At 52.5% G+C, this 115,343-nt stretch carries 107 protein-coding genes, 1 pseudogene and 1 other annotated feature; of the genes and pseudogenes, 39 read left to right on the top strand and 69 right to left on the bottom strand.

Annotation, left to right across the window (positions count from 1 at the left end):
• Positions 1-766: 766 nt before the first annotated feature.
• Entirely contained in the window at positions 767-4,480 is a 3,714-nt protein-coding gene (locus tag AL479_RS09380) for a S6 family peptidase (protein WP_061077954.1), read from the bottom strand.
• A 476-nt stretch (positions 4,481-4,956) separates the two neighbouring features.
• Here AL479_RS09380 and AL479_RS09375 point away from each other — a divergent pair, with 476 nt between their 5' ends.
• The 6 genes from AL479_RS09375 (at position 4,957) to AL479_RS09350 (ending at position 10,696) form a co-directional block, all read left to right on the top strand.
• Positions 4,957-5,490 carry a fimbrial protein gene (locus AL479_RS09375; protein ID WP_061075879.1) on the top strand — a complete coding sequence of 178 codons (534 nt, stop codon included), beginning with the start codon at positions 4,957-4,959 and terminating at the stop codon, positions 5,488-5,490.
• Positions 5,491-5,557: 67 nt separating this feature from the next.
• Entirely contained in the window at positions 5,558-7,915 is a 2,358-nt protein-coding gene (gene pefC, locus AL479_RS09370; protein ID WP_061075878.1) for a PefC/AfrB family outer membrane usher protein, read from the top strand.
• Positions 7,908-8,609 (top strand): fimbrial chaperone, encoded by a 702-nt coding sequence (locus AL479_RS09365; RefSeq protein WP_061075877.1) that lies wholly within the window; start codon positions 7,908-7,910, stop codon positions 8,607-8,609. The genes pefC and AL479_RS09365 overlap by 8 nt, the downstream gene beginning before the upstream one ends.
• A gap of 19 nt (positions 8,610-8,628) precedes the next feature.
• Positions 8,629-9,651 carry a hypothetical protein gene (locus tag AL479_RS09360; protein ID WP_061075876.1) on the top strand — a complete coding sequence of 341 codons (1,023 nt, stop codon included), beginning with the start codon at positions 8,629-8,631 and terminating at the stop codon, positions 9,649-9,651.
• Between the two features lie 12 nt (positions 9,652-9,663).
• The gene (locus AL479_RS09355; RefSeq protein ID WP_061075875.1) at positions 9,664-10,185 is read left to right on the top strand and encodes a fimbrial protein; all 522 of its coding nucleotides are present in this window, start codon (positions 9,664-9,666) and stop codon (positions 10,183-10,185) included.
• The gene (locus tag AL479_RS09350) at positions 10,178-10,696 is read left to right on the top strand and encodes a fimbrial protein (protein ID WP_061075874.1); all 519 of its coding nucleotides are present in this window, start codon (positions 10,178-10,180) and stop codon (positions 10,694-10,696) included. Before AL479_RS09355 ends, AL479_RS09350 begins: the two co-directional genes overlap by 8 nt.
• 47 nt (positions 10,697-10,743) lie before the next feature.
• Here AL479_RS09350 and AL479_RS09345 read toward each other — a convergent pair whose 3' ends face one another.
• Entirely contained in the window at positions 10,744-11,259 is a 516-nt protein-coding gene (locus tag AL479_RS09345) for an anti-virulence regulator CigR family protein (RefSeq protein WP_061075873.1), read from the bottom strand.
• A gap of 192 nt (positions 11,260-11,451) precedes the next feature.
• Between AL479_RS09345 and AL479_RS09340 the strand changes: the two genes are divergently transcribed.
• A complete protein-coding gene (locus AL479_RS09340) occupies positions 11,452-12,354 on the top strand; it encodes a carboxylate/amino acid/amine transporter (RefSeq protein ID WP_061075872.1) in 903 nt (300 codons plus the stop codon).
• A gap of 42 nt (positions 12,355-12,396) precedes the next feature.
• Here the strand turns inward: AL479_RS09340 and AL479_RS09335 are convergent, their stop codons facing one another.
• The 15 genes from AL479_RS09335 to AL479_RS09260 form a co-directional block, all read right to left on the bottom strand.
• The gene (locus AL479_RS09335; protein ID WP_146109668.1) at positions 12,397-13,077 is read right to left on the bottom strand and encodes a hypothetical protein; all 681 of its coding nucleotides are present in this window, start codon (positions 13,075-13,077) and stop codon (positions 12,397-12,399) included.
• A complete protein-coding gene (locus AL479_RS09330; RefSeq protein WP_061075870.1) occupies positions 13,049-13,780 on the bottom strand; it encodes a molecular chaperone in 732 nt (243 codons plus the stop codon). The genes AL479_RS09335 and AL479_RS09330 overlap by 29 nt, the downstream gene beginning before the upstream one ends.
• 10 nt (positions 13,781-13,790) lie before the next feature.
• Positions 13,791-14,876, bottom strand: a complete 1,086-nt coding sequence (locus tag AL479_RS09325) for a fimbrial protein (RefSeq protein WP_061075869.1) — start codon at positions 14,874-14,876, stop codon at positions 13,791-13,793.
• Positions 14,873-17,434, bottom strand: a complete 2,562-nt coding sequence (locus AL479_RS09320) for a fimbria/pilus outer membrane usher protein (protein ID WP_061075868.1) — start codon at positions 17,432-17,434, stop codon at positions 14,873-14,875. The genes AL479_RS09325 and AL479_RS09320 overlap by 4 nt, the downstream gene beginning before the upstream one ends.
• Positions 17,406-18,152: a molecular chaperone gene (locus AL479_RS09315; protein ID WP_061075867.1), complete on the bottom strand. Its 747-nt coding sequence runs from the start codon at positions 18,150-18,152 to the stop codon at positions 17,406-17,408. The genes AL479_RS09320 and AL479_RS09315 overlap by 29 nt, the downstream gene beginning before the upstream one ends.
• Positions 18,153-18,204: 52 nt before the next feature.
• Positions 18,205-18,762, bottom strand: coding sequence for a fimbrial protein (locus tag AL479_RS09310; protein ID WP_061075866.1), 558 nt, complete (start codon positions 18,760-18,762; stop codon positions 18,205-18,207).
• Between the two features lie 896 nt (positions 18,763-19,658).
• Positions 19,659-20,477 (bottom strand): lipoprotein NlpA, encoded by an 819-nt coding sequence (gene nlpA, locus AL479_RS09305; protein ID WP_061077953.1) that lies wholly within the window; start codon positions 20,475-20,477, stop codon positions 19,659-19,661.
• A 167-nt stretch (positions 20,478-20,644) separates the two neighbouring features.
• Positions 20,645-21,388, bottom strand: coding sequence for a 2-dehydro-3-deoxy-phosphogluconate aldolase (gene dagF / locus AL479_RS09300; RefSeq protein WP_105291740.1), 744 nt, complete (start codon positions 21,386-21,388; stop codon positions 20,645-20,647).
• Entirely contained in the window at positions 21,375-22,484 is a 1,110-nt protein-coding gene (gene dgaE / locus AL479_RS09295; RefSeq protein ID WP_061075865.1) for a D-glucosaminate-6-phosphate ammonia lyase, read from the bottom strand. The genes dagF and dgaE overlap by 14 nt, the downstream gene beginning before the upstream one ends.
• A gap of 3 nt (positions 22,485-22,487) precedes the next feature.
• Positions 22,488-23,348, bottom strand: a complete 861-nt coding sequence (locus AL479_RS09290; RefSeq protein ID WP_192575252.1) for a PTS system mannose/fructose/sorbose family transporter subunit IID — start codon at positions 23,346-23,348, stop codon at positions 22,488-22,490.
• A complete protein-coding gene (locus AL479_RS09285; protein WP_042323417.1) occupies positions 23,345-24,094 on the bottom strand; it encodes a PTS mannose/fructose/sorbose/N-acetylgalactosamine transporter subunit IIC in 750 nt (249 codons plus the stop codon). The genes AL479_RS09290 and AL479_RS09285 overlap by 4 nt, the downstream gene beginning before the upstream one ends.
• 23 nt (positions 24,095-24,117) lie before the next feature.
• The gene (locus tag AL479_RS09280; protein WP_061075863.1) at positions 24,118-24,603 is read right to left on the bottom strand and encodes a PTS system mannose/fructose/N-acetylgalactosamine-transporter subunit IIB; all 486 of its coding nucleotides are present in this window, start codon (positions 24,601-24,603) and stop codon (positions 24,118-24,120) included.
• Between the two features lie 11 nt (positions 24,604-24,614).
• Positions 24,615-25,040, bottom strand: a complete 426-nt coding sequence (locus AL479_RS09275; protein WP_061075862.1) for a PTS sugar transporter subunit IIA — start codon at positions 25,038-25,040, stop codon at positions 24,615-24,617.
• Positions 25,041-25,252: 212 nt separating this feature from the next.
• Complete coding sequence (gene dagR, locus AL479_RS09265; RefSeq protein WP_061075861.1) at positions 25,253-28,051, bottom strand: transcriptional regulator DagR; 2,799 nt, start codon at positions 28,049-28,051, stop codon at positions 25,253-25,255.
• A gap of 103 nt (positions 28,052-28,154) precedes the next feature.
• Complete coding sequence (locus AL479_RS09260; protein WP_061075860.1) at positions 28,155-28,571, bottom strand: GNAT family N-acetyltransferase; 417 nt, start codon at positions 28,569-28,571, stop codon at positions 28,155-28,157.
• 129 nt (positions 28,572-28,700) lie between these two features.
• On the opposite strand from AL479_RS09260, the gene AL479_RS09255 reads away from it, so the two are divergent.
• On the top strand, positions 28,701-28,994 hold the full coding sequence (locus AL479_RS09255; protein ID WP_061075859.1) for a YicS family protein: 294 nt from the start codon (positions 28,701-28,703) through the stop codon (positions 28,992-28,994).
• 33 nt (positions 28,995-29,027) lie between these two features.
• On the opposite strand, the gene AL479_RS09250 is transcribed toward AL479_RS09255, so the two are convergent.
• Positions 29,028-29,984 carry a LacI family DNA-binding transcriptional regulator gene (locus tag AL479_RS09250; RefSeq protein ID WP_042998691.1) on the bottom strand — a complete coding sequence of 319 codons (957 nt, stop codon included), beginning with the start codon at positions 29,982-29,984 and terminating at the stop codon, positions 29,028-29,030.
• Positions 29,985-30,276: 292 nt separating this feature from the next.
• On the opposite strand from AL479_RS09250, the gene AL479_RS09245 reads away from it, so the two are divergent.
• The 5 genes from AL479_RS09245 (at position 30,277) to AL479_RS09225 (ending at position 35,360) form a co-directional block, all read left to right on the top strand.
• Positions 30,277-30,591: a PTS sugar transporter subunit IIB gene (locus tag AL479_RS09245; RefSeq protein WP_042323435.1), complete on the top strand. Its 315-nt coding sequence runs from the start codon at positions 30,277-30,279 to the stop codon at positions 30,589-30,591.
• Between the two features lie 12 nt (positions 30,592-30,603).
• Positions 30,604-31,935: a PTS sugar transporter subunit IIC gene (locus tag AL479_RS09240; RefSeq protein WP_061075858.1), complete on the top strand. Its 1,332-nt coding sequence runs from the start codon at positions 30,604-30,606 to the stop codon at positions 31,933-31,935.
• 20 nt (positions 31,936-31,955) lie between these two features.
• Positions 31,956-33,338, top strand: a complete 1,383-nt coding sequence (locus tag AL479_RS09235) for a glycoside hydrolase family 1 protein (RefSeq protein WP_061075857.1) — start codon at positions 31,956-31,958, stop codon at positions 33,336-33,338.
• Between the two features lie 12 nt (positions 33,339-33,350).
• Positions 33,351-33,653, top strand: coding sequence for a PTS lactose/cellobiose transporter subunit IIA (locus AL479_RS09230; protein WP_008786514.1), 303 nt, complete (start codon positions 33,351-33,353; stop codon positions 33,651-33,653).
• A gap of 327 nt (positions 33,654-33,980) precedes the next feature.
• On the top strand, positions 33,981-35,360 hold the full coding sequence (locus AL479_RS09225; protein ID WP_061075856.1) for a carbohydrate porin: 1,380 nt from the start codon (positions 33,981-33,983) through the stop codon (positions 35,358-35,360).
• Between the two features lie 111 nt (positions 35,361-35,471).
• Here AL479_RS09225 and nepI read toward each other — a convergent pair whose 3' ends face one another.
• The 3 genes from nepI to AL479_RS09210 form a co-directional block, all read right to left on the bottom strand.
• On the bottom strand, positions 35,472-36,665 hold the full coding sequence (nepI, locus tag AL479_RS09220; RefSeq protein ID WP_061075855.1) for a purine ribonucleoside efflux pump NepI: 1,194 nt from the start codon (positions 36,663-36,665) through the stop codon (positions 35,472-35,474).
• 149 nt (positions 36,666-36,814) lie between these two features.
• Positions 36,815-37,267, bottom strand: a complete 453-nt coding sequence (locus tag AL479_RS09215; RefSeq protein ID WP_061075854.1) for a DUF1198 domain-containing protein — start codon at positions 37,265-37,267, stop codon at positions 36,815-36,817.
• A gap of 52 nt (positions 37,268-37,319) precedes the next feature.
• Positions 37,320-38,654, bottom strand: a complete 1,335-nt coding sequence (locus tag AL479_RS09210; protein WP_042998697.1) for an NCS2 family permease — start codon at positions 38,652-38,654, stop codon at positions 37,320-37,322.
• Positions 38,655-38,829: 175 nt separating this feature from the next.
• Between AL479_RS09210 and adeD the strand changes: the two genes are divergently transcribed.
• Positions 38,830-40,596, top strand: coding sequence for an adenine deaminase (gene adeD / locus AL479_RS09205; RefSeq protein ID WP_061075853.1), 1,767 nt, complete (start codon positions 38,830-38,832; stop codon positions 40,594-40,596).
• Positions 40,597-40,673: 77 nt separating this feature from the next.
• Here the strand turns inward: adeD and uhpT are convergent, their stop codons facing one another.
• From uhpT to uhpA, 4 genes are all read right to left on the bottom strand, one after another.
• Positions 40,674-42,065, bottom strand: a complete 1,392-nt coding sequence (gene uhpT, locus AL479_RS09200; RefSeq protein ID WP_061075852.1) for a hexose-6-phosphate:phosphate antiporter — start codon at positions 42,063-42,065, stop codon at positions 40,674-40,676.
• Positions 42,066-42,207: 142 nt separating this feature from the next.
• Entirely contained in the window at positions 42,208-43,536 is a 1,329-nt protein-coding gene (locus AL479_RS09195; protein WP_061075851.1) for an MFS transporter, read from the bottom strand.
• 9 nt (positions 43,537-43,545) lie between these two features.
• Positions 43,546-45,048 (bottom strand): signal transduction histidine-protein kinase/phosphatase UhpB, encoded by a 1,503-nt coding sequence (gene uhpB / locus AL479_RS09190; protein ID WP_061075850.1) that lies wholly within the window; start codon positions 45,046-45,048, stop codon positions 43,546-43,548.
• Positions 45,048-45,638, bottom strand: a complete 591-nt coding sequence (uhpA, locus tag AL479_RS09185) for a transcriptional regulator UhpA (protein WP_042323463.1) — start codon at positions 45,636-45,638, stop codon at positions 45,048-45,050. Before uhpA ends, uhpB begins: the two co-directional genes overlap by 1 nt.
• A gap of 29 nt (positions 45,639-45,667) precedes the next feature.
• Here uhpA and AL479_RS24205 point away from each other — a divergent pair.
• Positions 45,668-45,757: pseudogene (locus AL479_RS24205) on the top strand (hypothetical protein); the annotation flags it as partial.
• Between the two features lie 35 nt (positions 45,758-45,792).
• Here AL479_RS24205 and AL479_RS09180 read toward each other — a convergent pair.
• The 3 genes from AL479_RS09180 to rbsK are packed head-to-tail and all read right to left on the bottom strand — an operon-like array spanning position 45,793 to position 49,079.
• The gene (locus tag AL479_RS09180) at positions 45,793-46,806 is read right to left on the bottom strand and encodes an aldose 1-epimerase family protein (protein WP_061075849.1); all 1,014 of its coding nucleotides are present in this window, start codon (positions 46,804-46,806) and stop codon (positions 45,793-45,795) included.
• Positions 46,807-46,817: 11 nt separating this feature from the next.
• Complete coding sequence (fucP, locus tag AL479_RS09175) at positions 46,818-48,131, bottom strand: L-fucose:H+ symporter permease (RefSeq protein WP_061075848.1); 1,314 nt, start codon at positions 48,129-48,131, stop codon at positions 46,818-46,820.
• Positions 48,132-48,158: 27 nt separating this feature from the next.
• On the bottom strand, positions 48,159-49,079 hold the full coding sequence (rbsK, locus tag AL479_RS09170) for a ribokinase (protein ID WP_061075847.1): 921 nt from the start codon (positions 49,077-49,079) through the stop codon (positions 48,159-48,161).
• Between the two features lie 326 nt (positions 49,080-49,405).
• On the opposite strand from rbsK, the gene AL479_RS09165 reads away from it, so the two are divergent.
• Entirely contained in the window at positions 49,406-50,191 is a 786-nt protein-coding gene (locus AL479_RS09165) for a DeoR family transcriptional regulator (RefSeq protein ID WP_061075846.1), read from the top strand.
• A gap of 1 nt (position 50,192) precedes the next feature.
• On the opposite strand, the gene ilvN is transcribed toward AL479_RS09165, so the two are convergent.
• The 3 genes from ilvN to ivbL all read right to left on the bottom strand — a co-directional run bounded on the left by ilvN (position 50,193) and on the right by ivbL (position 52,387).
• A complete protein-coding gene (gene ilvN / locus AL479_RS09160; RefSeq protein WP_042998709.1) occupies positions 50,193-50,483 on the bottom strand; it encodes an acetolactate synthase small subunit in 291 nt (96 codons plus the stop codon).
• A 3-nt stretch (positions 50,484-50,486) separates the two neighbouring features.
• The gene (gene ilvB, locus AL479_RS09155; RefSeq protein ID WP_061075845.1) at positions 50,487-52,181 is read right to left on the bottom strand and encodes an acetolactate synthase large subunit; all 1,695 of its coding nucleotides are present in this window, start codon (positions 52,179-52,181) and stop codon (positions 50,487-50,489) included.
• A gap of 107 nt (positions 52,182-52,288) precedes the next feature.
• Entirely contained in the window at positions 52,289-52,387 is a 99-nt protein-coding gene (gene ivbL, locus AL479_RS09150; protein ID WP_061075844.1) for an ilvB operon leader peptide IvbL, read from the bottom strand.
• Positions 52,388-52,911: 524 nt separating this feature from the next.
• On the opposite strand from ivbL, the gene tisB reads away from it, so the two are divergent.
• The 3 genes from tisB (at position 52,912) to emrD (ending at position 55,315) form a co-directional block, all read left to right on the top strand.
• Positions 52,912-53,001 carry a type I toxin-antitoxin system toxin TisB gene (gene tisB, locus AL479_RS09140; RefSeq protein ID WP_042323479.1) on the top strand — a complete coding sequence of 30 codons (90 nt, stop codon included), beginning with the start codon at positions 52,912-52,914 and terminating at the stop codon, positions 52,999-53,001.
• Between the two features lie 116 nt (positions 53,002-53,117).
• Positions 53,118-53,951 carry a DMT family transporter gene (locus AL479_RS09135; protein ID WP_061075843.1) on the top strand — a complete coding sequence of 278 codons (834 nt, stop codon included), beginning with the start codon at positions 53,118-53,120 and terminating at the stop codon, positions 53,949-53,951.
• A gap of 179 nt (positions 53,952-54,130) precedes the next feature.
• A complete protein-coding gene (gene emrD, locus AL479_RS09130; RefSeq protein WP_061075842.1) occupies positions 54,131-55,315 on the top strand; it encodes a multidrug efflux MFS transporter EmrD in 1,185 nt (394 codons plus the stop codon).
• On the opposite strand, the gene AL479_RS09125 is transcribed toward emrD, so the two are convergent.
• Together AL479_RS09125 and dsdC are read right to left on the bottom strand one after the other, a co-directional pair.
• The gene (locus AL479_RS09125) at positions 55,242-56,291 is read right to left on the bottom strand and encodes a cellulase family glycosylhydrolase (protein WP_061075841.1); all 1,050 of its coding nucleotides are present in this window, start codon (positions 56,289-56,291) and stop codon (positions 55,242-55,244) included. The genes emrD and AL479_RS09125 overlap by 74 nt on opposite strands.
• A 56-nt stretch (positions 56,292-56,347) precedes the next feature.
• On the bottom strand, positions 56,348-57,304 hold the full coding sequence (dsdC, locus tag AL479_RS09120; protein ID WP_061075840.1) for a DNA-binding transcriptional regulator DsdC: 957 nt from the start codon (positions 57,302-57,304) through the stop codon (positions 56,348-56,350).
• Positions 57,305-57,534: 230 nt separating this feature from the next.
• On the opposite strand from dsdC, the gene dsdX reads away from it, so the two are divergent.
• Positions 57,535-58,872 carry a D-serine transporter DsdX gene (dsdX, locus tag AL479_RS09115; protein ID WP_061075839.1) on the top strand — a complete coding sequence of 446 codons (1,338 nt, stop codon included), beginning with the start codon at positions 57,535-57,537 and terminating at the stop codon, positions 58,870-58,872.
• Between the two features lie 17 nt (positions 58,873-58,889).
• Positions 58,890-60,212, top strand: a complete 1,323-nt coding sequence (gene dsdA, locus AL479_RS09110; RefSeq protein ID WP_061075838.1) for a D-serine ammonia-lyase — start codon at positions 58,890-58,892, stop codon at positions 60,210-60,212.
• Here dsdA and AL479_RS09105 read toward each other — a convergent pair.
• The 5 genes from AL479_RS09105 to AL479_RS09085 all read right to left on the bottom strand — a co-directional run bounded on the left by AL479_RS09105 (position 60,209) and on the right by AL479_RS09085 (position 65,398).
• Positions 60,209-61,330 (bottom strand): anaerobic sulfatase maturase, encoded by a 1,122-nt coding sequence (locus AL479_RS09105; RefSeq protein ID WP_192575251.1) that lies wholly within the window; start codon positions 61,328-61,330, stop codon positions 60,209-60,211. The two genes, dsdA and AL479_RS09105, sit on opposite strands and share 4 nt — an antisense overlap.
• On the bottom strand, positions 61,327-61,689 hold the full coding sequence (locus AL479_RS09100) for a DUF202 domain-containing protein (protein WP_061075836.1): 363 nt from the start codon (positions 61,687-61,689) through the stop codon (positions 61,327-61,329). Before AL479_RS09100 ends, AL479_RS09105 begins: the two co-directional genes overlap by 4 nt.
• Complete coding sequence (locus AL479_RS09095) at positions 61,679-62,026, bottom strand: YidH family protein (protein WP_042998720.1); 348 nt, start codon at positions 62,024-62,026, stop codon at positions 61,679-61,681. Before AL479_RS09095 ends, AL479_RS09100 begins: the two co-directional genes overlap by 11 nt.
• Before the next feature lie 166 nt (positions 62,027-62,192).
• Positions 62,193-63,686 carry a sulfatase-like hydrolase/transferase gene (locus tag AL479_RS09090; RefSeq protein WP_061075835.1) on the bottom strand — a complete coding sequence of 498 codons (1,494 nt, stop codon included), beginning with the start codon at positions 63,684-63,686 and terminating at the stop codon, positions 62,193-62,195.
• Positions 63,683-65,398, bottom strand: coding sequence for a solute:sodium symporter family transporter (locus AL479_RS09085; RefSeq protein ID WP_061075834.1), 1,716 nt, complete (start codon positions 65,396-65,398; stop codon positions 63,683-63,685). The genes AL479_RS09090 and AL479_RS09085 overlap by 4 nt, the downstream gene beginning before the upstream one ends.
• Before the next feature lie 167 nt (positions 65,399-65,565).
• Here AL479_RS09085 and AL479_RS09080 point away from each other — a divergent pair, with 167 nt between their 5' ends.
• The gene (locus AL479_RS09080; RefSeq protein ID WP_061075833.1) at positions 65,566-66,429 is read left to right on the top strand and encodes an AraC family transcriptional regulator; all 864 of its coding nucleotides are present in this window, start codon (positions 65,566-65,568) and stop codon (positions 66,427-66,429) included.
• 39 nt (positions 66,430-66,468) lie between these two features.
• Here the strand turns inward: AL479_RS09080 and AL479_RS09075 are convergent, their stop codons facing one another.
• The 3 genes from AL479_RS09075 to ibpA form a co-directional block, all read right to left on the bottom strand.
• Positions 66,469-68,130, bottom strand: coding sequence for a putative transporter (locus AL479_RS09075; RefSeq protein ID WP_102603091.1), 1,662 nt, complete (start codon positions 68,128-68,130; stop codon positions 66,469-66,471).
• A gap of 263 nt (positions 68,131-68,393) precedes the next feature.
• Positions 68,394-68,822, bottom strand: a complete 429-nt coding sequence (gene ibpB, locus AL479_RS09070) for a small heat shock chaperone IbpB (protein ID WP_061075832.1) — start codon at positions 68,820-68,822, stop codon at positions 68,394-68,396.
• 148 nt (positions 68,823-68,970) lie between these two features.
• Positions 68,971-69,384 (bottom strand): small heat shock chaperone IbpA, encoded by a 414-nt coding sequence (gene ibpA / locus AL479_RS09065; protein WP_042998723.1) that lies wholly within the window; start codon positions 69,382-69,384, stop codon positions 68,971-68,973.
• Positions 69,378-69,452, bottom strand: a sequence feature (ROSE (Repression Of Heat Shock gene Expression) occurs in the 5'-region of heat shock genes and acts as an RNA thermometer to modulate expression.). It overlaps the preceding gene by 7 nt.
• 243 nt (positions 69,453-69,695) lie before the next feature.
• Here ibpA and AL479_RS09060 point away from each other — a divergent pair.
• Entirely contained in the window at positions 69,696-70,028 is a 333-nt protein-coding gene (locus AL479_RS09060; RefSeq protein WP_061075831.1) for a YceK/YidQ family lipoprotein, read from the top strand.
• Here AL479_RS09060 and AL479_RS09055 read toward each other — a convergent pair whose 3' ends face one another.
• Positions 70,029-71,255: a DUF3748 domain-containing protein gene (locus tag AL479_RS09055; protein WP_061075830.1), complete on the bottom strand. Its 1,227-nt coding sequence runs from the start codon at positions 71,253-71,255 to the stop codon at positions 70,029-70,031. It lies immediately after the preceding gene.
• Positions 71,256-71,355: 100 nt separating this feature from the next.
• On the opposite strand from AL479_RS09055, the gene cbrA reads away from it, so the two are divergent.
• The gene (cbrA, locus tag AL479_RS09050) at positions 71,356-72,462 is read left to right on the top strand and encodes a colicin M resistance lipid reductase CbrA (protein ID WP_061077952.1); all 1,107 of its coding nucleotides are present in this window, start codon (positions 71,356-71,358) and stop codon (positions 72,460-72,462) included.
• Here the strand turns inward: cbrA and AL479_RS09045 are convergent.
• The 10 genes from AL479_RS09045 to dnaA form a co-directional block, all read right to left on the bottom strand.
• Positions 72,459-73,796, bottom strand: coding sequence for an MFS transporter (locus AL479_RS09045; RefSeq protein WP_061075829.1), 1,338 nt, complete (start codon positions 73,794-73,796; stop codon positions 72,459-72,461). The two genes, cbrA and AL479_RS09045, sit on opposite strands and share 4 nt — an antisense overlap.
• Positions 73,797-73,976: 180 nt before the next feature.
• Positions 73,977-75,125: a galactonate dehydratase gene (gene dgoD, locus AL479_RS09040; RefSeq protein ID WP_042998727.1), complete on the bottom strand. Its 1,149-nt coding sequence runs from the start codon at positions 75,123-75,125 to the stop codon at positions 73,977-73,979.
• Positions 75,122-75,739 (bottom strand): 2-dehydro-3-deoxy-6-phosphogalactonate aldolase, encoded by a 618-nt coding sequence (locus tag AL479_RS09035; RefSeq protein ID WP_061075828.1) that lies wholly within the window; start codon positions 75,737-75,739, stop codon positions 75,122-75,124. Before AL479_RS09035 ends, dgoD begins: the two co-directional genes overlap by 4 nt.
• Positions 75,723-76,601 (bottom strand): 2-dehydro-3-deoxygalactonokinase, encoded by an 879-nt coding sequence (locus tag AL479_RS09030; RefSeq protein ID WP_061075827.1) that lies wholly within the window; start codon positions 76,599-76,601, stop codon positions 75,723-75,725. Before AL479_RS09030 ends, AL479_RS09035 begins: the two co-directional genes overlap by 17 nt.
• Positions 76,598-77,287: a D-galactonate utilization transcriptional regulator DgoR gene (gene dgoR / locus AL479_RS09025; RefSeq protein ID WP_042323516.1), complete on the bottom strand. Its 690-nt coding sequence runs from the start codon at positions 77,285-77,287 to the stop codon at positions 76,598-76,600. Before dgoR ends, AL479_RS09030 begins: the two co-directional genes overlap by 4 nt.
• 247 nt (positions 77,288-77,534) lie before the next feature.
• Positions 77,535-78,347 (bottom strand): sugar-phosphatase, encoded by an 813-nt coding sequence (gene yidA / locus AL479_RS09020; protein ID WP_061075826.1) that lies wholly within the window; start codon positions 78,345-78,347, stop codon positions 77,535-77,537.
• A gap of 214 nt (positions 78,348-78,561) precedes the next feature.
• The gene (gene gyrB / locus AL479_RS09015) at positions 78,562-80,976 is read right to left on the bottom strand and encodes a DNA topoisomerase (ATP-hydrolyzing) subunit B (RefSeq protein ID WP_061075825.1); all 2,415 of its coding nucleotides are present in this window, start codon (positions 80,974-80,976) and stop codon (positions 78,562-78,564) included.
• 28 nt (positions 80,977-81,004) lie between these two features.
• Positions 81,005-82,078, bottom strand: a complete 1,074-nt coding sequence (gene recF, locus AL479_RS09010) for a DNA replication/repair protein RecF (protein WP_061075824.1) — start codon at positions 82,076-82,078, stop codon at positions 81,005-81,007.
• A gap of 148 nt (positions 82,079-82,226) precedes the next feature.
• Positions 82,227-83,327 carry a DNA polymerase III subunit beta gene (gene dnaN / locus AL479_RS09005; protein ID WP_042998734.1) on the bottom strand — a complete coding sequence of 367 codons (1,101 nt, stop codon included), beginning with the start codon at positions 83,325-83,327 and terminating at the stop codon, positions 82,227-82,229.
• Positions 83,328-83,331: 4 nt separating this feature from the next.
• The gene (dnaA, locus tag AL479_RS09000) at positions 83,332-84,741 is read right to left on the bottom strand and encodes a chromosomal replication initiator protein DnaA (protein ID WP_061075823.1); all 1,410 of its coding nucleotides are present in this window, start codon (positions 84,739-84,741) and stop codon (positions 83,332-83,334) included.
• Between the two features lie 297 nt (positions 84,742-85,038).
• Here dnaA and AL479_RS24200 point away from each other — a divergent pair, with 297 nt between their 5' ends.
• From AL479_RS24200 to yieF, 14 genes are all read left to right on the top strand, one after another.
• On the top strand, positions 85,039-85,119 hold the full coding sequence (locus tag AL479_RS24200; protein ID WP_419762346.1) for a hypothetical protein: 81 nt from the start codon (positions 85,039-85,041) through the stop codon (positions 85,117-85,119).
• A 228-nt stretch (positions 85,120-85,347) separates the two neighbouring features.
• Entirely contained in the window at positions 85,348-85,488 is a 141-nt protein-coding gene (rpmH, locus tag AL479_RS08995; RefSeq protein ID WP_000831330.1) for a 50S ribosomal protein L34, read from the top strand.
• Positions 85,489-85,504: 16 nt separating this feature from the next.
• Complete coding sequence (gene rnpA / locus AL479_RS08990) at positions 85,505-85,864, top strand: ribonuclease P protein component (protein ID WP_042287256.1); 360 nt, start codon at positions 85,505-85,507, stop codon at positions 85,862-85,864.
• Entirely contained in the window at positions 85,828-86,085 is a 258-nt protein-coding gene (gene yidD / locus AL479_RS08985) for a membrane protein insertion efficiency factor YidD (protein ID WP_001307474.1), read from the top strand. Before rnpA ends, yidD begins: the two co-directional genes overlap by 37 nt.
• Before the next feature lie 2 nt (positions 86,086-86,087).
• A complete protein-coding gene (gene yidC / locus AL479_RS08980) occupies positions 86,088-87,734 on the top strand; it encodes a membrane protein insertase YidC (protein WP_061075822.1) in 1,647 nt (548 codons plus the stop codon).
• 193 nt (positions 87,735-87,927) lie between these two features.
• On the top strand, positions 87,928-89,292 hold the full coding sequence (gene mnmE / locus AL479_RS08975) for a tRNA uridine-5-carboxymethylaminomethyl(34) synthesis GTPase MnmE (RefSeq protein ID WP_042998736.1): 1,365 nt from the start codon (positions 87,928-87,930) through the stop codon (positions 89,290-89,292).
• A 67-nt stretch (positions 89,293-89,359) separates the two neighbouring features.
• The gene (locus AL479_RS08970; protein WP_105291739.1) at positions 89,360-90,289 is read left to right on the top strand and encodes a PEP phosphonomutase; all 930 of its coding nucleotides are present in this window, start codon (positions 89,360-89,362) and stop codon (positions 90,287-90,289) included.
• Between the two features lie 124 nt (positions 90,290-90,413).
• Positions 90,414-90,515: a tryptophanase leader peptide gene (tnaC, locus tag AL479_RS24195; RefSeq protein WP_071887608.1), complete on the top strand. Its 102-nt coding sequence runs from the start codon at positions 90,414-90,416 to the stop codon at positions 90,513-90,515.
• Between the two features lie 243 nt (positions 90,516-90,758).
• Positions 90,759-92,174 (top strand): tryptophanase, encoded by a 1,416-nt coding sequence (tnaA, locus tag AL479_RS08960; RefSeq protein WP_061075821.1) that lies wholly within the window; start codon positions 90,759-90,761, stop codon positions 92,172-92,174.
• 111 nt (positions 92,175-92,285) lie between these two features.
• Positions 92,286-93,536 (top strand): low affinity tryptophan permease TnaB, encoded by a 1,251-nt coding sequence (gene tnaB / locus AL479_RS08955; RefSeq protein WP_061075820.1) that lies wholly within the window; start codon positions 92,286-92,288, stop codon positions 93,534-93,536.
• Between the two features lie 138 nt (positions 93,537-93,674).
• On the top strand, positions 93,675-94,829 hold the full coding sequence (locus tag AL479_RS08950) for an MFS transporter (protein WP_061075819.1): 1,155 nt from the start codon (positions 93,675-93,677) through the stop codon (positions 94,827-94,829).
• The gene (gene yidZ, locus AL479_RS08945; RefSeq protein ID WP_061075818.1) at positions 94,822-95,781 is read left to right on the top strand and encodes an HTH-type transcriptional regulator YidZ; all 960 of its coding nucleotides are present in this window, start codon (positions 94,822-94,824) and stop codon (positions 95,779-95,781) included. The genes AL479_RS08950 and yidZ overlap by 8 nt, the downstream gene beginning before the upstream one ends.
• Before the next feature lie 146 nt (positions 95,782-95,927).
• Positions 95,928-96,677 carry a 4'-phosphopantetheinyl transferase family protein gene (locus tag AL479_RS08940; RefSeq protein ID WP_061075817.1) on the top strand — a complete coding sequence of 250 codons (750 nt, stop codon included), beginning with the start codon at positions 95,928-95,930 and terminating at the stop codon, positions 96,675-96,677.
• A 10-nt stretch (positions 96,678-96,687) separates the two neighbouring features.
• Positions 96,688-97,254 carry a class I chromate reductase YieF gene (gene yieF / locus AL479_RS08935; RefSeq protein ID WP_061075816.1) on the top strand — a complete coding sequence of 189 codons (567 nt, stop codon included), beginning with the start codon at positions 96,688-96,690 and terminating at the stop codon, positions 97,252-97,254.
• 60 nt (positions 97,255-97,314) lie between these two features.
• On the opposite strand, the gene adeP is transcribed toward yieF, so the two are convergent.
• Positions 97,315-98,652 carry an adenine permease AdeP gene (gene adeP, locus AL479_RS08930; RefSeq protein WP_061075815.1) on the bottom strand — a complete coding sequence of 446 codons (1,338 nt, stop codon included), beginning with the start codon at positions 98,650-98,652 and terminating at the stop codon, positions 97,315-97,317.
• Between the two features lie 166 nt (positions 98,653-98,818).
• Here adeP and yieH point away from each other — a divergent pair, with 166 nt between their 5' ends.
• Entirely contained in the window at positions 98,819-99,484 is a 666-nt protein-coding gene (gene yieH / locus AL479_RS08925) for a 6-phosphogluconate phosphatase (protein ID WP_042998745.1), read from the top strand.
• 84 nt (positions 99,485-99,568) lie between these two features.
• On the opposite strand, the gene phoU is transcribed toward yieH, so the two are convergent.
• The 16 genes from phoU to atpI all read right to left on the bottom strand — a co-directional run bounded on the left by phoU (position 99,569) and on the right by atpI (position 115,262).
• Complete coding sequence (gene phoU, locus AL479_RS08920; RefSeq protein ID WP_042998746.1) at positions 99,569-100,294, bottom strand: phosphate signaling complex protein PhoU; 726 nt, start codon at positions 100,292-100,294, stop codon at positions 99,569-99,571.
• A gap of 24 nt (positions 100,295-100,318) precedes the next feature.
• On the bottom strand, positions 100,319-101,092 hold the full coding sequence (gene pstB, locus AL479_RS08915; RefSeq protein ID WP_042998747.1) for a phosphate ABC transporter ATP-binding protein PstB: 774 nt from the start codon (positions 101,090-101,092) through the stop codon (positions 100,319-100,321).
• A gap of 133 nt (positions 101,093-101,225) precedes the next feature.
• A complete protein-coding gene (gene pstA, locus AL479_RS08910; RefSeq protein ID WP_061075814.1) occupies positions 101,226-102,116 on the bottom strand; it encodes a phosphate ABC transporter permease PstA in 891 nt (296 codons plus the stop codon).
• Positions 102,116-103,075: a phosphate ABC transporter permease PstC gene (pstC, locus tag AL479_RS08905; protein ID WP_061075813.1), complete on the bottom strand. Its 960-nt coding sequence runs from the start codon at positions 103,073-103,075 to the stop codon at positions 102,116-102,118. The genes pstA and pstC overlap by 1 nt, the downstream gene beginning before the upstream one ends.
• Before the next feature lie 192 nt (positions 103,076-103,267).
• A complete protein-coding gene (gene pstS / locus AL479_RS08895) occupies positions 103,268-104,308 on the bottom strand; it encodes a phosphate ABC transporter substrate-binding protein PstS (protein ID WP_046492450.1) in 1,041 nt (346 codons plus the stop codon).
• Between the two features lie 318 nt (positions 104,309-104,626).
• A complete protein-coding gene (gene glmS, locus AL479_RS08890; RefSeq protein WP_044256178.1) occupies positions 104,627-106,456 on the bottom strand; it encodes a glutamine--fructose-6-phosphate transaminase (isomerizing) in 1,830 nt (609 codons plus the stop codon).
• Between the two features lie 237 nt (positions 106,457-106,693).
• Positions 106,694-108,064, bottom strand: coding sequence for a bifunctional UDP-N-acetylglucosamine diphosphorylase/glucosamine-1-phosphate N-acetyltransferase GlmU (gene glmU / locus AL479_RS08885; protein WP_105291738.1), 1,371 nt, complete (start codon positions 108,062-108,064; stop codon positions 106,694-106,696).
• A gap of 312 nt (positions 108,065-108,376) precedes the next feature.
• On the bottom strand, positions 108,377-108,796 hold the full coding sequence (locus AL479_RS08880; protein WP_003023809.1) for a F0F1 ATP synthase subunit epsilon: 420 nt from the start codon (positions 108,794-108,796) through the stop codon (positions 108,377-108,379).
• Positions 108,797-108,816: 20 nt separating this feature from the next.
• Complete coding sequence (gene atpD, locus AL479_RS08875; protein ID WP_003023806.1) at positions 108,817-110,199, bottom strand: F0F1 ATP synthase subunit beta; 1,383 nt, start codon at positions 110,197-110,199, stop codon at positions 108,817-108,819.
• Between the two features lie 26 nt (positions 110,200-110,225).
• A complete protein-coding gene (atpG, locus tag AL479_RS08870; protein ID WP_005121458.1) occupies positions 110,226-111,089 on the bottom strand; it encodes a F0F1 ATP synthase subunit gamma in 864 nt (287 codons plus the stop codon).
• A gap of 50 nt (positions 111,090-111,139) precedes the next feature.
• Positions 111,140-112,681 (bottom strand): F0F1 ATP synthase subunit alpha, encoded by a 1,542-nt coding sequence (atpA, locus tag AL479_RS08865; protein WP_061075812.1) that lies wholly within the window; start codon positions 112,679-112,681, stop codon positions 111,140-111,142.
• Between the two features lie 12 nt (positions 112,682-112,693).
• Positions 112,694-113,227 (bottom strand): F0F1 ATP synthase subunit delta, encoded by a 534-nt coding sequence (atpH, locus tag AL479_RS08860; protein ID WP_042998754.1) that lies wholly within the window; start codon positions 113,225-113,227, stop codon positions 112,694-112,696.
• A gap of 14 nt (positions 113,228-113,241) precedes the next feature.
• Entirely contained in the window at positions 113,242-113,712 is a 471-nt protein-coding gene (atpF, locus tag AL479_RS08855; protein WP_003827022.1) for a F0F1 ATP synthase subunit B, read from the bottom strand.
• A gap of 59 nt (positions 113,713-113,771) precedes the next feature.
• Positions 113,772-114,011, bottom strand: a complete 240-nt coding sequence (gene atpE / locus AL479_RS08850) for a F0F1 ATP synthase subunit C (RefSeq protein WP_000429386.1) — start codon at positions 114,009-114,011, stop codon at positions 113,772-113,774.
• A 46-nt stretch (positions 114,012-114,057) separates the two neighbouring features.
• The gene (gene atpB, locus AL479_RS08845) at positions 114,058-114,873 is read right to left on the bottom strand and encodes a F0F1 ATP synthase subunit A (protein ID WP_061075811.1); all 816 of its coding nucleotides are present in this window, start codon (positions 114,871-114,873) and stop codon (positions 114,058-114,060) included.
• Positions 114,874-114,881: 8 nt separating this feature from the next.
• Positions 114,882-115,262, bottom strand: coding sequence for a F0F1 ATP synthase subunit I (gene atpI, locus AL479_RS08840; protein WP_042323565.1), 381 nt, complete (start codon positions 115,260-115,262; stop codon positions 114,882-114,884).
• Between the last annotated feature and the right edge of the window lie 81 nt (positions 115,263-115,343).

Here is a 115,343-nt window from a genome sequence, read left to right as displayed (position 1 = left end):
GATATAGTTAGCAATTTAAATATTTTCAATGAGAAATCATGCGAAGAAACAGCAATCAGATATTTGACACCAGAAAAAAATCATTAAGTAAGAGCGGAAGCTTTCTGGTAGATTCCGCACCAAGTTTAATTTTTATCTCGCGTATTCTATAATAAATAGCATTCTCTTTTAGCTGTGTTAGCGTCGCGATCTCCCTGACTCTCTTCCTCTTAAAAAAATATAAATAGACAATTTTTCGTTCATCCTCCGTAAAGTCGTTGAACACTGAAACAGGCGAGGGTTTGCAACTCGTCAAGACTCGCAGTTTCTTATGTCGGTACGAAAGCTGATGAAGGGAAAGACACGTCACCGGGAATTTTTCCATAAGAAAGCAGTAAGCGAAGTAATCATCCCTGTCGCAAACCAGATACACTTTATTATATTCATTAAGCATATCATGATCAGAATCAACCTCTCTGTACTCATAACATTTAATATCTGGGTTATCATCAGAGAGCAGTGTCAAGCCATAATTAAAATAGGCGTTTTTACTTGCCAACAAAAAAGCAACGGACATAAGAACTCTTAGCTATCGAATGTATTAGATACCTTAACTAAAAGTGACTATAAAGTATGAAAAGAACAAAAACCACCCTAAAAAATAGCGCAATACGATAAAATTCTACACAACCAACCATTTTGCAAATAGATTTAATTCTCACTTGCAATTAATTGATAAAAAAGCCTGAACTATTCGCTCAGGCTTTTCCTTACTCATAATAAAAACTCAGAACATATAACGGATATTGGCGTTAATTGCTTTATCAATATCGTAATGTCCGAAGGCCGAACGCTCTATATTAAGACTAATCCTGGTGTTTTCTTTGATTCTGGCATTAACACCTAAACTGAAGTTAACCCGGCTATCTTTACCATTCTTAATACGAGTTTCCCCGGCAAAATCACGGACGACCGTCTCCTCAGGATTAAACAGGTCATACTGATAATGAACGCCCGCCAGCGTCGTCAGCTCCCAGTCTTTACCCCTGAACGTTTTTCCGGACTCCACCCCCGTACGACCTATCAACGGATTATCCTGCTTACGCTGCATACGGATGTCTGAGCCTGCCGACTGCCAGTCAAACCGGCTTCCTGACACCGAGCCATAAACCAGTTCCGTCTGCGGCTGGACAAAGGTTTCGCCGGGTAACGAGACGCGCCAGCCGGTTTCTGCACCCAGATACCAGGAGTGCGAGCGGTAATCCTGCTCCGGCATTCCGGTTTCACTTACCGAATAGTGGTTGTCGTGACGAACATATTTACCGATGGCATCCACATACAGCCCGGAGTCAAACATCGCAGAAGCATAAAGACCGATACCGGTTGACTTCGTCTGACCGGCCCAGCCATCGCCATGGCTGTTACTGTGAGTGAACGTTGCCGTCACACCGGTAAACAGGTCGCCGCCATCAAACGCGTGTTTTCTGTCGGCCCCGGTCTGCAGGTGAGTCCAGCTGTTGGAATAACCCGCATCTGCGGAACCCGTACCGCTGAAGACTCGCGCCCACGCCCCGGTTTCACCGTGAGTGTTGCGCAGGTCGCCCATGCGGTAGTTCAGGTTGTTCATCTCCGTCAGGAAGTTTTTATATCCCGTATTCATAACGGATTTGCTGGCCTGCAGCGCCGCGTTGTCCTGCTGGATATCAAATCCTTCCAGCCGCCATTGTTTACTGTTCCCGCTCTCCACGATGTCCAGCTGCGGCGTGAAGGTATGAACACCTGCGCGCTGTGTCACCGGCTTCATCGTGAACACCCCGGCAGACGTCGCTTTCGGCGCCGTCACTAACGCGACGGGTGACGCACCCTGGCTCACTGAAGCCACAGACGGAACAACAACCAGCGTATTGTTTTTACCGGACAGCGACTGCTTAACCGTTACCGTATCTGCCGTTTTACCGTCAGTGTTCATGATGAACTGGCTGTTGCTGGCCGTCAGGGTGTCCACCGTCAGAGAACCCGGCGCGCCGGCATTGCCAAAGCGCACCTCTGAACCCTGCAGGTCGAGGGATTTCACCACGGACTGCCCGTCCGCCTGCCAGAGGGTATTCGTCATCGTCACATCAGCCAGTGGCGCGCTCAGGTTGCCACCATAAACTGTGAACAGATCCTTACTGGTGTCCTCTGCTGTACCAAAATTCAGGCTGGCCACATCATCCGCCTGAATAGTGCCTGTCATCACGCTACCCGCGCCGACATTCAGCACGGTGCCCTGTCCGTCAAGATGCCAGCGCTCAGCCGAGTACTCGCCGGATAACAGTGAAAGCGTTGATCCCGCACCGGCAGTCACTTCACTGTCAGAGACCAGACCGGAGGTGGCCGTCAGCTTCGCGCCATCGGCCAGCGACAGCGGTGAGCGACTGAAACGGCTGTACTGGCTGAGAACGGCATCGCTGGACGCCACGGTCACTGCACTGTCTGCGCTGTCAATCCCGCCGGTAAAGTGTTCATTAATGTTAAGGGTGGAGCCGTTATTCAGCTGTACACGTCCGGTGAAACGGCTCTGATCGGCGTCGTTTGTCGCTTTGGACTGCCCGAGTGACGGCGTGGTTTTCACACCGTTCCCGTCATTGAGATCGATATAGAGGTCTTCACTGCCCAGCGTTACGGTGGAATGGTCGGCATTAATATCTGTATTAAGGCTGGCATTCCTCGCCAGACTGAAGTCAGCGTTGTACAGATCAAGCTGCTTCAGGCTGAACTGGCGGGTCTCCCAGTCACTCTGGGTAAAGGAAACCGGTTGGGTGAGAACAGAGTTGTCGCCCAGCGCTTTCAGCTTATCCGCTACGCCCTGACTGCTGACGGCATGGATAACCGGATGCCCCTGGACAAACAGACGGCCATTTTGCTGGGTGAAGCTCCCCTGCGTGTTCATCCCGCCATCCATGACAAAGTCATTCTGCGTTGCGGGCGTAACGGTATTTTTGACATCAACATTGCCGGTGAAGTGGCCATGCCAGATGTTGGCAACCGCCGTTGTGGCATCTGCTTTGTTGAAATCCAGATTGACGGTGGCATGCTTCCCGTTGTTGGTCAGGATCGCCCCGTCGTCCGCGCCGTTAAGCTGATGGAAGGTGAGGCTGTTACCGTTGATATCGAGCTTACCGCCGCGATAGCCCCATTTGATATTGTCGGGATTAACCTGTTTGTCATCGCTTAACACAACGGTTGGGCGACCACTCACAATACTGACATTATTAAAGGCCTGAACGTTGCCGTCGCTGTCCGGCCGTTGCGCCAGAACCACCGTCCCTTCGCCAACATTCAGCCCACCGGGGTTGATACCCGTGCCGTTCACTTTCAGTGTCCCGGTACCGAGCTTGTGCAGGTTATCCCCCTGAACACCGTTCACCTGCCAGTCGACAGTATGATCGCCGTTAACAATGATCCCGCCACCTTTCCAGGTCTGAGAATCCAGGGGCTTAATAATGTAATCATCATCAAAGGTCAGCGTCCCCGCCCCCTGGTGAACGCTATTTTCTAACACCACAGAGCCGCCGCCCTGGAAGGTGAGATCTTTACCGCTGTTCAATGAAGCAGGCCAGGTTGCCCCCTGATTACCATGCATTGACCATGAGGCCGCTCCCTGGGTTAATGTGCCAACGCCGGTTTTGTCATCATAAGTCCAGTGGATATCGCCTTCATTGTGTTGCGTATTGACCGGGGCATCAGCGTTCAGCTTCATGGTTTTAACCACATCACCGACAGGGATTATCGTATACCAGTTCCTGCGCCCTTTAACTTGGGCCCAGGAATGTAGTACAGCTGCAACGACCCATTTATTTTTCTCAGTATCCCAGGCAAAAAGCGGAGAACCACTGTCCCCTGGAGCACCATAAGAAGAGAGGGGAGAATCATCTATATCCGTGACGAAACTCCAGTCCGATATAACGGGAGGATTAACAATTCCTCCCGTTTTATAAACATACCCACCAGCAATATGCACTGGATTGCCAGTGATATCTCTGACATATTGCGTTCCCGTACCGACCCGATAGAAAACGGGAAACCGCTCTTTATTCTGATATGTACCTTTTGCAATCCCCGCACTGGTCATGTCAAGAGGCACAACCTCTGTCACAATTTTGTTCAGTCGAGGCCGATGGAAATCCCGCCAGTGGTTATTTCTTTCTACCAAGGTATAGCTGGTGTCGTCACTGTAACCAAACTTCACCTGTTTATAACCCACGTTGTGTTTCACGCTGACGATATATTGTGGTGCAACTAACGTTCCAATACCATTTGTGTCAGTTGGACTGAAATCTATCATGGGTGCTTTATTTAGCGTGGTTACGATAGATCCATTTTTATCATATAGCGGAATGTTTTCTGCACCTGGCTTAAACAGGCCTTTGTTCTCAGCAAAATCGCGATATGTCTGGTAAGGAATACTGTGTACGCTAACTGAAGCCTCTGATGATAGAGGATATACTAATCCTGTCATGCTGATAAGCAAGGCATTCAGGGATGTTCGTACTATTTGACACTTCCTTATCCTCCTTATCCCTCTACTGACTTCTGAAACGACAACAGCTTCGCCCTTTCTGTTTTTTTTATTGCATATACTTTATTCACTTTATTCCCCGGCAACTATCAGATTAAATGACTAAAAATCAATAAAAACCAGAATCAGTCAATAAAATAATGGGTCTTTTTTATTCTTATATCCTGAAAGAGTATTATGATAAACATACTGCCACCTTTACTCTATTTTATTCCCCTTACAGAAAATAAAAAAATTAGTTACGAAAATTGAAACTATATAACCAACGAAATGACAAATAAAAAAAGCCGATAAGAAAGTAATGATCAGCGCTTTAGGATTTGCCAGAAATTTTTGATGGCAATATATTCTGTCTCGCTCATTAAGATTGTTATGAGCTGACTTAAGAATTAAGCCTATTAGTAATGGAGCATAAAATGAAAAAGCTGATTTTAGGTTCGGCAATTGTGGCAGTTCTGGGTGTAGCGTCTAGTGCTATGGCTGCACCAAACACCGGTACTGTAAACTTTACGGGGAGTGTTTCGACCGCAACTTGTGATCTTTCTTTGAAAGATAGCGCTGGTGGGGATATTTCAAATGTAAATTTAGGTGTTCTTCCAAGCACCTCAACGGCAAATGGTACCACTGTTCAATTTAAATTAGTACCTCAAGACCCCGGTTGCCTTGCTAAAGCTTCTGCTAATGTAACCTGGACAGCCTCAACACTGGGTACGGCAGGTATTGGTAACACTACTACCGGGGGTACTAATGCTTATCTGTTAATTGCCGCTACTAATGCTACCCAAAAAGGCTCTAGTGCAATTATTAAACAAGGACAAACCTCTTTTGATTATAACATGCAGGGAGGTATTAAATCCTTTGACTATAACGCAGCACTTGCAAAACCGGCTGCTGCTTTGACTGCTGGCCTATTCAATGCTTCTGCAAGCTATGTTGTAACCTATAAATAATCATCGTGAGTTCAAAAGGGAGTATTTACTCCCTTATTAATATGATATCCGTCGGCAAGGAAAGGAAATGAAAATTAAAGTATTATGTATCGCTATCATTTTTCATTTATGGTCGAATGAAATTCTTGCCGACGATTTTAATTACAGTTTTATCCGTGGTGGCAGCAAAGAGGTACCTGAAGTACTAAAGAATACCGGACAAAACATCCCGGGAAACTATGTTGTCGATCTACTTTTTAACGGTTCTAAAACAGCGACCTCTGTAGAATTAGTAATCAGCAATGATGATGCTGAGCATATTTGTCTTTCTGATAAATGGTTACAGGGAAAAGGCATTTTTATTAATAAAGAATTCTATAAACAGTATCTTAATCCGGCACGCAACTGCTATCTTCTTGATAAAGAGAAGAACAGTCGGGTTAAATTTGATCCTTCCCTGCAGGAGTTGTCAATCGAGATGCCTCAGGCTGGCTTTATCGATAATAAAAAAGAAGGCGGTGCCTGGGATTATGGCAGTGCCGGTTTCAAACTCGCCTATGATGTCAATACATCAAAATCAAGTGACCAGGACCGGACAACATACGGCAATATCGAAGGTCAGATCAATATAGGCGAATGGGTTCTGCTTGGGAGAGGATACGCGTATCAGGGAGAAAAATTCCAGAGCAATAACCTGCTGTTAACGCATGCGATAAAATCGATAAAATCAGATATCCTGATTGGTAAAACCCAGTCTTATAATACCCTGAACGATGGTTTTACCTTTTATGGCGCACAGTTAAAATCCAATCAGGATATGTATCCCTGGGACTCTCAGTCTTATGCACCGGTAATTAATGGTATTGCCAGAACACATGCCCGTGTCACTGTCGAACAAGGCGGATACACATTAAAATCGTTCGTGGTCCCGCCGGGTCCTTTTGTGATTAACGATCTGACCGGCGTGTATTCGGGTGACATTATTTTAAAAATTTATGAAGAGGATGGTTCGGTAAAAGAACAGCGATTCCCGGTCGCTGTGCTGCCCAATTTATTAAAACCTGGAAATTACAATTACAATATTGCGGTAGGTAGCAAAGTTGACCAATACAGTGACAAGCGTGATGATGACAGTTTATTCGCGCAGATGACCTATGATTATGGTTTTGAGCCCTTTACGCTTAATACCTCTGCGCTGGTAGATAAAAACTATAACAACGTTGGTTTGGGTCTTATCCGTTCTTTCGGCTGGTTTGGTGCCGTGGCAATGAGTGGCAACCTGTCGCAGGCAAAATACCATAATGGCAAAACGATGAACGGCTTTAGCGCATCGGTGAAATATGCCCGCGCCTTAGGGGAAAACGCGAATTTACAGTTAATTGGCTATCGCTTTAACTCAGAAAATTACATTGATTACGCGGATTTCAACTATCGCTATTACAATCTGCTAAACAACAGACCCAAACAGCGATATGAATCGATAATCACGTATCAACTCCCGGAAATGAATGTGTTCTTCAACATGTCAGCCTGGAAGGAAGATTACTGGGACAGTTCCAGTGAGGTAGGTGCAAACGTAAATCTCAGCAAGAGTTTTAATAATATATCAGTCTCCCTGAATGCAGGCTATTCCCGGTTGCAGGGGATGGAAAACGATTATAACGCCGGGGTATCCCTTAGCGTACCCTTCAGCGTGTTTGATAAAGCGCAATATAGTTACTCTGGCATAAATTATGATCGTCGTAACGGCACGAATTACAATACCGGTGTTTCCGGAAGTATTAATTCTCGCTTGAGCTATAACGCCTCCATCAGCCAGTCGCGGAACACAACAGGAAGCGCAATTTCCGCTTCTTATCTGTTTGATGGGGTACAAACGTCGGCTAGCTATTCGCAAATGGGGAGCACGTCAAGTTCATCCTTCCACATTGGGGGAAGTATCATTGGCGTCCCAGATGCAGGTGTTATTTTTACGCCTGTGAAAAACGATGAAATTGCGGTTGTCCAAATGGAAGATGTTCCAGGCGTCAGATTTAATGGATCGATGCCTGGTGACAAAAAAGGCCGTGCCGTCATACCGTTAACGGCTTATAACAATAATACCATTACGGTCAACGCGGATAACCTGCCGCATAACGTTGAATTAACAGAAAACGCAATTAATGTGACACCGACAGAAAATGCAATTGTCTATAAAAAAGTGAAATACAGAAAAATTAACACGTATATCGTTAAAGTGATCGGCAATAATGACTTTGTTATTCCAATGGGGAGTATCGCTAAAAACGCAGAAAATCAGGAAATCGGCTACGTCAACAACGGCGGGATTCTGTTAATGAATCTTGAAGAAAAAGATGAGGGGATAATTTCTGTCGGTGATTGCAAATTCGATTCACGACCGCTGCAGAAAGATATGGGTAAAGTACAGGAGATTAAGTGTGGCTAAGAACAATACACTGAGAAAATTATTCATTTCCGCGTCTCTGTTTTTATTTACAGCATCAAGTCATGCGGCGTTTGTCCTTAACAGCACACGTTATGTTTTTGATGAAAAAAGAGAGAATATTTCTGTACAGGTTGATAACCAGTCCACTCAGGAATATGGCGGGCAGATATGGATTGAAAACCAGGACCAGAATGACAAAAACGTCTATTTTGTGCCCAGCCCCACCTTCTTTAAAGTGGCCGATCAGCACAAACAAATCCTGCGTATCCTGAAAATTAATGATGCGTTACCCAAAGACAAAGAATCACTTTTCTGGATCAATATCCAGGAGATCCCTAAAGCACCAAAAGAAGGTATGAATGCATTATCCATTGCGCTGCATACCCAGGTAAAAATGTTTTATCGCCCTGACGCGCTAAAAGAGAAAAGAGAAAACGCCGAACAACAGATTAAAGTGATAAACAGTGAGGGCAACGCCGTTCTCTGGAACGACACCCCTTACTATTTTGCGATCATCAGTGTTAAACAAAACGGAACGCCCATTAAAGTTAGTGAGGATCTTAAAGATAAGCTATCTGTTTTTGCGCCAGGTGAAAAAGTCTCTCTGGGTAAGTCAATTACTGGTAACAGCATCAGTATTGTGGCATTTGATGATTATGGTGTTGACAAAGAGTATAAATTAAACAAATTCTGACACGTGTAAGGCATTTATTATGTGTAAATTCATATTTTCTCTTTTCATCGCGTTATTATCACTCTGTTCGTTACCTGCCATGGCAGCTAACTGTAGTGGAGGAACGATACTTTTTGATACTGATGCCAGTGATCATGATTACTGGATGAATGGTTATACGTCAGCAGATAATGATCCATTGTTAATTTTGGAAGTCACCGTGCAAAATGGTATGACTTGTGCTCCAGATTATACAGAGAATGCAACCAAGATAAGTAATATGGTTATGAAAATGACCAGTGGAGGGACTTGTAAAAACTCAACCACCATAACGACACCTTATCCTGGCATTGAATGGCAACTGGAGGGTATGTATTGTAACGGCAGTAACATTATCTCCCAAAACGTCAAAGCTGCGCCATGGGATAGTGATAATGGAATGAGCGGGGCTAGTACAGTTGACTGGCCCGCAGGCACTGTACTGGGTAAAGCAAGACTTATCGTAAATGATCAATATTGGATACAAAGCGCGCAAACGGGTCAATATACTGTTTATATCCAGCCACCTTCGGTAGGAAATACTCTGATAAACAGCCCAGCGGTGAATGTGAGTTCTGCTTTAGGGGGAACGATTCCTCTTATTTTTCAAGATAATGCCACCTGTTCAATGTCTCTTTCAACAGAAAACTTAGATTTTGGAAAATTAACTCCAAGTGATGTCAATAGCAACTCTTTATATAAAGAGTTAAAAGTATATTATTCGTGTAAAAATAAAGCACTGCTGAATGGTTTATATGTCCGCTTTGAGCCGGAGAATGTAGTTGATGCGGCAAATGGCATGTTTAGTGCCAGTGATAGTGATGGACGGAAGCTGAATTTCCAAATTAGCCGACTATTTGGTAATTACCAGATTATCCCGGTTAATACGAATTATAAAATATATGAGCCAACCAAAAATGCTCATGATGACACTGCGACATTCAGAATCAACGTCAAACCTTCAACACCGTTTCCTGCCGGAAAGGTTTCTACGTACATGAATGTTTCGCTAATATACAGATAGGCTGGATTAATTATGCACAAATGGTTAGTCTTTTTTTTGGTATTTTTTTCATTTCACAATGCATCTGCGTCAAAATCCGTGCAGAGGAAAGTGTCGATAAATGCTGAATTAGCCTTAAATACTTGCGCATTATCGCTTTCTCCGGCAAACCTGAACTTTCAACAAATCGGCTTTAGCCAGTTTGAAAATAATGCAACAACACCACAGACAGTTGATCTGAGTATTGCGTGCAGCTGGCCTGCCACCGGGATCTCACTGAAATTTTCGCCCGCTGCTGGCGTTTCCACGAGCAGCACTAACCTGATGAAAACGGGTTTATCCGGCGTTGGGCTTGCGTTGTCATGGAAAAATGCATCCGGCGCAGATTTTACGCCGCTAGAATTGAATAAGTCTTTTGTTCCCGCATCAACTGCATTAAGTAACCAAAATGAAACGCTTGGTCAATTCCAGCTGTTGCCAAAAAAAATTCCTGAAGAAACACTCCAGGCGGGGAATATTTCCACCAGTTTGACTGTCGAGGTGACCTATGATTGACAGGACATGTCTTTTTTTCCCGTTACTGGTGGGTCTATTAAGCACATTAACGACGTTTAATAGCCATGCCGCACAAACGGCAAGCGTAAGTCTTCCCATTTCAATGCAGGTCACTAATCCTCAGTGCCAAATCAACAAAGGGCTTGGCCTGCCTGAAACCGTGCAACTTCCACTGATTACCACATCAGGTGCCTTATTAGGCGATAATAATGTTGAAGTTCCCCTTGTGATTGACTGTGTCAGTGATATCACCAAATTTGAGGTTACTCTGGCTGGGGGCAGTAATTCGAAACTCACTACGTCAAATAATATGGTTGATATTACCTTGTCATGGAAGCAGGGTGGAGGTGCGGTTGAATTCGGCACGCCGGTCGAGTTGAGTAAAGCGCCTTTTCTTGTGAATCAAAAGCAGTTTGATGGCACCTTATTGGCCAGAGTGTCTCCCCATACCGGTACAATACCGGCAGGTAATTACACCGCCAGTTTGCCAGTGACGTTTACCTATTATTAAGATGGTATAAACACAAGCCGGGGAACGCTCCCCGGCCTTTAAATACGTTAATCAAACACCCCGTTAATAATCGCCGTGACCACGGCAGTACTGAGCGCAATCAACACTAAATCATCCCCAACAATTTTCCATTCATAGCCAGGATAATAAGGCAGTTGCCCCAGCATGGATGCCGGTACGGTTTTTTTCGCGATGCCCGGAGGGAGAGGTTTTCCTCGCGCCAGATTTTTCGCAATGCCCGGAGGCAGAGAATCATATCCCGTCAGGCCGTAGTTCACCGCCAGATGACGCGCTGTCGCAAAACTGATGTCAGACTCGACGTGATCGGGTTTACCGTAATTTTTACGATGATCGGAAGAAGCGTTGTTTTTCTGGGCCGGATTTCCTTTTTGCCCGTTATTTCCCTGGTTGCCCTTATTTCCCTGATTGCCACTGCTGTTGCCCTGGCCGCCGCCATGACCATTTCCGTTACCATTCCCCGGATTCGCCATAACCGGCGCAGCGAACAGAGAGAGTGAAACCAGTGTGGCCAGCACAGCCGTTAAACCACGACGCTTACCCATGATGTGTTCCTTCCAGATGATGTTCCACTTTGACGATAGTGCGCCGCCATCAAGTGCGCAATGTCAAATACTCCTGGTTTCAAATTGGCTCGCAGGCCATTAATAAACAACCTGTTATGTGGAGGGTAACGGCTGTGCCTTATCTGCTATCATGCCTGCAAATAACGTCGAAAAAACACAGCCGAGGAAAACATGGGGTCCACCAGAAGAGGGATGCTGAACGTTCTAATTGCCGCCGTATTATGGGGAAGTTCCGGCGTTTGCGCGCAGTACATTATGGAGCAAAGCCAGATGTCGTCGCCATTTCTGACCATGACACGTCTGATTTTTGCCGGACTCATTCTGCTGATGCTCTCCTTTGTCCACGGCGACAAAATCTTTTCCCTTTTCAAAGACCACAAAGACGCTCTGAGCCTGCTGATATTTTCTGTCGTCGGCGCGCTGACCGTGCAACTCACCTTCCTGCTGACCATCGAAAAGTCCAACGCCGCGACCGCCACGGTGCTGCAATTTCTGTCGCCAACCATTATCGTGGCGTGGTTCGCGCTGGTACGTAAGGCCCGTCCCGGCGTGCTGGTGCTGACCGCGATCCTCACCTCGCTCATCGGCACCTTTTTACTGGTGACGCACGGCAACCCTACTTCGCTGTCAATTTCGCCCGCCGCGCTATTCTGGGGAGTTGCCTCGGCGTTTGCCGCCGCGTTTTATACCACCTACCCGTCAACGCTGATTGCGCGCTACGGCACCTTACCGATTGTCGGCTGGAGTATGTTAATCGGTGGGATGATTCTGCTGCCGTTTTACGCCGGAGAGGGCACAGATTTCGTGGTCAATGGCAGCCTGATTCTGGCATTTTTCTACCTGGTGGTGATCGGCACGTCGCTGACGTTCAGCCTGTATCTGAAGGGAGCGCAGATGATTGGCGGGCCGAAAGCGAGCATTTTAAGCTGCGCCGAACCGCTGAGTAGCGCCCTGTTGTCGCTGCTCCTGTTGGGCATTACCTTCACCCTCCCGGACTGGCTGGGCACGCTGTTGATTTTGTCTTCCGTGGTGTTGATCTCGATGGATTCCCGTCGCCGCGCCAGAACGGTATAACAAATGAGAGTGGACTCACGTCCGTGCTGTCCACTCTGTTCCTCATGTCGCTTTAGTATTTATTAACCGTTTGTATAGTCTGCTATTTTTTTGGTCAATCAGCTTACGCGTTAGCGCCCAACGTTCCCGGTAGACAAGCTTGTCGCTCACCTCAAGTTCAAGCGCGATTTCTTTAACTGACATTCCCTGCAGCAAATGAAAAACAATTTGCTGTTCGCGTAATGTGAACAAAAAACTTCGTGAACGGCATTTCCTATTACCACTGATCACGGCATCACAATGCACCATGAAAGCATCTATGCGCTCTCTGGTCGCATTGAGGTCTTGCAGTCCTTCGAACGACAGAAAAGAGGTATGTTCGGGTTTATACATGTCCACAAAAAAAAGGATATGATTAAAACTCATTCGCTTTATCTCTTCCCCTTTTGCCGACAGGGTGATGTCATTTTCAAGTACGCGATCGCGTTGCTTATAAGTCACATTAAAACGCAATGAAAACGGGATAAAGTTAATGTATTTATCAATCAGGTGAAATGGAATATCTTCATTGAGTTCCATTTTCAATCCGGATTCATGCAATGCATCTTCAAAAATTGTGTGAATAGCAATGCCATCATAGATATTTTTTGTCAGATAAATAAACTTATACCGTAAGGATGAGGAATTAAAATTGAGCATAGCAGTATCCTTCGCATTAATTTTTATAGGTATTGACCACGCCATAATCATCAATCCATGAAAATGTTTTGACAGTACTGTTTCCCGTTGCACTTTTAGGTAAAACAACCGTTTTTGTCGACAACGGTGTGAGGAGACCATCATCAGGCAACTGTTTTATTTCCGTACCGTCTTTGAGCGTAAAATCCATTAATGTCACATGCAAAGGCGAATTATTCTTTACCAACAAACAACGATTCTCCTCACAATTCGAGGCGGTTATCTGTATTTTTTTTACACTGTCTTCCAGCGTGTTATCCGCCAACGCCAGCGGTCGCCAGAATAACTTTACCCGGGTACGAAAAGCGACCTGCAACGCGCCGGAGCCACTCTTGTCTTCCGCAACTGGCGGGACTTCCAGCGTATTCAGCCAGAATAGAGACTCTCTGTCTCCAGGCAGCGTATGCCGATCGCCGACGAACTGAATACGCACCGTGCGAGATGTGTTGCCTTCAAGTCTGAAAATTGGCGGCAAAATCATAAACGGCGTTTTTATTTCCTCAGGACGCTCTAAAAGTGACTCTTTTTCCGTCCATAACTGTAATAAAACAGGCCTCAACCCTTCATTGTAAACCGTAAATGTAGACTCACGATCTTTCTCATTAATTATCACTCGGGTGTAATTAATATAGGTCGCCGCCATTACCGATGACGGTAGAAAAAGTAAAATCAGGAAGTGATTCAAAACATGCTTGAGTCGTTTCTTCATGCACCCTCCTTTATTTATAAACCAGGGTAAAGGTCACCGCGCCATTGACAGTTCCTGAAGACACGTTCATCTCAGTCTGATATAACCCGGCACGTAGCGGCACGGTATAATTCGCGTTATTCTGCGTCGAATCGTAATCGGTCAGAAGATACGCGGTATTAAATGACAGAGGGATATCCTGATCGTTCAATAACTGGATCCCAACCCCGCTGGCGGTTGACGCACTTGCCAGCGCAAAAACACCATTGGCGTTATTAATAATGGCCGTGGTCGGCGTAAATAAATAACTGATACTCGATAATCCCGCCGGGCACTTCGTGAAATTCAGGTTAAAATCGGTACGCGCCGCGGTATACCCTACGCCGCTAAAATCCGTTCGACTGACCGGGGGCAAATTAACCGTGACATCCGATGTCGTACAGGTTCCCCCTGTTGTCGAAATCACCAGTCCCCCCGCCAGAAAGTCAGCAATCATATAGGTTCCGCTTCCGACGGAGGTGCTGCCCCCATAAGTCTGGTAATGACGCATGTACATCGGGTCGAAAACGGAGGTGCTGCCCGCGGTCAATGACGTGGAGGTTTTAACAAAGCGAATCTGGACATCCACGCCAAGATTCCATGAACTGCCATCGCCTGTCACCGTGAATAACTGCGTGGGTGTCTGATAAACCCCGTTGGCAACCATGAGCGGATACCAGTCGCTGGTTTGTCCTTTCACCGTGTAACGCCAGCGGGCAATATAGCCCAGACCGACTTTTACCGCGGTGTTATAGACATTGTAACTTTGTCCATCAACCTGGGTGGTGCCCCAAATGGTATAGGGAGGGTATCCCTGTACGGCCATCGGGATAGCATAACTCTGGTAGTTGGTTCGATGAGAGCAGGTCCAGGCTGTTGGGTTGTATGAGGTTACCCAGTTTCCCAGTAAGTCCCCTACTGCAGCGTCTTTACCCACCTGGATGGTCGTCGAGTCAAAGTACTGGTAGTAGCCATTAGTACGATCACAATTTACCCATGTCCCGTCGGCACGCGCCACGCCGCACATCGCGACCAGTGTCAAAAAAGAGAGTACGACTCCCGTTACGATAGATTTCATTTTTCACTCCTTAATGACTGGCATACCGCGTCAGCGCGACGTAAATCGGCGGCATTCGTACTTTCTTGTTCTGATAAGCGGTAGCTGAACTGGCATTCCTGACCTGCAGCACTTCCCCATTTCACGCGTAATGTGCCCGACAGATTCTTAACGCGAGCGAAACTTTGTCCACCCTGGGCGATATAACCAACAATATTGCCACGCTCATCCACGACATCTGCGCCAAACGGCAGCAGCTCGCCGGTATGTTGAAGGGTAAAAAGAACCGAATATCCCTTGTCCGTTGCGTATTTCATCAATACCACCGCGCCTGCGGTAGGCACGCTGTTCTGACTGGTGACGTCCAGGGAGACATCATTCGATAACCCTTTCGGATCGAGTTCGATGGTGTTCTGGCGATACGGGGAGAGATAAGGCACAGCGGCATTACCGCTACGGTTAAGGCTGAGGCTGCTGTTGTTCGCAATCTTCGCGCCTCCGGCATGCTCGGCTTCGATAACCGCCATGGTGTCACCCATGATCGGCGTCAGTACAACGCCGTTTTGCCAGGCAATAGCACCGCCAGAGAGGTTCATACCATACTGTTGATAACCCTGACCCGCAGAGAAGTTGCCCCCCATGGTGGTCCAGGGTGACGTCCAGCTTCCACTGGCCCCACCGGTGGTTTTACTGCTGCTATGATCGTAATGATCCTGATTGGCAAACGCGCTCCAGTTATACTGGCGGTTTTCTCCGGAAGTTCCGGCGATTGAGTTTTGCAGTCCCCGATGCCCGCTCTCCTGGACATAGGTGGAGCTGAGATAAGCTGAGCGCGCACTATTCCCTAACGGTAAAGAGATGCCAATTGCGATTTTGTTGTCCCACTTGTCTTTAACCAGATCGCGGGTACGACTGGCATTGAGGTTAAAGTTGAACCACTTAAACGCATTCGTATAGCCCAATTGATATTCGGTATCGCGTCCGCTTTTATTCCAGTAATCCTGGGTACTGGCGCTGACGTTAATACTCCCGAGCGTATCTGAAATGGTTTGCGTCGCGCTGAGCTGCAGCCGATTTTTACGGTTGATACTGCTGGAATAGGCGCCTTTATTCGTTCGCTCTAAGTCACGCATCAGCATTGCGTCATCAATATCGTAATAACCCGAACTGGAATAGCGATAGCTCGCCAGCGTGATGTTGGTATCCACGACAGGTAAGATCTTGGCAAATGAAAAACGGATGCTTTGGCCTTCACGTTTACTGTCATCCGCAAGCGTCGTGCGAGCATGCGTGATATCAGCAGAAAGGGCGCCAACAGGGGTATTGAGCGCGACACCGCCGGCGACAGATTGATAATCTTCCCCTCCAATGGCCCCGGTGTAAGTCGTCAACAGGTTGGTGAAACCGTGACGAAACGTCCCCATCGCAATCTGCGGCTTTTCATTAACGGAGGAATTTCGATAGCGCCCGGCCATCAGCGAATAGCGACTGGTTCCCGGACGCAGTAATTCAGCGATAGAGGCGTAGGTGACGGTAAAGCTGTGCTCACTTCCGTCTGCCTCTTTAACGGTAACCAGCAGATCGCCGCCCGTGCCGTTGGGGTACAGATCATCAATACGGAACGCGCCAGGCGGGACGGTCGATTGGTAAATGCGCACGCCGCGCTGACTGACGCTGACCAGAGCGTTCGTGTTGGCCACGCCAGTAATGACCGGCGCATATCCACGCTGTGAATCCTCATACATACGATCGTCTGAAGTCAGCATCACGCCGCGAAAACCAACGCTGTCAAAAACCTGACCATCGGTGGTGGAATCACCCATCACCAGCTTACTGCGTAACGGGATAATGCCGCGTTCAAGGTAAGTGCTGGTTGAGTCATATTGCCAGCCCTTATCATTATTCCAGTTAAAAATACCGCGATAGCGTAAGCGCCACGCCTCCCAATTGAGTCCCCCCATCAGACCTAAATACTGGGAAGACATGGCATCCGATCCGGACATATCGGCATGCCATGCGTTGTAATCATATTGCAGCGTCGCTGCAGGGATGCCGTTATCCCATAATTCCGGATTCACATAGCCGCGAACCTGGCGAAGTAGCCATACCTGAGGCGCCTGCACATTAATACGCTGCGATGTCACATCGTAATAGGCTGTTAAATCGGGAGAAATATCATTAATACGTACGCAGCTGTCATCATTTTTGAGCAACTGACGCATTTCTGGTTCAATTTTATCAATATCGATACCCAGCATGGAGACCAGCGTTAACGTAAAGCAAGGTCTGGCGACGAGAGGATTACTTTTGTCGTTTTCAAATTTAACTTCGCCGCGTCCTTTCCACTTATCATTCACATAAAGATCAACATGATATTGTCCCTGCGGGACAGGATTCCCCCGTGAATAATTACTCACATCAATCGCTGAACGCAAAAAATCACTATTAAATTGCACGTCATCAGTGTCAGCGAAAGCAACCTGAACGGATACGAAAGAAAAGACAATGAATTGAGCAACGCGGGTGAGTCTCAGAGAACAAGAAATAGCATTATGGGCTATTTTGTAATTTATGCTCATTTGTTGTTTCTCCACCATAATCATTTATTACACTGTAAAAAAATGAAGCATCACTTAACCTTGCTGACTTTTTATTAGCGAGGGGGAAGACTATTTCACTTTTAGGATTGACCATCCGTTGTGGAAAGTTCTCTACAGATGCTAAGACTTCGGACTCTTTTGTCTTACGAATCTCAACCTTACTAAAGGTGATGTAATAAGGAGAGTCGTTGACAACTTTTATATTGTTCCCTTGCAGGGATAGTTTTAGTTCTTTATATGACTGTAATGGTGTTGGCTGCAGATTATCCGGACGGTAGAACAATTTAATACGGGTTCGAAATGCCAACTGCATACGTGTATTCCCCGACGTCGCAGCCTGTGCTTTTGGCGGAATCTCCAGCATGTTAAACCAAAAAAGAGACTCTCTGTCCCGCGGCAATGCTGGATTTGTCGCCATGATTCGCACAGCCTGTCCTTTCGCCGGGTCGATTCGAACCACAGGGGGCGTAATGAGAAATGGAACCGTGACTTCTCCAGGTTTTGCCCGTGGGTTACCATCGTCCATCCATATTTGTAAAAGATAAGGATGACTCCCCCGGTTTTTTAGCTGTACTGTCGACTCCTTGTCTTTTGCATTAAAGACAATGCGTGTCCCATTAATAACAACATCAGCCATGACATTCAGTGAGAACATCGAAAATAATAAAACCATACCGGAAGATAATATCTTTAACATCTCGTTACCTCATAATCAGGAGTAAAGGATGTCCCCCTTACTCCTGTTTCTGTTACTCGTATACCATGGTGTAATCGACCTGAGTCGTTACAGAACCCGCAGTAGATGTGCCTGTTGCATAATATTGTGCAAAGTAATTCAGTGAACCGCTGCCAGACGAGATATCAACCGGGATATCATTCTGACCAGCCGTTACAGAAGCCCCTGCCACAATCGCATTACGATCGGCATTTAATAATTGAACCTGAACGAAAGTTGCTGCATCAGCCGCTGCAGTATCAATATTCAGACGACCGGTGGTGCTATCAACATAGGTACCGGGTTCAAAATAGGTGCTGGCATTATTCAACGCCGTACCTGAACAGTTGCTCAGTGAGATCGTAAATGGCGTCGCACCGGCTGTTGCCCCTGCTGTGGCGAGGGTAGAAGCAGAGACGGTTGGCAGTGTTACCGTTGCATCATTACTGCCGCCATCGACAGAAATAGTACAAGTGGTATCAGTAATTTGTCCGTTAATTGTAATAGTGCCATCAACTGCAAATGCCGAAGCAGTAAATGCAGAAGTGAAAACCATTGCTAATGCGGACAACGCAAAATTATATTTACGCATAATAAATTCCCTGTTGTGGTTGATATAAATGAACAGCCCATTGAATGTGTTATTAAGATAAAACGATTATCGCCCCATTATGAATACGGGTACTGAATAACACCTTTCGGTTCCATTGACATGATATACGCAAAACTTTCATCCGCAATATTAGGATTTTTCAACCGAAACAGATCAATCCAAATGCTTATAGGAAAATAAAGTGCTGCCTTCTATCTGTGCTATTCACCCTTATAAATATATCGATTATTAGGTTTTTATAAGACAGCATCGGTTAAAAAAAGATATAATTTTATAAATCGATTAAATTGATCCAGATCAATGCATAAAGAAAAACGCGCCTAAATTAAACGCCTCAAGATCACATTTAAAACAAAAAACAAAAATAATTTAAACAAAAAAGATACATTTATTGCCGCATTTTTAGCCATAAATACCTTTTTTCACAATTAAGAGAATAATCCTGATAAATCGACTCAAGTACTTTACGTAATGCATTAATAACTAATAATTAATTACGAATGAAACATTTTTTCATTTTTTTGTAAGAAAAATCTTAAATCAATAAAAAACGTAACCATCGTTAAGCTGGTGTTGCAAAACCTGCCAATTCCAGGAATTTTCCCGGAACGATCTTTTCTTTTAGTCACATACTTTTTCTTAGAATATAAATCTACAGATTACTCATCATAACCTTACAAAAAAGGACAAATGACTATTAGAAACGGGGTTTTTGAGTACAAAAAAGAAGGGAAGAACATTGTTGATTGAAAAATCCGAACACAAGAAAAAGAAGGGGTATTCTCAATACGCGTTCAGGATAACGATCGCAATGAGCTTTATCGCCAGAAGAACATCTCTGGCGATAAAATTTATGTATCTGAATACGTTACCGATCACCAGCCCGGCACCGCGCCGCCGTTAAAAATCGTCTCAGCCGCTTTTGCGACTTCAGGTGACTGATAAGACGCCAGAAATTCCTTAACGTTTTCCGCCTCTTTGTTATCTTCCCGCGCCACCAGGATGTTCACATACGGAGAATTTTTATCCTCAATGAAGACGCTGTCGTGTACCGGCGAAAGCCCGGTTTGCTGAATGTAGGTGGTGCTGATAATCGCCACGTCGACTTTCGGGTCGTCCAGTACGCGTGGCAGTTGTGCCCCTTCCAGCTCCATGATCTGTAAATGACGCGGATTGGCGGTGATATCCAGCGCCGTTGGCAGCAGACCTTTTCCTTCTTTCAGGGTAATCAGCTTCTCTTTTTGCAGTAACAACAGCGCCCGCCCAAGGTTGGTGGGGTCGTTCGGGATTGCCACCGTCGCGCCGTCCGCTAATTGATCGACCGTTTTTATTTTTTTCGAGTAGCCGGCCATCGGGAAGACAAAGGTATTCCCCACCGCCACCAGCTTATAGTTGTGTGCCTGATTATCCTGCTCAAGGAACGGACGATGCTGGAAAACGTTGGCATCCAGTTCGCCGTGGTTGGTGGCGTCGTTCGGCAGCAACGAGCCGCTGAAACCGACCAGTTCAACGTCGAGACCGTATTTCTCTTTCGCCACTTTTTTGGCGACTTCCGCCACATCCTGCTCGGCGCCGTTAATCACCCCGACTTTGATGTGCTTTGCATCGCTGCTCTGTTGGTCGCAACCGGCCAGCAACAATCCCGCCAACAGTACTGCCGCCCCTGTCCGTAAATGAGGTATCGTCAATTTCACGTTTTTATCCTTTTGAAATAACCGCCTGATGAGTAATGAAATGACTATAGCGGGAAGGCCGCTGCGGTTTAAAAAACGAAAAGGCATCAATAAGAAGAAAAAAGCATAACGGGGGAATAAATGAAAAACCGACGGCGCTGCGCAAATCACACGCAGCGCCATTCGGTTCAGGCCAACGCTTTGACGATTTCCATTAAACGAACGATATCTTCAGGGCGGGTATTGCCGGTTTGCGGGTCGATAATCGAACTGTACACATGCGGCATAACACGCGGCATCCCCGCTTCCAGGCAGGTTTGCAATATGACGCCAAAGTTATCCAGGTCGATACCGCCGGTTGGTTCAATCAACGTCATGCCGTTGCGGGCGGCAGTGGTTGCCAGCACGTACAACTCCGGCAGCGAAGCCTCTCCGCCCATCGGAAAGAACTTCGCCGCGTGCGCCCCCATATCCTGCATCATCCGCACGGCAGCATCGCAGGAGACGCGCGCCGGCGTGCCCTGGCTGCTGTTGACGCCGGTGGAGATCAGCACCTCACCCGGCGTGCCCGTCGGGCTGACCAGCGCATTGATATGGGTCTGTTCTCCCCCCGTCGCCGCCAGCGCGCCCGCGGCAAAACCACTGCCGGTAAAGGTCTGGTTGACGTGCGCCGGATGAACCTGTGACGCAATCATCGCGGCTTTGTAATACTGCGCGGGATCGCCCGCCCCCAGGCCTACGGAAATCGAGGGAACGTCTACCATCCAGCGTTTCACCTCCTGAACGCCTTCGTCGACCGACGAAAACTGCGCAGACAGGATGCCAATCACCGCATGTCCCTCAGCGGCGTCATAGATTTCCCTGGCGTTAGCGATATCTTTCGCCAGCACGTTAATCGCCACACGCTGACGATAAAAGTTAATCTGCTGCATGTTCTGCTATCTCCTTGAGTCGCGCCACAATCACCGCCATTTCCCCCTCAGCGACCGTACGTGGGTCGAGGCTGAATACGCCCTGATGGAGGTTATAGCGCCGTGCGTAAATGGCAATATCGCCACTTCGCAGTTGGGCTTCGACTTCACGCGCGTCCAGACCAAACGCCTGCGCATCAACCCGAACGCGAATGCGCCAGATGGCGCGCCCGGCTTCGTCCTGCTCGATATCAGCGGTCAGCCCGCGAATGGACGAAATCGCCTCCGCCGTCGGTTGCAACTGTTCGGCGGTCACCACGGCCTGGCCCTGGTGATAGTTTTCCAGCGCATACACCAGCCCGACCATGTTCTCCTTGCCGATTTTCATCGCTCTGGCAATCCCGTGATGTTGCGCTTTACAGGCGGCAATCCACGTTTTATTGCCGGTGATAAATCCGGAGGTAGGCGCATTAAAGGCTTTCGCCCCGCTGTAGACAACCATATCCGCCCCGCTCGCGACCCAGGCGTGTAAATCCTCCTCGGCGGCAGCATCGACAATCAGCGGCAGGTTATGAATCTGCGCAACCTGCACAAAGTCGTCAATGCTGAGCATGCCCTTCTGCACGCAGTGGTGCGATTTCACATACAGCAGCGCGGCGGTCTCGTCAGTAATGGCGCTCTCCAGTTGCCAGCGTGCGACCAGGTTACTCGAACCGACCTCCACAACGCGCCCGCCGCCCAGACGAATGGCGCTGGTAATCGGCGCGCCGTAGTCCACGTTATGCCCACGCAGCATTACCACTTCGTTGGCCATTCCGCGGCTGTCCGGCATCAGCGCTACACGCGCCTGATCGCCGCGGGTAATGGCGGCCGCCACGGCAATGGCGATCCCCGCCGACGCGCAGGAGGTCACATAGCTGTCCTGCGCGCCGGTAAAGCGGGAAACCAGTTCACCGGTGCGATCCACCAGCTTATCGATTTCGACAAAAGCGGAGGCCGCCCGCGCCGTGGCCTGCATCACCTCCGGCGCGACGCTGGAGACGCCAAGAATCGTCATCTTGCCGCAGGCGTTAATCACCTGTTTTAGCCCCAGCTGTTGATAGATATTTTGTGTCATGACTTACAACACTCCCAGCAACGAACAGACCACGCTAAGCGCCACAATCGACAGCAGAATGGTGGTGTATCGCGGCCCTTTCTTCACCAGAAAGATATAGATGGCAAACACCGCCGCCAGCGGCAACAGGCCCGGCGCGATGGAGTCGAGGATCTGCTGCACGACCACTTCAGAACCCTTCAGGGCGCTGATTTTTAACGGCGTGGTGATCTTGACGTAGCTTGCCGACAGCGCGCCCATCATGATCAACCCCAGCACGTTCGCGCCGTAGATCAGTTCTTTGATTCGCCCTCCCTGCAATAGCCCGACGATAGAATCACGTCCCAGAGTGTAGCCTTTGTGGATCAGGCCGTAGCTGATCGCCAGGGTAATCGCCGGATAGAGGATCAGCGGCGCAATACCGCCAAACGCGCTGCCATTGGCGGCGAAAGGGATGAAAATCGCAATGAGCAGCGGCATGACGGCAGCCCAGACGATGGAGTCGCCCATCCCGGCCAGCGGACCCATCAGACCGGTTTTAATCCCGGTAATTGAGGCATCGCTGATCGGCTCGCCGCGCGTTTTCTGCTCTTCCATGGCGATGGAAATCCCCTGGATCACCGCGCCAAATGTTTGCTCGGAGTTGAAGAAGTTCAGGTGTCGCTTCAGCGCCTCCACCTGTTCCTCTTTTTGTGGGTAGAGCTTTTTGATGATCGGTGTCATCGAGGCGCAGAAAATCAGGCTCTGCAGACGTTCATAAGAGTTGGAGACTTCCGCGCCCAGCCAGTAGATAAACCACGCTTTGGTGATATCCGCTTTGGTCAACGCCCCGGTCGTCCGTGCGCGCTTAACCAGTTCATGCTGCATTACGTCGCTGCTCATCATGCTGCTCCTTCATTTTTCGCCAGGCCTTTAATCAGGAAGGCCACACAGGTACCGAAGATCGCCATCGCCATGATGTCCACCTTGAGGTACAGCACCGCGAAGAATCCACCGATAAACCACGGCAGCAGGCTCTTTTTACCGATCACCATAATGGTGATCGCGAAGCCCAGCGCCGGCAGGATCCCGCCCATGATTTCAAAGGAGTGGGTCAGCCAGTGCGGCATCAGTTTGAGGAAACTTTCCACCACGTCCTGACCGAAGTAGTTCGCGGCAAACACCACCGGGAAACGCAACGCCAGTCCGAGCAGCGCCGGGTAGAGGAACGCACAGCGCATAATGCCCGACATGTTCGCCGTTTCCGCGTGCTTATCCGCCATATGCACCCAGGCGGCATTCAGGGTACGACGCAACTGGTCAAGGAAGACGCCGATCACGCCGAAGGGGATCGCCAGCGCAATAGCCAGGTTCGGATCCATCCCGGCTTTCACCGCGATGGGAATCGAGATACAGGCCGCCAGCGCCGGATCTGACGGCACGTTGCCGCCAGGCGTTGAGGTCACGCCGAGATAAACGAGCTGCATCCCCGCGCCGATAATCATCGCGGTCTGCATGTTGCCAAGCAGCAGCCCGACGAAGACAGCCACCACCACCGGCTGAAGCAGCATGGCAGAGAAGGTGTAGCCAAGGCGTAAGCGGGCAAACCAGTAATACAACCCCATGAGGCTTGCAAAAACTAAGGTATCCATAGTGTTATCCCATTATCAGAGAATTAGAATTTTTTCAGGATATCGTCCAGCGACTGCGGTTTATCTTCCGGGATAGTCTGGAAGAATACCTGAATCCCACGACTTTTCAGGTCGTTAAGAATGCCAACGTCTTTTTCATCGAGCGTAATGTTCTGGAATACCGCTTTGCGGTTTGGTCCACCGCCCAGACCACCAACCTGAATCGTGGAGACATCAAACCCCTGTTGTACGGCCTGCTGAATCGCCGCCAGAGAAGGGAACAGCACCAGCACATTGCCGTCGCCCAGTTGGCTCTCTTGCCATGAGGCCGCAAAGCTCTGGTTGCTGTAGCAATCCACTTTAATGTTCGGCGGCGCGGCCATCAGGTAGATGTTTTTCATAAACGGATCGGCATCCAGTTCATCGCTGACCACCGCGATGCGGTTGGCCTGGGACTGTCCAACCCACTTCGTCACCACCTGTCCGTGGATCAGTCGGCTATCGATACGACATAACACGATGTTTGCCATGATGATTTTCCTTATTGTGATTGTTGTAATTGACGGACGTGAGCGACAACGTCCAGGCAACTGCTGCGTCCGGCTTCCACCAGTTCGCTGACGCAGGTGGTCAGTGAACCGTGTTCACGTTTGTCCAGTGCTTCCAGCAGCAGCGACGCGTTCAATCCGGAAATGACTGCCACCGGATAATCCGCACTCAGCCGCGCCGCCACATTCGACGTCGTGCCGCCAACAAAATCGGTCAGAATCAGTGAGCCATCCGGCATGGTTTTCACCACGTCTTCGACACGCTGATAAAACTCGCCCAACGTATCGACGGGCATCAGCGCAATTTCCGTCACGCCTTTAATTTCGCCCATCACCATGCGCAGGCTGTTACAGAGCTGTTGTCCCCAGCCGCCATGCGTAAGCAGCAGAATTTCGGGCAACGGTTGAGTGGTAGTCAAAATGGCCTCCTGGCGCGATTACATGAGACTTGCAATGCCTGATGGCGCTTCGCTTATCAGGCCTACGGATAGTGCTTTTGTAGGCCGGATAAGGCATTTATGCCGCCATCCGGCAAAACTCATCAAAGTAAGAGCAAAGGCTGTGCCAGTATTTGTGTCACGTGAGGGGGAAAGGAGAGCGGGCAAGGCGCAACGCCTCGCCCGTTAAGGGATCAGCTATAAAGCAGTTCGTAGATATAAAAATATTCCGCATCCGATAACCGGATGGCATAGACCTCTTCGATCGGCAGAAACGCAGATTTAATGACACTAAACGCGCGGGGATCCAGATTCGGTTTGTTTTCCAGCGCCATCTGTAACGGTTTACGGTTGATCACGATACGCTCAACCATGCAACAACAGTGGATCAGGAAGCGTAGTGTCACCTGGCGACTGGGTTTGAGGGAAAGCGCAGTCGTCAGATGGTTAAGCACGCCCTCCATCTCCTTCAGAATGCGCTGCGGATTGAGCACTGAAATATGGTTGATGATGCTCTCCATAGTCAGCGCGCTGATAAAGCGCATGGCGCTGCGCTCCATCTCCAGACGGCGCTCGGCGCTGGAGAGATCCGGCGTCAGCAGGCTTAACACCAGCTCCGGTCCCTGCTCAGAGAACAGTTCTTCCAGCGAGATAAACGGAATATCCGGTAGACCGGGCTGGAAAGTGCCGACAATCCCCGCCAGTCGCTCATTGGCATTCAGCGCCTGCTGGACTCGTTCGAGACTGCGTACGTCGTTGTAATCGAGGATCACCATTCGCGTGTCCTGCGACATCAGTTCGCCGAAGCTCTCCTCAAGCACTTTTTTAATCTTTTCCGCCGTCCCCATGCCGGTAATGCAGGAGACAACCAGCACTTTGCCGCCGTTTTCCTGCTGCGGCGTACACAGCTGGCAGGGGATGTTTTTACTCTGCATGAGCGCCGCCAACTGGGGTAAATCGCTGGTTTCGTAGCTTAAATCCAGCCCAATCTCCAGCAGGCTGGTCAGCGTGATGTTGGGCATCAGCAGTACGTCTATCTGAAATAACTTGCTGATCGTACTGCCAAAATGTACCAGCGAACCAATATCGACCATCAGGATCAGCCGCTGATAGCGTTGGGTCTGAATAATCTGGGTCAGCGTTTCCAGCGTGTCATGTACTGACTGCTCAAACGGCATGTCGACTGCGCTGAACAGGTCGCGTTCCAGTACACGGTTAACATACTGCGCCATGCTGGTCGCGGTTGTCGCGCCGTGAGCGACCAGAATCACCCCGCAATCCGGACTGGCATCAATGCGCTGGCGGTAGTGACGGCACTCTTTCAGGAACAGACACAGCCAGACGACTTCCGTCGCCGGGCACTGAATATGCAGCAATTCATTGATTTTGCGGCACAGCAGCGTGGCGTTATCGTATTCATCTTTGCAGCGATCGAGGATCAGGCTGGAAGAGTAGAGCTGGGGAATCAACCCACGCTGGACGTAGCCAATCAGCGCCAGGAAGTGCTTGCGCAGCGGATTCACCAGATTTTCCGGCAGCGTAAAGCCCAGCACCTGTTCCACGCAGCCGATCAACAGCGTCACACGTTCTTCGATTTGATCGCCATAACGCGGTGGATGCGCCACGCTATCGCGACTGTAGAGGCCATATTCAAAGATTGAACTCAGCTTGTTTTTCAGGATAGCCAGCGTTTCCGCCGGCGGGACATTACTGTTGCGCAGATTGACATATTCACGGGTCAGGAAGCTGTAAAACAGATCGCTCTCTTCGATTTCCGCCCCGGTCGCCAGCGACGTTTTCAGCGCCGGCAACGTGCGCGCATCAATGTTCAGCCGCTCTTTCCCTTCAAACAAGGCATCAACCAGCAGACGTTGCTCCGGCGTGGCGTGGAACGGTATCTCCGCCAGCCGTTTATCCAGCTGTAGTGTGTCATTATGTTCCGTCATCCCCGACGCCCACGCCTGGGCGCACAGGAACTGGATATCGCTCTTCAACTGACCAATGTTGCCCTCCAGCGGTTTGTTCAACAGCCAGAGCAGTAGCGTTTTGTCGATGCTGACCGTGCGCTCGATTTTGCGACTTTCACGCTGCAGGAAACCGACAATCAGCTCCACTTGTTCTTCAATCGATCGCTGACGAATTCCCGGCAAATCGATACTCACCTGAATTCGTCGCTGGAAGGTACGCAACAGGGACGAACTCGCCGGTTCCGTGGTGGCGCAAATCAGCCGTACCGAGATCGGACGCGCCTTGCTGCTGTCCCCCAGTGGACGGTACTCACCCTTATCGAGAATAGAAAACAGTTTTTCCTGACCTTCGTAGGGCAGACGGTGCACTTCATCGAGCAGTAAATAGCCGCCGTCCGCCTGCTCAACCAGACCGGGTTTATTCTCGTTCGCGCCGGTAAATGCCCCCTGACGATGGCCAAACAGGTGTGAAGAGAGCAGTTCCGGGTTATGGGCGTACTCGGCGCAGTTAAAGTAGACCAGCGGCGGCGGGGAACCGACGGCCTTTTCGCAGGCGAAGCGGTGCATCAGTTCGGCAAAAAAGGTTTTCCCCACGCCGGACGGGCCGGTCAGCAGCACATGCAACCCCTGCGGATAGAGCACAGCGGCGCGGCCTTTTTCAACCGCATCGCGCAGGCTGCGGTCGTAGCCAATCAGGCCGGTGAAAGGATCGTCGTCGCCCGTATTTTCCGCTTGCGGAAGCAGGTCGGCCACTGAGCGCACCTCGCGCTCGCTACTCTCCAGTTTGCGCCCCAGCAATGTCTCCAGCGTCTGGCGGTGCAGGAAGAACACCGGACGCCCCCGGCTTTTAATCGCCAGACCGTCATTCCACAATTGGTTGAGATCTTTACTGACCGAGTTGCGCGCCAGCCCCAGGTTGAAGCCAATCGCCTCCGCGGTGAACGCCGTCTCCTGCGCCAAATCGGCACGATCCAGCCCACGCGTCAGCCTTTCAAGCTCTCCCAGTACGATCTCGATCCGTCTCATCTCTTTACCGCTTAAGAATTAAATGATTGTTCAGAACATACACTATTCTGCTATGCAAGAAAGTGAATCGGCGTCCAGACGTCACGGCGAATGCCTCCGGTCATCAAAATGTTTTCGATAAATAATGCCGGGCAGCCCCTTTTTCCGGGAAGTCATCAAGCGTCAGTTGCAGTTGGTAACCGTTCTTCTGGTAGAACGGCAGCGCCTGAAAACTCAGGGTATCGACCAGCGCATGGAGACATCCTCTTTCGCGAGCGGCGTGCTCTGCGGCCTGGATTAGCTGGCTACCGTAACCGCCTTTACGCAGGGATTCATGCATCCATAACAAATCAATGCTCAGCCATTCCCCTTTGATTTTGCCAATTAATCCCCCCCGGATATTCTGCTGCTCGTCACGCCAGTAAACCGCCAGATCGCCAAAATTTCTCGTTTGCAGAAACTGAAAATTGTAAGCACGCAATCCGGTGAGCAGCGTGTTTTGATCGTCTTCGGTAACGGTATCGGTAATCTGTATCTGCATTCTATCCTCCTGAAAAAATACAACTTTTGGCTGAAGCATTTTCCGACATTCGCACGGGCTGCTGAGAGAGTCGTACACCGTCTACACTTATTCTTGAAATGATGCGCATCGACTACAAGGATTATTATCATGAAACGAGCCGTTTTACCGATCATTGCCGCCCTTTTCTTGCTGCCGGCTCTGGCGCAGGCCGACTCGCCTTATGGCGCACTGCAATCCGCGCACGAAAAAAATACGATACTCAAAGACTTACGAAAAATTTGTACGCCGCAAGGTTCGCCTTCAGACGAGGCATGGGAAAAAACGATCATGGCGAATGAAGGCAATCAGCAGCACATCCGCGAGGCGGCGGTGGCGATGGAAAGGAATAATCAGAGCAACTACTGGGAAGCGCTCGGCAAGGTGGTATGCCCGGATATGTAGCGTGAAGCCTGTGCTTCACGCCCGATAATGAGCTTATCGCTGGCGAACATCCGGAATAATTAAGTCGCCGCGCAGCACATACGATCCCAACATGCTTTGCGTTTTTTCGTTCAGCCAGCTGACAATCCGCGCCGCCATCGCATCCATGGAGTATTCGATTGCCGGGATGGTCGGGATCCCCGGCAGATGCAGCGAACCGGCAAGGCTGAAGATCATAATATCTTCCGGAACCGACTTATTAAACGCCTGCAATTGCGGGATCACCCGCTGAGCCTGCTGCTCATCCGCCACCAGCAGCGCGTTAAAATTGAGCGTGGAGGCGTTATTCAACAACTCCTGTAACGCTACCGAGGAAGAGGTGGCTTCCATAAACACCAGGTTACGGTTAAAGGGCAGGAAATTCTTCTCCAGCGCATGTTTGTAGCCGAGCAGCACCTGTTCGGAGAAACCCATACCTTCAGGATGAATGAGGGCTATCTGCCGACGATTTTGACTAATCAGATAGTTACAGGCTGTTTCGGTGGCAAAGCTGTGGTCAAACTGAATACTGGTCACATCGTCGCCCGCTTCCAGACAATCCACCAGAATGACGTTTTCCTGGCTGATGTTCAGCGGGAAACGCGCCCCAATAATCAGCACATCGTCACACAGGCCACAGCTTAATTCATCGAGGGCGCTCATCACCTCTGCTTTGGTGTTGGCGAAGCGAAGCAACAGGTGTTTTTGGTGCTGGCTCAGATGTTTTTCCAGTGCGTAAAGGTAGCCCGTCGTCTGGTTGATGTTGTCCTGCGCGCAAATCACGCCAATGCAGCCGGTGCTCTGGCTGAGTAGCGACTGGGCAATCACATTCGGACGATAGTTCAGCTCATCCACCGCCTTTAACACGGCAAGACGACTGGCTTCCTTCACACCACGCGATCCGCTCAACACGCGCGACACCGTGGCTTTAGACACGCCAGCCAAACGCGATACATCGTTGATAGTAGACATCATTCTCCCCTGACAGAGCCTGCCTGGCTCCTTCAATCCTGAATTTAACATTGGCTCAAATAATCACCACCCGCAGTATAGCTGTTTCCGTTTTTCATGGAAACCGATTTTCCGTTTCCACTCAAAAAGCGTGAAATAGCACCAAAAGCGTGAGCCAAATCCAAATAATTAGCCTTATAAGAATAAGATCTTGACGGTTGTCACAGTTCCGTTTGCTTCGTATGGAAACCGGTTTCCGTATGATATCAAATCAGACTCGCAATAAGTTTTTACATTTTGAGGATGGTTAATAATGTTCAGGATTATGTTGTGTTGCTCTGCAGGGATGTCCACCAGTCTGCTGGTTCGTAAAATGGTCGAAGCCGCAGAAGAGCGGAAGCTGCCAGTCCAAATTGATGCATATGGCGTTTCCGAATTTGACATTCAGTTTCCAAATTACCAGGTGGTGCTGCTTGGCCCCCAGGTAAAATACATGCTTAACACGCTCTCAGAGAAGGCTGCCACCCAAAACATCCCCGTAAAGGCCATTGATATGCAGGATTACGGAATGCAACGCGGTGACAAGGTGCTGGATTTTGCTCTGTCGCTGATTGAAGCGGCACATTAGAAAGGTGTCATTATGAGTTCGTTATATCAGTCAATGGTTGCTGTCATAGAACAATCCATCACGCCTCTTGCCGGTAAACTGGGCCAGCAGAAATACGTGATTGCGATTCGTGATGGTTTTACTGCGGCGCTGCCGTTTATGATCATCGGCTCGTTCATGCTGGTGTTTATTTTCCCGCCGTTCTCTGCCGAAACCACCAACAGTTTTGCCCGTGGCTGGCTCGATTTTTCCGCCACATACCGTGAACAGTTGATGCTGCCGTTTAACCTCAGCATGGGCGTTATGACGTTCTTCATCTCCGTGGGCATTGGCGCCAGTCTGGGCCGTCAGTTTAATCTCGATCCGATTATGTCCGGTCTGCTGGCGTTTATGGCCTTTTTACTGGTCGCCGCACCGTACGCCGACGGGAAAATCTCCACACAGTACCTTTCCGGTCAGGGGATCTTTACCGCGCTGATCACCGCGATTTATTCCACCCGCGTTTATGCCTGGCTAAAGCAGCACAACATCACTATTCGTCTGCCGAAAGAGGTTCCGACCGGCGTCGCCCGCTCATTTGAGATCCTCATCCCGGTTCTGGTGGTCATTGCGACGCTACATCCGCTGAATCTGTTTATTGAAGCGCAGACCGGAATGATTATTCCGCAGGCGATTATGCACCTGCTGGCACCGCTGGTTTCAGCATCTGACTCCCTGCCGGCGATTCTGCTTTCGGTCCTGATGTGCCAGATTTTCTGGTTTGCTGGTATTCACGGCTCGCTGATCGTCACGGGCATTATGAACCCATTCTGGATGGCAAACCTGTCGGCAAACCAGGCCGCTCTCGCGGCGGGTGTCGCACTGCCGCACGTTTATCTACAAGGTTTCTGGGATCACTACCTGCTGATTGGCGGCGTGGGCTCGACTTTACCACTGGCTTTCCTGCTGCTGCGTAGTCGCGTTACCCATCTGCGGACGATCGGCAAAATGGGCATCGTTCCTAGCTTCTTCAACATTAATGAGCCTATTCTGTTCGGTGCGCCGATCATCATGAACCCGATGCTGTTTATCCCGTTCGTTTTCGTGCCCATGATCAACGCCGTACTGGCTTACGCCGCGACCCGCCTGGGCTGGCTGGATCAGGTGGTGTCACTGACGCCGTGGACCACGCCCGCACCAATTGGCGCCTCGTGGGCGGCAAACTGGGCCTTTAGTCCGGTGGTGATGTGCCTGATCTGTATGGTGATGTCAGCGTTGATTTACCTCCCGTTCCTGCGCGCATACGAACGCTCCCTGATGAAAACAGAAGAGCAAAAAGCCCAGGATGCCGTCTCCGTGGCGAACGCTGCCCGTAGCAACTCATAATGAATCAAGGAGTCAGAACAATGAGATACCGTTTTCCTGAAAACTTCTGGTGGGGCAGTGCTTGCTCAGCGCTGCAAACCGAAGGGGATAGCCTGAACGGCGGCAAAAGCCAGACCACATGGGATGTGTGGTTCGACCGCCAGCCAGGTCGTTTCCATCAGGGGGTTGGCCCGGCGAACACCTCAACCTTTTATCAGCACTGGAAACAGGACATCGCGCTGCTGAAGCAGTTGAAACATAACAGCTTCCGCACCTCGTTAAGCTGGTCGCGCCTGATTCCTGATGGCACGGGCGAGGTGAATCCTGATGCAGTGGCGTTCTATAACAACGTTATCGACAAACTGCTGGAGCAGGGCATCACGCCGTTTATCACACTGTTTCACTTCGACATGCCGATGGTGATGCAGGAGAAAGGCGGCTGGGAAAACCGTGACGTCGTGGAAGCCTTTGGCCGCTACGCACAGACGTGTTTCGAATTGTTCGGCAACCGCGTTAAGCACTGGTTCACCTTTAACGAGCCGATTGTGCCGGTGGAAGGCGGTTATCTGTATGACTTCCATTACCCCAACGTGGTGGATTTCAGACGTGCCGCCACCGTGGCGTATCACACCGTGCTGGCGCACTCGACGGCGGTTCGCGCATATCGCGCGGGCAACAACGACGGCGAAATCGGCGTCGTGCTCAACCTGACGCCTTCTTATCCGCGCTCACAGCACCCTGCGGATGTGAAAGCCGCGCACCATGCGGATCTGCTGTTCAACCGCAGTTTCCTCGACCCGGTGCTGAAAGGGGAATATCCGGCGGATCTGGTGGCATTACTGAAAGAGTACGATCAACTGCCAGCCTGCCAACCGGGTGACGCACAGCTGATTGCCGAGGGCAAAATCGACCTGCTGGGCATTAACTACTACCAGCCGCGTCGGGTGAAATGCCGCGATACCGCCGTTAATCTGAATGCGCCCTTTATGCCGGAGTGGCTGTTTGATTATTATGAAATGCCAGGCCGCAAAATGAACCCTTATCGTGGATGGGAAATTTATGAGCCGGGTATTTACGATATTATTACCAATCTGCGTGATAATTACGGCAACCCGCGCTGCTTTATTTCTGAAAACGGAATGGGCGTAGAAAACGAACACCGCTTTATTCAGGATGGGCAAATTAACGACAGTTACCGTATTGAATTTGTCGCTGAACATCTTAAATGGTTGCATAAAGGGATCAGCGAAGGCTGTCAGTGTCTTGGTTACCATATGTGGACCTTTATTGATAACTGGTCATGGCTCAACGGATATAAAAACCGCTATGGTTTTGTCCAGTTAGATTTAGACACGCAAAAACGTACGGTGAAAAAGAGCGGCGAGTGGTTCGCCAATACCGCCGAACATAACGGATTCGATTAAGAGATACAGACAATGATTGCATTAGAAGAAGCAGTAATGGAAATTATCGTCAATGCCGGACAGTCCCGTAGTCTGTGCTTCGAGGCGCTGCACGCCGCGCGCGCAGGCAACATTGACGAGGCGAAAAGCCTGCTTCGGGAAGCTGACGGTTACGCCCGTCAGGCCCACCACATGCAAACCAAATTGATCGAACAGGATGCCGGGGAAGCCCGGCAACCCATGACGTTAATTATGGTGCATGCACAGGATCATTTAATGACATCGCTGCTAGCCCGCGAACTGTCAGAAGAAATTATTCACCTCTATCAACGTTAATTTAAATCTATACCCAATGGATTTCGAGTTGCTTCGAGGCGGCAAGAGAGAGAATCCCCTGGAGCTTACTCAAGTAAGTGACTGGGGTGAACGAACGTAGCCAACAAAGAAGCTGCTTGAAAGACGAAGGGTATAATAATAAACGGAGACGTCACTACGATTAAATAAATACTATCTGTACCTCTATCTATAAATAACAGATCAACTTGTTTTGGTGATAGCGAATTACACCGAGGCGGGATGGTTATTATCTTAAAATAAATTAATGCGCACATCTATTCAGAATGCTCAATGCAAACTGAAGGATAAAACGTAAATGAGATAACCATGAACATGATAAAAAAACTTCCATTAGCCATGGCGGTCGTGGCCGCGCTTTGCCCGATTTCTGTACTCGCACAGGAATTTACTCAGGAACAAATCGACGCCATTGTCGCCAAAGCCGTAGACAAAGCCCTTGCGGAACGTCAGGCGAAAATGGACGCTGCTGTGGCGAAAAAAACCGATGTGATTGTTGAGCCGCAAAGCGCCGCACAGTCGCCCGATATGGCCATTCCGTTCGGTGTGAAATTCAGCGGCTATGCGCGTTACGGCGCGCACTTCCAGAGCGGCGATCAGAAGTACGTCGGCGTGGACGGTTCCTATAACGGCGCGTCCGCCATTGGTCGTCTGGGTAACGAAGGCAACGGCGGCGAATTCCAGCTTTCCAAAGCATTCAAAGGCGACAACGGCGCGATCTGGGATATCAACGTCATGATCGACCACTGGGGCGACGAGGTGAACCTCAAAAAAGCCTACGCGGGAGTGACCAACGTTCTGGAATCCAACCCGAACGCTTATATCTGGGCGGGTCGCGACTTCCACCAACGTCCGCAACAAGGGATCAACGACTACTTCTGGATGAACCACGACGGCCAGGGCGCCGGGGTGAAGAACTTCGATATTGGCGGCGTGCAGTTTGACGTGGCGACCGTGGCCGCCGTGGAATCGTGCAGCCCGGAAGTGATGGAGGATGAAGCCAACCCGTCACGCATCACCTGTACCGGCGGTTCCGGCACTGGTGACAAAGGCAACTACGCCGTAACCTCAAAAATTCACGGTATGAAGCTCGGCCCGTTAGATCTGGAAATCTATGCCAACTATGGCTTTGACTCGAAGGCTGTCGATACCGACGACCGCCTGAACGCCTGGCAGGGCGCGTTTGTGGTAAGCCATACCAATGACAGCGGCGTCAACAAAGTGATCGCCCGTTACTCTGATAATTCCGACAACAGCGTCTACAACAAAACCGACGATCTGACGGCAATTTACGCCAGCTTCGAAGGTAGTCACAAGTTTACGCAGCAGGCGCAGGTTGAATACCTGTTGGCATTCCATGACTACGACAACAGCGCCGATCAGAGTGAAAATCGCAAGAACTACGGTGCCATTGTGCGTCCAATGTACTTCTGGAACGACGTGCACTCCACCTGGCTGGAAGCGGGCTATCAGCGTGTTGACTATGACAACGGCGGCGATAACAAAGGCTGGAAGCTGACGCTGTCGCAGAACATGTCGATTGCGATGGGACCGGAGTTCCGCCCGATGCTGCGCTTCTACGTCACCGGCGGCAAAGTGGATAACGACCGCACCGCTCGCGTGAACGGCACGGATGACGAAACGCTGGACGATTTCAACGTCGGCGCGATGTGGGAAGCGTGGTTCTGATGGGCAATATCGCGTTATGCCGGATGGTGGCATAAATGCCTTATCCGGCCTACAAGTCTCTGTATTGTAGGCCGGATAAGCGCAGCGCCATCCGGCAAACAGAGTGTGAGATCATTGCATACCCTTTATGCGAACTTTCGCTGCCACCAGAAGCGCCGTCAGCAGCATCAGGCTGCCGGAGAGCATCAGGGGCGACAGCAGGCCAAGGTTATCGAGTGCATAGCCTCCCACCGCGGCCCCACAGGTATTGGCAAGCTGGATCACGGCGACCTGGACGGATCCAGCCTTTTCTGCCTGATCGGCAAGCGATCGGGTAATCCACGTCGACCACCCCACCGGCACCAGTGCAAACGCCAGTCCCCAGATAATCGCAATGCTGGCCGCCACAATCTTGTCACTCCCCCACAGCGTCAGCACCAACGCGCTCAGCGCCAGTACCAGCGGCGCACCGGCTAATGCCAGCTTGACCGAGCGTTTAAGAATCATGGACGACAGCGAGGTGCCGACAAAACTGGCGATGCCAAAACTCAGCAGCACCAGCGTCAGGCCATCGACATCAAAGCCTGCCAGATTCATATACACCGGGCGGATGTAAGTGAAGAACGCAAACTGTCCGGCAAAGGACATAAAGATGGCGATCATCCCTGCCGCAACACCGGGACGATTCAACAGACTGAACATGTTCTGCTTCTGATGAGAAGGCTCGCCGGGCAGTGACGGCAGTGATTTCACCACCCAGACAATACACAGCACACCCATCACCGCCGCCGCGTTAAAGACGTTACGCCAGCCGATGATCCCGCCCAGAAAACTGCCCAGCGGAGCGGCAATCACCAGCGCGATGGAAACTGCACCGAAAATCACCGACAGCGCTTTCGGCACCGTACGCGGCGGAACCAACCGCATGGTCAGCGAAGCCGACATCGCCCAGAATCCGCCCAGCGCCAGCCCCAGACTGGCGCGTCCCACCAGCAACAACGCAAAGGAGTTGGCAAAAGAGACCAGCAGGCAGGAGAGGGTCAGTAATACGGAGAACAGAATCACCACATAACGACGATCGGTAGACTGAATGATCTGCGTGATAAACAGACTGGCAAACATGGCGACAAACGCGGTGACGGTCACCGACTGTCCGGCAACGCCTTCAGAAATCCCCAGGTCCTGCGCCATCGGCGTCAACAGACTGACGGGTAAAAACTCGACGGTAATCAGGCAAGCAACACAGAACGCCACGGCAAATACCGCCGACCAGTTCGGGCGGGCGACAACGTCAGCGCGGGTTTTCTCTTCGATACATTCACTCATTTATGCGACCTGCGTGGTGTTCTTGTGGAAAAGTCACGCAGTGTAACATTTTAATTGTGACGTATTTAACGTTTTGGCAACTATTTGTCCAATGGCTAAACCTGTCTTACGCTTCACTTGCATAACGACATTCATCATCCATATTGATCTTAATGCAGCCAGTGCACACCGTCTTCGGGCTGAAAAAAAGCGTTGTAGCGCATCTGGAAGGCATTGATGTCCTGCATATCCGGATCAACCTCACGTAAGAAACCGAGCGCCAGACGCACCTGCGCGTCGGTGATTGGCGCAGCCAGCCTGGCCTTTTGTAGCAGGCGATGCCACTGCAACAGGTTCTGCTCACTGCCGTCCACAATGACGCTCTGCCAGATCAACAAAACCTGAGCGGCATTTTGCAGATGTGACTCGTCGGGGCGATGGAGATACTGCATAAATGCCTCACCCTGCGCTTTGCCCATCTGATCGATCATCGATTCTACCGCCACCACATCAATATTCAGACGCTCGCTCAAGCGGCGAATCGCCCGTCGGGATCCGGAAGTGAGTATCCGAAACCCGATAACAAACACCACCGCCAGTGTGGCCAGCATTATCCAGATCATGCGTTCTCCTGCTTTATCAGCGCTCATGATATCTGGAAACGGCCCATGAATACTAATCCACCAGAATGATTTTCAGCGCAAACAGCACCGCGACCACAACGACGCACAGGTTCAGTTCCCGCCAGCGTCCGGTAAACACTTTCATGATGCAGTACGACATAAAGCCAAGCGCGATCCCCTCAGTAATGGAAAAACTAAAAGGCATCATCACCGTGGTGATAAACGCAGGTACCGATTCGGTTAAATCATCCCAGTTAACGCGGGAGAGGCTGGAAGTCATCAGCACACCGACAAAGATCAGCGCGCCTGCCGTTGCATAAGCGGGAACCATACTCACCAGCGGAGAAAAAAACATGACCAACAGGAAGAGCACGCCAACCACCACCGCCGTCAGGCCGGTGCGCCCGCCAACCGCCACGCCCGAGGTACTCTCAATATAGGCCGTCACGGAAGAGGTGCCGATAAACGCCCCGGCAACCGAACTCACACTGTCGACATACAGCGCTCGTCTCATACCAGGAAATTTACCGTCGCTACCGATTAACCCGGCTTTATCCGTCACACCAATTAATGTTCCTGATGAATCAAACAAATTGATGAGCATGAACGAAAAGATAATCCCGGCCAGATTAAGCGATAAAGAACCACTTAAATCGACCTCACCCATCACCCCGCTAATACTGGGAGGCACAGAATAGATGCCGCTAAAGTGGACATCGCCGAAAAATAATCCACAGCAGGAGGTGACGACAATAGAGACCAACACCGCAGCATGAAAATGGCGTGATGACAGTACGGTAATAATAAAGAAACCTAAAATACCGAGTAATACGCTGTGGGAGCTTAAGTTACCAATGGTCACCAGAGTGTCTTTATTTGCAATAATGACGCCCGAGTTTTTTAATCCCATCAACGCAATAAACAAACCGATTCCGCTGGTGATGCCGATACGTAAATTAATCGGGATATTAGAAATCATCCAGTAACGAATGCGAAAAAGGGTGAGTAAAAATAGTCCGACCGCCCCCCAGAAGATAGCCCCCATTCCCGTTTGCCAGCTTACCCCCATCGCGCCCACCACCACAAAGGCAAAAAACGCGTTCAATCCCATCGCCGGCGCTAATGCAACGGGAAGATTAGCGACGAGGCCCATCGCGATGCTGCCAATACCGGCGATCAGGCAGGTGGTGACAAACACCACTTTGGGGTCCATCTGCGCGGCCCCGAGTATTTGCGGGTTAACAAAAACAATGTACACCATCGTTAAAAACGTCGTCATCCCGGCAATCGTTTCGGTCCGCACGTCGGTGCCATGCTGGCGGAGTTTAAATAATCGCGAAAGGTGATTTGAATCATGCTGCACGTCATCACTGATATCATTATTCATTTTTCTCATCCATTCATGAAGATATAAGCAGGCCTCATTTAAAACATCTCCCGTCTTTAATTCAGTGATTGTAATCACAATGCAAATGCCCGTTAATCGATAAACTTAAAATAATCACCCGGCATTTCTTAATGATAAATAATAATCAAATTGATAAAATCAAAATGAGAAAAATATGAATAACGTCATAAGTCATAAATTTCATTATATTAGCCGTCAGGAACAGCAGGAATTGTTAGCCGTCGCACGCGGCGAAGCGGTTGCTGATTATATTATTGATAATGTCATTCTTCTCGATATTATCAATGGCGGAGAAATGACCGGCCCTATTGTGATCAAAGGACGGCATATCGCGGGCATCGGGGCGGAGTATTGTGACGCTCCGGCATTACGGCGCATCGACGCCCACGGCGCAACGGCGGTTCCCGGCTTTATCGACTCTCACCTGCACATTGAATCCAGCATGATGACGCCAGTGACTTTTGAAACCGCGACGCTGCCGCGCGGGCTCACCACCGTCGTGTGCGATCCACATGAAATCGTCAATGTGATGGGCGAAAAAGGGTTCTCCTGGTTTATCCGCTGCGCCGAACAGGCGAAGCAGAATCAGTATCTGCAGGTGAGTTCCTGTGTTCCCGCTCTGGAGGGATGTGATGTGAATGGCGCACATTTCTCCCTCGACCAGATGCTGACCTGGCGCGATCACCCGCTGGTCGCCGGACTGGCAGAAGTGATGGATTACCCAGGCGTCATTGCAGGACAGGATGCGTTGCTCGACAAAATGGCCGCCTTTCGCCCTCTGACGCTGGACGGCCACTGTCCAGGACTGAGCGGTAAGGCGCTCAACGCCTACATCGCCGCCGGGATCGAGAATTGCCACGAGAGCTACACACTGGAGGAGGGGCGTCGCAAGCTACAACGCGGGATGGCGCTGATGATCCGCGAAGGTTCCGCCGCCCGCAACCTCGATGCGCTGGCACCGCTGATCAACGCGTTCAACAGCCCACAGTGTCTGCTCTGCACCGACGACCGCAACCCGTGGGAGATCGCTCATGAAGGGCATATCGACGCCCTGATTCGCCGGTTGATTTTGCATCATAATGTCCCGCTACACGTTGCTTATCGCGTCGCCAGTTGGTCCGCCGCTCATCATTTTGGCCTGCGCCATCTTGGCTTACTGGCCCCCGGAAAACAGGCGGATATTGTCCTGCTCAGCGATGCCCGCAACGTGACGGTACAGCAGGTGTTTGTCAAAGGAGAACCTGTTGACACCGAACGTCTTAAAACCGAAGAACCGGCAAGGCTGGCGCAAACCGTTCCGCCGTATGGCAATACCATTGCGCGCCTCCCCGTTTGCACCGATGACTTCCCGCTGCATTTCACCCCCGGCAAACGCTATCGGGTGATCGATGTTATCCCTAACGAGCTGGTGACAGGCGCCAGTGACTGCGTGTGCACCGCGGAGGGCTTCGATCGTCATGATATTTGCTATATCGCCGTGCTTGAACGCTACGGTCGCCAGTCGCCCCCGGCCTGCAGTTTATTAGGTGGATTCGGGCTGCGTGAAGGCGCACTGGCGGCGACGGTCAGCCATGACAGCCATAACATTGTGGTGATCGGTCGCAGCGCGGAAGAGATGGCTCTGGCGGTTAATCAGGTGATTGACGATGGCGGTGGACTTTGTGTCGTCCGCAGCGGACAGGTGCAATGCCATTTGCCGCTGCCGATTGCCGGGTTAATGAGCACCGACACCGCCGATTCTCTGGCGGAGCAGATCGATGCGCTAAAAGCGGCGGGTAGAGAATGTGGCACTCTGCCTGATGAGCCGTTTATTCAGATGGCGTTTCTCTCTCTGCCGGTGATCCCCGCACTAAAACTCACCAGCCAGGGGCTGTTTGACGGTGAAACCTTTACCTTCACCTCCCATGAGATCGCTGACTGATTTCAGTCAACCATCGCCAGAAACAGGCATAAAAAAGCCCAGCGCACAGGCTGGGCAAAATGTTACCAACTACACACTTAAGCGGTTCTTAACTGCTGAATTTTTCTTTCCCGGCGGATTTTGCGTTCTTCCATGACGGCGACCATCGCCATCAGGCAGATGCAGCCAATCGCGGCAGCGTCCAGCGCGGCGAAGGTACCCGCCCAGCCGGTCAAACCAAACACCGGCGTACCGTCGGCAATCATCCCCAGACCTAACTTGGCAAAGCTATCGCCGATCAGATACGCAAAGGTGCCCTTGATACCGTCTGCCGCGCCAATAGCTTTTTTCGGAACAAAACCTACCGCCGCCACGCCAATCAACAGTTGCGGGCCAAACACCAGGAAGCCGAGCGCAAACAGTGACGCGAGATAGACATACTGGTTACTGGCATGTTGATACACGCCAAGCGTCGCGATGATCAGTGCCAGCGCCACACAGGCCACCAGCGCACGGCGACCGTTCGCCAGATCCGAGAGCCAACCCCACAGCAGCGTACCGACCAGCGCCCCCACCTCAAACAAGGTAAAGCCCTGAATTGCCACCTCTTTGGACAGTTTCAGCTCCTGGAAAGCGTACACGGTAGACCACTGGTCGATACCGATACGCACCACGTACAGGAAGATGTTGGAGAAACACAGCAGCCAGATCACTTTGTTTTTCAGCACATACTCAACAAAGATCTGCCATTTGGTCATCTCATTTTCTTCGGTCTCTTTATCCTCTTCGCTGATCTCTTCGCCGAACAGTTCTTCAGCTTTACCGAGACCGTAAGATTCCGGCGAGTCGCTACCAAAGCGCAGACCGATAAAGCCGACAATCAGAGCGATAATCGACGGGAAGATAAACATCCCAATCACGTGTCCGTCGAACAGCACGTTCGCACCGAACAGCGCCACGCCGGCCGCACCTGCGCCGCCAAGGTTATGAGAGATATTCCAGAAACCGAGGAAAGTACCGCGCTTACGGCGAGGCGTCCATTTGGTGATGGTGGAATAGCTGCACGAGCCGCCGGTGCTCTGGAAGAATCCGCTCAGGGCATAAAAGGCAATCATCAGGAACAGGCTTACGGAACCCGTTCCCATGCTGGCACTGAAGCCGAGCATACAAATCGCAGAGAGGATCAGCATAAGTGGCAGGAACTGCTTGGTGTTTTTGCCGTCAGCGTAATAGGAAACCAGCGTTTTACCCACGCCGTAGGTGATGGAGAACCCCAGACCAATCATCCCCAGTTGCGTCATGCTCAACCCGTAGGTGGAAATCATATCGTTCTGGGCGATGTTAAAGTTCTTGCGGATCAAATACATGGTCAGGTAACCAATGAAGACCACCAGATAAGACTGCATGAACGGTTTGAACCACATCTTGCGCCGCACATCGAGCGGCAGATCCAGGGTCGGTTTACGCACCTGGTTTAGAAAGGCCAGCATAGGAGACTCCCGAGCGAATTTTTATACCTGCGAATGGCAGGCATTGTAAAAATCAGTCGGGAGACACGCCTGAGACAGCGTCCAGGCGAAACCGGGAAAATTTCTTAGTTTTGCCCCACTCGCGATAAAAAAGTGAGCTGCATCACGCTTCGCTGGCCTCACGTGGAGCCTGAGCGTTGAGGAACGGCAGTAACAACAGGGCAGAGATACCTGCCGCGATAGCAATAACGACGAAGAACCCCGTCCAGTACCAGGTTTCCAGCACCTGCGCCAATGGCCAGCCGGAAAGCGATGCGCCGAGATAGGCGAACAGTCCAACAAACCCGGTTGCCGCTCCTGCCGCCTCTTTGTGCGAACACTCCGCTGCCGCCATACCGATCAGCATCTGCGGACCAAAGACAAAGAATCCGGTGGTGAAGAAGCAGGCCGCCTGCATCACATAGCTGGCAAACGGCATCAGCCACAGTGAACCCACCGAAAGTAAAATTCCGGCGGCAAAAATCAGGTTCATCGGTCCACGGTTGCCGTTGAACAGTTTGTCCGACCCCCAGCCTGCCACCAGCGCACCAATAAATCCGCCCAGCTCGAACATCGTCACCGCCATGTTGGCAGACACCAGATCGACGCCCAGCGTCTCGGACATATACAGATTGCCCCAGTCGTTGATGGCCGCACGCACCACGTACACCAGCACATAACAGAGCGATAGCAGCCAGATGTAAGGGTTGAGCAGTACGTATTTAGTGAGGATCTCTTTACGGGTCAGTCCCGCGCCCTCCTGCTGCTGAGCGATTTCCAGCGCATCGTGCTGCCAGTCCCCCACCGGTGGCAACCCCACGGCCTGCGGACGGTCGCGTAGTCGCCAGCAAAGAAAAACACCGACGACGATTGCCAGCGTTCCGGCCATCATCATCCCGGCACGCCAGCCATAATGCAGTGCCGCAGCAGCCATGACGATCGGAATCAACGCGCCGCCAACGTTGTGTGCGGTATTCCAGATAGCCCACCAGCCGCCACGCTCGTTGCGGGAGTACCATGCCGTCAGCAAACGTGCGCACACCGGCGCGCCCCATCCCTGAAAGAAGGCGTTCAGCGCCCACAGCAGGGCAAACGCCCAGAGTGAAGTGGAGAAACCAAACAGAATATTGACGATGCCGGTGGCAATTAGCCCTGTTCCCATAAAATAGCGGGCGTTAGAACGGTCACTGACGATGCCGGAAACGAATTTCGACACGCCATAGGTGATATAAAACAGCGTCGCCAGCAGACCGATATCGCTACGGGTTAACACGCCGCTGACGAGAATGTCCGGCACGGCGGCGTTAAAACTTTTACGGGTGAAATAGAACAGAGCGTAGCCCAGCCAGATAGTCAGCAGGATATGGCGACGCCAGTAGCGATAGAGATCGTCGATCTCGTGCTTGTCCGTTAACTGCGGCGCATTCGCCGGGGCGTTAAAAAAGGTTAGCATTGCCGCTCCTCAAACGTAACGCAGGGGTAGCGAGACGCTGACTCGCGTACCGTGCGTGCAGGAAATCGTCAGCGAACCGCCGAGCGCCGTCACGCGCTCGCGCATCCCGGTCAGGCCAAAACCCTGCTGACCGGAGCCCGGCGGCAGACCGCTGCCGTCATCCTCAATCACCAGCATCAGCCGCTCGTCCTGCTGCCAGCCCTGTAGCGTCACCGCACTGGCGTTGGCATGTTTCACTATATTATTCAGCCCTTCCTGACAGACGCGAAACAGCGTCACCCGTTGGCCTTCGCTGAGCGCCGTCTCGTCGATCCGCCAGTCGAGATGGCTGACGATACCGCGACTTTCCAGCTCCATTTCCCGCATCAGCGAGCGGATCGCCTGTTCCAGCGTTAAATCATCCAACTGGCGCGGACGCAGGCGTCCCAGCAGGCGGCGCACGGAATCATAGACGCCCAGCGACAGCTGTTCGATCAGCTGCCCGCTCTGCTTCACGCCGCCGTTTTCAACCGCCAGGCGCTGCACGATTCCGGCCTGAGTACGGATCGCGGTGATGGTCTGGCCGATATCGTCGTGCAACTCACGCGCCACGTCGCGGCGTACGCTCTCTTCCGTTTCCAGCAGGCGCTCCGCCAGCCGGTGATTACGCGCCAGTTCGTTTTGCAGCGACTGATTTAACTCACGCAGACGCTGAATACCCGCGCCAAGCAGCAGTCCGGTCAGGCTTTGCGCCAACAGGGAGAGCAATAAATCTACGGGGTGATCGTGCCAGGTCTGGCTGGCAATCAGCGCAATAGCGTTCATCAGCGTTGCGATCAGCGCCCCCTGCCAGCCGTAATGCCAGGCCAGCGCGATGATCGGCAGCGCCAGACAGAAGGGGGTAAATCGCGAAAGCTCAGCGGGTAATCCCAACTGGAGCCACAGGCTGACGCTGAACAGCAGCAGATACCAGATCAGGTGCCGACCGCGCCAGTTCACCGGTTGCGACACCAGCGCCGGGCCCAGCGGCAGCCAGGTGGTGCTGGTCAGATAGTGCCAGAACACCAGGCAGATCGGCGCCAGCGTCAGTCCGCCGGTCAGGGTCAGCAGGAGCGCATTCCACGCTTCCTCCCCTTGTCCCAGCCAGGGAAGCGACTGCAACAGCGCCGCCGCCGTCAACGCCGCCCCCTGAAGCAACAGCGTTCGCCAGTCGCGCTGATGGCGATAACGGGAGATCAGCGCCACGGGCAGCAGCGTCAGCAGGCTGCCGATCAGCAAAAGGGGAAGATGCGCCAGCGCCACTTCCTGCGCCAGCCAGAAGGTCAGCAGCCATTCCGCGCCCAACAATACCGGCCAGTAGCCGCGCGGACATTGCAGCATCAGCCCCAGGCGCAAACCAAACGGGAACAGCAGTACCGCCAGTTCCGGGCGCTCAACCAGATGCAGGCTGATACTCCACAGACAAAACCAGGCGGCAGAGAAGATAAAAAAGCAGGCGAGAACGGTGATTAACCGCGAGAACAGAGTTTTCATTACCAGCCGTCAAACATGCGCCGCGCCAGCTCAACGTCATTGCTGACGCCCAGTTTTTCCATCAGGTTAGCGCGATGGACGTGCACCGTTTTCGGCGATAGCCCCAGCTCGACGGCAATCTCTTTTACCGCCATCCCCTGCGCCAGCTTTTCCGCCACCTGGCGCTCGCGTCGGGTCAGCGGATCCTGGCGCCCGGCCGCCAGTTTGACGGCAATTTCCGGCGTCAAATAACAGCCGCCGGTAGCCACGGTATGCACCGCGGCAATCAGTTCATCCGGGCTGCAGCGTTTGGAGAGAAAACCGCGCGCCCCGGCGTTCAGCGCCTGTTCCACCAGCGCCGGGCTGTCGTGTACCGAGAGCATGATGGTCGCCATTCCTTTCGGCAACTGGCTCAGCAGTTCCAGACCGGAGATATCCGGCATCGAGATGTCGCAAATACACACCTGAACACCGCGTCCCGGCAATCCCGCCAGCGCCTCACGCCCCGAGCCAAACTCGGCAACCACCTGCAAATCGGCCTCCAGCCCCAGCAGTTGGGCAAAGCCGGAGCGAACGATAAGGTGGTCGTCTATCAGGGCAACGGTAATCATGGGGTTCATCCTGGCGCTAAAGCAAGTCGGATGGCGCTGCGCTTATCCGGTCTACAGGCGAGTGCCGATGTAGGCCTGATAAGGCGTTTACGCCGCCATCCGGCAAAAGCGCTTACCTTAACGATAAGCGCGTTGCTGTTCAAGCCTTGAGCGATCAGGCGATGCCGGTGGTGACCGTAAATGTCCGGGTTTGCTGGGGGGGGACCTCAAGCAACGAGCCGTTTCGCTGGGCGGCGAGAAATCCTTCCGGACGGCAGGTGGCGGGCAGGGCGAATGCTGCGACCTGCTGATCGCCGTTATACAGGATCCAACGGGTCACGTAGTTGAGCTCCGAACTGGCGAACCGGGTGACAAACGTGGTGCCATCCGGGGCGATCATGCAGAATTCGGGTTTATCCGTATACCTGTCCAGTTTGTCAGCAAAGAAGACGATTTCCGGATCGTAAAAGTCAGGTTCATTGAGCGCTACCAGCGACGCTTCGCCTTGTAAGATCCGCTGATTAAACGCCAGCCATTGTTGGGTGGGTTTCACATGCGCCGGGACCGATTCGCGAAGCCGCAGCACCTCATCCGGGATATTCTGGCTGAAGGTGGCTTGCGGTACGTACGCATAGTTCATATGGCACATGTACTGCAATGGCATCGCGACGGATGCGAGGTTAGTGACGGCCATCTGAATATCAAACAGCGCGCTCGCCTTATGCATCACCACCGCAGGCTGCGCCTGATAATGATGACCGAATCCCATCACATACTCGTAGCGTCCGGTCACGCGCAGACTGTCGCCGTCCAGTTCAAGCCAGGCCTCGTCCATCGCGGCACAGGCCATTTCACCGTGCAACGGGTGAGTATCTTCCGGCGACGGGCAGCCATTGGCCAGCAGTCCGGAATGGAAGGCAAAACAGCCATAGGTCGCCACGACTTCCGTTGCGGGTTTCGGCTGGCGGAACATGTTGCGCATGGTCAGATCGTGACCGTCAAACCGGGCATCCCAGATCATCTGCCCCATCCAGGGCAGAATCACCAGATGACCACGACTGTTCTGCACCTTTAGCCCTTCCACACCGCTGGCATAACGAAAGGCGGTGACCGTGAAATCGCTGTTCTCCAGCAGGACTTGAGGATGTTCACCAAAGAGCGTCCGCCACAGCGTGATACGTGTTGTCATAATCGTTCTCCTCAGGATGCGGTCGCTTCAGCCAGGCTGCGCACTTTGCTTTCACGCCAGAAATAGACCCCCACGTAAACGAAGCACAGCATGGAGACAAGGAACGAGAGTTGTAGCGAGTGGAACATATCCGCCACATAACCCTGAATCGCCGGGACCACGGCGGCGCCAACGATGGCCATCACGATCACCGCACCCGCCATTTCAGTGTGTTCGTTATCGACCGTATCCAGCGTACCGGCATAGATAGTCGCCCAGCAAGGTCCAAACAGAATGCTCACCAGCACCGCGACGTATACCGCACTAAAGCTCGGTGCCAGCGAAACATAGGCAAGGAACAGCGCGCCGATAATGGAGTAAAGAATCAGCACTTTTTCCGGATTAAAACGGGTCATCAGGATGTTGGCGATAAACTTGCCAATAAAGAAGCAGGCAAAGCTATAAACCATGAAGTTAGAAGCATCACGCTCGTTGATATCGCCCAACTCCAGCGCCAGACGAATGGTGAATGACCACACGGCCACCTGCATCCCCACATACAAGAACTGCGCCACAATACCGCGGCGGAAACGAGCATTGCTCGCCAGATAACGCAACGTGTCCATCGCCGACGGGCGTTTATGGTTGGCGGTTTGCGCCACTTTGCAGGTCGGGAAGCGGGTCAGCAGGAACAGCACCATCACCACTACCAGAACCATAATCATGTACTTATACGGCTCAAGGGTGTTTTCCAGCATCAACACTTTAAAGTTATGGATCTGCTCGGCATTCATCCCCGCCATCTGTTTTTCCAGACTGTCGCCTTCGGAAAAGACCAGATATTTACCCAGCAAAATGCCGGATGCCGCGCCAATCGGGTAGAAAGTCTGACTGATATTCAACCGTAAGGTGGCATAGGCTTTTGGACCGATCATCGAACTGTAGGTGTTCGCCGCGGTTTCCAGGAAGCTCAGACCAATGGCAATCGCGAAGATCGCCGCAAGGAACATGGTGTAGGTTGCCATGTGCGAGGCCGGGAAAAAGAGCGTACAGCCGACGATATACAGCGTCAGGCCGATTAATATCGCCACTTTATAGCTGGTCTTTTTAATCACCATGGATGCCGGGATCGCAATTAAAAAATAACCGCCATAAAAGGCGCTCTGAACTAATGCTGAGGCAAAGTTGCTGAGTGAAAACACGCTTTTAAATTGCGTAATCAGAATATCATTTAATGCGGCTGCGCATCCCCATAACGGGAATAAACAGGATAACAAAATAAACTGGAACAGAGGGGTCTTATTCAGATACCCATCGGGCATCTGAATGATGTTTTTATCGTTCATAGTGCTACCTTTTACAGTGCAGGAGTATTATTCGTTTAGGGTAAGAAATTCATTAAATTGTTCGATACTCGGATAAGAGGATTGTGTGCCTTTCCCGGTAACGCTAAACGCAGCGAAAAGGACGGCTTTCTTCATCGCGGCTTCAACATCTCCGCTCTGGACATAGTAATGGGCAAAGCAACCGATAAAAGCATCGCCTGCGCCACTGGTATCAACAGCATTAACGCGAAACGCCGGAACATGGACTTCCTGGTCACGCGTCATCCATAACGCACCTTTTTCGCCCATGGTCACAATAATATTGTTTAACCCTTTATCCACTAAGGAGCGGGCGGCGGCACGAATATGGTCATACGACTCCACCGACATACCGGTTAATATTTCCAGCTCGGTTTCATTCGGTACAAAGAAATCACATTTACAGGCGTACGACATATCTAATTCCCGCAATGCCGGAGCGGGATTTAATAACACTTCGATGCCATGCTTTTTACCAAACTCAATAGCGTGATAAACCGTCTCCAGCTGAACTTCCAGCTGCAGGACAATAAGCTGACATTTTTTTAAATCTTCCGCTGCGCGATCGATATCTTCCGGGGAGAGGAACTTGTTCGCTCCTTTAATAATAAGAATGCTGTTACTGGAGTTCGCATTCACAAAAATCGGCGCCACGCCGCTACTGGTGCACGGGACTTTTTCGACATAGGTGGTGTTGATGCCCCAGGATTCGAGATTGCGAATCGTGTTATCCGCAAAGATATCGTCACCGACTTTGGTCAGCATCAGCACTTTCGAGTTGAGCTTCGCCGCTGCAACAGCTTGATTCGCGCCTTTTCCACCGCAGCCGATTTTGAACGCTGGCGCTTCCAGGGTTTCCCCTTCTTTGGGCATCTGATTGGTGTAGGTGATGAGATCCACCATGTTAGAGCCAATAACCGCGATATCCATTTTACTACCTCTCAGAAACAATCACACAACAATGATATTAAAATAACATTATCATGTTACTTCCGTATCATTTGTGACTACGATCGCGATTGGAAGATCATTTCACTGTTTATTTATTAGGCGCATTCTGCACAAGCGATCACCCTCCCTCATCCATTATTCGTTACAATTAACTGAAATTAAACTAGTTATAATCAAAAAAACGCGAACAAACGCGCTTTTAATTCCTGCCTGCCGGACGTATAGTAATGCAGCAACATAATGTTCCAGCAGACACAAAAATGTTACTCATGGAACATACGCAACATGAATCGCGGAGAGGGTGAATGGAAACCAAGCAAAAAGAACGTATTCGACGTCTGATGGAACTGTTGAAGAAGACCGACCGCATCCATCTGAAAGACGCCGCGCGGATGCTGGAGGTTTCCGTAATGACCATCCGCCGGGACCTCAGTCAGGATGACGAACCGTTACCCCTGACGCTGCTCGGCGGCTATATTGTGATGGTCAGCAAGCCCGCCGCGCCCGTTAACGCGCCCCTGCCGGCAAAAAAGACCCATCATCGCGACGATTTACCTGTCGCGATCCTGGCGGCCGGTCTGGTGAGCGAAAACGATCTGATCTTTTTCGATAATGGTCCGGAGATGCCGTTGGTGATCAGCATGATCCCGGACGAGATCACCTTTACCGGGATCTGCTATTCGCATCAGGTTTTTATCGCGCTCAATGAAAAACCCAACGCCACAGCAATCCTCTGTGGGGGAACCTATCGGGCGAAGAGCGATGCGTTCTACGATGCCAATAACCCGTCACCATTGGATTCACTGAATCCGCGGAAAGTCTTTATCTCCGCCAGCGGCGTACACGAGCACTTCGGCGTCAGTTGGTTTAACCCGGACGACCTTGCCACCAAGCGCAAAGCGATGGAGCGCGGACTGCGTAAAATTTTACTGACGCGTTACGCCCTGTTCGATGAGGTCGCTCCCGCCAGCATTGGTCCGCTTTCCACCTTTGATGTCCTGATATGCGATCGTCCGCTACCGGCAGATTACGCCACCCACTGCCGGAACGGTTCTGTCAAAGTGATCACCCCTGATTCAGACGGCGATTAAGTTACTCAAAGAATACGGCAATTTTGTTGAACATCGTCGGGTCTGACTGGTTACGCACCACTTTCACCACATCTTCCAGCTTATCGATTTGGCTAATCATCTGCTCCAGACGCTGATCGTCGTTGACCAGTAGCCAGATGCGGCTCTGGTCGCTGCTCTGAATCGGCAGACAGAGGATGCCCTCGACGTTAAATGCACGGCGGGCGAATAGCCCGCAGACGTGGGTCATAACGCCTGGGTGGTTGCGGACGGTGAGTTCCAGAATGACGTTCTCATGTGATTGTTTCTGCATGGCTTATTCCCCCACCATCTCAGTATTTGCCGCGCCTGGCGGTACCATTGGATACACTTTTTCTTCCGCATCAATGCGGACATGGATCAGCGCCGGTCCCGGCCGACTGATGATCTCCTGCAGGGCCGCCTGCGGGTCCGCTTCGTTATTCAGATCGCAGGTATGTAAACCAAACCCGGCGGCAATCTGCATAAAGTTGATGGTTCCCGGATACGTCGCAGCAAAAACGCCCTGCTTGTAGAACAGACTCTGCTGCTGATGCACCAGCCCCAGCGCTTCGTTATTCATCAGGATGATTTTCACATCCAGCTGGTTTTCGCTGGCGGTTGCCATCTCCTGAATGTTCATCATCAGACTGCCGTCGCCGGAGAAACACAGCACTTTCTTATCCGGGTTCGCCAGCGCCGCGCCAATTGCCGCCGGCAGACCAAATCCCATCGTACCCAGCCCGCCCGAGGTCAGCCACTGGCGAGGACGGTTCAGCGGATAAGCCTGCGCCGCCCACATCTGATGCTGGCCCACGTCAGTCGTGATAATCGCGTTATCGTCCACACAGGCCGCCACCGCATTGATCAGGCCGTAGTGACACAGCGGGCCGCGTTCTTGCGGGATGGCGCACGGGAACTCACGTTGCAAATCGCTGACCAACTGGTGCCAGTCTGCGCGCGGGTTCGCGTCAATTTGCGGAATCAACTGGGTCAGCACGTCATCCACATCAGCCTGAATAGCGATGTGCGGCTGCTTGATTTTGCCCAGTTCCGCGCGGTCGATATCGACGTGGATGATTTTGGCATTCGGGCAGAACTGCTCGGTTTTGCCTATCGCCCGATCATCAAAACGCGCGCCCAGCACGATCAGCAGATCCGCCTCTTGCAGGATGAAGTTGGTGCTGCGCGCACCGTGCATCCCTAACATGCCTAACGACAGCGGATGCGCCTTCGGCAGCATTCCCAGCGCCATCAACGTCATGGTGGTGGGCAACTGCGCCTTTTCCGCCAGTTCACGCACCCGCTGCGGCGCATTAATCACCCCACCGCCGAGGTACAGCACCGGGCGCTGTGCAGCGTTAATCATTGCGGCAGCTTCACGAATGCTGTCTGCGCTAAATTCCGGCGTTGCCATTTTCTGTGCCGGTTCTGGCATCTCGTCAATCTCGAGAATCGCCATCTGGATATCCTTAGGTATGTCTATCCACACCGGGCCAGGACGTCCGGACTGAGCAAGACGAAATGCGTCGCTCATCACCTGCGGGAGTTCATCGATATGTCTGACCAGATAGTTATGTTTTGTGATGGGGATAGAGATGCCGTAGGTGTCCACTTCCTGGAAGGCGTCGGTGCCGATCATGGAGGCCGGAACCTGCCCAGTGATACACACCATAGGGATAGAATCCAGGCGCGCATCGGCGATAGCGGTCACCAGATTGGTCGCGCCCGGCCCGCTACAGGCCATGCACACCGCCGGTTTGCCGTCGGTTCGCGCCATGCCCTGCGCAATGAACCCCGCACCCTGCTCGTGGCGCGCCAGAATATGGCGGATTTGCGTGCTCTGACTTAAGGCATCATAGACGGGGAGAATCGATCCGCCCGGGATCCCAGTGACAATCTTAATGCCCTGACGTTCCAGAAAATGAACGATGAATTCAGCGCCCGTAAAACGCGTACGCTGGGGTGTTGATGTTGTGCCCGAACTTGCCATGCTCCAGTCCTTTTGTTCTGGGCCGACGCTCCGGGCAGGTCTCTTAAACGAAAAACCCCGCCCGGTTTGCGCCGGCGGGGTTTTGGAATCGTGTGTTGTTCCGGACCCTACGGCGCATTGCCGACGACCACCACCACACGCACGACGACCGCTGCGCGAGATGGCGCAGTGTTTAGTAGGGTCGACGTCAGCATGGAAGGGTTCATTAGGGACCTTGTCTGTTTAATGATTAACAGGATTTATACAAGCACAGCTTTCATAACCTGACAACGGAAAAATTTTCATCTGCGTAAAAATGCGCCGACGATCACGTTTTGCCAGGAAAAAACGCCCAAAACAAAAAAACCCGCCGGAGCGAGGTTTTTTCAGCGTTATGCGGTTGGTTGCCGCAAAGCACACTGTGTTATGTCAACAGCAAAAGTATACGCGTTCTACGAAGAACACGCAATTTCAGCACGGATTTTGACGCTTTTGAGTATGGATCAGAAGTTCGGTACTGTCCACAAATACCTGTTCATTCATACAGTATTTATCTATAATATCTCCGTACGCAATGTGTTAGGTGGGGCCGCATCGTAAACCGGCGCAACAAAGTCCTGGCTGAAACGGGTGGTGCCGTCAGCGCCTTAACCCCCCCGGTGAGCACACTGTGTTATGTCAACGTAGGTGCTGGTAACAGGCGGCGGAAAGGTACGTCAGCACCGTGCTCCTTTGCCAAAAGGAGACGCGTATGAGCCTCGTGGATATCGCTATTCTTATCCTGAAACTCATCGTTGCAGCCATGCAACTTCTTGATGCTGTTCTGAAATACCTGAAGTAATTCAGATTCAAGTCGCACCAAAGGGGAGCGGGCAGCCGCTCCCCTTTTACATCGCAGATGCTTGTGTGGCGATGATATGTTACGTTTTTATGACATTCCCTGATGACGCCTGAGCTATGACCCTTTCCGTTTTCTGCATTTTGCTGTTCGCCGCACTGCTGCACGCCAGCTGGAACGCCATTGTGAAAGCCGGAAACGACAAGCTCTACGCCGCCATCAGCGTCAGCGGTTCCGCCGCCATTATGGCGCTCCTTTGCCTGCCCTTTGCGCCACACCCCTCAACCGCCAGCATCCCGTTTTTAGCGGCCTCGACCGCATTACAGGTGGTCTACACCGTACTGGTTGCCAGAACGTATACCGTTTCCGATATGAGTCAGACCTACCCGCTGATGCGCGGGACAGCGCCGCTGCTGGTGGCCGTCATCAGCGTATTGTTTCTTGGCGACAGCCTGTCCGCACTGGCATGGACGGGTATCGCGGTGATCTGCGCCGCCATCCTCGGTATGGCCTTTAACGGCCGGGCTCGTTCGCAGCAAGGTATTGTGCTCGCCCTGATTAACGCCTGTTTCATCGCCGGGTATACGCTGGTCGACGGCACTGGCGTCAGGCTCTCGGAAACCGCACTGGGATACACGCTCTGGACCTTCTTTTTGAACGGATCCTGCCTGCTGGGATGGGCGATGATGGCCCGTCGCCGTGAGGCATTGCGCTATTTGACGCAGCACTGGAAGAAGGGGATTTTTGGCGGCATTGCTACCATGGGTTCCTACGGACTGGCGCTCTGGGCCATGACTCTCGCGCCGCTGGCGGTCGTCGCTGCACTGCGTGAAACCTCAATCCTGTTTGGTGCGCTGATTGCCTGGCTGCTGCTGAAGGAACGAGTGGCGGGGTTGCGCCTGGTGGCTGCTGGCGGGATTGCCGCTGGCGCCATTCTGTTACGCCTGTCCTAGAATACACACTCGGCAACATTTGTTGCCGCTTTTTGTTTACATATCCTGCCGTTCAGTCCCTTTCCATTCCCGCCCGCCATCTGGCCTTCTTTTTTCAGTGTGGTAGATTTCACCCGCATTTATGGGAATGTGCAGCACCTTATTCTTATTTTTTCTCTTTTTGAAAAGTATTCAGCGAAATGAAAAGGCAGAGAAACGTCAATTTGTTGTTGATGTTGGTATTACTTGTGGCTGTGGGTCAGATGGCGCAAACCATTTATATCCCTGCCATTGCCGACATGGCACGCGAGCTAAACGTCCGCGAAGGGGCCGTGCAAAGCGTGATGGCAGCCTATCTGCTGACCTATGGCGTATCGCAACTGTTTTATGGCCCGCTGTCCGACCGCGTCGGACGCCGCCCGGTGATCCTCGTCGGGATGTCGATTTTCATGCTTGCCACGCTGGTCGCGATGACGACTCACAGCCTGACGGTACTGATCGCCGCCAGTGCATTGCAAGGAATGGGGACCGGCGTCGGCGGGGTAATGGCACGAACCTTACCGCGCGATCTGTACGAAGGCACACAGCTGCGCCACGCTAACAGCATGCTGAATATGGGCATCCTGGTCAGTCCGCTACTGGCTCCGCTGATTGGCGGGCTGCTGGATACGATGTGGAACTGGCGCGCCTGTTACGTTTTCCTGCTCGTGCTCTGTGCGGGCGTCACCTTCAGCATGGCACGCTGGATGCCGGAAACGCGTCCTACCGGCGCGCCGCGCACGCGGTTGATTGCCAGCTATAAAACCTTGTTTGGTCACAGCGCGTTTAACTGCTACCTGCTGATGTTGATTGGCGGACTGGCGGGCATCGCGGTGTTCGAAGCGTGTTCCGGCGTGCTGATGGGCGCGGTGTTAGGGCTGAGCAGTATGGTGGTGAGCATCCTGTTTATCCTGCCGATCCCGGCGGCGTTTTTCGGCGCATGGTTTGCCGGTCGCCCGAATAAGCGCTTCTCCACGCTAATGTGGCAGTCGGTGGTGAGTTGCCTGCTGGCAGGGCTGATGATGTGGATCCCCGGCTGGTTTGGCGTGATGAACGTCTGGACGCTGCTGATCCCCGCCGCGTTGTTCTTCTTCGGCGCCGGGATGCTGTTCCCGCTGGCAACCAGCGGCGCAATGGAGCCATTCCCGTTCCTCGCCGGTACGGCAGGCGCGCTGGTCGGCGGTCTGCAAAACATCGGCTCCGGCGTACTGGCATGGCTTTCTGCGATGCTGCCGCAAACCGGGCAGGGCAGTCTCGGCCTGTTGATGACGCTTATGGGGCTGCTGATTTTACTGTGCTGGCTGCCGCTGGCGGCGCGTTTTTCACACCAGGGGCAGGCGATTTAATAACCGTGTGGCCGGGCGTTTCGCAGTCCGGCGCAATCATTGCCATTAACAGCGGCTCGGGCGCGGGGCGCCACGCCCCCTCTTCCCCATCGTAGAACTGCGTATCGGTGTTGATTGCATAGGGAATTTTCGCTTTCTTCAATTCGCAGGCCATAAACGTGGCAAAGGCAAGCTGTGAAGAGGACGGGGGATTCTTACTGGTTTCTCCCGTGGCCCAACCACCAACCCAGCTGACATGTCCGCTTTTTTGTTGCCAGTGCACGGCGGTAGCGATGCGCGCGCGAATCGCCGCTTTCTCTGTCGCCGTCCCCGACGTCCAGGGGTATTTACCGTTATTTTTCACCGGTCCCCACGGGAAGATATGCCATTCCGCCAGGACATAGTTCTGGCTCTGCGGCGGCAGTCGCAGATTCTGCAGATCTTCCGGCGCGGCGCGCAGACGTGGCGCAACAAAAATCATCCGCTGCGGATCGATGGCATGGATAGTGCGAATGGTTTTGTCATACACCCGGTTCAGGGCGGTCAGATTATGATTCAGCTTACCGGCTGGTTCGTAAATCAGATCAAACCCCAGCAGCGGCGCGCTGTGAGCAAAATAGTGCGCCACCGCGACCCACCAGTTGGTCACCTCTTTTTCGTTGCTCGCACTGGGATCATTTTTATACTCATCGGCCTGGTAGGCGATAATCGGAATGACGCCATACTGCTCGCAAGCTTCCACCAGCTTGCGCAGATGAATAAGCCGCGCCTCGGTGGGCTCTCCCGCCACCCGAATGCGTACATGGGTAATCCCTTTCGCGTGGAAGTCCCGCACCACCAGCGGGTCAAACTCCCGGATACCTTGTTCGGTACGCGCCCAGTCGACGTCCATCCCCACACCGAGCTGCTGCGCATAATGTGTCGCCGTCAGCGGCGGTTGCGCCGCCCCCAGAGCGAAACTGACCAACACGAAGAGCGAGACGAGCGGTTTAATCACGATGACCCTCAGTAATGTTGCAGGCGCACTATCACGTATTTAGCACGCTTTTTGCGTTATCGTGTAGCAGTTTCGCTTTGGGAAAACGACTTCGCCTGCTCACGCAGCCAGCTGATAAAGGCTTCAATTTTCGGCCATTGCCTGCCGGGTAGCGTCGTCATGTAGTAATGCTGATGACAGGTCAACGCCATCTCGCCAAACGGGGCGACCAGCTCACCGCTTTCGAGTCGCTTCTGTACCAGCCGTTTGCGTCCCATCGCCACGCCGATATGGTTCATGGCGGCAATCACCGCTAAATCGGAACGATCGAAGCCAATTCCGGACGATGTCGGCAAATTCACTGCAAAATGTTGCGCCCAGCTATGCCATTCATCGGTTCCTGAATCATTGCTCCAGGCCTGACGGTCATGCAACAGCGTGCAATGCGGCAAATTCACCAGCGAACCCATTAAATCAAAGCGCCGGGCATAATCCGGGCTACAAACGGGGAGAATCGCTTCGTCCATCAAGAAATGGTGTTCCAGTTGGGCCGACGGCGCATCGTCAAAGTAGAGCGCCAGATCGACCCCGGCGCGCTGCAGGTTTACGTTGTCGTTGCCGGTTAAGATCGTGAGCGAGATTGATGGATAGCGGCGGGTGAAGTCACCCAGCGCGGGCACCAGCCAGCACTGCGCGATAGACGGGCGAGAATAGACGGTCAGCGTCCCGGAGAGTTCCTGATTTTTGATATCGAGGATCTCCTGGTTCAGCGTATCCAGCGACGATTTCAGCGCCCAGAACACCCGCTTACCTTCATGGGTAAGCTCCACTTTGCGGTGCGAACGCACGAAAAGCTGGATCCCCAACTCTTCTTCCAGTTGGTTAATGCGGTGGCTGATGGCGCTGGGACTCAGCGACAGTTCGTCTGCGGCCATCGCAAACGACTGATGCCGCGCGGCCACTTCAAACGTGTACAGTTTGGATAATTGCCAGCCGTTGAGGAGATGGTTTCTGACTTCGCGAAGGGGTTCCATGGATACCTCGGTGACTTCAGCTTCAGTCCGGCGAAGTGTAAAAAAAACCGCAGAAAAAATCAGCACAAAGATGAATGAGAGTGAACCATATCGCAAAATTACGCGAATATTCGATGTAAATCACCTCTTTGATTCAATCTGATTCATGTGAGCGAGGATTTATATCGTTTGTCAGCCCACGCCGAATTTTTGTCCAATAGGAGCAGGTTAATCACAGGGCAAGGTGAGATATGCACTCTCAAATCTGGGTTGTGAGCACGCTGCTAATTAGCATTGTGTTAATTGTATTGACCATCGTGAAATTCAAATTCCACCCGTTCCTGGCACTGCTGCTCGCCAGTTTCTTTGTGGGAGCCATGATGGGCATGGGGCCGCTGGATATGGTCAACGCCATTGAGAGCGGGATTGGCGGAACGCTGGGCTTTCTCGCCGCCGTCATCGGTCTGGGTACAATTCTCGGCAAAATGATGGAGGTTTCCGGCGCGGCAGAACGCATCGGCTTAACGCTCCAGCGCTGTCGCTGGCTCTCTGCTGACGTCATTATGGTGCTGGTGGGGCTGATTTGCGGGATCACGCTGTTCGTTGAAGTTGGCGTGGTGCTGTTAATTCCACTGGCGTTCTCCATCGCGAAAAAAACCAACACCTCGCTGCTGAAACTGGCCATCCCGCTGTGTACCGCGCTGATGGCCGTTCACTGCGTCGTACCACCGCACCCGGCGGCGCTGTTTGTCGCCAATAAACTGGGCGCGGATATTGGTTCGGTGATCGTCTACGGCCTGTTGGTTGGCCTGATGGCATCGCTGATCGGCGGCCCGCTGTTCTTGAAATTTCTCGGTAATCGCCTGCCGTTCAAACCGGTTCCCGCTGAGTTTGCGGACCTCAAAGTACGCGAAGAAAGCACGCTGCCGTCGCTGGGCGCAACGCTGTTTACCGTCCTGCTGCCGATTGGTTTGATGCTGGTGAAAACCGTGGCTGAACTGAACATGACCAAAGGCAGCACGCTGTACACTCTGCTGGAATTTATCGGTAACCCGATCACCGCGATGTTTATCGCCGTCTTCGTGGCGTATTACATTCTCGGTCTGCGCCAGCATATCGGTATGAGCGCACTGCTCACCCATACCGAAAACGGTTTTGGTTCTATCGCCAACATTCTGCTGATTATCGGGGCGGGCGGGGCGTTCAACGCCATCCTCAAGAGCAGCGGTCTGGCAGATACGCTGGCGGTGATCCTCTCCAATATGGATATGCACCCGATTCTGCTGGCCTGGCTGGTGGCGCTGATTCTGCACGCGGCGGTCGGTTCAGCCACCGTCGCGATGATGGGCGCCACGGCGATTGTCGCGCCGATGCTGCCGCTTTATCCCAACGTCAGTCCGGAGATTATCGCTATTGCCATCGGTTCCGGTGCTATTGGCTGCACAATCGTTACCGACTCCCTCTTCTGGCTGGTTAAGCAGTACTGCGGCGCCACCCTGAATGAGACGTTCAAATACTATACGACCGCGACATTTATCGCCTCGGTCATTGCACTGGCTTGCACATTCCTGCTTTCCTTTATCATCTAAGCGCAAAGAGACGTCCTATGGAAAACATACAAAAACTCATCGCCCAGTATCCGTTGGTGGAGGATCTGGTGGCTCTGCGAGAAACGACCTGGTTCAACCCGGGAACCACCTCTCTGGCGGAAGGTTTACCTTATGTAGGGCTGACGGAACAAGACGTTAAGGGCGCCCACGCCCGTCTGGCACGCTTTGCGCCGTATCTGGCCAAAGCCTTCCCGGAAACCGCTGCGACCGGGGGGATTATTGAATCTGAAGTCGTCGCCATTCCGGCCATGCAGCAGCGTCTGGAAAAACAGTACGGCCAGAAAATCTGTGGCGAAATCCTGCTAAAAAAAGACAGCCATCTGCCGATTTCCGGCTCGATTAAAGCGCGCGGTGGTATTTATGAAGTGCTGACGCACGCCGAAAAACTGGCGCGGGACGCCGGGATGCTGACCCCCGAAGAGGATTACAGCGTTCTGCTATCTCCGGAGTTCAAAGCGTTCTTTAGTCAGTACAGTATCGCGGTGGGTTCAACCGGTAACCTGGGGCTGTCTATCGGCATTATGAGCGCCCGCATTGGCTTTAACGTCACGGTGCATATGTCTGCGGATGCCCGTGCATGGAAGAAAGCCAAACTGCGCAGCCACGGCGTCACGGTTGTTGAATACGAAGACGATTACGGCGTGGCGGTTGAACAGGGCCGTAAGGCGGCGGAGTCCGATCCGAACTGCTTCTTTATCGACGATGAAAACTCCCGCACGCTGTTTTTAGGCTATGCGGTTGCGGGCCAGCGTCTGAAAGCGCAATTCGAACAGCAAGGTCGCGTGGTGGATGCCGATCACCCGTTATTTGTTTACCTGCCATGCGGCGTGGGCGGTGGCCCCGGCGGGGTAGCGTTTGGTCTGAAACTGGCATTTGGTGATAACGTGCACTGCTTCTTCGCTGAACCGACTCATTCGCCTTGCATGCTGCTGGGTGTGTATACCGGTCTGCATGATGCGATCTCCGTGCAGGAAATCGGTATCGATAACCTGACGGCGGCAGACGGCCTGGCGGTAGGGCGGGCATCGGGCTTTGTCGGCAGAGCGATGGAACGCCTGCTTGATGGGTTGTATACCCTCAGCGATCAGTCCATGTACGACATGCTGGGCTGGCTGGCGCAGGAAGAGAACATTCGTCTGGAACCGTCGGCGCTGGCGGGAATGGCCGGGCCTCAGCGTGTTTGCGCATCCACTGACTATCAGCAAATGCAGGGTATTAGCGCTGAGCAGCTCAATAATGCAACGCACCTGGTTTGGGCGACGGGCGGCGGCATGGTACCAGAAGCAGAAATGACGCAATACCTGGCGAAAGGGCGCTAACGCCCGGCACGCAGCATCGCCATCAGCTCTGCCGGTGAGCGATGCTGCCTGATCAAATCGCGCATCACACGCATGTGCGGCGCGGTATGACGGATAAAGTCGCTGTATCCGGCGCACAGCATGCTTTTCCCACTCTCATCCCGATGCTTAGGGCAATCACCATGACAAAAGCGCAGCAGCGAACAGGCCTGACACGCTGCGCTTAACGTGGACCTTTTCAGCTCCCCAAAAGCTATCGCCTGCGGATTGGCATTGAGCGCCTTCAGCGGAGTGTGATGAATGTTGCCCAGCCGGTATTGCGGATAAACATAATGATCGCACTGGTACAAATCACCATTAGCCTCCAGCGCGAAAGCATGACCACAGTCCTGACTTAGCGCGCACATTTGCGACGGATAGCCGCACCACACGCCCAGGGTCGAGTCAAAGAGCTGAATATACACCCGGCCAATATCTTCCCGTACCCAGATATCAAATACCGAGTTAAGAAACAGCCCCCACGCCTGTGGCTCGACCGATTCCGCCGTCAACCTGCCGTGCTCATCCTGCTCAACGAGCGGAATAAACTGTAAGAAAGGCGTCCCAAGCTGGCGAAGATAGTGATACATCCGCTCCGGCTGGCTGCTGTTAAGGCGATTCACCACCACCAGCAGGTTGAACTCCACATGGTGTTCGACCAGTTTTTGCAGCGCAGTCATCACTTTTTGATGGGTCGGATTGCCGCGACGACTAACGCGAAAGGCATCATGCAAATCGGCGGGACCGTCCAGTGAAAGCCCCACCAGCCAGTTATTATCATGCAGAAAGCGGCACCATGCGTCATTGAGCAAAATGCCGTTGGTCTGAAAAGCGTTCTGGATCTGCTTCCCCGCGCCGAACTGCTTTTGTAACTCCACCACGCGCTGGAAAAAATCCAGACCGCAGAGCGTCGGTTCTCCTCCCTGCCAGGCAAACAGAACATCTGGCCCTGGCTGTGCGGCAATGTGCTGCTGAATAAACGTCGATAACGTGGTGTCATCCATCACCGGGTGGGCGGGTTTATCAATGTAAAAGCAGTAACGACAATCCAGGTTACAACGTGAACTGGCCGGCTTGGCCATGACCTGACATCCTGTCATGCTAAATTCCCGAGAAATACGATAAGTTGGCGAATGTGCGTTACAGCAAACAGTATTGCGAGAGATAACACCGCGAGGGAGATCATAAATTTGTCACGAACCGCGCGCGATTGGGCAAAATCAAGATGCGAGACATCCATCAGATTACGCTTGCGCGTATAACGCCAGAGGATCACAGCCACGATAGCCAGCACCGCGATAGAGACCCAGAACAAGAATCCCGCCTGATGCCAGTGATGTTTTATCGCCAGCGCCATCAGCGCACCGTAGCCCAGCAGCGTGCGAAACCATGCCAGCGACGTGCGCTCCGGCTGCAGTCCCGGATCGGCCAGGCGACGGGCCTTACGGCTATCCGGCATACAGCACCAGCGCCATGACCACAATCGCCACAATGGTCAATATCAGACTGATGATCAGCAGGCTACGGGTATAAGGTAAATCCTCTTTCAGCCGCATCGCCTTTTCATTGCGCAGCCAGCGCAGATAACCGTAAATCGCCAGGCCGCCAGCGAACAAACAGAGCAGCAGCGCCAACAGCTCGCGGATCACCGGCGTGGCGAAGTCCGGCGCCAGTTGGTCAAGCCCAACGCCGGCGGCCAGGAAACCCAGCGCGGTGCGGATCCACGCCAGAAAGGTACGCTCGTTTGCCAGTGAGAAGCGGTAATCCGGGGCTTCTCCGAGGCGGGAAATCTTCATTTAACCCCCTACTGAATGCGCAAAAATGTGCATGAAATAACCGCAATATTACCTGAGCACCTGGATCAATAGCATTAATAAACTCTGCAAATCAGGTCGATGCATGAAGGTTCCTGTGGATGATAATCCCTTCATCATGAGTGAGAAGGGAGTACCAAAAAAGACCTCAGAACTTCTGTTTTTTCTCTTCTACTTTCACACCCTGCGTTGGCAAACCAGTATCGTAGTCACGCACTACCGGGGAGTAACCATCCTCAGGGCGCGGGCGGAAAGCGCCCATCCAGCGCGGCTGCGCGTCTTTACGCCACGGTCGCAGGCTCCACTGATAGGAGCGGAACGGGTCACGGATTTTATCCATATAGTCTAATAACGCGTCATGCATCTGGCAGCGAACATTGGCAAACGCATCGACATCAATCAGGTTATGCAACTCATCAGGATCGTTACGTCGGTCATACAGTTCATCGCTGGTAAATAAATTCAGCACCAGCTTGTACGCATCCGTAACCCAACAACGCACCGGGATAAAACCGCCAAAGCTGTCATGTTCAATTTCGTAACGGTTGAACTCGACCATTACGCCTCGCGGAGATTCTGCGGCCAGGATGTTTTCACCCGGCAAAATAGCGGGTTTGTCGATGCCTGCCAGCGCCATCATCGTCGGTAACAGATCGATATGACTTACCGGCGTATCCACCTGGCGGCGGTCACCCTGCGGTGAGCGAATAATCAACGGGATGCGCGTAATGTCATCGTACATCGCCGCGCCTTTACTGATGAGTTTATGCGCCCCCATCATTTCGCCGTGATCGGAGGTATAAATCACCCAGGTATTTTCCCGCTGCTCTGGCGTTAACGCATTGATCACCCGACCAATCTGGTCATCGACAAAATCATTGCAGGCAAAATAGAGCGGGTGGTGATAGCGCCCGTCATCACCCACCGGAGAAGGCATCGCCTGCGACCATAAACGGTGATGCTCGGGTTTGTTTGCCAGCGTATCGTACGCCTTTGGTCCCAGGTCGTAATAGAAGTCCTGATACTTCTCCAGATACTCCACCGGACAAGTGAACGGATGGTGGGGCTCATCATACGAAACCACCATCAAAAACGGCTCATCGGCTCGCGCAGGCTGGTGGAGGAAATCCACAGCCCGGTTACTGATGCGATGCGCCCAGGTGAAGGTTTCATCGATCTGATTAGCCTGTAAATCTTCCACGCTGTTAAGACCATTGCGCCACAGGCTGATCTCTTGTTCACTCAATTCCGCCAGGTAGTTTGCACCATCGAACCAGTAGTCAGCGTCCCATTCCGGCGGGCATTCGCCGGTACCAAAGTAATCATGTCCATCGAGATGCCATTTACCGATATAGCAGGTGTGGTAGCCCGCATCCTTAAAGTAACGCCCCATCGTGGAGATATTTTTCCCTGGCGCGACATTATTGGTCCACGGGCCAGACTGATTGGCATAAATACCGGTAAATAACCCCGCACGCGCAGGGGTACAAACGGGTGAACAGGTATACGCGGCGTTAAAGCGAATACCTTCGGCAGCCAGATTATCAATATTGTTTGTATTCAGTTCTTTACCGCTGTAACAGCCCACCATATTGGTCGCCTGTGTATCGGTCATAATGAACAAAAAGTTAGGACGGGTCATGCGTTATCCTTAGCATCAGGGACACAGGGCGCAGTGACAGAACGGCGCGTTTGCCAACTGCTGTAAATCAAATAAACCACCACGGCCGCCGTGATGGCGTAGCTGATAATCGTTAGCCACTGAGAGTGATACCCCCCAAACTGTGCCAGTCCGGAATAGACACCAATCATCGCGAACAGGACGCCAACGGAGGCGATTTTGACGTTTTTCCACGGTTCCATATCAACAGCGAACGCATCGTGAAATGTAAACGGCGTGGCACGCGGTTTGATGGCACCAATAATCAGCATCACCACGACATTGATACAGAATGTGCAGGCCAGTACGTAGAGGAAGTGGAAATCGAATTTCACCAGGTAGTTGATAGTGATGTAACTGACGATCCCGAGCCCCATCGCCACCTTCGCAGCCAGTGCAGGGATGCGTGGAAAGAAGAATCCCATGATAACGATAGTGACCAGAGGAACATTGTAGATACCGTTAAGCTGTTTCATCCAGCTGTAGAGTCCCTGAGGAGCGTAGGCAATCCACGGCGCAACCAGCACCGAAACCACCGCCACGATGAAACCAAAACGGCGACCAATAGTGACCAATTGATCAGGACTGGCCTGTTCATTGATCAGTCGGCGATAAATGCCCAGACTAAACAACGTCGAAGCGCTGTTCAGAAAACCACAGAAAGCGCTGATAATGGCACCGAAAAGCACCGCACTGAAAAAGCCAATCAGTGGCAATGGCATTACTTTGTTCACCAGTGCCGGATAAGCCATATCCGCCTTTGGCAGGTCCTGAAACAGATGAAACGCGATCACACCTGGCAGTACCAGAATCAGCGGGTCCAGCATTTTCAGTACCGCTGTCAGCAGTGCCCCTTTTTGCCCTTCAGACAGACTTTTAGACGCCAGCGTACGTTGCACAATCCCCTGATTAGTACACCAATAGAAAGTGTTCACCAGGATAAGTCCAGTGAGCGCCGCGCCGATGGGTACCGGGTCATTGCTGCCACCAATGGAGTTCAGCATTTGGCTGTGATCCTGGGTCAGGCGCGTGATGCCGTCGCTCAGACTGCCGTTGCCCATCGCCATCAGACCAAACAACGGCACCAGCAGGCCACCGATTACCAGACCAATACCGTTGATCACATCGGCAATAGCAATCGCGCGCATTCCGCCCACGACGGCATACAGAATGCCGCAGATCCCCAACACCACCGCCATCAGCCAGATCGCCATATGCTGGGAAAGTCCAAATGTTTCAGTGACATGAAACATGCTGTTAAAGGCAAGTGCGCCGGAATAGAGAATGATCGGTAAGAAACAGATCCCCGTAGCAATCAAAAAACAACAGTCAATGATAATACGGGTCGTTTTGTCATAACGTTCTTCAATAAAATCGGGGATGGTCGCGATGCCGCGCTGTAGGTAACGCGGCAGAAAGATCAGCGCCAGAAAAATCAGCGGGATCGCGGAAATTACTTCCCACGCCATTACGGACATCCCGCTACGGTAGGCCTGACCGGTCAGCCCCACCAGTTGTTCTGTCGAGAGATTGGTCAGCATCAGCGACGCTGCAATCACTGGCGCTTTTAATGAACGTCCCGCCAGAAAATATCCCTGCTGCGAACCGGTATCCGCTTTACGTAACTTCCACCAGGTGATTACCGCCACCAGTAGCGTAAAACCCACAAAGCTCAAAATCTGTAGCGTATTCATCTCGTAGCCCTTATTTTTCTTTATGTCCTGGCAGCTGTAGAGTTGACATGAGGTATTCAAGCCAGGTCAGGCAGTCAGATTTAATAAAAGTTAATACGTCATATCCCTGGACCATTCACTTCTGATATGTTCAGGTTGTGGGCATAATTCTCCGGCTGGAAATTAAAATGAATGGAAATTTGCAAAGTTCGCATGTAAAAAACGAAACTCCGTACAATATTCCGCTACTAATTCACGAAAATGTGATCTCTAGCGGAATTTCACTGATCTCGTTATGGCACACCTACGCCGATGAACAGTACCGGGTCATTTGGCCGCGAGATAAGAAAAAGCCGCTGATCGCCAATTCATGGGTCGCCGTCTATACCGTACAGGGCTGCGGGAAGATTTTACTCAAAAATGGCGAGCATATTACCTTAACAGGAAACTGTATTATCTTTTTAAAACCAATGGATATTCAATCTTATCATTGTGAAGGTTTAGTCTGGGAACAGTACTGGATGGAGTTTACTCCAACCAGCGTTATGGATATTCCTATACGACAACAAAGTGTAATTTATAACGGTGAGGTTTATAACCATGAACTGGAAGAAGTTTCTCAATTAATAAGATCAGCGGATGCAATGAAAAATAACCTTGCTGTGGCCTTTCTCACTAAGATTATTTATCAATGGATTTGTCTTATTTACGCGGAGGGTAAAAAAGACCCGCAGCGAATGCAAATTGAAAAATTGATCGCCATGCTCCATACCAGTCTACAACGACGCTGGAGCGTCGCAGACATGGCTGCGACACTTCCCTGCAGCGAAGCCTGGTTACGCCGTCTGTTTCTACGCTATACCGGTAAGACGCCAAAAGAGTATGTGCTGGATGCCCGACTGGAACTGGCATTATCGTTACTGAAACAGGATGGAAATACGGTAGGTCAGGTGGCGGACAGGCTTAACTTCTTTGACTCATTTCATTTCAGCAAAGCGTTTAAACAGAAGTTTGGCTATGCGCCTTCTGCGGTGTTGAAACATACGAAGTAAAATGCCAGATGGAGAAGCACCATCTGGCATTTGAAAGGGTTATCCCAGCCCCCAGAAAATCACCGCCAGCAGTTGAGGCGTGATAATACGCAGGAACATCACCAACGGATATACCGTCGCATACGACAGTGCCGCCGCGCCGCTGGTGGCATGCAGGTTGTTAGCAAACGCCAGCGCAGGCGGATCGGTCATCGAACCGGCCAGCATCCCGCACAGCGTCAGGTAGTTCATTTTGGCAAAAATACGCGCCAGTAAACCGACGGTGATAAGCGGGATAGCAGTAATAAAAATACCGTAGCCCACCCAGCTCAGACCATCGCCCTGAGTCAGCGTATTGATAAAGTCACCACCCGATTTCAGCCCCACCACGGCCAGAAACAGCACAATCCCCAGTTCACGCAGCGCCAGGTTCGCGCTTGGCGGCATAAACCAGTACAGCTTACCAATGCTGCCGATACGCCCCAGAATCAGCGCCATAATCAGCGGCCCGCCCGCCAGCCCCAGCTTTAACGCCACCGGAAAGCCGGGAACAAAGAGCGGAATGGACCCCAGCAGCACCCCCAGACCGATGCCAATAAACACCGGTAGCATCTGCACCTGCTGCAGTTTTTGCTGGGCATTACCCACAACATTGGCAACGGCATCAATCGAAGCGGGTCGTCCCACCAGATTAAGGATGTCACCAAATTGCAGACTGGCATCGCTGCTGGCCACCAGTTCAACGCCCGCACGGTTCAGTCGAGAAATCACCACGTCGTAACGCTCTTTAAAGTGCAAATCGCGGATGCGTTTGCCGAGCACTTTTTCGTTGGTGACCACGACGCGTTCGACGCGCAAATCGGTGCCCCGGGTCGACAGTGAGGTATCCACCTCCTGACCTATCACCAGTCGTGCGTTATGCAGATCGCCCGGCTGCCCGACCAGGTGCAGCAAATCACCCAGTTGAATCACCGTTCCCGGCGACGGCACCATCAGCGTCTCTTCACGCTTCAGTCGTGAGCAGATGATTTTATCGCTGTTGAGGATCGGCACATCCTTAATCGCCATATTGTTGAGGTTTGGGTTCTCAACGCGAATATTGATGGTCTGAATCAGCGAATGCCCGTTGGTGAGCGTCGATTCATGTTGTTGCGCTTCCGCTTCCACATTGACGCGAAATATCATGCGCATCAGCCACATGGTCAGCAAAATGCCGCAAATCCCAAACGGATACGCCATCGCGTAGCTCATCCCCATCTGATCCACCAGCTCCATTGGCGTACCCAGATCGCGCAGGATTTGTTGTCCGGCCCCCAGCGCCGGTGTATTGGTGACCGCACCGGAGAAAATCCCCAGCACCACCGGGAGCGGAATAGCAAACACTTTATGCAGGATGGCGGTGACCAGTCCGCCGATGATGACGATCAGAATCGCAAACAGATTGAGACGCAGGCCAGAAACCCGCAGCGAGGCGAAGAACCCAGGCCCCACCTGAATCCCAATGGTGTAGACGAACAGAATCAGGCCAAATTCCTGGATGAAGTGCAGCATATCGCCGCTCAGCGTCACCCCAGCCTGATCAACGAAGTGGCCGACGATAATGCCGCCGAACAACACGCCGCCGATGCCAAAGCCGACACCCCGCACCTTGATATTGCCGATCCATAATCCGACAACCGCCACCAACGCCAGAACGCTGACCGTCAATGCTATATCACTCATTTTTTATTCCCTGTGAATAACATTTCTATTTACGTGGATTATGACTGAACCGTTCAGGCATATATGCAAGATGGCGCACATTCTGGTGCTGAAACGACGCTAAAACGCCCTCATGATGGGCGTTTCTTCCCCTTTTTCTTCATCGTAACCTGAAGTTGCTGAATGCTTTCTTCTGGTAAGGGCATCATTCCCCAAAACCCGGTGTTGTCTTCGCGCACAAAAAAGCCCCGTCATTTCTGGCGGGGCAAAGGCAAGGAGCTAAATTAGCTATTTAATGCGGGACGTTCGCTGATGGCGATACGTTGCGGAGCGACTGTTTCCGGGACATTACGGGTCAAATCGATATGCAACAACCCGTTGGTAAACGTCGCGCCGGAAACCTCCATGTTTTCAGCCAGGGTAAAACTCAGGCTGAACGACTGGGTGACCAGCCCCTGATGCAACCATTTGGTCTCTTTTTCAGGCTGCTGCGGTGCGCCTTTTACGGTCAGGCGGGTGCCTTCCAGTTGAATATCCAGATCTTCCTGACGGAACCCCGCCAACGCAAGCGTAATGCGATAGTGGTTATCGTCACTTTTTTCAATGTTATAGGGTGGGAAGCTCTGGCTTTCACCGGTGTTTTGTAACGCGTTGGCCAGTTTGTCAAAACCGATCCATTGACGCAGCAGCGGGGATAAATCGTAGTTACGCATAATCATTCTCCTTCTAAGAAGCGAGTTTTCACTAAACCCTGCAACGTAAATGTTTTAGGGCATAGTCGTACCTGCAAATCCGTGGATTCGCATAGGCCCCCTGTCGGCGAGCCCGGGATAACAGGCCGCGCAACGCGGCCCGACAGAATTAATTGATTTCGATACGGCGCGGTTTGTTCGCTTCCGGAATTACGCGCTCAAGATCGATGTACAGCAGACCATTGACCAGATTCGCGCCGCGAACATGGATGTTCTCAGCTAACTGGAACTTACGCTCAAAGTTGCGCTCCGCGATACCCTGGTAAAGGTAGGTCCGTTCTTTTTGCTCGTCCGCATGTGCGCCTTTCACCACCAGCAGGTTGTCCTGTGCGGTAATTTCCAGCTCGCTCTCTGCGAACCCGGCAACGGCGATGGCAATGCGGTAATGGTTTTCGTCTACCAGCTCAACGTTATACGGAGGGTAGCCGCCATTACTCTGGCTCTGATTGCTTTCCAGCAGGTTAAACAGGCGGTCAAAACCAATAGCAGAACGGTACAGCGGGGATAAATCAAAGTTACGCATAATCAATAGCTCCTGAAATCAGCGAGAAGTTAAATGACCTTCCATCATGGACAGGCCCGGTAGTCAGAACACCCATCAGGCGTGCTCTTCATTTGCCTACACCATCAAAATGGGTCTGATTACGCACTTTTCAAGCACTCCTGGCTGACTTTTTTTTGCAGTTTGCTGTCCATTGCATAGACTGGGAGGGGAAAGCACTAAACGTTAAAGTGCGATAGCCGCCACAGTGCGACGTGATGAGGATGTTATTTCTGGCAAGGGATCGCTATAACTCATCATGCAAACACCGATGATCAACAGATGAATAAATCATGATAAGAAATGTGTTATTAACGCTGATGATGTGCAGTGGGATAGTTTTACTGAGTGGTTGCTCCAGCGTAATGTCACATACCGGTGGTAAAGAGGGAACTTATCCTGGCACCCGCGCCAGCGCCACGATGATAGGTGACGATGAGACAAACTGGGGTACCAAATCGCTGGCGATACTGGATATGCCCTTTACGGCAGTAATGGACACGATCCTGTTGCCGTGGGATCTGTTCCGTAAAGACAATTCGGTCAGATCGCGTGTCGAAAGAAGCGAGGAGAGAACACAGATAACCAACTCCGTGATCCCTCCAGCAAAAATGTCCGCCCCCTGATTACCGCCCGGTTTCTGTCATCCACAGCTGACGGAAACCGTCTACATCTTCCATCCACGCCACAAACTGACCATCAGGCGAGAAAACCACAGCATCCCCAGAAGGCGGGGTGCCGTGATTCTGCGTTAAAAACGTGATGTCTCCGCTGCGCGCATCACAGCAGGCAATGCGGTTATCCAGCACACATCCCAGCCATTTCCCCGACGGATGCCAGTTAAACGCGGACTGAATTCCCGTGGCGTGACGGGTCAACTGGCGGGGCTCCCCACCCTGCGGCGAAATTAGCCACAGTTGCACGATACCAACCTCATCACGCATCAGGAACGCAATCTCCGTCGCCTGCGGATTACCGCGCACCCAGTGACGCGGAACCGTTGCCAGCCCAGGGAAACGACGTGCATGGGTAAACGTCAGGCGGCGCTGTGTCACTCCGCGCGGCGGTGCGGGTAGCGTGGAATCCGTGCCTTCCAGTGGTGCCTCACCGGACATTTTCCAGCTCGCTTCCGTCTGCGGGAGTTCGACCAGAAACAGCTCCGGTACTTTCTCGCCGCTTTCAGACAACGTGTCGCCGATAAACGCCAGCGCATGATTTCCCACCCAGCCCTCTTCGTAGGCACGAGAGATTTCATCGCTGCCCGGCGTGGGTTCAGGCGTTGTCTGGCTGACCAGCACGCACCAGTGGCTGCCGCAGTATTCTCTTGGATGCTGCGCCGACACCGTCACCGGCCCATAAGGCACCGCGACGCCAACGTTGCGTAAGTCCAGCGCCAGATCGCGTTCATGCATGACATGATCGTTGTAGGTAAAGCTGACAAATTCGCCGTTCGGGCTGAAAACATGAACATGGCTACCACCACGCAGTGCGCCCGGCGTGTAGGGTGACGTGATATCCATCGCATCCAGATTCGTCACTTTCCCCTGTTCGGCAATCACGCCGCGACGATGATGAAAGTCATATTGCCACGTCGCATCCGGGTTTTCAGGCCCATGAATAAACACATATTTCTCCGCCTGCGGATGCACCGTTACCACGCCGACATGCGCCCCCTGCGTCGCGCGATAAATCACCTCCAGCTCACCGGTATGGACATTTACCCGTTCAATGGTTTCACCGGTGAAAGACGCCCCTGACGGGCGGACATCAAAAACCAGCCAGCGGCTGTCCGCCGTCCAGGTCCGGGTATTGGTAAGCTGATGATTACGCGGCGTAAAGGTGATTTGCTTCATGGGATGCTCAGGTCGGGGACAATTTCATCAATCATACTTCACAAGGACTTCACTTTCAGGCATTAGCGTAGTGCCATCTTCATTTTTTGCGGACAAAGAGATGGAACATTTCGACGTAGCGATTATCGGTCTCGGCCCGGCCGGCGCAACGCTGGCGCGTAAATTGAGCGGTAAAATGCGCGTGCTTGCGCTGGATAAAAAACGTCACTGCGGCAATGAAGGGTTCACCAAACCCTGCGGCGGTTTACTGGCTCCGGATGCACAGCGTTCGTTTATTCGCGACGGAATTACGCTGCCGGTGGACGTCATCTCCAACCCGCAAATTTTCAGTGTCAAAACGGTGGATGTCGACACCTCGCTGACGCGCAACTACCAGCGCAGCTATATCAATATCAACCGTCATGCCTTTGATTTATGGATGAAGTCGCTGATCCCGGATGAGGTACAGGTGTATCACGACAGCCTGTGTCGAAAAATCTGGCGAGAAGAGGGGAAATGGCACGTGATTTTTCGCGCCGACGGTTGGGAGCAAAAGATTACTGCCCGCTATCTGGTGGGGGCCGACGGAGCAAACTCACTGGTGCGTCGCTATCTTTATCCGGAACATCAGATTCGCAAATATGTCGCCATCCAACAGTGGTTCGCAGAAAGTCATCCGGTCCCGTTTTACTCCTGCATTTTCGATAACGCCGCAACGGACTGTTACTCCTGGAGCATCAGCAAAGACGGCTATTTCATCTTTGGTGGCGCTTATCCCATGAAGGATGGCCAGACCCGCTTCGAGACGCTGAAAGAGAAAATGGCGGCCTTTCAGTTCCGCTTCGGCACGCCGGTGAAAAGCGAGAAATGTACCGTACTCTTTCCGTCGCGCTGGGCGGATTTCGTCTGCGGTGAAGATAACGCATTTCTGATTGGTGAGGCCGCCGGGTTTATCAGCGCCAGTTCACTGGAGGGGATTAGCTACGCCCTGGATAGCGCAGAGATCCTCAAGTCTGTGCTGCTGAAGAATGCGCCGGAGATGAACCGCGCTTACCGGAAGGCCACCCGCCCACTGCGCGGTAAACTGTACGGCAAGATCCTGAAGAGTCGTTGTTTGACTGCGCCCGTATTGCGAAGCGCGATTATGCGAAGCGGCATCGCGCATATCCCACTGAGCCAGGATGACCAGCCCACCACAACGTCTGGCGGGCTGGTAAAGGAGTATTAACCTACGCGTTTTACATCACCCACCAGCAGGATGTAAGAGAGCGCGCCAATCAGGGCAACGGCGGAGATATAGACCAGCGCGGGACCAAAGCCGTAGTCCTGCGCAAGGTAGCCAATCACCAGCGGAACGGTGATGCCCCCCAGCCCACCGACAAAGTTAAACACGCCGCCCGTCAGGCCGATGAGGCGCATCGGTGCCAGCGAAGAGACCAGTGACCAGGTGATGGAAGCAAAGCCGTTACCGAAGAACGCCACCGCCATCAGGGTCATAATCCACACCGGATCGTTGGTGTAGTTTGCACCCATAATGCAGGTGGAGATTAACAGACCACAGATAATCGGTGTCTTACGCGCCACGCCCAGCGAGAAGCCTTTTTTCACCAGCTTATCCGCCAGCCATCCGGAAAGCAGTACGCCAAAGAACGCCGCGAGGAACGGAACGGTGGTCATAAAGCCCGCTTTCAGCGCGGTAATGCCTTTTTCCTGCGTCAGGTAGTTCGGGAACCACGTCAGGAAGAACCACAGCGTAGAGGTGACGGCAAACTGGCCCAGATAAACACCCACCAGCTTACGGTGGAACACCAGTTTCCAGTCCGCTTTGGTCAGCGGCTGACGCGCCTCTTTCTTGACGGGCGCATCGCCATCCACCAGGCCGCCGCCGTCACGAATATAGTCCAGTTCCGCTTTGGTGATACTTTTGGTCAGACGAGGCGGTTGGTACACCTTAAACCAGACCAGCGACCAGATAATGCCGATCCCCCCGGTGACAATGAACACCCAGTGCCAGCTCAGCATCTCCTGGATCCAGATCAACAGCGGGGTCAGGAACGCCAGACCAACAAACTGTCCGGATGTATAAAAACCGACGGCGGAGGCGCGTTCGTGCTCGGGGAACCAGCTCGTCACCATGCGGTTGTTGGTCGGAAACGCCGGGGCTTCGAATATCCCGGTAATGGCACGCAGGCCAATTAACGACATCAACCCGGTGGCGAAGCCCTGGAAGAGGGTTGCCACCGACCAGCCAAATATCGCGATAAAGTAGGTCAGACGTGAACCGACGCGGTCAAGGAACCAGCCGCCCGGGATCTGGCATAGGGTATACAACCAGGCAAAAGCCGAGAAGACATAGCCCATTTCCGCTTTCGTAATACCAAACTCTTCCTGAATATGCGCCGACGCCACCGCGAGATTGGCACGGTCGACATAACAGATAACCACGGTAATAAAGATCATAATCAGCGTCAGGTAACGGCGACGCCCTATTTTTGCAGCAGTAACTGGAATATCCATCGCAATCTGTCTCCAGATTTTGGGCATAGCGAAGCCGCTCACCATGCCCGGTAATTTACAGAGGGTGTTTGTTTTATTTTTAAAATTAAAAATTACGCTAATGCGCTAAATAATTCGTGCTGGGGGAAGGCGGCAAGTTTTCGCATCCCCGGGAGCATACAAAAGTATGTGACCGGGGTAAGAAAACGCAGCCAACGCACCACCAGCGCGAAGTATGACGCGCATTTACCATTCGGCGACCGAACCATCTTCATGACGCCACAGCGGATTACGCCAGTCCGGCGCATTTTTACTCAGCTCAATGACTTTGGCTTCATCAATATCCACGCCAAGGCCCGGCTTCATCAACGGTTTAAAGAACCCGCCTTCCATGTTGAAATCGTCTTTGTTTTTCACAAAGTCGAGCAGTTCCGCGCCCTTGTTATAGTGAATGCCCATACTCTGTTCCTGGAACACGGCGTTGCGCGAAACAAAGTCGACGTGCAGACACGCTGCCAGCGCAATCGGTCCCAGCGGGCAGTGCGGGGCCAGCGCCACGTCATAAGCTTCCGCCATCGCGGCAATTTTGTAGCACTCGGTAATGCCGCCAGCATGTGACAGGTCCGGCTGCAAAATCGCCAGTCCGCCCGCTTCCAGCACCCGTTTAAACTCGAAGCGCGAGAACATACGTTCACCCGCCGCGATCGGAATATGGGTCTGTTCCGCCAGTTTCGGATAATACTCTGCCTGTTCCGCCAGCACCGGCTCTTCAATAAACAGCGGGCGATAAGGCTCCAGCTCTTTAATCAGCACTTTCGCCATCGGCGCGCTGACGCGTCCGTGGAAATCCAGACCAAACTCAATTTCATTGCCAAAGGCTTCGCGGATTTGCGCCACGGTGTTGACCGCGCGATCGACCGCCCGTGAATTATCAATCACGCCCATCTCTTCGCAGCCGTTGAGCTTAAAGGTGTCAAAGCCGATATTCCGCAGTTGTTTAATGCCGTCGATCACTTCCGCAGGACGATCGCCGCCAACCCAGCTGTAGGCTTTGATTTTGTCGCGCACCAGGCCGCCCATCAACTGCCAGACCGGGGCATTCAGCACTTTGCCTTTGATATCCCACAACGCCTGGTCGATGCCGGCGATGGCGCTCATCAGTATCGGGCCGCCGCGGTAGAAACCTGCGCGGTACATTACCTGCCACAGGTCGTTAATGCGCGCCGGATCCTGACCAATCAGGTAATCGCCCAGTTCATGTACCGCCGCTTCGACGGTACGCGCGCGACCTTCAATCACCGGCTCGCCCCAGCCAACGACGCCTTCGTCGGTTTCGATTTTCAGGAACATCCAGCGTGGAGGTAAACGGTACGTGGTGAGTTTGGTTATTTTCATTTCACAGCCTCTCGATATGCCTTAACAAATGCCGCCGCCTGCTGCGCGGTGCGCGCTACGGACTGCCCGGCGCGATACAGATCGCTGCCCAGTCCCGCACCCACGCACCCGGCGTTCATCCACTGCGCCAGGTTGTCTGGCGTTACCCCGCCCACGGCGAAGACCGGCACGTTGGCGGGCAATACCGCTTTCAGCGCTTTGATGTAATCCGGTCCAAAGGCCGATGACGGGAAAATTTTCAGCGCCTGCGCGCCAGCATCCAGCGCGGTAAAGGCTTCTGTGGCGGTGGCGCATCCCGGACAGACCGTCATGCCGTAATCCACCGCGCGACGAATGACCTCTGCATTGATATTTGGCGTCACAATGAGCCGACAGCCCATCTTCGCCAGGCGATCCACCTGCTCCGGTTGTAATACCGTCCCGGCACCGATCAGCGCTTTATCACCAAACGCATCCACTACGGCCGGAATGCTCTTTTCCCACTCGGGGGAGTTAAGCGGGATCTCCACCGCGTCAAATCCGGCGTCGATCACCGCACCAACGTGCGCGAGCGCCTCCTCGGGGGTAATTCCGCGCAAAATCGCAATAAGCGGAAGATTAGTTTGCCACTGCATGGGCGATGCTCCTTATACCTGCCTGAAATGCCGTATCGCCGGACACCGTACAGACGTCACGCCCCATGGCGTGGAACGCCTGCTGATAGCGTGACGTCAGCGCGGTACCTGCGACGATCGTAATGGACTGCGACCCGGCGAATTGTTCGCTCATACTGGCAACTTCTGCGCCAATCAACAGGCCGGAGAGAAATTCGCTGACCTGCTCGCGCGGGAGATGCCCCAGCACGTGCGAGGCACGAACCTCAAAAAGTTGTGGCAAAACGGCAGGGGAGTGGATCCCGCGCGCAAGTCCGGCGGCAAACGCGTCTGAAGAGGCTTGCTGTTCCGGTAAACCGGCGCCCACCAGCGAGTGTTGCAGTAGCAAATGGTGTAGTTCGCCGGTCATCACGGTACGAAAATCGTGAATTTGCTCAGCGTCAGCCTGCACCCATTTACAGTGCGTCCCCGGCATGACATAGACAGAAGAAGGAGAAAGCGTGCGCGCGCCGAGCAGTTGTGTCTCTTCGCCGCGCATCACATTGTGGTTATCATCACGCGAAACACACAAGCCAGGAATGATCCAGACATTGTCGCTAACGGCGGTTAATTGCTCGCCAATGGCAGAGAAACAGGCAGGAACCGGCAGATACGGGGCAATCTTCCAGCCCACGTTGCTTCCGACCATTCCGGCCATGACCACCGGTGTGGCGCTGTCGCGCCAGTGCTGTGTGACCTCTGCTAACACCGCTTCGGGGGATTTACCGTTCAGACGCGTAACGCCTGCTTCTGATTGCCTGCTTTCCAGGCATTTGTCACCCTGGTAAAGCCAGGCGCGCAAATTGGTCGATCCCCAGTCAATTGCGATGTAGCGAGCTGTCATGTGATTTCCTTCAACCTTCGTGTCGAGCTGGCGATCATGGTCAGGGCCGCCTGCTCTGCCGCATTGCTATCCTGATGCCGTATCGCATCGAATAGCGCCTTATGTTCCTGGAGCGTTTTTGGCATGTTGGCTTCATCGCCCATCCAGGTCCGTTCAAATACCGCCCGTTGAAGCGAAGTGATTGCCACGCTCAGCTGTTGTAAAACCGGGTTATGCACCGACTGCAATACCGCCTCGTGATAGCGGATATCCGCTTCATTAAAGGCTTCCCGATCCTGATTGTTGGCGATCATGTCATTGAGCGCCGATTCAATTTCAGCCAAATCACTCGACGTTGCGCGTTCCGCAGCCCAGCGGGCAATGGCGGGTTCCACCAGGTTTCGGACTTCGCTCATCGCGCTGATGAGTCGTGGGTCGTAGTCGTTTTCCAGTACCCATTGCAACACGTCGGTATCGAGGTAATTCCACTGATTCCGCGGTGTGACAAAGGCGCCGCGATAACGCTTCATTTCAATCAGCCGCTTTGCCATCAGCGAGCGGAACACTTCGCGAATGATGTTGCGCGAGGTTTCAAACTCCTCACACAGCTCCGCTTCCGCAGGGAGCGCAGCACCCGGTACGTACTTACCGCTGACAATCTGTTTGCCCAGTGTGATCACGATGCGATCGGTTTTATTGAGAGTCATGGAGAGTCCTTATGCTCTGGATGGTCCTCTCTACTTTACCGTTATCGCTGAAATTCGCCTCACTTTTGTAGTACTAACGTGATGTCATTCGCCGTTGCCTTGCGCATAATGTAGTACAACACAATTATGTTGTACTACAATTTAGATCACAAAAACGACAATCGGTAATAAAAATGTTATGAGGAGTAAACTGCGGGGATAAAAAAACCCGCGATCAACGCGGGTCATGGCAAACCATCCAGAGGAATTACTTCAGGACGTGCTGCTCAATGGCATACGCAACGCCATCTTCCAGATTTGATTTGGTGACAAAGTTGGCAATCTCTTTCACCGAGGGGATGGCGTTATCCATCGCCACCCCAAGCCCGGCATACTCGATCATCGCAATGTCATTTTCCTGATCGCCAATCGCCATAATCTCTTCCGGTTTGATACCCAGCGCATCAGCCAGTGATTTCACACCCGTGCCTTTATTGACGCGTTTATCGAGGATTTCGAGGAAGTACGGCGCACTTTTCAGCACGGTATACTTCTCTTTCACTTCCGCCGGAATGCGGGCGATGGCCTGATCGAGGATCGCGGGCTCATCAATCATCATCACTTTCAGGAACTGGGTTTTCGGATCCATCTTTTCCGCTTCGCAGAACACCAGAGGAATGGTCGCGACATAGGATTCATGTACGGTGTAGTAGCTGATATCACGGTTTGCGGTATACAGCGTAGTACGATCCAGCGCGTGGAAGTGCGAGCCGACCTCGCGGGAGAGTTTTTCCAGATAGCGGTAATCGTCATAGCTCAGCGCGGTTTGTGCGACAGTGCTACCATCGCCCGCTTTCTGCACCAGCGCGCCGTTATAGGTAATGCAGTAGTCGCCGGGTTGTTCCATATGCAGCTCTTTCAGATAGCTGTGCACACCCGCATACGGACGACCGGTGGTCAGTACCACGTTTACCCCTTTTTCACGGGCTGCGGCAATCGCACGTTTAACCGCCGGTGAAATGGTGTGATCGGGCAGCAGAAGGGTGCCATCCATATCGATAGCAATGAGTTTGATAGCCATGAATTCCCCGCATTAAATGAGTCCTGGCTCATGCTAACGCGATTCCGCTCAAAAAACAGTAAAAGAGTCGGGGATAAAGGGGGATAGGAAGGGGAAGCACGATTCCCCTTTTGATGATCAATTGCAGGCCTGATAAGCAACGCGCCATCAGGCCAGGCACTGAATCTTGCCGGATGGCGGTGTAAAACCGCCTTATCCGGCCTACAGACAGGGATTAGATATCGATATTTGCCGCTTTCAGGGCATTCTCTTCGATAAACGCACGACGCGGTTCTACGGCGTCGCCCATCAGCGTGGTGAACAACTGGTCAGCAGCAATCGCATCCTTCACGGTCACGCGCAGCATACGACGGCTTTCCGGATCCATGGTGGTTTCCCACAGCTGATCCGGGTTCATCTCGCCCAGACCTTTATAACGCTGGATCGCGAGGCCACGACGTGACTCTTTCACCAGCCAGTCCAGCGCCTGTTCGAAGCTGGCAACCGGTTGACGACGTTCACCACGTTCGATGAATGCATCTTCTTCCATCAGGCCGCGCAGTTTTTCACCCAGCGTGCAGATACGGCGGTATTCCGCACCGGTCACAAACTCGTGATCCAGTGCGTAGTCGGTGTCCACACCGTGGGTACGCACGCGAACGATCGGCTCAAACAGATTCTGTTCCGTATTGTGCTGGATATCGAACTTCCACTGGCTACCGTGCTGCTCTTTCTCGTTCAGCTCGGTAATCAGCGCGTTCACCCAACGGGTCACGGTCTGCTCGTCAGACAGATTGGCTTCAGTCAGCGTCGGCTGATACACCAGCTCTTTCAGCAGCGCTTTCGGGAAGCGACGCTCCATACGACCAATCATTTTCTGCGTGCCGTTGTACTCAGAAACCAGTTTTTCTAACGCTTCGCCAGACAGTGCCGGCGCGCTGGCGTTGGTATGCAGCGTTGCACCGTCCAGCGCGATGGAGATCTGGTACTGGTCCATCGCTTCATCGTCTTTAATGTACTGTTCCTGCTTACCTTTTTTCACTTTGTACAGCGGTGGCTGTGCGATGTAGACGTGGCCACGCTCGACAATTTCCGGCATCTGACGGTAGAAGAAGGTCAACAGCAGCGTACGGATGTGCGAGCCGTCGACGTCCGCATCGGTCATGATGATGATGCTGTGATAGCGCAGTTTGTCTGGGTTGTACTCGTCGCGGCCAATGCCGCAGCCCAGCGCGGTAATCAGTGTCGCCACTTCCTGAGAAGAGAGCATTTTGTCGAAACGCGCTTTTTCTACGTTGAGGATTTTACCCTTCAGCGGCAGAATCGCCTGGTTCTTACGGTTACGGCCCTGCTTCGCAGAACCGCCTGCAGAGTCCCCTTCCACAAGGTACAGTTCGGACAGTGCCGGGTCGCGTTCCTGACAGTCCGCCAGTTTGCCCGGCAGACCCGCCAGATCCAGCGCGCCTTTACGACGCGTCATTTCACGTGCACGACGGGCCGCTTCACGGGCACGGGCCGCATCAATAATTTTACCGACCACGATTTTGGCGTCAGACGGGTTTTCCAGCAGGTATTCGCTCAGCAGTTCGTTCATCTGCTGTTCTACCGCCGATTTCACCTCAGAGGAGACCAGTTTATCTTTGGTCTGAGAGGAGAACTTCGGATCCGGCACCTTCACGGACACCACGGCAATCAGGCCTTCACGGGCGTCATCACCGGTGGCGCTAACTTTTGCTTTTTTGCTGTAGCCTTCTTTGTCCATGTAGGCGTTCAGGGTACGGGTCATCGCCGCACGGAAGCCTGCAAGGTGTGTACCGCCGTCACGCTGCGGAATGTTGTTGGTAAAGCAGTAGATATTTTCCTGGAAACCGTCGTTCCATTGCAGCGCCACTTCCACGCCGATACCGTCTTTTTCGGTGGAGAAGTAGAAGATATTCGGGTGGATCGGCGTTTTATTCTTATTCAGATACTCAACGAACGCCCTGATACCGCCTTCATAGTGGAAATGGTCTTCTTTACCATCGCGCTTGTCTTTCAGACGAATGGAGACGCCAGAGTTCAGGAACGACAGCTCGCGCAGACGCTTCGCCAGAATTTCGTATTCGAACTCTGTCACGTTAGTGAAGGTTTCGTGGCTCGGCCAGAAACGCACCATCGTACCGGTTTTGTCGGTATCGCCAGTCACCGCCAGCGGTGCCTGTGGGACACCGTGCTCGTAGATCTGACGGTGGATTTTGTTATCGCGCTGGATAACCAGTTCCAGTTTCTGCGACAGGGCGTTCACTACGGAGACACCCACGCCATGCAGACCGCCGGACACTTTATAGGAGTTATCGTCGAATTTACCGCCTGCGTGCAGAACGGTCATGATCACTTCCGCCGCCGACACGCCCTCTTCCGGGTGAATACCGGTTGGGATGCCACGACCGTCATCCGTTACGGAGACGGAGTTATCGGCATGGATAGTGACCACGATGTCTTTACAGTGACCCGCGAGCGCTTCGTCGATAGCGTTATCTACCACCTCGAATACCATGTGGTGCAGACCGGTGCCGTCATCCGTATCGCCGATATACATACCCGGGCGCTTACGCACCGCATCCAGTCCTTTCAGGACTTTGATACTGGAGGAGTCATAAGAATTCGACATCAACGTTTCTCGCTCATTTAAACTTGGGTTAATCCGTTATTTTACCCTTTTCCACGGTGAACATCTTCGAATTTTTGTCCGACATGTCCAGAACGTGTTCAGCGCTGATTGCGCTGACAAAGACCTGAGATTGCGTCGCTTTTAATCGACTGGCCAGCAGTCCGCGACGCGCATCATCAAGCTCTGAGGCAAAATCATCTATCAGGTAGAGACACCGCCGCCCGCTTTCACGGGTGAGGAACTCCCCTTGCGCCAGACGTAAGGCGCACATTAGCAGCTTTAACTGCCCACGCGACAAGGTATCTTCTACCGGCGCACCGTCGGCGCGAATGCGGAAATCCGCTTTATGCGGGCCGTGCGCGGTGTAAGTCAACATGCGGTCGCGTTCAAAACCGCGTTCCAGCACCTCGGCATAATCTGTCTCTTTCTCCCAGCCGCGCTGAAAAGAGAAGGAAAGAGAAAATTCAGGAAGAAACTGCTGGCAAGTATCCGCCATATCCTGTGCGATACCGGCGCTGTACTCCGCGCGCCAGGTGCTGATTTGTTCCGCCAGCGGGATCAGTTCTTTATCCCACGGACGCAGTTGCTCGTAACGACTCACCTGGCGCAGCGCCGCATTGCGCTGCTTAAGCAGACGCTTCAGGTTGCTCCAGGCGGTGAAGAATCCGGCTTCATTGTGAAAGCATCCCCAATCGAGGAACGCTCTTCTGTATTTGGGGCCGCCGTTGAGTAAAGTAAACCCCTCAGGGGTGATCAGTTGCATCGGCATCAACAGTGCCAGTTCCGCCACCTTGTGGCCGTCAGTGCCGTCGATGCGCACTTTGCTGTCACCCAGCTTATCTTTGGTTAACCCAATCGATGTCTCTCGCGCTTCGCCCTGCAACCGCCCGTGAAGCACAAACGACTCCTGCTCGTGGCGAATGACACGACCAATCTGCAAACTGCGAAACGCCCTGCCATGGCCGAGCGTATAGATAGCTTCCAGAACGCTGGTTTTACCGCTGCCGTTAGCGCCAACCAGGAAGTTAAAGCCGGGGGATAAAGCGAGATCCGCATTTTCAATATTGCGAAAATCTTTGATAAGTAAGCGCGTCAGAGACATATATCAGGCTTCTTCGTACCAGGGCGTTATCGGCGCAGCCAGTTTCAACACGGACTGCGCGCAATCCCTGGAGCGTACACGAAGTACGTGACAGGGGTGAGCACAGCCCAGGTTGAAAATGGCAAGTAAGATAGCCCGATATTTTTCACTACAGTCTCATTGGCATAACGACGTAAGCCGCACTCTGCGACGCCGCATCTTCAATTTGTACGCTCGAGACGGAGTCGGTCAGCATGATGCGCACGTTTTCGCACTTCAGCGCATTCAGGACATCTAACACGTAGCTGACGTTAAAGCCGATCTCCATTTCAGTCCCCGGATAGGTGACGTCCAGAATCTCTTCGGCTTCTTCCTGTTCCGGGTTGTTCGCGGTGATCTTGAGCTGATTTTCACTCACATACAGACGCACGCCGCGGAATTTCTCGTTCGACAGGATCGCCGCGCGGGCAAAAGCCTGCTTGAGGATATCGCAGCCAGCTTCCAGATGTTTATCCGGATTCTTCGGCAGTACGCGACGGTAATCCGGGAAACGACCATCCACCAGCTTAGAAGTAAAGATAAAGTCGCCAACGTGCGCGCGGATGTTGTTGCTGCCAATCTGCACGCGCAGCGGGTTATCGCCGCCGTCGAGCATACGCATCAGTTCAATCACACCTTTACGCGGCACGATCACCGAATGGTTGGGCAGCGACTGACCAACAGGCATAGAGCAAACCGCCAGACGGTGACCATCGGTCGCCACGGTACGCAACTCTTCACCTTCAGTCTCAAACAGCATGCCGTTTAAGTAGTAACGCACGTCCTGATGCGCCATGGAGAACTGCGTGGCTTCAATCAGACGCTTCATCGTCGCCTGCGGTAGGGTGAATTCTACCTCGCTCTGCCAGTCATCCAGATTCGGGAAGTCGGCGGCAGGTAGCGTGGACAGCGAAAAACGGCTGCGGCCCGAACGTACCAGCATGCGATCGCCTTCGAGTTGGACGGCGATTTCCGCCCCTTCCGGTAGGCCACGGCAGATATCAAAGAACTTCCGCGCCGGGACGGTGGTGGCGCCAGGCTCATGCGGCTGAATCAACGCAACGCGGGCCACCATTTCCATTTCAAGATCGGTACCCGTCAGCGAAAGCGCACCGTCAGCCACCTGCAGCAACAGGTTGCCAAGAATAGGCAGCGTAGGACGACCACCCAGCGGGCCGCTGACCTGCTGAAGCGGCTTTAATAAATGTTCACGTTCAACGGTAAATTTCATAGCGTCACGAAGATAATGTTCTGATTAAGTTTGAGAAATCTTCTTTAATATCATGGCTTTCTTCACGCAACTGCTCAATCTTACGGCAGGCATGAAGCACCGTAGTGTGGTCGCGCCCACCAAACGCGTCGCCAATTTCCGGCAGACTGTGGTTAGTGAGCTCTTTCGCCAGCGCCATGGCCATCTGACGCGGACGCGCTACCGAGCGAGAACGACGCTTGGACAGCAAATCCGCAATTTTAATTTTGTAATACTCCGCCACCGTCTTCTGAATATTGTCGATGGTGACCAGTTTTTCCTGCAACGCCAGCAGATCGCGCAGCGCTTCGCGAACGAAGTCGATGGTAATCGCCCGACCGGTAAAGTTGGCGTTGGCAATCACACGGTTCAGCGCCCCTTCCAGCTCACGCACGTTAGAGCGTAGACGCTTGGCAATAAAGAAGGCCACTTCGCCCGGCAGACGAATGTCATTTTCGTCGGCCTTTTTCATCAGGATCGCCACGCGAGTTTCCAGTTCTGGCGGTTCGATCGCCACCGTCAGCCCCCAACCGAAGCGGGATTTCAGACGATCCTCAACGCCGTTGATCTCTTTTGGATAACGATCCGAGGTCAAAATGATCTGCTGATTACCTTCAAGAAGGGCGTTAAAGGTGTGGAAAAACTCTTCCTGGGATCGTTCTTTATTAGCAAAGAACTGGATGTCATCGATGAGGAGGGCGTCGACGGAACGATAATAGCGTTTAAACTCTTCGATCGCGTTGTTTTGCAGGGCTTTTACCATGTCCTGTACAAAACGTTCGGAGTGCATATACACCACTTTGGCATTAGGCTTGCGCGCCATAATACCGTTCCCCACCGCGTGCAGCAGGTGGGTTTTACCCAGACCGGTGCCGCCATAAAGGAACAGCGGGTTATAGGCGCCGCCAGGATTGTCCGCCACCTGACGCGCCGCCGCGCGGGCCAACTGGTTGGATTTACCTTCAACGAAGTTATCAAACGTGTGTTTGACGTTAACGTTAGAGCGATAGGTCGGTTCTGCAGGCGCAGGCACATTGTCCCAGCCCGGACGCGCCGCGACAGGCGCCGCGCGCTGGGGCTGAACCTGGTGCGCCACCTGAGCCGGTGCGGCGACATTGTTGTTCACGGGCGTCTTCAGCGTCTGGCTGACGGGCTTCGTCCCGACCTCAAAACGCAGCTGCGGGGCATCCGCACCGCAGAAGTTATTCAGCAGCCCATTGATATTGTTAAGGTACTTGTCTCTTACCCAATCGAGCACAAAACGGTTTGGCGCATACAAAGCCAGCGTGTTATCGCTCAGTTCCGCCTGCAAAGGGCGTATCCACATACTGAATTCTGTGGCTGGTAACTCATCCTGCAATCGGGCAAGACACTGCTGCCAAAGCGAAAGTGACACGGCGGACTCCACTCGAACAAAAGTCGATAAATGACAAAGGCTGAAACATTCATGATTGTTGACGCACGTCGGCTAGACCCTATGCAAAGGGTGACGTGCGAATTGCTATCTGCAATTTTAACCCGATCAGGATCCTTTGAAACGATCGGGACCGCGGATCATAGCGTAAACTGAGCAAGAGATCTTCTGTTTCTCACAGATTCTTCCCGATTTATCCACAGGCCTTCACAGGACCGGATAAGTGTAAACGATCCTGGAGAAGTGCTGCACGATTTCGCCCGCATATTGGAAAAATTAATGAGTAAAGACGCTATACTGCTAAAACGATCTCATAAAGATCCCGAGCGATCCTTGCGCTTTGTCCATCAGGCCGTATAATCTTTCCCCCGTCGCGCGATGCCCGTAACACGGCGTCAACGCTGCCTGTTTTTCACGCGAAAAGGTGCGGAAAAAGGCAGGGATTTAAGCAAAGAGAATTGACTCCGGAGTGTACAATTATTACAATCCGGCCTCTTTAATCACCCACGACTTGGGCGTCCGTCATTCGAAACTCGTTCGGGCTCTCGTAAATGTCATGAATTTATTCAAGTTTAGGTAGAAATCGCCATGAAACGCACTTTTCAACCGTCTGTACTGAAGCGCAACCGTTCTCACGGCTTCCGTGCTCGTATGGCTACTAAAAATGGTCGTCAGGTTCTGGCACGTCGTCGTGCTAAAGGCCGCGCTCGTCTGACCGTTTCCAAGTAATAAAGCTAACCCCTGAGTGGTTAAGCTCGCATTTCCCAGGGAGTTACGTTTGTTAACTCCCAATCATTTCACATTCGTCTTCCAGCAGCCACAACGGGCTGGCACGCCGCAAATCACCATCCTCGGCCGCCTGAATTCGCTGGGGCATCCCCGTATCGGTCTTACTGTCGCCAAGAAAAACGTTCGACGCGCTCATGAACGCAATCGGATTAAACGTCTGACGCGTGAAAGCTTTCGTCTGCGTCAACACGAATTGCCAGCAATGGACTTCGTGGTGGTGGCGAAAAAAGGGGTTGCCGACCTCGATAACCGTGCTCTCTCGGAAGCGTTGGAAAAATTATGGCGCCGCCATTGTCGCCTGGCTCGCGGGTCCTGATAGCCCTTATTCGGGTCTATCAACGCCTGATCAGTCCGCTGCTTGGGCCGCATTGCCGTTTCACTCCAACGTGTTCAAGCTACGGAATTGAGGCATTGCGCAGGTTTGGAGTGATAAAAGGCAGTTGGTTGACGGTGAAACGCGTATTAAAATGCCACCCTTTACACCCTGGTGGTGACGATCCCGTCCCGCCCGGACCATTTGATACCAGAGAACACTAACGATGGATTCGCAACGCAATCTTTTAGTCATCGCTTTGCTGTTCGTGTCTTTCATGATCTGGCAAGCCTGGGAGCAGGATAAAAATCCTCAACCTCAGACCCAACAGACCACGCAGACAACGACCACCGCAGCGGGTAGCGCCGCCGACCAGGGCGTACCGGCCAGTGGCCAGGGGAAACTGATTACGGTTAAGACTGACGTGCTTGATCTGACCATCAACACCCGTGGTGGTGATGTGGAACAGGCCCTGCTGCCAGCTTATCCGAAAGAACTCGGTTCCAGCGAACCGTTCCAACTGCTGGAAACCACGCCGCAGTTTATCTATCAGGCTCAGAGCGGTCTGACTGGTCGTGACGGCCCGGATAACCCGGCTAACGGCCCACGTCCGCTGTACAATGTCGAAAAAGACGCCTTTGTACTGGCTGATGGTCAGAACGAACTGCAGATCCCGATGACCTATACGGATGCCGCGGGTAACACCTTTACTAAAACGTTTGTCCTCAAACGTGGTGAGTATGCGGTTAACGTGAACTACAGCGTGCAGAACGCCAGCGAGAAACCGTTGGAGATCTCCACCTTTGGTCAGCTGAAGCAATCCATCAATCTGCCGTCTCATCGCGACACCGGAAGCAGCAACTTCGCGCTGCATACTTTCCGTGGCGCGGCGTACTCCACGCCAGATGAGAAGTATGAAAAATACAAATTCGACACCATCGCGGATAACGAAAACCTGAACGTCAATGCGAAAGACGGTTGGGTCGCGATGCTGCAACAGTATTTTGCCACGGCATGGGTGCCACGTAACGACGGTACCAACAACTTCTATACCGCGAACCTGGGTAACGGCATTGCCGCTATCGGCTATAAATCTCAGCCGGTACTGGTTCAGCCAGGCCAGTCTGGCGCGATGACCAGCACCCTGTGGGTTGGCCCGGAAATTCAGGACAAAATGGCGGCCGTTGCACCGCACCTGGATCTGACCGTGGATTACGGTTGGTTGTGGTTCATCTCTCAGCCGCTGTTCAAATTGCTGAAATGGATCCATAGCTTCGTCGGTAACTGGGGCTTCTCCATTATCATCATCACCTTTATCGTTCGTGGCATCATGTACCCGCTGACCAAAGCGCAGTACACCTCCATGGCGAAGATGCGTATGCTGCAGCCGAAGATTCAGGCTATGCGTGAACGTCTGGGCGATGACAAACAGCGTCAGAGCCAGGAAATGATGGCCCTGTACAAAGCGGAGAAGGTTAACCCGCTGGGCGGCTGCTTCCCGCTGATTATCCAGATGCCTATCTTCCTGGCGTTGTATTACATGCTGATGGGCTCCGTCGAACTGCGTCATGCGCCGTTTGCCCTGTGGATCCATGACTTGTCTGCACAGGACCCGTACTACATCCTGCCGATCCTGATGGGCGTAACGATGTTCTTCATCCAGAAGATGTCGCCGACCACCGTGACTGACCCGATGCAGCAGAAGATTATGACCTTTATGCCGGTCATCTTCACGGTGTTCTTCCTGTGGTTCCCGTCAGGTCTGGTGCTGTACTATATCGTCAGCAACCTGGTCACCATTATTCAGCAGCAGCTGATTTACCGTGGTCTGGAGAAGCGTGGTCTGCATAGCCGCGAGAAGAAAAAGTCCTGATACTCTTCATTCTTCAAGCCGCAGTCGCGTTGGCTGCGTTTGCTTGCCCCAGTCACTTACTTCAGTAAGCTCCTGGGGCTCACAAACTTGCCGCCTTCCTGCAACTTGAATTATTTCGAGTATTCACGGTAAAGTTAATGCCAGAGAAGGCGGTCATTAGACCGCCTTTTTTACATTTACGAAGAGACATATCATGAGCCATAACGACACTATCGTCGCCCAGGCAACCCCACCGGGACGCGGTGGTGTAGGTATTCTGCGAATCTCCGGCCTGAAGGCGCGTGAGGTAGCCGAAGCCGTTCTGGGCAAACTGCCCAAACCCCGTTACGCCGACTATCTGCCGTTTAAAGATGCCGACGGTACCGCGCTGGACCAGGGGATCGCCTTGTGGTTTCCCGGCCCTAACTCGTTTACCGGCGAGGATGTACTGGAGCTACAGGGACACGGCGGCCCGGTCATTCTCGACCTGCTGTTAAAACGCATCCTGACGCTGCCTGGCCTGCGCATTGCCCGCCCCGGCGAGTTCTCCGAGCGCGCGTTTCTCAATGATAAACTCGACTTAGCCCAGGCCGAAGCCATTGCCGACCTGATTGATGCCAGCTCTGAACAGGCGGCTCGTTCAGCGTTGAACTCATTGCAGGGGGCGTTTTCCACCCGCGTAAACCATCTGGTGGAAGCACTCACTCACCTGCGCATCTACGTAGAAGCGGCCATCGACTTTCCGGATGAAGAGATCGACTTCCTGTCCGATGGTAAAATTGAAGCGCAGTTAAATGGCGTGATTGCCGATCTCGATGCCGTTCGCGCTGAAGCGCGTCAGGGCAGCCTGTTGCGTGAAGGGATGAAGGTGGTCATTGCCGGACGCCCTAACGCCGGTAAATCAAGCCTCCTGAACGCCCTGGCGGGTCGTGAAGCGGCCATTGTCACCGATATCGCCGGTACCACGCGCGACGTGCTGCGTGAGCACATCCATATCGATGGTATGCCGCTGCACATTATCGATACCGCCGGTCTGCGTGAGGCCAGCGATGAAGTGGAACGTATCGGTATCGAACGGGCCTGGCAGGAAATTGAGCAAGCGGATCGCGTGCTGTTTATGGTCGATGGCACCACCACGGATGCCGTTGACCCGGCTGACATCTGGCCGGACTTTATCGCCCGTTTACCGTCAAAACTGCCGATTACCGTGGTGCGAAACAAAGCGGATATCACCGGCGAGCCGCTGGGCATCAGCGAGGTGAATGGTCACTCACTGGTTCGTCTTTCGGCGCGCACCGGTGAAGGCGTGGATGTACTGCGTAACCATCTCAAGCAGAGCATGGGGTTTGATACCAACATGGAAGGCGGCTTCCTGGCCCGTCGTCGTCACCTACAGGCGCTGGCCGACGCCGCTGAGCATCTCCAGCAGGGCAAGGCCCAACTGTTAGGTGCGTGGGCCGGTGAGCTACTGGCTGAAGAGCTCCGTCTGGCGCAGCAAAGCTTAAGCGAGATCACCGGTGAGTTTACCTCCGACGATCTGCTGGGGCGAATTTTCTCCAGCTTCTGTATCGGTAAGTAATCCCGTAGCTCCGGATTTACCAACGGTTAATTCGGAGCTTTATCGTTTTATAAGAGGGTCTCTTTTTATGGAACATAAACGTTTACTTGACTGTAGTGCTTCTGATTTCGTGTGCATGGACAAAACCGCGCTGCTGTACGCAATCCGCGCCAGTGAAGGCCGCGTCCTGGTCAGTGAAACTATCGCCATTACCCAACCACTGCTCAATAACGTCACTAATGCCGAACTTGCCGCGTCGCAGGGGGCGGACATTCTGCTGATCAACATGTTCGATAGTGAAGCCCCCCTAATCCAGGGAATGCCTGCCGGTACCGCACCGGATCAGACGTTGCATGAACTGCAGCGCCTGACCGGGCGCATCATCGGCGTCAACCTGGAGGCCGTCGATCCTGAATTTGCCATTGCGCATGATGACCTCTGGAAGATGAAGCCAGGCCGTGCCGCAACCGCAGAGAATGCTCGCAAACTGGTAGACATGGGAGCGAAGATCCTGGTACTGACGGGAAATCCCAACAACGGCGTCAGCAATCACTCTCTGGGAAAAGCAGTGAAAACGATCCGTGAAGCCGTTGGCGATAAGGCCATTATCATCACCGGTAAAATGCACGGCGCAGGCATTGTCCGGGAGAGCGGCAGCGCGATTATCAGCGAAAGTGACGTCGCTGCCTTTGCCGATCAGGGCGCAGATATCGTGCTCATTCCAGCGCCGGGCACTGTACCGGGTATGAGTCAGCAAAAAGTAGAGTCGCTGATCGCGTGTGCGCACACGCATGGCGCGCTGGCAATGACGGCAATCGGCACCTCTCAAGAGGGCGCAGACGTCAGTACCATTCGCCAGATAGCCCTGATGAGTAAAATGGCAGGGGCGGATCTCCATCATATTGGCGATACCGGCTATATGGGGATGGCGTTGCCGGAAAATATACTGGCCTACAGCGTGGCGATTCGTGGCGTCAGACATACTTATACACGTATCGCGCGTTCGGTAAATCGCTAGCGTTATATTGTATTTTCTATTTTATTGAATGATCCTTAATTAATTAAATGTTAATTTAACTGTGATAACAATCACAGTTAAATTATTCTCTCATAGACAAATATTTTCATTGCCATAATGTAGCATGGTGTCTAAAGAGGATAACTCAATCATGATTATCTTAAATACATACATCATTTCAAAATGGTTTAATGTTGACAATAAAATTGTCAATCATCACCCTTAAGTTTCCCTGCCTTTATTTTGCCAGAGCATAGGCTATTCGTAGCCTGTTCATTTGGCACATCTCAAACATAGCTCAATTCCTCATTGTGGTTGCATATCGCAACGCCACGTATGCCTGTTCGTTTTTTTAAACGAAAATACAGTCATGGCTGGAATAAATGAGGGATGAATTATGCCGGGTATATTTATATCCGCGTGCAGACGTATTGAGTCAATACAGTCAAATAAATTAAAGGATTATGTCATGGATAACTTTAAACATTTACCAGAACCCTTCCGTATTCGTGTTATTGAACCGGTAAAACGTACAACGAGAGAACATCGGAATAACGCAATCATTAAATCCGGGATGAACCCTTTCCTGCTGGATAGTGAAGATGTCTTTATTGATCTGCTGACCGACAGCGGTACTGGCGCAGTGACACAGAACATGCAAGCAGCCATGCTGCGCGGGGATGAGGCCTATAGCGGCAGTCGCAGTTATTACGCGCTTTCTGAAGCAGTGAAAAACATTTTTGGTTATCAATATACTATTCCAACGCACCAGGGTCGCGGTGCAGAACAAATTTATATTCCGGTACTCATCAAAAAACGTGAGCAGGAAAAAGGGTTAGACAGAAGTAAGATGGCAGTTTTCTCCAACTACTTCTTCGATACCACCCAGGGACACAGCCAAATCAACGGCTGTGCCGTGCGTAACGTATACATCAAAGAGGCATTTGATACTGGTGTTCGTTATGACTTTAAGGGAAATTTCGATCTCGATGGATTAGAGCGCGGCATTCAGGAAGTCGGTGCAAACAACGTACCGTATATTGTGGCGACCATTACCAGTAACTCTGCAGGTGGGCAACCGGTTTCATTAGCTAACCTGAAGGCCATGTATAACATCGCCAAAAAATATGACATTCCGGTGGTAATGGACTCCGCACGCTTTGCCGAGAATGCTTATTTTATCCAGAAACGCGAAGCAGAATACCGGGACTGGAGCATCGAAGACATTACCCGCGAGACTTACAAATATGCCGATATGTTGGCAATGTCCGCGAAAAAAGATGCGATGGTGCCAATGGGCGGCTTATTGTGCATTAAAGACGACACCTATTTTGACGTCTATACCGAGTGCAGAACCCTGTGCGTCGTACAGGAAGGCTTCCCGACATACGGTGGTCTGGAAGGCGGGGCAATGGAGCGTCTTGCGGTGGGTCTGGTCGATGGTATGAACCAGGACTGGCTGGCCTATCGTATTACGCAGGTGCAATATTTAGTCGATGGCCTCGAAGCGATTGGCGTCACTTGCCAACAAGCCGGCGGCCACGCGGCATTTGTGGATGCCGGTAAATTATTGCCGCACATTCCGGCAGAACAGTTCCCGGCCCAGGCTCTCGCTTGCGAACTCTATAAAGTGGCCGGTATCCGGGCCGTTGAGATTGGTTCATTCTTATTAGGCAGAGATCCTAAAACCGGTAAGCAATTACCTTGCCCGGCCGAGCTTCTGCGTTTAACCATCCCAAGGGCAACGTATACCCAATCTCATATGGATTTCATTATTGAAGCCTTTGAGCATGTCAAAGAAAACGCGGTGAATATTAAAGGATTGACCTTCACCTATGAACCGAAAGTATTACGTCACTTCACCGCTAAACTGAAAGAAGTTTAATTATAAGCATCAGGGGGGTTATACGATGTAACCCCCCCAGCGATAAATCCACTTCCTTTATATTGTTGCATAATTAAAACCTTATAGGTTCACTATAATTAATGAGGCATCATGGAAGAAAATTCGAATGCTAAACACTCCTCCTTTTGGGGGATTATGGTCATAGCCGGCACGGTGATTGGTGGGGGGATGTTTGCTCTACCCGTTGATTTGTCCGGTGCGTGGTTTTTCTGGGGGGCGTTTATCTTAATAATCGCCTGGTTTTCAATGTTGCATTCCGGACTCTTGTTATTAGAGGCAAATTTAAATTACCCCATCGGATCCAGTTTTAATACCATCACAAAAGATCTTATTGGCAACAAATGGAACATTGTGAGTGGATTTACGGTCGCCTTTGTTCTCTATATTCTCACATATGCCTATATTTCTGCTAATGGCGCCATCATTAGCGAAACGATCTCCATGAACATGGGATATCGCGTTAACCCCCGAATTGTCGGAATCTGTACTGCCATTTTTGTCGCCAGCGTGCTGTGGATCAGTTCACTGGCAGCTAGTCGAATTACCTCCCTGTTCCTCGGGATTAAAATCATCTCTTTTATTATCGTTTTTGGATCGTTTTTCTTTCAGGTCGATTTTTCAATATTGCGCGATACAGCAGGTCAGGCCCAAAACAACGCCTCCTACTTCCCCTATATTTTTATGGCACTACCGGTATGCCTGGCCTCATTTGGTTTTCACGGAAACATTCCCAGCCTGATCATCTGCTATGGCAAGAGAAAAGATAAATTAATAAAAAGCATTGTCTTTGGTTCTCTGCTGGCGCTGGTGATTTATCTGTTCTGGTTGTATTGCACCATGGGTAATATTTCACGAGAAAGCTTCAGTGACATCATCGCCTCAGGCGGTAATGTTGATTCATTAGTAAAATCATTCCTCGGCACCAGGCAAACCGGAATCATCGAATTTTGTCTGCTGGTTTTTTCAAACCTGGCCGTTGCCAGCTCCTTTTTTGGCGTGACTCTGGGGCTATTTGATTATCTTGCGGATCTGTTCAAATTCGACAACTCGGCGGTGGGACGTTTTAAAACCGTCTTGTTGACCTTCCTGCCCCCGGCGCTTTTATACTTAATCTTCCCGAACGGTTTTATCTATGGCATCGGCGGTGCAGGGCTGTGCGCAACGATATGGGCCGTGATTATCCCTGCAGTACTGGCCCTGAAAGCCCGCCAGAAGTTCCCCAATAAAATGTTTACCGTCTGGGGCGGAGTCATTATCCCGACTATCGTGATCCTGTTCGGCGTAGCGGTTATTGTTTGCTGGTTCGGCAACGTCTTCAACCTGTTACCCCGATTCAGTTAAATTGCTGTGCCACCTGGCTGACATGCCGCCTCATTCAGGGCGGCATGTCCTTTCAGGAAATCACTGTTGTCCAAATGGCAATTCGCCTTCTCTCACATCGCCCCGTATTCTTAGCGCCACGCTTATCGTGAGGACGCTATGATCCGCTTTCTACTCTGCAGTTTTGCCCTTGTTTTACTCTATCCCGCCGGCATCGATATGTATCTGGTGGGTTTACCGCGCATCGCGGCCGATCTCAACGCCAGCGAAGCGCAACTGCATATTGCCTTCTCTGTCTATCTGGCCGGGATGGCTTTCGCCATGCTGTTTGCCGGACGCGTTGCCGACCGCTCCGGACGCAAGCCTGTTGCCCTTGTGGGGGCCGTCATCTTCATTATCGCCTCCACGCTGTGCTCACAGGCAACCAGCGGTACGCTGTTCCTTTGCGGACGTTTCCTGCAGGGTGTTGGCGCCGGTGGCTGCTACGTCGTCGCCTTCGCCATCCTGCGCGATACGCTGAACGATCGCCTGCGGGCAAAAGTACTGTCATTGCTAAACGGCATCACCTGTATCGTTCCGGTACTGGCACCGGTCCTCGGACATCTGATCATGCTACGCTTTCCGTGGCAAAGTCTGTTCTACACTATGATCGCCATGGGCGTCACGGTGGGGCTGCTGTCGCTGTTCATTCTGAAAGAGACGCGTCCGACCGCGCACACCACCTCTCCTTCGCCGCAGGGGAACGAGTCGCTGGTAAACCGTTTTTTCCTCAGCAGGCTGGCGATAACGACCCTTAGCGTGTCGGTGATCCTCACCTTTGTGAATACATCGCCGGTGCTATTGATGGAGGTTATGGGCTTTGAGCGCGGTGAATATGCCACCATCATGGCGATGACGGCAGGTGTCAGCATGGTGGTCTCTTTTTCTACACCGTTCGCGCTGAGCATTTTTAAACCACGCACCCTGATGTTCACCTCACAAGCGCTCTTTCTGACCGCCGGTGTTGTGCTTAGCCTTGCCGGTTCCAGCACGGTGACGCTGTTTGGTCTGACGCTGATTTGTGCCGGATTTTCCGTCGGCTTTGGTGTGGCGATGAGCCAGGCGCTGGGGCCATTTTCACTGCGCGCGGGGGTAGCCAGTTCAACGCTGGGCATTGCGCAGGTCTGCGGGTCGTCGCTGTGGATTTGGCTGGCAGCGGTGCTGGGCATCAATGCGCTGAATATGCTGATCGGGATCCTGATTGGCTGTAGCATGGTGAGTCTGTTACTGATTATGCTCGTCGCGCCCAACAGGCCCGTTTCCGACCATGAATAAATCCATCACCAGTCTCGATCTTAATTTGATGCTATGCCTGCAGCTTCTGATGCAAGAGCGCAGCGTAACCAAAACGGCCAAGCGGATGAACGTGACGCCCTCGGCGGTGAGCAAGTCGCTGTCGAAGCTCAGAGCGTGGTTTGACGACCCTCTGTTCGTAAACACGCCGCTCGGCCTGTCGCCAACGCCGCTGATGCTCAGTATGGAGCAAAATCTGGCGGACTGGATGCAAATGGGCAATCAGCTGCTGGATAAGCCACATCACGAGACGCCACGCGGCCTGAAGTTTGAACTGGTTGCCGAATCTCCGCTGATGATGATTATGTTCAATGCGCTGTCGCAGAAGATCTATCAACGCGACCCGCAGGCGACGATCAAAGTGCGCCGTTGGGATTACGACTCCCTGGATGCCATCACCCGTGGCGAGGTGGATATCGGGTTTACCGGGCGCGAAAGCCATCCGCGTTCGCGGGAATTATTGAGCCTGCTGCCGCTGTCGATTGATTTTGAGGTGCTGTTCAGCGATTTACCGTGGGTATGGCTGCGTGAAGATCATCCTGCGCTACAGGAAGAGTGGAATCTGGAGACGTTTCTGCGCTACCCACACATCAGCATTTGTTGGGAACAGAGCGATACCTGGGCGCTGGATGATGTGTTGCAGGAGATGGGCCTGAAACGCAATATCGCGATGAGTCTGCCTGGATTCGAGCAGTCCCTGTTTATGGCCGCGCAACCGGAACACGCGCTGCTGGCAACCGCTCCACACTATTGCCACCGCTATAACCAGCTCCACCATCTGCCTCTTGTCGCCCGTCCTTTGCCGTTTGATGCCGCGCAGCGGGAAAAACTGCTGGTGCCGTTTACCCTGCTTTGGCACAAGCGCAACAGTCATAATCCAAAAATCGTCTGGTTAAGAGAGACCATCAAATCCCTGTATAGCGACTTGTCCTGACGCAAAAACAGCCAATACGCGCCAGGAAATGTAAATGCGCGTAAGGGAGGCTGATTCAGTCGTACTTTTTGGCTATTTACTCTGTCTATAAACCGAGTAAATGTTACTCTCGTCATTATCAACGACCATTAATCATGGAGAGAAAAATGGCGACCCATTTTGCCAGAGGGATCCTGACGGAAGGACACCTGATTTCGATGCGCCTCCCGTCATCCTGCCATCATGAAGCACGAAGACTCCCCACACATCGCCAGACCCGTTTTCTGGCATCCCGAGGACTTCTCGCCGAGCTGATGTTTATGCTGTATGGCACGCTCGAGTTACCGGAAATCGTATACAAAGCCAAAGGCAAACCGGCATTTCGCGATAAAAATTTGCCCAGTTTTTCCATCGCCTATGCCGGTAATATGGTCGGTGTGGCGCTGACAACCGAAGGGGAATGCGGACTGGATATGGAACTCCAGCGTGCCACCCGAGGATTTATCAGCCCCCATACCGCCGAAGTCCCGACCTTCTCCAGCAATGAAAGTTTGTGGATCAGCAAGCAAAACGATCCGGATGAAGCGCGCGCGCAGATGATCACCTTACGCCAGAGCGTCCTGAAACTGACGGGTGACGTCCGCAATGACGATCCGCGTGAACTGCAACTGCTGCCGGTCTCCGGGCGTCTGAAATGTGCCCATGTCGCTCAGATTGAGGCTATTTGCGATGCCGAAGACCTGCTGGTATGGTCGGTTGCGGTTACGCCAGCCATTGATAAACTTCAACTTTGGGAGTTTGATGTTAAGCAGGGCTGGAAAAGCCTGCCAGATATCCAGACCCGCGCGAATGCGTCGACGGGTCGTCTGATGCGATTCGCGCAATTATCTGCCGCGACGTCTTATACGCACAACTGATGGAGTTACCATGTCTGAAACGTTGAATGTTGTTACGTTACTGGGAAGCCTGCGCAAAGGTTCGTTTAACGGTATGGTTGCCCGTACGCTGCCGAAAATCGCTCCGGCGGGTATGGAAGTCAGTGCGTTACCGTCTATCGGTGATATCCCGCTTTATGATGCTGACGTACAGCAGGAAGAGGGGTTTCCGGCAAGCGTCGAAGCGCTGGCTGAGCAGATCCGCCAGGCCGATGGCGTAGTTATCGTTACGCCGGAATACAACTATTCGGTGCCGGGTGGTCTGAAGAACGCCATCGACTGGCTGTCACGCCTGCCCGATCAGCCGCTTTCCGGCAAACCGGTGCTCATCCAGACCAGCTCGATGGGCGCGATTGGCGGCGCACGCTGCCAGTATCATCTGCGTCAGATCCTGGTCTTCCTGGATGCGATGGTCATGAACAAGCCGGAATTTATGGGCGGCGTGATTCAGAACAAAGTAGACCCGCAGACGGGTGAAGTGATTGACCAGAGTACGCTGGACCATCTGACCGGCCAGCTCACCGCGTTTGGCGACTACATCCAGCGCGTGAAGGCGTAAGCCAGAAACAAAAAACCCGGTAAGCATCACGCTACCGGGTTTTTTTATGTCCTGACGGACTTAGTGCGCGTCGATAAACACAATCTTCAGTACAAACAGCAGCGCCACAACGACCACGCACGGACTCAGGTCACGCAGACGACCGGTACCGATTTTCATCACGCAGTAAGAGATAAAGCCCAGCGCGATCCCTTCGGTAATCGAGAAGCTGAACGGCATCATCACGGCAGTGATAAACGCCGGTACGGATTCGGTGAGATCATCCCACTTCACGCGCGCCAGACTGGAAGTCATTAACACGCCGACGTAAATCAGCGCGCCTGCCGCCGCATAGCCTGGCACCATTCCCGCCAACGGCGACAGGAAGATCACCAGCAGGAACAGCAGACCAACCACCACGGCGGTCAGGCCGGTACGCCCCCCGACAGAAACGCCGGAAGAGGACTCGATATAAGCAGTGACGGAAGACGTACCGATAAATGCCCCGGTCACAGAGGAGACGCTATCGACAAACAGCGCCTGCTTCATGCGCGGGAACTTCCCTTTTTCATCCGCCAGACCGGCTTTATCAGTTACGCCGATCAATGTGCCAGAGGAGTCAAACAGGTTAACCAGCATGAAGGAGAAAATCACGCCTGCCAGACCAATGTTAAACGACCCGGCCAGATCGACATGCCCAATCACCGACGAGACGCTCGGCGGCGCAGAGACAATGCCGTTATAATGCACATCACCCAGCATCCAGCCCAACAGCGTCGTGACGATGATGGATACCAGCACGGCGGCGTGAATATTACGTGACGCCAGGATAGCGATGATAAAGAAACCGAGCACGCCCAGCAGGACGCTATGAGAGGTCAGATTACCAATGCTGACCAGCGTTTCCGGATTCGCGACGATGACGCCCGCGTTTTTCAGACCCATCATGCCGATGAATAAACCGATACCGCTGGTGATCCCCACGCGCAGACTGACCGGGATATTGGCAATCATCCAGTAACGCACGCGGAAAATAGTCAGCAGCAGCAGACCGACGGCGCCCCAGAAAATCGCCCCCATACCGACCTGCCACGGCAGGCCCATCGCGCCAACCACAACGAAGGCAAAGAACGCATTCAGCCCCATCGCGGGCGCCAGCGCCACCGGCAGGTTAGCGAACAGCCCCATCAGAATGCTGCCGAACGCGGCAATCAGACAGGTGGTCACGAAGACGGCGCTGGTGTCCATGCCAGCAACGCCCAGAATTTGCGGGTTAACAAAAACGATGTAAACCATGGTCAGGAAGGTGGTAAAACCGGCGATCACTTCGGTTCGTGCCGTTGTGCCATGTTCGCGCAGTTTGAACACGCGTTCCAGCATCCCCTGACCAGACGTCTGGGTTGTGTGTTGTTGACTCATTATCAATTTCCAAACAAGGAGGGAAAATTCGTCGCTATCCTATACCAAAATGCGACAATAGGGGGTGATTGTGCGATGTTTTTTTCATTGATTTTGCTTATACGGCAACGATTGCGTTGCACAATCAGGCAGTACGTAAACGTTAAACTAGTGAAAAGGGAAAGGCATGTCCGGAATTGAAGCGGTATTTTTTGACTGTGACGGTACGCTGGTCGACAGTGAAGTGATCTGTTCCCGCGCGTACGTCGCAATGTTCCAGGAATTCGGTATCACCCTCGATCTCGAAGAAACTTTTAAACGCTTTAAGGGCGTAAAACTCTACGAAATCATTGATATCATTAATGAGGAGCATGGGGTGACGTTGGCCAAAGCCGACTTAGAACCTGTCTACCGCGCCGAGGTCGCACGCCTGTTCGACTCAGAACTGGAAGTGATCCCTGGCGCGAATACACTGCTGGACAGCATGACGGTGCCGATGTGCGTGGTCTCTAACGGTCCGGTCAGCAAAATGCAGCACTCACTGGGTAAACTGGGCATGCTGCATCATTTTCCGGACAAACTGTACAGCGGTTACGATATTCAACGCTGGAAACCCGATCCGGCGCTGATGTTCCACGCGGCAAAAGCGATGAACGTCAACGCGCAGAACTGTATTCTGGTAGATGACTCTTCTGCTGGCGCACAGTCGGGGATTGATGCGGGAATGGAAGTGTTCTACTTCTGTGCCGATCCGCACAACAAACCTATCGAACATCCCAAAGTGACGACCTTTACCGATCTGGCGCAGTTGCCGGCGTTGTGGAAAGCACGCGGATGGAATATTACGCGGTAATTTTTTGTAGGCCCGGTAAGCTTGCGCCACCGGGCAACTGCCGGATGGCGCTGACGCTTATCCGGCCTACTTATTACGTTTTTATCACTCTTTCGGATCTTTGCCCGCCAGCAGCTTATCCAGCTCATCGCCGCCCACGTGACGGAAATCCTGACCCTTCACGAAGTAGAAGATGTATTCACAGATATTCTGGCAGCGGTCGCCGATACGCTCGATAGAGCGCGCGCAGAATAACGCGGTCAGCACGCTGGGAATCGTACGCGAATCTTCCATCATATAGGTCATCAACTGACGCACGATCCCTTCGTATTCCTGGTCCACTTTCTTGTCTTCACGGTAGATACGCACCGCTTCGTCCAGATCCATCCGCGCAAACGCATCCAGCACGTCGTGCAGCATCTGTATGGTGTGACGACCCAGAGACTCCAGGCTCACCAGCAGCGGCTGATGTTGCTGGGAGAACTTCTCCAGCGCGGTACGACAGATTTTATCCGCCACGTCGCCAATACGTTCCAGCTCGGCGATAGTTTTGATGATCGCCATCACCAGACGCAGATCGCTCGCCGTCGGCTGGCGCTTGGCGATGATGCGAACACAGGCTTCATCAATCGCCACTTCCATCATATTGACGTGCTTATCGCCATCAACAACGCGTTTCGCCAGCTCGCTGTCCTGATTGTGCATCGCGGTGATGGCATCAGAAAGCTGCTGCTCGACCATGCCACCCATCGTCATTACCTGAGTGCGGATGCTTTCCAGTTCGGCGTTGAACTGACCGGAAATGTGTTTATTAAGGTTTAAATTGTCCATCATTTCTCCAGATGCCCGGGCATATCAACCGTAGCGGCCAGTAATGTAATCTTCGGTTTGTTTCTTCGCGGGCTTGGTGAACAGGTCGTCCGTGTTGCTGAACTCAATCAACTCGCCCAGGTACATAAACGCCGTATGGTCGGAACAACGCGCAGCCTGCTGCATGTTATGGGTCACGATCACCACGGTGTAATCCTGTTTCAGCTCGGTAATCAGCTCTTCGATACGACCGGTTGAGATCGGATCCAGTGCTGAGCACGGCTCATCCAGCAGCAAAACTTCCGGGCGAATGGCGATACCTCGCGCGATGCACAGACGCTGCTGCTGACCACCGGAGAGAGAGTATCCGCTCTGGTGCAATTTATCTTTAGTTTCATTCCACAGTGCGGCCTTGGTCAACGCCCACTGTACGCGCTCGTCCATATCCGCCCGGGACAGCTTCTCGAACAGACGCACGCCAAAGGCGATGTTGTCGTAGATAGACATCGGGAACGGCGTCGGCTTCTGGAACACCATCCCGACTTTGGCACGCAGCAGGGCGATATCCTGGGTATTGGTGAGAATATTGTCACCATCGAGCAGGATTTCACCTTCCGCACGCTGTTCCGGGTAGAGTTCAAACATCTTGTTGAACGTACGCAGCAGCGTCGATTTACCGCAGCCAGAAGGCCCGATGAATGCCGTTACCTGGTTCTTTGCAATATCCAGGTTGATGTTCTTCAGGGCATGGAATTTGCCGTAGTAGAAGTTCAAATCACGAACCTGAATCTTACCCGGAGCAGTATCAACCATACTCATTTCAATCTCTTCCTCATTCGGCGTCGCATCCGCCACGCCGTAAATTTTGCCTGATGGCGCGCAGCTTTCAGGCCTACAAAAGGTACAACCGTAGGCCGGATAAGGCGATTACGCCGCCATCCGGCAAGTCGTCTTAACCGTGTTTACTCTTGGCGAAAATAACGCGCGCCAGAATGTTCAGCAGCAATACGCACAGCGTGATAATCAGCACCCCGGCCCACGCCAGTTGCTGCCATTCCGCAAACGGGCTCATCGCAAATTTAAAGATGGTGACCGGCAGGTTGGCGATCGGCTGCATCATGTCGGTACTCCAGAACTGATTGGAGAGCGCGGTAAACAGCAGCGGAGCGGTTTCACCCGCGATACGCGCAATCGCCAGCAGGATACCGGTCATGATCCCGGAGACCGACGCTTTCAGCGTAATCGCGGAGATCATTTTCCACTTCGGCGTCCCCAGCGCATAAGCCGCTTCACGCAGACTGTCTGGCACCAGCTTCAACATGTTCTCGGTGGTTCGAATCACAATAGGCACCTGCAGCAGCGCCAGCGCAATCACGCCCGCCCAGCCGGAGAAGTGCTCCATCTGCGCCACCACGATGGTGTACACGAACAGACCAACCACGATAGACGGGGCGGAAAGCAGAATGTCATTGATGAAGCGAATCACTTCCGCCAGCCAGGATTTGCGGCCATATTCCGCCAGATAAATCCCGGCCATGATGCCCAGCGGCGTACCAAACACGGTTGCCCAGAGGATCAACAGACCACTGCCTGCCAGGGCGTTCGCCAGACCGCCACCCGCCGTGTTCGGCGGCGGCGTCATTTCGGTGAACAGCGCCAGTGACATCCCGTCGATACCGCGGGTAATGGTGGACATCAGGATCCAGACGAGCCAGAACAAACCAAACGCCATCGTCGCCATAGAGAGCGTCAGCGCGATGCGGTTTTTCATCCGGCGCTTAGCCTGCATTTTGCGGCGTGATTCCGCCAGTTCTGCGCTGGTTTGCATTTCAAGCGTTGCCATTAGCGTGCCCCCTCGTTCTTCGCAAGGCGCAAAATCATAAACTTAGACGCTGCCAGCACGATGAAGGTAATCACAAACAGAATCAGACCCAGCTCCATCAACGCGGCAACATGCAGGCCAGATTCCGCTTCTGCAAATTCATTCGCCAGCGCCGAGGTGATGCTGTTACCCGGCATATACAGCGATGCGCTGTCGAGCTGGTAGGTGTTGCCGATGATGAAGGTCACCGCCATCGTTTCACCCAGTGCACGTCCCAGACCCAGCATGATGCCGCCAATCACCCCATTTTTGGTGAACGGCAACACGATGCGCCAGATCACTTCCCAGGTGGTGCAGCCGATACCGTAGGCAGACTCTTTCATCATCACCGGCGTCTGTTCAAATACATCACGCATTACGGCTGCAATGTAAGGGATGATCATGATGGCGAGGATCACGCCTGCCGCCAGAATACCGATACCAAACGCCGGGCCGGAGAACAGTGCGCCAACAAACGGAATGTTGGAAAGGACATTCCCGACCGGTTCCTGGAAATAAGTGGCAAACAGCGGGGCAAAGATAAACAGGCCCCACATGCCGTAGACGATACTCGGGATAGCCGCCAGCAGTTCAATCGCGATCCCCAGCGGGCGACGCAGCCAGCCAGGCGCGAGTTCGGTCAGAAACAGGGCAATGCCGAAGCTCACCGGAACGGCGATCAGCAGTGCGATAAAAGAGGTGACCAGCGTACCGTAGATCGGTACCAGCGCTCCGTAGATGTCGTTTGGCGCGTCCCAGTCTTTGGTCCACAGGAAGGAGAAACCAAATTTCTCAATGCTGGGCCAGGAGGAGATGATCAGAGAGACAATAATGCCACCCAACATCAATAGCACAATCAGCGCAGCCAGTTTTACCAGCGCGCTGAAGATTTTGTCACCCTTTTTACCCGGTGGGTTAAAAGCAGGCTTGGTTGCAGCCATAAGTCACTCTTTAAGTTTGGGCCAGGAAGCGCGCATTTTATCGCGCTTCCTGGCTAACGTAATGCCATACCCTAAATAATTCGAGTTGCAGCAAGGCGGCAAGCTTGTGAATCCCCAGGAGCATAGATTCACTATGTGACTGGGGTGAACAAACGCAGCCAACACAGCTGCGGCTCGAAGTATGACGGGTATTTAGTACAGCGCTTTACCGCTGCTGTCTTTCACATTGGTCTTCCATGCCGCACGGATCTGCTCAACCACGCTGTCCGGCAGACTGGCGTAATCCAGGTCATTAGCCTGTTTGCCGCCATTTTTGTATGCCCAGTCGAAGAATTTCAGCACTTCAGCCCCCTGCTCAGGTTTCTTCTGCTCTTTGTGAACCAGGATGAAGGTGGTGGAGGTAATCGGCCACGCATCATCACCTTTCTGGTTCGTCAGATCCTGGGCGAAGGATTTACTCCAGTCAGCGCCTTTCGCGGCGTTAGCGAAGTTCTCTTCAGTCGGACTAACCGGTTTACCGTCAGCAGAAATCAGCTTGGTGTAGGCCAGGTTGTTCTGCTTAGCGTAAGCATATTCAACGTAGCCGATGGAACCCGGCAGACGCTGTACGAATGCGGCGATACCGTCGTTACCTTTACCGCCCAGACCGGTTGGCCAGTTAACGGTAGAGCCAGCGCCCACTTTGGTTTTCCACTCTTCGTTCACTTTCGCCAGATAGCTGGTGAAGACGAAGGAGGTACCAGAACCATCAGCACGACGCACAACGGCGATATTCTGAGAAGGCAGTTTCACGCCTGGGTTCAGTTTGGTGATGGCTTCATCATCCCACTTCTTGATTTTACCCAGGTAGATGTCACCCAGCGTTTTACCATCCAGCACCAGTTCGCCAGACTTCAGACCTGGGATGTTCACCGCCAGTACCACGCCGCCAATCACGGTCGGGAACTGGAACAAACCTTCCTGATTCAGTTTTTCGTCAGACAGCGGCGCATCAGAGGCACCGAAATCAACGGTATTCGCTGTAATTTGTTTAACACCACCGGAGGAGCCGATACCCTGGTAGTTAACTTTACTACCGGTCTCTTTCTGATAAGTATCAGCCCATTTGGCATACACCGGCGCAGGAAAAGTTGCACCTGCACCTGTCAGACTTGCTGCTGCTAATGCAGAGAAAGCGCTCATAGATAAGGTCGCGGCGACAACAGTTGCGACAGTGGTACGCATAACTTTCATAATGTCTCCTGCAAGATTTTCGTAAATCATTGTTAAGTGGCTACGATGAGCAAAATAGGACAAACAGGTGACAGTTAAATGTACGAAATATGACAGTTTTATGACAATGAAAATTTCCGTTAAATCAGAACCATTTTTTTCCTGTTTATCATTAAGTTAACTTAATATATGACAACAGCTTTTCAGGAAAATTTTCTTTTTGTGACACTGAAAAAAGTAGCTGAAGATGACGATTTGTCACATTAAAACGGCGAGAGAATTGATTAAAAACAGCGCAGGGGTGAAAAAAATGCCCCGCTTTCGCAGGGCATGAGCGTTTTACTCGACGGTAACCGATTTTGCCAGGTTACGCGGCTGATCCACGTCGGTGCCTTTAATCAGCGCCACGTGATAAGCCAGCAGTTGCAGCGGCACGGTATAGAAGATCGGTGCAATCACCTCTTCCACATGCGGCATCTCAATGATGTGCATATTGTCGCTGCTGGCAAAACCAGCGTCCTGATCGGCGAAGACATACAGCTGACCGCCACGGGCGCGTACTTCTTCAATGTTGGACTTCAGTTTTTCCAACAGTTCGTTGTTTGGCGCAACAACGATAACCGGCATATCGGCATCAATCAGCGCCAGCGGACCGTGTTTCAGCTCACCTGCCGCATAAGCTTCAGCATGGATGTAGGAGATCTCTTTCAGCTTCAACGCGCCTTCGAGAGCGATCGGATACTGATCGCCACGGCCCAGGAACAGGGCATGGTGTTTGTCAGAGAAATCTTCAGCCAACGCTTCAATGCGTTTGTCCTGAGAGAGCATTTGCTCGATACGGCTCGGCAGCGCCTGCAGGCCATGAACGATGTCATGCTCAATGGATGCGTCCAGACCTTTCAGACGCGCCAGTTTCGCCACCAGCATCAGCAGAACGGTTAACTGAGTGGTAAACGCTTTCGTCGACGCCACGCCGATTTCCGTGCCGGCATTGGTCATCATCGCCAGATCCGATTCACGCACCAGAGAAGACCCCGGAACGTTACAGATGGCGAGTGAGCCCAGATAGCCCAGCTCTTTCGACAAACGCAGACCTGCCAGCGTATCCGCCGTTTCGCCCGACTGAGACAGGGTGATCATCAGGCTGTTACGGCGTACTGCTGATTTGCGGTAGCGGAATTCAGAAGCGATTTCGACATCGCACGGAATACCGGCCAGAGATTCAAACCAGTAGCGAGAAACCATCCCGGAGTTGTAGGACGTGCCACACGCGATGATCTGGATATGCTCAACCTGCGACAACAGTTCGTTAGCTTTTGGTCCGAGTTCGCTTAAATCCACTTCGCCGTGGCTGATGCGCCCAGTCAGGGTGTTTTTAATCGCATTCGGCTGTTCGTAGATCTCTTTCTGCATGTAGTGGCGATAGATACCTTTATCACCCGCGTCATATTGCAGATTAGATTCGATATCCTGACGCTTCACGTCCGCGCCAGTTTTATCAAAAATCGCGACGGAACGGCGGGTGACTTCCGCAATATCGCCTTCTTCCAGGAAGATAAAGCGACGGGTCACCGGCAGCAGCGCCAGTTGATCGGAGGCGATAAAGTTTTCGCCCATCCCCAGACCGATAACCAGCGGGCTACCTGAACGCGCAGCCAGCAGCGTATCCGGATGACGGGTATCCATGATTACCGTACCGTACGCGCCGCGCAGTTGCGGGATGGTGCGCAGCACGGCATCACGCAGCGTACCGCCCTGTTTCAGCTCCCAGTGCACTAAGTGAGCAATCACTTCGGTGTCGGTTTCTGAAACGAAGGTATAGCCACGCGCTTTCAGTTCTTCACGCAGCGGTTCATGGTTTTCGATGATGCCGTTATGCACCACCACAATGTGCTCAGAAACATGCGGATGCGCGTTTGCTTCCGAAGGTTCGCCATGCGTTGCCCAACGGGTGTGAGCAATACCGGTGCCGCCATGCAGCGGATGTTCTTCCGCAGCCTGGGACAGCATCTGTACTTTACCCAGACGACGCAGACGGGTCATATGACCTTCTGCATCCACCACGGCCAGACCCGCAGAGTCATAACCACGGTATTCCAGACGACGTAAACCTTCGAGAAGGATTTCAGCTACATCACGTTGCGCGATAGCGCCAACAATTCCACACATAGTTTTTTATTCCGAATCAAGGCATTATGCCTGTCGTTGTCTTTCGACCTGTATGCCCGTATTTTCGGGCGCCCCGAGCCTTGTAGAGAGTGGGGTTATTTTTATAAGTACTGCTGGGGGGAAATATATCTTTATTTCCTCACCCGGGTTTGCCTGATGAAGGCTACGCCTTATCCGGCCAACAAAACATCACTGAACCCAGGCCGGATAAGCGAAAGCACCATCCGGCAAAAATATTTACTTTTTCTTCACCGGGCGTTTCCAGCCCTGCTTGTTAACCTGCGGCACGCGACTTATCACCAGTTCATTATCCGCAACGTTACGGGTGACGGTGGTGCCCGCCGCAATCGTCGCCCCATTACCCACTGTCACTGGCGCCACCAGCTGAGTATCGGATCCGACAAACACATCGTCGCCAATAATGGTTTTAAACTTGTTCGCGCCGTCGTAGTTGCAGGTAATAGTGCCAGCGCCAATGTTCACGTTGTCGCCAATTTCCGCATCACCCAGATAGGTCAGGTGACCGGCTTTTGAGCCTTTGCCGAGACGCGCTTTCTTCATCTCAACGAAGTTACCGACGTGAGCACCTTCCATCAGCTCTGCACCAGGGCGCAGACGAGCGAAGGGTCCAATGGTGCAGGCCGCGTCCAGATGAGCATCTTCCACTACGCTGTACGGGCTGATTTCACAGTCATCACCGATAACGCTGTTTTTAATAACGCAACCCGCGCCAATCTTCACGCGATGGCCCAACGTGACGTGACCTTCGATGATAACGTTAGTATCAATTTCAACATCTCGCCCGTGAACGAGCGTACCGCGCAGGTCAAAACGCGCCGGATCGCGTAGCATCACGCCCGCCAGCAGCAGTTTTTCTGCTTGCTCGGACTGGTAAACGCGTTCCAGACGGGAAAGTTGCAGACGGTTGTTGACGCCTTCGACTTCACTCAGACGATCGGGATGAACGGCCGCGATTTCACGACCTTCCTGATAAGCCAGCGCAATGATATCGGTGATGTAGTATTCACCCTGCGCATTGTTATTGGTCAGTTTAGACAACCAGCGCTTCATGTCCGCGCCGTTTGCAATCAGGATCCCGGTATTGATTTCCTGGATCTGACGCTGTTCCTCGCTGGCATCTTTATGCTCAACGATGCCGGTCACTTTGCCGTTTTCACGCGTGATGCGACCATAGCCGCTCGGATCGTCCAGCTTAACCGTGAGCAGACCAATTCCCCCCTGGGGTTTGGCATCGCGCAGGCGCTGCAAGGTCTCAATCGAGATCAGCGGAACATCGCCGTAGAGCATTAAAATGTCTTCATCATCGCCAAAGAATGGCGCCGCCTGCTGCATAGCGTGGCCGGTGCCCAACTGCTCCGCCTGCAACACCCAGTTCAGATTGTCTTCTTTCAGGCTTTCTTTAAGCAGATCGCCACCGTGGCCATAGACCAGATGAACCTGAGATGAGCCTAATTCATTAGCTACATCAATGACATGCTGAACCATCGATTTCCCGGCAAGGGTATGCAGCACTTTTGGAAGATCGGAATACATACGTGTGCCTTTGCCTGCGGCAAGGATCACTACGCTCATCGCTTTATTCAACATACGCACCCTGACTGTAATTTGAGAACGAATTTATACCGTTTCACTTTGAAAATACTACATTTTTTTCATCGTGAAATGGGCAGAGGATAAAACGCACAATCACGAGTTTTCCTCAACGAAGATAGAGACATTTTCGTCCATTGATGCGGCTTTTGTCTTCTGAAAAGTCACCTGACCTCGTGATTAACGCGCCAGGCTAATGTTTTTGCTCTTTTTTTGATCCAAAAAGAAAGATGACGTAAAGAGCACAATAATGACAGACAAAAAAAAACCAGCCTGAAATCAGACTGGTTTTCGTATTTTAACCCGGTGTTACATCGCTTTTTTGGTCAACTCGATAACGCGCAGTTTCGCGATCGCTTTGGCCAGTTCCGCAGATGCCTGAGCGTAATCCACGTCACCATGAGAGCTCTTAATGTGCTCTTCAGCCTTACGTTTCGCTTCCAGGGCTCTCGCTTCATCGAGATCCTGCCCGCGAATCGCGGTATCAGCCAATACGGTCACGCTGCCAGGTTGCACTTCAAGAATGCCGCCAGACAGATAGATAAACTCTTCATGACCAAACTGTTTAACGATGCGGATCATACCAGGCTTAATGGCGGTGAGCAGTGGGGCGTGCCCTGGGAAAATACCCAGTTCACCTTCACTACCCGTTACCTGGATTTTCTCGACCAAACCAGAGAACATTTGTTGCTCTGCGCTGACGACGTCCAGGTGGTAAGTCATTGCCATATCACCCTCCGATTAAGGCGTTAAAGTTTTTTGGCTTTTTCTACGGCTTCGTCGATAGAACCAACCATGTAGAACGCCTGCTCTGGCAGGTGGTCATACTCGCCTTCCATGATGCCTTTAAAGCCACGGATGGTGTCTTTCAGGGAAACGTATTTACCCGGAGAACCGGTGAATACTTCCGCAACGAAGAACGGCTGGGACAGGAAGCGCTGGATCTTACGCGCACGTGCTACCACCAGTTTGTCTTCTTCAGACAGTTCATCCATACCCAGGATGGCGATGATGTCTTTCAGTTCCTGATAACGCTGCAGCAGGGACTGTACGCCACGCGCGGTGTCGTAGTGTTCCTGACCGACTACCAGTGGATCCAGCTGACGGCTGGTAGAATCCAGCGGGTCAACGGCCGGGTAGATACCCAGAGACGCGATCTGACGGCTCAGTACCACGGTTGCATCTAAGTGAGCAAAGGTGGTGGCTGGCGACGGGTCAGTCAAGTCATCCGCAGGTACGTATACCGCCTGAACGGAAGTGATAGAACCGGTTTTGGTAGAAGTGATACGTTCCTGCAGAACACCCATCTCTTCCGCCAGGGTCGGCTGGTAGCCTACCGCTGATGGCATACGACCCAGCAGTGCGGAAACTTCCGTACCGGCCAGGGTGTAACGATAGATGTTATCGACGAACAGCAGTACGTCACGACCTTCGTCACGGAATTTCTCTGCCATGGTCAGACCGGTCAGTGCAACGCGCAGACGGTTTCCCGGCGGCTCGTTCATCTGGCCATAAACCAGGGATACTTTATCCAGAACGTTGGAGTCGGTCATTTCGTGGTAAAAGTCGTTACCCTCACGAGTACGTTCACCTACGCCCGCAAACACGGAGTAACCGGAGTGCTCGATCGCGATGTTACGGATCAGCTCCATCATGTTTACGGTTTTACCTACACCCGCACCACCGAACAGACCGACTTTACCGCCTTTCGCGAACGGACACATCAGGTCGATAACTTTGATACCGGTTTCCAGCAGTTCCTGAGAGCTGGACAGCTCTTCATAGGACGGTGCTGCGCGGTGGATAGCCCAACGCTCTTCTTCACCGATATCGCCTTTCATGTCGATCGGGTGACCCAGGACGTTCATGATACGACCCAGGGTTGCTTTACCTACCGGGACTTCGATCGGGTGCTCGAGGTCTTTGACTTCCAGACCACGACGCAGACCGTCGGAAGAACCCATTGCGATGGTACGTACGATACCGCCGCCGAGCTGCTGCTGAACTTCCAGCACCAGACTCTCTTTACCATTCATAACCTCAAGAGCATCGTACACGCGCGGTACGGCATCCTGAGGGAATTCGACGTCAACCACGGCGCCGATTACCTGGACAATTTTTCCAGTAGCCATCTTGAATCCTCTACGAATTAACCTGGTTATACCGCGGATGCACCACCGACGATTTCGGTGAGTTCCTGAGTAATGCTGGCCTGACGAGCTTTGTTGTATACCAACTGCAGCTCTTTAATCAGGCTGCCGCCATTGTCGGTCGCGGCTTTCATCGCCACCATACGTGCGGCCTGCTCGCTGGCCAGGTTTTCTACCACGCCCTGATAAACCTGAGATTCAACGTAACGACGCAGCAGGGTATCCAGCAGCGGTTTCGGATCGGGTTCATACAGGTAATCCCAGGCTTTTTGTTTTAACTCTTCATCTTCTGATGCCGGTAATGGCAGCAGTTGAGTCAGCGTCGGAACCTGAGACATGGTGTTGATAAATTTGTTGCTGACAACGTACAGTCTGTCCAGACGACCTTCATCGTAAGCCTGCAGCATCACTTTAACCGGACCGATCAGTTCGGACAGGGAAGGGTTATCCCCCATACCGGTTACCTGAGCAACCACATTACCGCCAACGGAATTAAAGAAAGACACGCCCTTAGAGCCGATCATTGCGATGTCGCACTGAACGCCTTTATCGGACCATGTTTTCATATCCGCCAGCAGCTTTTTGAACAGGTTAATGTTCAAGCCACCGCACAGACCACGGTCAGTCGACACCACCAGGTAGCCCACGCGTTTAACGTCGCGTTCTTCCAGGTACGGGTGCTTATATTCCAGATTACCATTCGCAAGGTGACCAATCACTTTGCGCATGGTCTCTGCATAAGGACGGCTGGCCGCCATGCGATCCTGCGATTTACGCATTTTGGAAGCGGCGACCATCTCCATCGCTTTAGTGATCTTCTGCGTGTTCTGGACGCTTGCGATCTTACTACGTATCTCTTTTGCGCCGGCCATGAGCTTCTCCTCAATGCCTTGCGGCCTGTCCTAAGACAAGCCGCCAGACGTTACCAGGACTGGGTTGCTTTGAAGGAATCGAGGATAGCTTTCAGCTTGCCTTCGATTTCGTCGTTATAGTTACCAGTCTGGTTGATTTCTTGCATCAGCGGAGCATGGTCACGGTCGACGTAAGCCAGCAGAGCGGCTTCGAAGCTACCGATTTTCGCCAGTTCCACATCTTCGAGGTAACCGCGTTCAGCCGCGAACAGAACCACACCCTGTTGTGCTACAGACATAGGGGCATACTGTTTCTGTTTCAGCAGCTCGGTCACTTTCTGACCGTGGCTCAGCTGTTTACGGGTTGCTTCGTCCAGGTCGGATGCGAACTGAGAGAACGCAGCCAGTTCACGATACTGTGCCAGCGCGGTACGGATACCACCGGACAGTTTCTTGATGATCTTGGTCTGAGCAGCACCACCTACACGAGATACGGAGATACCCGGGTTAACCGCCGGACGAATACCGGAGTTGAACAGGTTAGTTTCCAGGAAGATCTGACCATCGGTAATAGAAATTACGTTGGTCGGAACGAACGCAGAAACGTCACCCGCCTGGGTTTCGATAATCGGCAGAGCGGTCAGGGAGCCGGTTTTACCTTTCACTTCACCCTTGGTGAAGTTCTCAACGTATTCCGCGTTAACGCGGGATGCGCGTTCCAGCAGACGGGAGTGGAGGTAGAACACGTCGCCCGGGAATGCTTCACGTCCTGGCGGACGACGGAGCAGCAGGGAAACCTGACGGTAAGCAACAGCCTGTTTAGACAGGTCATCATAAACGATCAGCGCATCTTCACCGCGGTCACGGAAGTATTCGCCCATTGCGCAACCGGCATACGGCGCCAGGTATTGCAGTGCAGCAGATTCAGACGCGGTCGCCACAACAACAATGGTGTTGGCAAGTGCGCCGTGTTCTTCCAGTTTACGAACCACGTTAGAAATGGTGGACGCTTTCTGGCCAATAGCCACGTACACACATTTGATGCCGGAATCACGCTGGTTGATGATGGCATCGATTGCCATCGCGGTTTTACCGGTCTGACGGTCACCGATGATCAATTCACGCTGACCACGACCGATTGGGATCATGGCATCAACGGATTTATAACCAGTCTGCACCGGCTGATCGACGGACTGACGTTCGATTACGCCCGGTGCGATAACTTCGATTGGCGAGAAGCCATCGTTATCAACCGGACCTTTACCGTCAATCGGGGAACCCAGTGTGTTAACCACACGGCCCAGCAGGCCACGGCCAACCGGAACTTCCAGAATACGACCCGTACACTTAACCTTCATACCTTCGGCGAGGTCAGCGTATGGACCCATCACCACGGCACCCACGGAGTCGCGCTCCAGGTTCAGTGCGATAGCGTAACGGTTACCCGGCAGGGAAATCATCTCACCCTGCATACAATCGGCCAGGCCGTGAATGCGGATAACACCGTCACTTACAGAAACAATAGTACCTTCGTTGTGAGCTTCACTCACAACATTGAACTGAGCAATGCGCTGCTTGATCAGTTCGCTGATTTCGGTGGAATTCAGTTGCATGCTCCAGTCCCCTTAAGACTGCAAGACGTCTGCAAGACGTTCAAGACGGCCGCGTACGCTGCCATCAATGACCATATCACCCGCACGGATGATTACGCCCGCCATTACAGACTTATCGATTTTGCAATTCAGCTTAACTTTGCGTGACAGACGTTTTTCCATCGCAGCGCTAATCTTCGCAAGCTGTTCTTCACTCAGTTCGTTCGCGGAAGTGACTTCTACCTCAGAGATAGACTCACTCGCGGCACGCAGGTGAATAAACTGCTCAAGAACATCCGGGAGCGCGTTCAGACGGTTATTCTCAGCCATAACCTTAATCAGGTTCTGACCGTTTTCGTCCAGTTGCTCACCGCAAACTGCGATAAACGACCCGGCGAGCGTTTCCGGCGCCAGTGCGCCAGAGAGAAGCTCTGCCATTTGTTCGTTCTTAGTCACCTCGGCGGCAAACGCCAGCATGTCCTGCCAGCGCTCTACACTTTGGTGTTCGACGGCAAAGTCAAAAGCTGCTTTGGCGTAGGGGCGAGCTACCGTAACAAATTCAGACATCAGCCCCTCCCTCCTTACAGTTCAGCGACAAGTTTGTCCACGATGTCGCTGTTAGCAGCTTCATCCACGGAACGTTCGATGATCTTCTCGGCGCCAGCAACAGCCAGGATAGCAACTTGCTTACGCAGCTCTTCACGGGCACGTTTACGCTCGGCATCAATTTCCGCCTGCGCCTGGGCCACGATTTTAGTACGTTCCTGTTCTGCTTCCGTTTTGGCTTCGTCCAGGATCTGAGCGCGACGTTTGTTCGCCTGCTCGATGATTACCTGAGCTTCCGCCTTCGCTTTTTTCAGCTGGTCGGTCGCGCTGGCCTTTGCAAGGTCAAGATCCTTGTGTGCGCGTTCAGCAGAAGCAAGACCGTCAGCAATTTCTTTTTGACGCTTCTCGATGGCAGCCATTAACGGCGGCCATACATACTTCATGCAGAACAGAACAAACAGGACAAACGCGATGGCCTGGCCGAGGATTGTTGCGTTAAGATTCACAGCACAATGCCTCTATCTAGTTAACGTTCTGATATTGCTCTTAATTCAAGCAACGCTTACTACGCGACAGCGAACATCACGTACAGACCCAGACCTACAGCGATCATCGGGATAGCATCCACCAGACCCATAACGATAAAGAACTGAGTACGCAGCAGAGGAATCAGATCAGGTTGACGCGCTGCGCCTTCCAGGAATTTACCCCCGAGGATGCCGATACCGATCGCAGCACCGATTGCCGCCAGACCCATCATCACAGCGGCAGCCATGTACAGCAGATCCATATTCAGGTTTTCCATGACAGTCTCCAGTTTGTTTCAGTTAAAACGTAGTAGTGTTGGTAAATTAATGCTCTTCAGACGCCATCGACAGATAGACGATCGTCAGAACCATGAAGATGAAGGCTTGCAGCGTAATAATCAGGATGTGGAAAATGGCCCACGGCACATTCAGGATCCACTGTGACCACCACGGCAACAGACCAGCAATCAGAATGAAAATCAGCTCACCGGCATACATGTTGCCGAACAGTCGCAGACCGAGAGAAACCGGTTTAGACAGCAGACTTACCCCTTCAAGGATTAAGTTGACAGGGATGAACGCCCAGTGATTGAACGGCTGCAGCGTCAACTCTTTCGTGAAGCCACCGATGCCTTTCATTTTGATGCTGTAGAACAGAATGAGGATAAATACGCCGAGCGCCATGGACAGGGTAACGTTCACGTCAGCAGACGGAACCACACGCAGTGCAGGCAGACCGAAGATGTGCTCGCCGATGTACGGCAGCAAGTCGATTGGCAGTAAGTCCATCAGGTTCATCAGGAATACCCAAACGAAGATCGTCAGGGCCAGCGGTGCAATCAGCTTGCTTTTGCCATGGTACATGTCTTTCACGCTACCATGCACAAAGCCGATTATCAGCTCAATCGCGGTCTGAAACTTGCCTGGTACGCCGCTGGTCGCCTTCTTGGCCACGCTGCGGAACAAAGCCAGGAACAACAGACCCAGCACCACCGAGAAAAATATGGAGTCAATATTGAGCGTCCAGAAGGTGGCTGGGGGGTTATGCGGATCCACCAGCGAGAATGTACGCAGGTCCAACTGAAGGTTGTTCAGATGGTGTCCTATGTAATCCTGCGGCGTCATATTTTCTGAAGCCATGATGCCTTTTACCCTTTGTTGTTAATTACAGCCGGCGCCAGTATCTGAACCACCAGCACCAAAACCCACGTAACGATCAGCGGCAAAAATACCGCCTTGAAAACCGCCAGCGCCACCACCAGCAAAATCAGCATCGCTAACACCTTGAAGGCTTCACCGAAGGCGAACGTCCAGGCCACTCGGCCTTTAGCAGGTGTATGCGCCTGGTGACGCCAGGCAAATATCATAAACAACACGTTAGGCAGAAAGACTGCCATACCTCCGCATATTGCGGAAGTGCCCCAGAAGAGGTCTTTGAGGCTGAACAGCAATCCACTTGCTACTACCGCCAGAAACTGAATGAACAGAAGCTTACGAGCAACGTTTCGACTCAAGAGCGACACAGACATCACGTTTTTAACTCCTGCTCCCTTCGAGGTATGCCGCGTGTCGTATAAAACGTTCTTTGAGGCTTAGAGTCAAGCATCAAA

The sequence above is a fragment of the Citrobacter amalonaticus genome, from assembly GCF_001559075.2.
GTDB classification, from domain to species: domain Bacteria; phylum Pseudomonadota; class Gammaproteobacteria; order Enterobacterales; family Enterobacteriaceae; genus Citrobacter_A; species Citrobacter_A amalonaticus_F.
Note: the sequence above shows the minus strand (reverse complement) of the source record. Positions and strands in the feature narration are given on the sequence as shown.

Excerpts from the sequence above, each read along its gene's own strand:
- AL479_RS09380 (WP_061077954.1), bottom strand. The coding sequence starts at position 4,480 with ATGACAGGATTAGTATATCCTCTATCATCAGAGGCTTCAGTTAGCGTA.
- AL479_RS09375 (WP_061075879.1), top strand. The coding sequence starts at position 4,957 with ATGAAAAAGCTGATTTTAGGTTCGGCAATTGTGGCAGTTCTGGGTGTA.
- pefC (WP_061075878.1), top strand. The coding sequence starts at position 5,558 with ATGAAAATTAAAGTATTATGTATCGCTATCATTTTTCATTTATGGTCG.
- AL479_RS09360 (WP_061075876.1), top strand. The coding sequence starts at position 8,629 with ATGTGTAAATTCATATTTTCTCTTTTCATCGCGTTATTATCACTCTGT.
- AL479_RS09355 (WP_061075875.1), top strand. The coding sequence starts at position 9,664 with ATGCACAAATGGTTAGTCTTTTTTTTGGTATTTTTTTCATTTCACAAT.
- AL479_RS09350 (WP_061075874.1), top strand. The coding sequence starts at position 10,178 with ATGATTGACAGGACATGTCTTTTTTTCCCGTTACTGGTGGGTCTATTA.
- AL479_RS09345 (WP_061075873.1), bottom strand. The coding sequence starts at position 11,259 with ATGGGTAAGCGTCGTGGTTTAACGGCTGTGCTGGCCACACTGGTTTCA.
- AL479_RS09340 (WP_061075872.1), top strand. The coding sequence starts at position 11,452 with ATGGGGTCCACCAGAAGAGGGATGCTGAACGTTCTAATTGCCGCCGTA.
- AL479_RS09335 (WP_146109668.1), bottom strand. The coding sequence starts at position 13,077 with ATGGCGTGGTCAATACCTATAAAAATTAATGCGAAGGATACTGCTATG.
- AL479_RS09330 (WP_061075870.1), bottom strand. The coding sequence starts at position 13,780 with ATGAAGAAACGACTCAAGCATGTTTTGAATCACTTCCTGATTTTACTT.
- AL479_RS09325 (WP_061075869.1), bottom strand. The coding sequence starts at position 14,876 with ATGAAATCTATCGTAACGGGAGTCGTACTCTCTTTTTTGACACTGGTC.
- AL479_RS09320 (WP_061075868.1), bottom strand. The coding sequence starts at position 17,434 with ATGAGCATAAATTACAAAATAGCCCATAATGCTATTTCTTGTTCTCTG.
- AL479_RS09315 (WP_061075867.1), bottom strand. The coding sequence starts at position 18,152 with ATGTTAAAGATATTATCTTCCGGTATGGTTTTATTATTTTCGATGTTC.
- AL479_RS09310 (WP_061075866.1), bottom strand. The coding sequence starts at position 18,762 with ATGCGTAAATATAATTTTGCGTTGTCCGCATTAGCAATGGTTTTCACT.
- dagF (WP_105291740.1), bottom strand. The coding sequence starts at position 21,388 with ATGCAGCAGATTAACTTTTATCGTCAGCGTGTGGCGATTAACGTGCTG.
- dgaE (WP_061075865.1), bottom strand. The coding sequence starts at position 22,484 with ATGACACAAAATATCTATCAACAGCTGGGGCTAAAACAGGTGATTAAC.
- AL479_RS09290 (WP_192575252.1), bottom strand. The coding sequence starts at position 23,348 with ATGATGAGCAGCGACGTAATGCAGCATGAACTGGTTAAGCGCGCACGG.
- AL479_RS09285 (WP_042323417.1), bottom strand. The coding sequence starts at position 24,094 with ATGGATACCTTAGTTTTTGCAAGCCTCATGGGGTTGTATTACTGGTTT.
- AL479_RS09280 (WP_061075863.1), bottom strand. The coding sequence starts at position 24,603 with ATGGCAAACATCGTGTTATGTCGTATCGATAGCCGACTGATCCACGGA.
- dagR (WP_061075861.1), bottom strand. The coding sequence starts at position 28,051 with ATGAGACGGATCGAGATCGTACTGGGAGAGCTTGAAAGGCTGACGCGT.
- AL479_RS09260 (WP_061075860.1), bottom strand. The coding sequence starts at position 28,571 with ATGCAGATACAGATTACCGATACCGTTACCGAAGACGATCAAAACACG.
- AL479_RS09255 (WP_061075859.1), top strand. The coding sequence starts at position 28,701 with ATGAAACGAGCCGTTTTACCGATCATTGCCGCCCTTTTCTTGCTGCCG.
- AL479_RS09250 (WP_042998691.1), bottom strand. The coding sequence starts at position 29,984 with ATGTCTACTATCAACGATGTATCGCGTTTGGCTGGCGTGTCTAAAGCC.
- AL479_RS09245 (WP_042323435.1), top strand. The coding sequence starts at position 30,277 with ATGTTCAGGATTATGTTGTGTTGCTCTGCAGGGATGTCCACCAGTCTG.
- AL479_RS09240 (WP_061075858.1), top strand. The coding sequence starts at position 30,604 with ATGAGTTCGTTATATCAGTCAATGGTTGCTGTCATAGAACAATCCATC.
- AL479_RS09235 (WP_061075857.1), top strand. The coding sequence starts at position 31,956 with ATGAGATACCGTTTTCCTGAAAACTTCTGGTGGGGCAGTGCTTGCTCA.
- AL479_RS09230 (WP_008786514.1), top strand. The coding sequence starts at position 33,351 with ATGATTGCATTAGAAGAAGCAGTAATGGAAATTATCGTCAATGCCGGA.
- AL479_RS09225 (WP_061075856.1), top strand. The coding sequence starts at position 33,981 with ATGAACATGATAAAAAAACTTCCATTAGCCATGGCGGTCGTGGCCGCG.
- nepI (WP_061075855.1), bottom strand. The coding sequence starts at position 36,665 with ATGAGTGAATGTATCGAAGAGAAAACCCGCGCTGACGTTGTCGCCCGC.
- AL479_RS09215 (WP_061075854.1), bottom strand. The coding sequence starts at position 37,267 with ATGATCTGGATAATGCTGGCCACACTGGCGGTGGTGTTTGTTATCGGG.
- AL479_RS09210 (WP_042998697.1), bottom strand. The coding sequence starts at position 38,654 with ATGAATAATGATATCAGTGATGACGTGCAGCATGATTCAAATCACCTT.
- adeD (WP_061075853.1), top strand. The coding sequence starts at position 38,830 with ATGAATAACGTCATAAGTCATAAATTTCATTATATTAGCCGTCAGGAA.
- uhpT (WP_061075852.1), bottom strand. The coding sequence starts at position 42,065 with ATGCTGGCCTTTCTAAACCAGGTGCGTAAACCGACCCTGGATCTGCCG.
- AL479_RS09195 (WP_061075851.1), bottom strand. The coding sequence starts at position 43,536 with ATGCTAACCTTTTTTAACGCCCCGGCGAATGCGCCGCAGTTAACGGAC.
- uhpB (WP_061075850.1), bottom strand. The coding sequence starts at position 45,048 with ATGAAAACTCTGTTCTCGCGGTTAATCACCGTTCTCGCCTGCTTTTTT.
- uhpA (WP_042323463.1), bottom strand. The coding sequence starts at position 45,638 with ATGATTACCGTTGCCCTGATAGACGACCACCTTATCGTTCGCTCCGGC.
- AL479_RS09180 (WP_061075849.1), bottom strand. The coding sequence starts at position 46,806 with ATGACAACACGTATCACGCTGTGGCGGACGCTCTTTGGTGAACATCCT.
- fucP (WP_061075848.1), bottom strand. The coding sequence starts at position 48,131 with ATGAACGATAAAAACATCATTCAGATGCCCGATGGGTATCTGAATAAG.
- rbsK (WP_061075847.1), bottom strand. The coding sequence starts at position 49,079 with ATGGATATCGCGGTTATTGGCTCTAACATGGTGGATCTCATCACCTAC.
- AL479_RS09165 (WP_061075846.1), top strand. The coding sequence starts at position 49,406 with ATGGAAACCAAGCAAAAAGAACGTATTCGACGTCTGATGGAACTGTTG.
- ilvN (WP_042998709.1), bottom strand. The coding sequence starts at position 50,483 with ATGCAGAAACAATCACATGAGAACGTCATTCTGGAACTCACCGTCCGC.
- ilvB (WP_061075845.1), bottom strand. The coding sequence starts at position 52,181 with ATGGCAAGTTCGGGCACAACATCAACACCCCAGCGTACGCGTTTTACG.
- ivbL (WP_061075844.1), bottom strand. The coding sequence starts at position 52,387 with ATGAACCCTTCCATGCTGACGTCGACCCTACTAAACACTGCGCCATCT.
- tisB (WP_042323479.1), top strand. The coding sequence starts at position 52,912 with ATGAGCCTCGTGGATATCGCTATTCTTATCCTGAAACTCATCGTTGCA.
- AL479_RS09135 (WP_061075843.1), top strand. The coding sequence starts at position 53,118 with ATGACCCTTTCCGTTTTCTGCATTTTGCTGTTCGCCGCACTGCTGCAC.
- emrD (WP_061075842.1), top strand. The coding sequence starts at position 54,131 with ATGAAAAGGCAGAGAAACGTCAATTTGTTGTTGATGTTGGTATTACTT.
- dsdC (WP_061075840.1), bottom strand. The coding sequence starts at position 57,304 with ATGGAACCCCTTCGCGAAGTCAGAAACCATCTCCTCAACGGCTGGCAA.
- dsdX (WP_061075839.1), top strand. The coding sequence starts at position 57,535 with ATGCACTCTCAAATCTGGGTTGTGAGCACGCTGCTAATTAGCATTGTG.
- dsdA (WP_061075838.1), top strand. The coding sequence starts at position 58,890 with ATGGAAAACATACAAAAACTCATCGCCCAGTATCCGTTGGTGGAGGAT.
- AL479_RS09105 (WP_192575251.1), bottom strand. The coding sequence starts at position 61,330 with ATGACAGGATGTCAGGTCATGGCCAAGCCGGCCAGTTCACGTTGTAAC.
- AL479_RS09100 (WP_061075836.1), bottom strand. The coding sequence starts at position 61,689 with ATGCCGGATAGCCGTAAGGCCCGTCGCCTGGCCGATCCGGGACTGCAG.
- AL479_RS09095 (WP_042998720.1), bottom strand. The coding sequence starts at position 62,026 with ATGAAGATTTCCCGCCTCGGAGAAGCCCCGGATTACCGCTTCTCACTG.
- AL479_RS09090 (WP_061075835.1), bottom strand. The coding sequence starts at position 63,686 with ATGACCCGTCCTAACTTTTTGTTCATTATGACCGATACACAGGCGACC.
- AL479_RS09085 (WP_061075834.1), bottom strand. The coding sequence starts at position 65,398 with ATGAATACGCTACAGATTTTGAGCTTTGTGGGTTTTACGCTACTGGTG.
- AL479_RS09080 (WP_061075833.1), top strand. The coding sequence starts at position 65,566 with ATGAATGGAAATTTGCAAAGTTCGCATGTAAAAAACGAAACTCCGTAC.
- AL479_RS09075 (WP_102603091.1), bottom strand. The coding sequence starts at position 68,130 with ATGAGTGATATAGCATTGACGGTCAGCGTTCTGGCGTTGGTGGCGGTT.
- ibpB (WP_061075832.1), bottom strand. The coding sequence starts at position 68,822 with ATGCGTAACTACGATTTATCCCCGCTGCTGCGTCAATGGATCGGTTTT.
- ibpA (WP_042998723.1), bottom strand. The coding sequence starts at position 69,384 with ATGCGTAACTTTGATTTATCCCCGCTGTACCGTTCTGCTATTGGTTTT.
- AL479_RS09060 (WP_061075831.1), top strand. The coding sequence starts at position 69,696 with ATGATAAGAAATGTGTTATTAACGCTGATGATGTGCAGTGGGATAGTT.
- AL479_RS09055 (WP_061075830.1), bottom strand. The coding sequence starts at position 71,255 with ATGAAGCAAATCACCTTTACGCCGCGTAATCATCAGCTTACCAATACC.
- cbrA (WP_061077952.1), top strand. The coding sequence starts at position 71,356 with ATGGAACATTTCGACGTAGCGATTATCGGTCTCGGCCCGGCCGGCGCA.
- AL479_RS09045 (WP_061075829.1), bottom strand. The coding sequence starts at position 73,796 with ATGGTGAGCGGCTTCGCTATGCCCAAAATCTGGAGACAGATTGCGATG.
- dgoD (WP_042998727.1), bottom strand. The coding sequence starts at position 75,125 with ATGAAAATAACCAAACTCACCACGTACCGTTTACCTCCACGCTGGATG.
- AL479_RS09035 (WP_061075828.1), bottom strand. The coding sequence starts at position 75,739 with ATGCAGTGGCAAACTAATCTTCCGCTTATTGCGATTTTGCGCGGAATT.
- AL479_RS09030 (WP_061075827.1), bottom strand. The coding sequence starts at position 76,601 with ATGACAGCTCGCTACATCGCAATTGACTGGGGATCGACCAATTTGCGC.
- dgoR (WP_042323516.1), bottom strand. The coding sequence starts at position 77,287 with ATGACTCTCAATAAAACCGATCGCATCGTGATCACACTGGGCAAACAG.
- yidA (WP_061075826.1), bottom strand. The coding sequence starts at position 78,347 with ATGGCTATCAAACTCATTGCTATCGATATGGATGGCACCCTTCTGCTG.
- gyrB (WP_061075825.1), bottom strand. The coding sequence starts at position 80,976 with ATGTCGAATTCTTATGACTCCTCCAGTATCAAAGTCCTGAAAGGACTG.
- recF (WP_061075824.1), bottom strand. The coding sequence starts at position 82,078 with ATGTCTCTGACGCGCTTACTTATCAAAGATTTTCGCAATATTGAAAAT.
- dnaN (WP_042998734.1), bottom strand. The coding sequence starts at position 83,327 with ATGAAATTTACCGTTGAACGTGAACATTTATTAAAGCCGCTTCAGCAG.
- AL479_RS24200 (WP_419762346.1), top strand. The coding sequence starts at position 85,039 with ATGAGTAAAGACGCTATACTGCTAAAACGATCTCATAAAGATCCCGAG.
- rpmH (WP_000831330.1), top strand. The coding sequence starts at position 85,348 with ATGAAACGCACTTTTCAACCGTCTGTACTGAAGCGCAACCGTTCTCAC.
- yidD (WP_001307474.1), top strand. The coding sequence starts at position 85,828 with ATGGCGCCGCCATTGTCGCCTGGCTCGCGGGTCCTGATAGCCCTTATT.
- yidC (WP_061075822.1), top strand. The coding sequence starts at position 86,088 with ATGGATTCGCAACGCAATCTTTTAGTCATCGCTTTGCTGTTCGTGTCT.
- mnmE (WP_042998736.1), top strand. The coding sequence starts at position 87,928 with ATGAGCCATAACGACACTATCGTCGCCCAGGCAACCCCACCGGGACGC.
- AL479_RS08970 (WP_105291739.1), top strand. The coding sequence starts at position 89,360 with ATGGAACATAAACGTTTACTTGACTGTAGTGCTTCTGATTTCGTGTGC.
- tnaC (WP_071887608.1), top strand. The coding sequence starts at position 90,414 with ATGGTGTCTAAAGAGGATAACTCAATCATGATTATCTTAAATACATAC.
- tnaA (WP_061075821.1), top strand. The coding sequence starts at position 90,759 with ATGGATAACTTTAAACATTTACCAGAACCCTTCCGTATTCGTGTTATT.
- tnaB (WP_061075820.1), top strand. The coding sequence starts at position 92,286 with ATGGAAGAAAATTCGAATGCTAAACACTCCTCCTTTTGGGGGATTATG.
- AL479_RS08950 (WP_061075819.1), top strand. The coding sequence starts at position 93,675 with ATGATCCGCTTTCTACTCTGCAGTTTTGCCCTTGTTTTACTCTATCCC.
- yidZ (WP_061075818.1), top strand. The coding sequence starts at position 94,822 with ATGAATAAATCCATCACCAGTCTCGATCTTAATTTGATGCTATGCCTG.
- AL479_RS08940 (WP_061075817.1), top strand. The coding sequence starts at position 95,928 with ATGGCGACCCATTTTGCCAGAGGGATCCTGACGGAAGGACACCTGATT.
- yieF (WP_061075816.1), top strand. The coding sequence starts at position 96,688 with ATGTCTGAAACGTTGAATGTTGTTACGTTACTGGGAAGCCTGCGCAAA.
- adeP (WP_061075815.1), bottom strand. The coding sequence starts at position 98,652 with ATGAGTCAACAACACACAACCCAGACGTCTGGTCAGGGGATGCTGGAA.
- yieH (WP_042998745.1), top strand. The coding sequence starts at position 98,819 with ATGTCCGGAATTGAAGCGGTATTTTTTGACTGTGACGGTACGCTGGTC.
- phoU (WP_042998746.1), bottom strand. The coding sequence starts at position 100,294 with ATGGACAATTTAAACCTTAATAAACACATTTCCGGTCAGTTCAACGCC.
- pstB (WP_042998747.1), bottom strand. The coding sequence starts at position 101,092 with ATGAGTATGGTTGATACTGCTCCGGGTAAGATTCAGGTTCGTGATTTG.
- pstA (WP_061075814.1), bottom strand. The coding sequence starts at position 102,116 with ATGGCAACGCTTGAAATGCAAACCAGCGCAGAACTGGCGGAATCACGC.
- pstC (WP_061075813.1), bottom strand. The coding sequence starts at position 103,075 with ATGGCTGCAACCAAGCCTGCTTTTAACCCACCGGGTAAAAAGGGTGAC.
- pstS (WP_046492450.1), bottom strand. The coding sequence starts at position 104,308 with ATGAAAGTTATGCGTACCACTGTCGCAACTGTTGTCGCCGCGACCTTA.
- glmS (WP_044256178.1), bottom strand. The coding sequence starts at position 106,456 with ATGTGTGGAATTGTTGGCGCTATCGCGCAACGTGATGTAGCTGAAATC.
- glmU (WP_105291738.1), bottom strand. The coding sequence starts at position 108,064 with ATGTTGAATAAAGCGATGAGCGTAGTGATCCTTGCCGCAGGCAAAGGC.
- AL479_RS08880 (WP_003023809.1), bottom strand. The coding sequence starts at position 108,796 with ATGGCAATGACTTACCACCTGGACGTCGTCAGCGCAGAGCAACAAATG.
- atpD (WP_003023806.1), bottom strand. The coding sequence starts at position 110,199 with ATGGCTACTGGAAAAATTGTCCAGGTAATCGGCGCCGTGGTTGACGTC.
- atpG (WP_005121458.1), bottom strand. The coding sequence starts at position 111,089 with ATGGCCGGCGCAAAAGAGATACGTAGTAAGATCGCAAGCGTCCAGAAC.
- atpA (WP_061075812.1), bottom strand. The coding sequence starts at position 112,681 with ATGCAACTGAATTCCACCGAAATCAGCGAACTGATCAAGCAGCGCATT.
- atpH (WP_042998754.1), bottom strand. The coding sequence starts at position 113,227 with ATGTCTGAATTTGTTACGGTAGCTCGCCCCTACGCCAAAGCAGCTTTT.
- atpE (WP_000429386.1), bottom strand. The coding sequence starts at position 114,011 with ATGGAAAACCTGAATATGGATCTGCTGTACATGGCTGCCGCTGTGATG.
- atpB (WP_061075811.1), bottom strand. The coding sequence starts at position 114,873 with ATGGCTTCAGAAAATATGACGCCGCAGGATTACATAGGACACCATCTG.
- atpI (WP_042323565.1), bottom strand. The coding sequence starts at position 115,262 with ATGTCTGTGTCGCTCTTGAGTCGAAACGTTGCTCGTAAGCTTCTGTTC.